The organism is Allobosea sp. RIT-PG3_2 (assembly GCF_057321085.1).
In genome coordinates, this window is sequence record NZ_JBXWCA010000008.1 from 55,119 (window position 1) to 165,958 (window position 110,840).

General features: G+C 66.6%; 103 protein-coding genes (2 of these 103 cut by a window edge). 63 read left to right on the forward strand and 40 right to left on the reverse strand.

Going from position 1 to position 110,840, the window contains the following annotated elements; translation table 11 throughout:
* Together AC2FAN_RS20800 and AC2FAN_RS20805 are read left to right on the forward strand one after the other, a co-directional pair.
* Positions 1–282, forward strand: the 3' portion of a protein-coding gene (locus AC2FAN_RS20800; RefSeq protein WP_265050322.1) for a DUF6481 family protein. The gene continues 90 nt to the left of window position 1, outside the view; the window shows 282 of its 372 coding nt (coding positions 91–372); its start codon lies off the left edge, out of view; its stop codon occupies positions 280–282.
* A gap of 34 nt (positions 283–316) precedes the next feature.
* Positions 317–586, forward strand: a complete 270-nt coding sequence (locus tag AC2FAN_RS20805; protein ID WP_485176134.1) for a transcriptional regulator — start codon at positions 317–319, stop codon at positions 584–586.
* A gap of 630 nt (positions 587–1,216) precedes the next feature.
* Here the strand turns inward: AC2FAN_RS20805 and AC2FAN_RS20810 are convergent.
* Entirely contained in the window at positions 1,217–2,170 is a 954-nt protein-coding gene (locus tag AC2FAN_RS20810) for a LysR family transcriptional regulator (protein ID WP_265050320.1), read from the reverse strand.
* 108 nt (positions 2,171–2,278) lie between these two features.
* Between AC2FAN_RS20810 and AC2FAN_RS20815 the strand changes: the two genes are divergently transcribed.
* The 12 genes from AC2FAN_RS20815 to AC2FAN_RS20870 all read left to right on the forward strand — a co-directional run bounded on the left by AC2FAN_RS20815 (position 2,279) and on the right by AC2FAN_RS20870 (position 19,517).
* Complete coding sequence (locus tag AC2FAN_RS20815; RefSeq protein WP_485176135.1) at positions 2,279–3,115, forward strand: alpha/beta hydrolase fold domain-containing protein; 837 nt, start codon at positions 2,279–2,281, stop codon at positions 3,113–3,115.
* 53 nt (positions 3,116–3,168) lie between these two features.
* Positions 3,169–4,368 carry an efflux RND transporter periplasmic adaptor subunit gene (locus tag AC2FAN_RS20820; protein ID WP_265050318.1) on the forward strand — a complete coding sequence of 400 codons (1,200 nt, stop codon included), beginning with the start codon at positions 3,169–3,171 and terminating at the stop codon, positions 4,366–4,368.
* Between the two features lie 160 nt (positions 4,369–4,528).
* Entirely contained in the window at positions 4,529–7,708 is a 3,180-nt protein-coding gene (locus AC2FAN_RS20825; RefSeq protein ID WP_485176136.1) for an efflux RND transporter permease subunit, read from the forward strand.
* 338 nt (positions 7,709–8,046) lie between these two features.
* Positions 8,047–9,204 carry an ABC transporter substrate-binding protein gene (locus AC2FAN_RS20830; RefSeq protein WP_485176137.1) on the forward strand — a complete coding sequence of 386 codons (1,158 nt, stop codon included), beginning with the start codon at positions 8,047–8,049 and terminating at the stop codon, positions 9,202–9,204.
* A gap of 171 nt (positions 9,205–9,375) precedes the next feature.
* The gene (locus AC2FAN_RS20835) at positions 9,376–11,199 is read left to right on the forward strand and encodes an ABC transporter permease (RefSeq protein WP_485176138.1); all 1,824 of its coding nucleotides are present in this window, start codon (positions 9,376–9,378) and stop codon (positions 11,197–11,199) included.
* 43 nt (positions 11,200–11,242) lie between these two features.
* Positions 11,243–12,118 carry an ABC transporter ATP-binding protein gene (locus AC2FAN_RS20840; protein ID WP_485176264.1) on the forward strand — a complete coding sequence of 292 codons (876 nt, stop codon included), beginning with the start codon at positions 11,243–11,245 and terminating at the stop codon, positions 12,116–12,118.
* 10 nt (positions 12,119–12,128) lie between these two features.
* Positions 12,129–12,869, forward strand: a complete 741-nt coding sequence (locus AC2FAN_RS20845; RefSeq protein WP_485176139.1) for an ABC transporter ATP-binding protein — start codon at positions 12,129–12,131, stop codon at positions 12,867–12,869.
* Positions 12,866–13,930 (forward strand): putative FMN-dependent luciferase-like monooxygenase, encoded by a 1,065-nt coding sequence (locus AC2FAN_RS20850; RefSeq protein WP_485176140.1) that lies wholly within the window; start codon positions 12,866–12,868, stop codon positions 13,928–13,930. The genes AC2FAN_RS20845 and AC2FAN_RS20850 overlap by 4 nt, the downstream gene beginning before the upstream one ends.
* A 10-nt stretch (positions 13,931–13,940) precedes the next feature.
* Positions 13,941–14,540, forward strand: a complete 600-nt coding sequence (locus AC2FAN_RS20855; RefSeq protein WP_485176141.1) for a CMD domain protein — start codon at positions 13,941–13,943, stop codon at positions 14,538–14,540.
* A gap of 24 nt (positions 14,541–14,564) precedes the next feature.
* Positions 14,565–15,161, forward strand: coding sequence for an alkylhydroperoxidase domain protein (locus AC2FAN_RS20860; RefSeq protein WP_485176142.1), 597 nt, complete (start codon positions 14,565–14,567; stop codon positions 15,159–15,161).
* A 2,960-nt stretch (positions 15,162–18,121) separates the two neighbouring features.
* Positions 18,122–18,673 (forward strand): cyclic nucleotide-binding domain-containing protein, encoded by a 552-nt coding sequence (locus AC2FAN_RS20865; protein ID WP_485176265.1) that lies wholly within the window; start codon positions 18,122–18,124, stop codon positions 18,671–18,673.
* On the forward strand, positions 18,666–19,517 hold the full coding sequence (locus tag AC2FAN_RS20870; protein ID WP_485176143.1) for an MBL fold metallo-hydrolase: 852 nt from the start codon (positions 18,666–18,668) through the stop codon (positions 19,515–19,517). The genes AC2FAN_RS20865 and AC2FAN_RS20870 overlap by 8 nt, the downstream gene beginning before the upstream one ends.
* Positions 19,518–19,571: 54 nt before the next feature.
* Here AC2FAN_RS20870 and AC2FAN_RS20875 read toward each other — a convergent pair whose 3' ends face one another.
* From AC2FAN_RS20875 to AC2FAN_RS20885, 3 genes are all read right to left on the reverse strand, one after another.
* Complete coding sequence (locus AC2FAN_RS20875) at positions 19,572–20,627, reverse strand: sugar phosphate isomerase/epimerase family protein (RefSeq protein ID WP_485176144.1); 1,056 nt, start codon at positions 20,625–20,627, stop codon at positions 19,572–19,574.
* A 150-nt stretch (positions 20,628–20,777) separates the two neighbouring features.
* Entirely contained in the window at positions 20,778–21,926 is a 1,149-nt protein-coding gene (locus AC2FAN_RS20880) for an acyl-CoA dehydrogenase family protein (RefSeq protein WP_485176145.1), read from the reverse strand.
* 14 nt (positions 21,927–21,940) lie between these two features.
* Positions 21,941–23,104 carry a dihydrodipicolinate synthase family protein gene (locus AC2FAN_RS20885; RefSeq protein ID WP_485176146.1) on the reverse strand — a complete coding sequence of 388 codons (1,164 nt, stop codon included), beginning with the start codon at positions 23,102–23,104 and terminating at the stop codon, positions 21,941–21,943.
* Between the two features lie 165 nt (positions 23,105–23,269).
* Here AC2FAN_RS20885 and AC2FAN_RS20890 point away from each other — a divergent pair, with 165 nt between their 5' ends.
* From AC2FAN_RS20890 to AC2FAN_RS20935, 10 genes are all read left to right on the forward strand, one after another.
* The gene (locus AC2FAN_RS20890) at positions 23,270–24,322 is read left to right on the forward strand and encodes a LacI family DNA-binding transcriptional regulator (RefSeq protein ID WP_265050305.1); all 1,053 of its coding nucleotides are present in this window, start codon (positions 23,270–23,272) and stop codon (positions 24,320–24,322) included.
* 24 nt (positions 24,323–24,346) lie between these two features.
* Entirely contained in the window at positions 24,347–25,939 is a 1,593-nt protein-coding gene (locus AC2FAN_RS20895) for an acyl CoA:acetate/3-ketoacid CoA transferase (protein WP_485176147.1), read from the forward strand.
* A complete protein-coding gene (locus tag AC2FAN_RS20900) occupies positions 25,936–26,709 on the forward strand; it encodes an enoyl-CoA hydratase/isomerase family protein (RefSeq protein ID WP_265050303.1) in 774 nt (257 codons plus the stop codon). Before AC2FAN_RS20895 ends, AC2FAN_RS20900 begins: the two co-directional genes overlap by 4 nt.
* Before the next feature lies 1 nt (position 26,710).
* On the forward strand, positions 26,711–27,472 hold the full coding sequence (locus tag AC2FAN_RS20905) for a 3-ketoacyl-ACP reductase (RefSeq protein ID WP_265050302.1): 762 nt from the start codon (positions 26,711–26,713) through the stop codon (positions 27,470–27,472).
* 112 nt (positions 27,473–27,584) lie between these two features.
* Positions 27,585–28,253 carry an amino acid ABC transporter permease gene (locus AC2FAN_RS20910; protein WP_265050301.1) on the forward strand — a complete coding sequence of 223 codons (669 nt, stop codon included), beginning with the start codon at positions 27,585–27,587 and terminating at the stop codon, positions 28,251–28,253.
* A gap of 7 nt (positions 28,254–28,260) precedes the next feature.
* A complete protein-coding gene (locus AC2FAN_RS20915) occupies positions 28,261–28,911 on the forward strand; it encodes an amino acid ABC transporter permease (RefSeq protein ID WP_265050300.1) in 651 nt (216 codons plus the stop codon).
* 55 nt (positions 28,912–28,966) lie between these two features.
* The gene (locus AC2FAN_RS20920; RefSeq protein ID WP_265050299.1) at positions 28,967–29,782 is read left to right on the forward strand and encodes a transporter substrate-binding domain-containing protein; all 816 of its coding nucleotides are present in this window, start codon (positions 28,967–28,969) and stop codon (positions 29,780–29,782) included.
* An 83-nt stretch (positions 29,783–29,865) separates the two neighbouring features.
* On the forward strand, positions 29,866–30,648 hold the full coding sequence (locus AC2FAN_RS20925; protein WP_485176149.1) for an amino acid ABC transporter ATP-binding protein: 783 nt from the start codon (positions 29,866–29,868) through the stop codon (positions 30,646–30,648).
* 8 nt (positions 30,649–30,656) lie between these two features.
* Positions 30,657–31,838: an AGE family epimerase/isomerase gene (locus AC2FAN_RS20930; protein WP_485176150.1), complete on the forward strand. Its 1,182-nt coding sequence runs from the start codon at positions 30,657–30,659 to the stop codon at positions 31,836–31,838.
* A complete protein-coding gene (locus AC2FAN_RS20935; RefSeq protein WP_485176151.1) occupies positions 31,819–32,136 on the forward strand; it encodes a DUF6522 family protein in 318 nt (105 codons plus the stop codon). Before AC2FAN_RS20930 ends, AC2FAN_RS20935 begins: the two co-directional genes overlap by 20 nt.
* A gap of 16 nt (positions 32,137–32,152) precedes the next feature.
* Here the strand turns inward: AC2FAN_RS20935 and AC2FAN_RS20940 are convergent, their stop codons facing one another.
* On the reverse strand, positions 32,153–35,161 hold the full coding sequence (locus AC2FAN_RS20940; RefSeq protein ID WP_485176152.1) for an aminotransferase class III-fold pyridoxal phosphate-dependent enzyme: 3,009 nt from the start codon (positions 35,159–35,161) through the stop codon (positions 32,153–32,155).
* A gap of 201 nt (positions 35,162–35,362) precedes the next feature.
* Positions 35,363–36,775: an argininosuccinate lyase gene (argH, locus tag AC2FAN_RS20945; protein WP_485176153.1), complete on the reverse strand. Its 1,413-nt coding sequence runs from the start codon at positions 36,773–36,775 to the stop codon at positions 35,363–35,365.
* Between the two features lie 154 nt (positions 36,776–36,929).
* Between argH and AC2FAN_RS20950 the strand changes: the two genes are divergently transcribed.
* From AC2FAN_RS20950 to AC2FAN_RS20960, 3 genes are read left to right on the forward strand one after another with little or no spacing between them, the layout of a single operon-like run.
* Positions 36,930–38,045, forward strand: a complete 1,116-nt coding sequence (locus tag AC2FAN_RS20950; protein ID WP_265050294.1) for an aminotransferase class I/II-fold pyridoxal phosphate-dependent enzyme — start codon at positions 36,930–36,932, stop codon at positions 38,043–38,045.
* An 18-nt stretch (positions 38,046–38,063) separates the two neighbouring features.
* Entirely contained in the window at positions 38,064–38,681 is a 618-nt protein-coding gene (locus AC2FAN_RS20955) for a helix-turn-helix transcriptional regulator (RefSeq protein ID WP_265050293.1), read from the forward strand.
* Positions 38,674–39,627 carry an ornithine cyclodeaminase family protein gene (locus AC2FAN_RS20960; RefSeq protein ID WP_485176154.1) on the forward strand — a complete coding sequence of 318 codons (954 nt, stop codon included), beginning with the start codon at positions 38,674–38,676 and terminating at the stop codon, positions 39,625–39,627. Before AC2FAN_RS20955 ends, AC2FAN_RS20960 begins: the two co-directional genes overlap by 8 nt.
* Before the next feature lie 131 nt (positions 39,628–39,758).
* On the opposite strand, the gene AC2FAN_RS20965 is transcribed toward AC2FAN_RS20960, so the two are convergent.
* Entirely contained in the window at positions 39,759–40,868 is a 1,110-nt protein-coding gene (locus AC2FAN_RS20965; protein WP_485176155.1) for an aminotransferase class I/II-fold pyridoxal phosphate-dependent enzyme, read from the reverse strand.
* A gap of 150 nt (positions 40,869–41,018) precedes the next feature.
* Complete coding sequence (locus tag AC2FAN_RS20970) at positions 41,019–42,263, reverse strand: Zn-dependent hydrolase (RefSeq protein ID WP_485176156.1); 1,245 nt, start codon at positions 42,261–42,263, stop codon at positions 41,019–41,021.
* Positions 42,264–42,438: 175 nt separating this feature from the next.
* On the opposite strand from AC2FAN_RS20970, the gene AC2FAN_RS20975 reads away from it, so the two are divergent.
* Entirely contained in the window at positions 42,439–42,720 is a 282-nt protein-coding gene (locus tag AC2FAN_RS20975; protein ID WP_485176157.1) for a hypothetical protein, read from the forward strand.
* 185 nt (positions 42,721–42,905) lie between these two features.
* Here the strand turns inward: AC2FAN_RS20975 and AC2FAN_RS20980 are convergent, their stop codons facing one another.
* Positions 42,906–44,327, reverse strand: a complete 1,422-nt coding sequence (locus tag AC2FAN_RS20980; RefSeq protein WP_485176158.1) for a M20 family metallopeptidase — start codon at positions 44,325–44,327, stop codon at positions 42,906–42,908.
* Positions 44,328–44,747: 420 nt separating this feature from the next.
* Between AC2FAN_RS20980 and AC2FAN_RS20985 the strand changes: the two genes are divergently transcribed.
* From AC2FAN_RS20985 to AC2FAN_RS21025, 9 genes are all read left to right on the forward strand, one after another.
* On the forward strand, positions 44,748–44,837 hold the full coding sequence (locus tag AC2FAN_RS20985; RefSeq protein WP_149132519.1) for a K(+)-transporting ATPase subunit F: 90 nt from the start codon (positions 44,748–44,750) through the stop codon (positions 44,835–44,837).
* A 34-nt stretch (positions 44,838–44,871) separates the two neighbouring features.
* Positions 44,872–46,575, forward strand: coding sequence for a potassium-transporting ATPase subunit KdpA (gene kdpA / locus AC2FAN_RS20990; protein WP_485176159.1), 1,704 nt, complete (start codon positions 44,872–44,874; stop codon positions 46,573–46,575).
* Positions 46,576–46,740: 165 nt separating this feature from the next.
* Positions 46,741–48,798 carry a potassium-transporting ATPase subunit KdpB gene (gene kdpB / locus AC2FAN_RS20995; protein WP_485176160.1) on the forward strand — a complete coding sequence of 686 codons (2,058 nt, stop codon included), beginning with the start codon at positions 46,741–46,743 and terminating at the stop codon, positions 48,796–48,798.
* Between the two features lie 12 nt (positions 48,799–48,810).
* Positions 48,811–49,380: a potassium-transporting ATPase subunit KdpC gene (gene kdpC, locus AC2FAN_RS21000; RefSeq protein WP_485176161.1), complete on the forward strand. Its 570-nt coding sequence runs from the start codon at positions 48,811–48,813 to the stop codon at positions 49,378–49,380.
* Between the two features lie 67 nt (positions 49,381–49,447).
* Entirely contained in the window at positions 49,448–52,150 is a 2,703-nt protein-coding gene (locus AC2FAN_RS21005; protein ID WP_265050283.1) for a sensor histidine kinase, read from the forward strand.
* Positions 52,147–52,839 carry a response regulator transcription factor gene (locus tag AC2FAN_RS21010; RefSeq protein WP_265050282.1) on the forward strand — a complete coding sequence of 231 codons (693 nt, stop codon included), beginning with the start codon at positions 52,147–52,149 and terminating at the stop codon, positions 52,837–52,839. Before AC2FAN_RS21005 ends, AC2FAN_RS21010 begins: the two co-directional genes overlap by 4 nt.
* 11 nt (positions 52,840–52,850) lie before the next feature.
* Positions 52,851–53,291 carry a PTS sugar transporter subunit IIA gene (locus tag AC2FAN_RS21015; RefSeq protein WP_485176163.1) on the forward strand — a complete coding sequence of 147 codons (441 nt, stop codon included), beginning with the start codon at positions 52,851–52,853 and terminating at the stop codon, positions 53,289–53,291.
* A gap of 205 nt (positions 53,292–53,496) precedes the next feature.
* The gene (locus AC2FAN_RS21020) at positions 53,497–54,195 is read left to right on the forward strand and encodes an invasion associated locus B family protein (protein ID WP_485176164.1); all 699 of its coding nucleotides are present in this window, start codon (positions 53,497–53,499) and stop codon (positions 54,193–54,195) included.
* Positions 54,196–54,360: 165 nt separating this feature from the next.
* The gene (locus tag AC2FAN_RS21025) at positions 54,361–56,760 is read left to right on the forward strand and encodes a transketolase-like TK C-terminal-containing protein (protein ID WP_485176165.1); all 2,400 of its coding nucleotides are present in this window, start codon (positions 54,361–54,363) and stop codon (positions 56,758–56,760) included.
* Positions 56,761–56,811: 51 nt separating this feature from the next.
* Here the strand turns inward: AC2FAN_RS21025 and AC2FAN_RS21030 are convergent, their stop codons facing one another.
* Complete coding sequence (locus AC2FAN_RS21030; RefSeq protein WP_485176166.1) at positions 56,812–57,117, reverse strand: hypothetical protein; 306 nt, start codon at positions 57,115–57,117, stop codon at positions 56,812–56,814.
* Between the two features lie 115 nt (positions 57,118–57,232).
* On the reverse strand, positions 57,233–58,345 hold the full coding sequence (locus AC2FAN_RS21035) for a hypothetical protein (RefSeq protein ID WP_485176167.1): 1,113 nt from the start codon (positions 58,343–58,345) through the stop codon (positions 57,233–57,235).
* A gap of 453 nt (positions 58,346–58,798) precedes the next feature.
* Between AC2FAN_RS21035 and AC2FAN_RS21040 the strand changes: the two genes are divergently transcribed.
* Together AC2FAN_RS21040 and AC2FAN_RS21045 are read left to right on the forward strand one after the other, a co-directional pair.
* A complete protein-coding gene (locus AC2FAN_RS21040; RefSeq protein WP_265050276.1) occupies positions 58,799–59,833 on the forward strand; it encodes an aspartate-semialdehyde dehydrogenase in 1,035 nt (344 codons plus the stop codon).
* Positions 59,834–60,035: 202 nt separating this feature from the next.
* Positions 60,036–60,935, forward strand: coding sequence for a DMT family transporter (locus AC2FAN_RS21045; protein WP_485176168.1), 900 nt, complete (start codon positions 60,036–60,038; stop codon positions 60,933–60,935).
* A 13-nt stretch (positions 60,936–60,948) separates the two neighbouring features.
* Here the strand turns inward: AC2FAN_RS21045 and AC2FAN_RS21050 are convergent, their stop codons facing one another.
* Positions 60,949–61,617 (reverse strand): TetR/AcrR family transcriptional regulator, encoded by a 669-nt coding sequence (locus tag AC2FAN_RS21050; RefSeq protein WP_485176169.1) that lies wholly within the window; start codon positions 61,615–61,617, stop codon positions 60,949–60,951.
* 149 nt (positions 61,618–61,766) lie between these two features.
* Between AC2FAN_RS21050 and AC2FAN_RS21055 the strand changes: the two genes are divergently transcribed.
* The 5 genes from AC2FAN_RS21055 to bfr all read left to right on the forward strand — a co-directional run bounded on the left by AC2FAN_RS21055 (position 61,767) and on the right by bfr (position 66,239).
* The gene (locus AC2FAN_RS21055) at positions 61,767–62,975 is read left to right on the forward strand and encodes an HlyD family secretion protein (RefSeq protein WP_485176170.1); all 1,209 of its coding nucleotides are present in this window, start codon (positions 61,767–61,769) and stop codon (positions 62,973–62,975) included.
* Positions 62,976–62,996: 21 nt separating this feature from the next.
* A complete protein-coding gene (locus AC2FAN_RS21060; RefSeq protein WP_485176172.1) occupies positions 62,997–64,586 on the forward strand; it encodes a DHA2 family efflux MFS transporter permease subunit in 1,590 nt (529 codons plus the stop codon).
* Positions 64,587–64,805: 219 nt separating this feature from the next.
* A complete protein-coding gene (irrA, locus tag AC2FAN_RS21065) occupies positions 64,806–65,339 on the forward strand; it encodes an iron response transcriptional regulator IrrA (protein WP_265050272.1) in 534 nt (177 codons plus the stop codon).
* Positions 65,336–65,626, forward strand: coding sequence for a (2Fe-2S)-binding protein (locus tag AC2FAN_RS21070; RefSeq protein ID WP_265050271.1), 291 nt, complete (start codon positions 65,336–65,338; stop codon positions 65,624–65,626). The genes irrA and AC2FAN_RS21070 overlap by 4 nt, the downstream gene beginning before the upstream one ends.
* A 118-nt stretch (positions 65,627–65,744) precedes the next feature.
* Positions 65,745–66,239, forward strand: coding sequence for a bacterioferritin (gene bfr / locus AC2FAN_RS21075; RefSeq protein WP_265050270.1), 495 nt, complete (start codon positions 65,745–65,747; stop codon positions 66,237–66,239).
* 115 nt (positions 66,240–66,354) lie between these two features.
* Here bfr and AC2FAN_RS21080 read toward each other — a convergent pair whose 3' ends face one another.
* Entirely contained in the window at positions 66,355–67,035 is a 681-nt protein-coding gene (locus tag AC2FAN_RS21080; protein WP_485176174.1) for a cold-shock protein, read from the reverse strand.
* Between the two features lie 325 nt (positions 67,036–67,360).
* On the opposite strand from AC2FAN_RS21080, the gene AC2FAN_RS21085 reads away from it, so the two are divergent.
* Positions 67,361–67,975 (forward strand): GNAT family N-acetyltransferase, encoded by a 615-nt coding sequence (locus tag AC2FAN_RS21085; RefSeq protein ID WP_485176175.1) that lies wholly within the window; start codon positions 67,361–67,363, stop codon positions 67,973–67,975.
* A 71-nt stretch (positions 67,976–68,046) separates the two neighbouring features.
* Here AC2FAN_RS21085 and AC2FAN_RS21090 read toward each other — a convergent pair whose 3' ends face one another.
* Positions 68,047–68,739, reverse strand: coding sequence for an AprI/Inh family metalloprotease inhibitor (locus AC2FAN_RS21090; protein ID WP_442864840.1), 693 nt, complete (start codon positions 68,737–68,739; stop codon positions 68,047–68,049).
* Positions 68,740–68,914: 175 nt separating this feature from the next.
* Here AC2FAN_RS21090 and AC2FAN_RS21095 point away from each other — a divergent pair, with 175 nt between their 5' ends.
* Complete coding sequence (locus AC2FAN_RS21095; RefSeq protein ID WP_485176176.1) at positions 68,915–69,298, forward strand: RidA family protein; 384 nt, start codon at positions 68,915–68,917, stop codon at positions 69,296–69,298.
* Positions 69,299–69,465: 167 nt separating this feature from the next.
* Here AC2FAN_RS21095 and acs read toward each other — a convergent pair whose 3' ends face one another.
* The gene (gene acs / locus AC2FAN_RS21100; RefSeq protein WP_485176177.1) at positions 69,466–71,418 is read right to left on the reverse strand and encodes an acetate--CoA ligase; all 1,953 of its coding nucleotides are present in this window, start codon (positions 71,416–71,418) and stop codon (positions 69,466–69,468) included.
* Between the two features lie 235 nt (positions 71,419–71,653).
* Between acs and AC2FAN_RS21105 the strand changes: the two genes are divergently transcribed.
* Complete coding sequence (locus AC2FAN_RS21105; RefSeq protein ID WP_485176178.1) at positions 71,654–72,787, forward strand: DUF2235 domain-containing protein; 1,134 nt, start codon at positions 71,654–71,656, stop codon at positions 72,785–72,787.
* 4 nt (positions 72,788–72,791) lie between these two features.
* Here AC2FAN_RS21105 and AC2FAN_RS21110 read toward each other — a convergent pair whose 3' ends face one another.
* From AC2FAN_RS21110 to tsaD, 4 genes are read right to left on the reverse strand one after another with little or no spacing between them, the layout of a single operon-like run.
* Complete coding sequence (locus AC2FAN_RS21110; RefSeq protein WP_265050265.1) at positions 72,792–73,202, reverse strand: EVE domain-containing protein; 411 nt, start codon at positions 73,200–73,202, stop codon at positions 72,792–72,794.
* The gene (locus tag AC2FAN_RS21115) at positions 73,202–73,528 is read right to left on the reverse strand and encodes a hypothetical protein (RefSeq protein WP_265050264.1); all 327 of its coding nucleotides are present in this window, start codon (positions 73,526–73,528) and stop codon (positions 73,202–73,204) included. Before AC2FAN_RS21115 ends, AC2FAN_RS21110 begins: the two co-directional genes overlap by 1 nt.
* Positions 73,529–73,538: 10 nt before the next feature.
* Positions 73,539–74,537 (reverse strand): NAD(P)H-dependent glycerol-3-phosphate dehydrogenase, encoded by a 999-nt coding sequence (locus tag AC2FAN_RS21120; RefSeq protein WP_476806014.1) that lies wholly within the window; start codon positions 74,535–74,537, stop codon positions 73,539–73,541.
* Positions 74,534–75,589 (reverse strand): tRNA (adenosine(37)-N6)-threonylcarbamoyltransferase complex transferase subunit TsaD, encoded by a 1,056-nt coding sequence (tsaD, locus tag AC2FAN_RS21125; protein ID WP_485176179.1) that lies wholly within the window; start codon positions 75,587–75,589, stop codon positions 74,534–74,536. Before tsaD ends, AC2FAN_RS21120 begins: the two co-directional genes overlap by 4 nt.
* Positions 75,590–75,843: 254 nt before the next feature.
* Here tsaD and AC2FAN_RS21130 point away from each other — a divergent pair, with 254 nt between their 5' ends.
* The 4 genes from AC2FAN_RS21130 to rpoH all read left to right on the forward strand — a co-directional run bounded on the left by AC2FAN_RS21130 (position 75,844) and on the right by rpoH (position 81,845).
* Entirely contained in the window at positions 75,844–77,703 is a 1,860-nt protein-coding gene (locus AC2FAN_RS21130; protein ID WP_476806013.1) for a uroporphyrinogen-III synthase, read from the forward strand.
* 17 nt (positions 77,704–77,720) lie between these two features.
* Positions 77,721–79,430 carry a heme biosynthesis HemY N-terminal domain-containing protein gene (locus AC2FAN_RS21135; RefSeq protein ID WP_485176180.1) on the forward strand — a complete coding sequence of 570 codons (1,710 nt, stop codon included), beginning with the start codon at positions 77,721–77,723 and terminating at the stop codon, positions 79,428–79,430.
* Between the two features lie 271 nt (positions 79,431–79,701).
* On the forward strand, positions 79,702–80,730 hold the full coding sequence (locus tag AC2FAN_RS21140; RefSeq protein ID WP_265050259.1) for an RluA family pseudouridine synthase: 1,029 nt from the start codon (positions 79,702–79,704) through the stop codon (positions 80,728–80,730).
* Between the two features lie 218 nt (positions 80,731–80,948).
* Positions 80,949–81,845 carry an RNA polymerase sigma factor RpoH gene (gene rpoH, locus AC2FAN_RS21145; protein WP_265050258.1) on the forward strand — a complete coding sequence of 299 codons (897 nt, stop codon included), beginning with the start codon at positions 80,949–80,951 and terminating at the stop codon, positions 81,843–81,845.
* A gap of 177 nt (positions 81,846–82,022) precedes the next feature.
* Here the strand turns inward: rpoH and AC2FAN_RS21150 are convergent, their stop codons facing one another.
* Positions 82,023–83,066 (reverse strand): DUF2125 domain-containing protein, encoded by a 1,044-nt coding sequence (locus tag AC2FAN_RS21150; RefSeq protein WP_485176181.1) that lies wholly within the window; start codon positions 83,064–83,066, stop codon positions 82,023–82,025.
* 134 nt (positions 83,067–83,200) lie between these two features.
* Here AC2FAN_RS21150 and AC2FAN_RS21155 point away from each other — a divergent pair, with 134 nt between their 5' ends.
* Positions 83,201–83,770: a gamma-glutamylcyclotransferase gene (locus AC2FAN_RS21155; protein WP_485176182.1), complete on the forward strand. Its 570-nt coding sequence runs from the start codon at positions 83,201–83,203 to the stop codon at positions 83,768–83,770.
* On the opposite strand, the gene AC2FAN_RS21160 is transcribed toward AC2FAN_RS21155, so the two are convergent.
* The 5 genes from AC2FAN_RS21160 to ftsE form a co-directional block, all read right to left on the reverse strand.
* Entirely contained in the window at positions 83,771–84,169 is a 399-nt protein-coding gene (locus AC2FAN_RS21160; protein ID WP_485176183.1) for a hypothetical protein, read from the reverse strand.
* A gap of 95 nt (positions 84,170–84,264) precedes the next feature.
* Positions 84,265–85,035 (reverse strand): lysophospholipid acyltransferase family protein, encoded by a 771-nt coding sequence (locus AC2FAN_RS21165; RefSeq protein WP_265050254.1) that lies wholly within the window; start codon positions 85,033–85,035, stop codon positions 84,265–84,267.
* Between the two features lie 58 nt (positions 85,036–85,093).
* Entirely contained in the window at positions 85,094–85,894 is an 801-nt protein-coding gene (locus tag AC2FAN_RS21170) for a YdcF family protein (protein ID WP_485176184.1), read from the reverse strand.
* A gap of 115 nt (positions 85,895–86,009) precedes the next feature.
* Complete coding sequence (locus AC2FAN_RS21175; RefSeq protein ID WP_265050253.1) at positions 86,010–86,972, reverse strand: cell division protein FtsX; 963 nt, start codon at positions 86,970–86,972, stop codon at positions 86,010–86,012.
* The gene (gene ftsE, locus AC2FAN_RS21180) at positions 86,959–87,582 is read right to left on the reverse strand and encodes a cell division ATP-binding protein FtsE (RefSeq protein ID WP_442865036.1); all 624 of its coding nucleotides are present in this window, start codon (positions 87,580–87,582) and stop codon (positions 86,959–86,961) included. The genes AC2FAN_RS21175 and ftsE overlap by 14 nt, the downstream gene beginning before the upstream one ends.
* Before the next feature lie 288 nt (positions 87,583–87,870).
* On the opposite strand from ftsE, the gene AC2FAN_RS21185 reads away from it, so the two are divergent.
* From AC2FAN_RS21185 to AC2FAN_RS21195, 3 genes are all read left to right on the forward strand, one after another.
* Positions 87,871–88,677: a zinc-ribbon domain-containing protein gene (locus AC2FAN_RS21185; protein ID WP_485176185.1), complete on the forward strand. Its 807-nt coding sequence runs from the start codon at positions 87,871–87,873 to the stop codon at positions 88,675–88,677.
* Positions 88,678–88,811: 134 nt separating this feature from the next.
* The gene (gene hpt, locus AC2FAN_RS21190) at positions 88,812–89,369 is read left to right on the forward strand and encodes a hypoxanthine phosphoribosyltransferase (protein ID WP_485176186.1); all 558 of its coding nucleotides are present in this window, start codon (positions 88,812–88,814) and stop codon (positions 89,367–89,369) included.
* A gap of 74 nt (positions 89,370–89,443) precedes the next feature.
* Positions 89,444–89,821 carry a response regulator gene (locus AC2FAN_RS21195; protein ID WP_265050249.1) on the forward strand — a complete coding sequence of 126 codons (378 nt, stop codon included), beginning with the start codon at positions 89,444–89,446 and terminating at the stop codon, positions 89,819–89,821.
* A 3-nt stretch (positions 89,822–89,824) separates the two neighbouring features.
* Here AC2FAN_RS21195 and AC2FAN_RS21200 read toward each other — a convergent pair whose 3' ends face one another.
* Positions 89,825–90,334, reverse strand: coding sequence for a TspO/MBR family protein (locus AC2FAN_RS21200; protein ID WP_485176187.1), 510 nt, complete (start codon positions 90,332–90,334; stop codon positions 89,825–89,827).
* 113 nt (positions 90,335–90,447) lie between these two features.
* On the opposite strand from AC2FAN_RS21200, the gene AC2FAN_RS21205 reads away from it, so the two are divergent.
* Complete coding sequence (locus AC2FAN_RS21205; protein WP_485176188.1) at positions 90,448–91,602, forward strand: trans-sulfuration enzyme family protein; 1,155 nt, start codon at positions 90,448–90,450, stop codon at positions 91,600–91,602.
* A gap of 116 nt (positions 91,603–91,718) precedes the next feature.
* Here AC2FAN_RS21205 and AC2FAN_RS21210 read toward each other — a convergent pair whose 3' ends face one another.
* A complete protein-coding gene (locus AC2FAN_RS21210; protein WP_485176189.1) occupies positions 91,719–92,309 on the reverse strand; it encodes a glycoside hydrolase family 19 protein in 591 nt (196 codons plus the stop codon).
* A 113-nt stretch (positions 92,310–92,422) separates the two neighbouring features.
* Positions 92,423–92,944: a cysteine dioxygenase gene (locus tag AC2FAN_RS21215; RefSeq protein ID WP_485176190.1), complete on the reverse strand. Its 522-nt coding sequence runs from the start codon at positions 92,942–92,944 to the stop codon at positions 92,423–92,425.
* Between the two features lie 187 nt (positions 92,945–93,131).
* Here AC2FAN_RS21215 and AC2FAN_RS21220 point away from each other — a divergent pair, with 187 nt between their 5' ends.
* Complete coding sequence (locus AC2FAN_RS21220) at positions 93,132–93,611, forward strand: Lrp/AsnC family transcriptional regulator (RefSeq protein ID WP_265050244.1); 480 nt, start codon at positions 93,132–93,134, stop codon at positions 93,609–93,611.
* 95 nt (positions 93,612–93,706) lie between these two features.
* Positions 93,707–95,011, forward strand: a complete 1,305-nt coding sequence (locus tag AC2FAN_RS21225; RefSeq protein ID WP_485176191.1) for an aminotransferase class V-fold PLP-dependent enzyme — start codon at positions 93,707–93,709, stop codon at positions 95,009–95,011.
* Between the two features lie 126 nt (positions 95,012–95,137).
* On the opposite strand, the gene AC2FAN_RS21230 is transcribed toward AC2FAN_RS21225, so the two are convergent.
* The 4 genes from AC2FAN_RS21230 to AC2FAN_RS21245 all read right to left on the reverse strand — a co-directional run bounded on the left by AC2FAN_RS21230 (position 95,138) and on the right by AC2FAN_RS21245 (position 99,475).
* Entirely contained in the window at positions 95,138–96,760 is a 1,623-nt protein-coding gene (locus tag AC2FAN_RS21230; RefSeq protein ID WP_265050242.1) for a peptide chain release factor 3, read from the reverse strand.
* A gap of 48 nt (positions 96,761–96,808) precedes the next feature.
* Positions 96,809–97,585 (reverse strand): ABC transporter permease, encoded by a 777-nt coding sequence (locus tag AC2FAN_RS21235; RefSeq protein ID WP_265050241.1) that lies wholly within the window; start codon positions 97,583–97,585, stop codon positions 96,809–96,811.
* Positions 97,582–98,523 (reverse strand): ABC transporter ATP-binding protein, encoded by a 942-nt coding sequence (locus AC2FAN_RS21240; protein ID WP_265050240.1) that lies wholly within the window; start codon positions 98,521–98,523, stop codon positions 97,582–97,584. The genes AC2FAN_RS21235 and AC2FAN_RS21240 overlap by 4 nt, the downstream gene beginning before the upstream one ends.
* 301 nt (positions 98,524–98,824) lie before the next feature.
* Positions 98,825–99,475 carry a hypothetical protein gene (locus tag AC2FAN_RS21245; protein WP_485176193.1) on the reverse strand — a complete coding sequence of 217 codons (651 nt, stop codon included), beginning with the start codon at positions 99,473–99,475 and terminating at the stop codon, positions 98,825–98,827.
* 205 nt (positions 99,476–99,680) lie between these two features.
* Between AC2FAN_RS21245 and AC2FAN_RS21250 the strand changes: the two genes are divergently transcribed.
* From AC2FAN_RS21250 to AC2FAN_RS21265, 4 genes are read left to right on the forward strand one after another with little or no spacing between them, the layout of a single operon-like run.
* A complete protein-coding gene (locus tag AC2FAN_RS21250) occupies positions 99,681–100,049 on the forward strand; it encodes a DMT family transporter (RefSeq protein ID WP_485176194.1) in 369 nt (122 codons plus the stop codon).
* An 8-nt stretch (positions 100,050–100,057) separates the two neighbouring features.
* Positions 100,058–100,183 carry a hypothetical protein gene (locus AC2FAN_RS21255; RefSeq protein WP_485176195.1) on the forward strand — a complete coding sequence of 42 codons (126 nt, stop codon included), beginning with the start codon at positions 100,058–100,060 and terminating at the stop codon, positions 100,181–100,183.
* Between the two features lie 4 nt (positions 100,184–100,187).
* Positions 100,188–101,192: an NAD-dependent epimerase/dehydratase family protein gene (locus AC2FAN_RS21260; RefSeq protein WP_485176197.1), complete on the forward strand. Its 1,005-nt coding sequence runs from the start codon at positions 100,188–100,190 to the stop codon at positions 101,190–101,192.
* A complete protein-coding gene (locus tag AC2FAN_RS21265) occupies positions 101,189–102,637 on the forward strand; it encodes an aspartate aminotransferase family protein (protein ID WP_485176198.1) in 1,449 nt (482 codons plus the stop codon). The genes AC2FAN_RS21260 and AC2FAN_RS21265 overlap by 4 nt, the downstream gene beginning before the upstream one ends.
* A gap of 86 nt (positions 102,638–102,723) precedes the next feature.
* On the opposite strand, the gene AC2FAN_RS21270 is transcribed toward AC2FAN_RS21265, so the two are convergent.
* The 5 genes from AC2FAN_RS21270 to AC2FAN_RS21290 form a co-directional block, all read right to left on the reverse strand.
* A complete protein-coding gene (locus AC2FAN_RS21270; RefSeq protein ID WP_476806783.1) occupies positions 102,724–103,017 on the reverse strand; it encodes a hypothetical protein in 294 nt (97 codons plus the stop codon).
* Between the two features lie 106 nt (positions 103,018–103,123).
* Positions 103,124–104,437: an FAD-binding oxidoreductase gene (locus AC2FAN_RS21275; protein WP_485176200.1), complete on the reverse strand. Its 1,314-nt coding sequence runs from the start codon at positions 104,435–104,437 to the stop codon at positions 103,124–103,126.
* Positions 104,434–105,324: a UbiA family prenyltransferase gene (locus tag AC2FAN_RS21280; protein ID WP_485176201.1), complete on the reverse strand. Its 891-nt coding sequence runs from the start codon at positions 105,322–105,324 to the stop codon at positions 104,434–104,436. The genes AC2FAN_RS21275 and AC2FAN_RS21280 overlap by 4 nt, the downstream gene beginning before the upstream one ends.
* A gap of 217 nt (positions 105,325–105,541) precedes the next feature.
* Positions 105,542–106,426 (reverse strand): tellurite resistance TerB family protein, encoded by an 885-nt coding sequence (locus AC2FAN_RS21285; protein ID WP_485176202.1) that lies wholly within the window; start codon positions 106,424–106,426, stop codon positions 105,542–105,544.
* Positions 106,427–106,525: 99 nt separating this feature from the next.
* A complete protein-coding gene (locus tag AC2FAN_RS21290) occupies positions 106,526–106,996 on the reverse strand; it encodes an Lrp/AsnC family transcriptional regulator (RefSeq protein ID WP_265050230.1) in 471 nt (156 codons plus the stop codon).
* 126 nt (positions 106,997–107,122) lie between these two features.
* On the opposite strand from AC2FAN_RS21290, the gene hppD reads away from it, so the two are divergent.
* Positions 107,123–108,259 (forward strand): 4-hydroxyphenylpyruvate dioxygenase, encoded by a 1,137-nt coding sequence (gene hppD / locus AC2FAN_RS21295; RefSeq protein ID WP_265050229.1) that lies wholly within the window; start codon positions 107,123–107,125, stop codon positions 108,257–108,259.
* A 171-nt stretch (positions 108,260–108,430) separates the two neighbouring features.
* On the opposite strand, the gene AC2FAN_RS21300 is transcribed toward hppD, so the two are convergent.
* The 3 genes from AC2FAN_RS21300 to AC2FAN_RS21310 form a co-directional block, all read right to left on the reverse strand.
* The gene (locus AC2FAN_RS21300; protein WP_485176203.1) at positions 108,431–109,234 is read right to left on the reverse strand and encodes an AprI/Inh family metalloprotease inhibitor; all 804 of its coding nucleotides are present in this window, start codon (positions 109,232–109,234) and stop codon (positions 108,431–108,433) included.
* Positions 109,219–110,193 carry a 2-hydroxyacid dehydrogenase gene (locus tag AC2FAN_RS21305; RefSeq protein ID WP_485176204.1) on the reverse strand — a complete coding sequence of 325 codons (975 nt, stop codon included), beginning with the start codon at positions 110,191–110,193 and terminating at the stop codon, positions 109,219–109,221. The genes AC2FAN_RS21300 and AC2FAN_RS21305 overlap by 16 nt, the downstream gene beginning before the upstream one ends.
* A gap of 145 nt (positions 110,194–110,338) precedes the next feature.
* Positions 110,339–110,840 carry the 3' portion of a FadR/GntR family transcriptional regulator gene (locus AC2FAN_RS21310; protein WP_265050226.1) on the reverse strand. 275 nt of this gene lie beyond the right edge of the window, so the window shows 502 of its 777 coding nt (coding positions 276–777); the start codon falls outside the window, past its right edge; it ends in the stop codon at positions 110,339–110,341.

Genomic DNA, 110,840 nt, shown 5'->3' on the forward strand with positions numbered 1-110,840 from the left:
AAGGCGGATGACCCGATCATGGTTCAACGCCGCGCCGAGCGGGAAGCTTTGGCCGGGGCGCGAGCCGAACGGGAGAGCGAGAAGGCCAGGATCCGCGCTGAAGAGGAACGTCTCGCAGCGGCCGAACGTGAGCGTATCGCCGAAGAAGAACGCCAGGAAGAACGGGCTCGCGAAGTAGCCCGCGCGGCCGAACGAGCCAGAATCGAAGCTGATCGTCCGCGCAAAGTGCTTCTCGAAGCGGTCCAGTACATGCAAACGCGTGCTGCCGGAAAGCGCCGCTGACAGCTGGCGTTTAAGAGCGCCAAGGAGTTCTGCGATGTCGACCAAGCGGATTTCGTCAGACGAAGCTCAGTTGCGAGCGCAGAGCAGAGCAACGCTTGCGGCGCAACGTCGTGTCGAGGCGGACAGCGCGCTCGAAGCTCTGCGGATCGAACAGGCTGCGGTTCGGGATCGGACCGCCAAGTTGCGCGCGCTCCGGCTGGCAAAAGAGGCGGCCGAGGCCGAAGCCGCTGCTGCGGTTGCAGCCAGTGCGCCGCGCGCGCCTGCCGCAAAAAGCACTGTCCGGCGGAGTCGCATCGCCCGATAATTCGACAATCGGGAGATGGCTATCGATACCGCCTTACGATCAGGCCCATCTCAGTGTTGGGCGTGACCGGCCTGCTGGAGCGATGGCTCTGCTCGACCGTATATTGCGGCCGTTCAATATGCTAAAAGAAGCAACGCAGGCCATTGACAGGCGCCCCCGCCGTGCCGCTCGGCATGGCGTTGCCGTCAATCGAAGACAGTAGATTATCTGACCAACCGGTTTGGCCGACGCCAACGTTGATTAGCCACAATGACTCGCTATCCATAGCGGTCGACAGAGCAATCAGCTGGCATTGCCTCCAAGCGAGGCGCCGGCCTCACTCCCTCGAAAAATCGATCGCTGTGCGCAGCTCCTTGGGAGCTTTCGGTGCGGCGATTTTACAAGGCGCGACGGCAAAGCCGTGCGCCATCGGATTGATATGAAAAACATCACGCGACTTAAACAGATCAAAAAGCAGCAGCCCGTTGCAGTTCCGCAAAATGTATTGCCGCCTAAGTCTTCTCCGAACTGGAAACCCCAATCTTCCACCTTATCCCGGGCAGAGCTGCGCGCTATCGTTGCGCGGATGATGGGCTAGAACGGCGGTGAATCTTCAGCTCCCTCAGCCGCCGGCTCGGTAATCCACCGAGTTCAGGCGGCGGTCTCCACGTACTGTGCTGGCGGTGGGACACCGGGCCGCTGAACCAGATTGTCCCTGGCGAACAGCTCCGCCAGCCAATCGACGAAGACGCGCAGCTTGTTGCTCAGATGCCGGTTCGGGGGATAGACGATGTGCAGCGGCTTTGGAGCCGCGCACCAGTCCAGCAGCAGCGGCACCAGCCGCCCATCCGCGATCGGCTCGCGAGCCATGAAGGTCGGCAGCTGCATGATGCCGTGGCCCGCAAGCCCGGCGGCAAGATACCCGGTGCCGTCATTGAGCGAAATGGTGTAGCGGCCGGCGATCTCGATCGTTTCCGTGCGATTCTGGTAGATCATCGGCAAGACGCGTCCGCCCAGGGCCGGGCGGTAGGCGACGATCTGATGTCCGCTTTCGATGTCGCGCGGATGGCGCGGCGTGCCGAAGCGGGCGAGATAATCGGGCGAAGCGCAGGTGATGAGCTGCATCTCGCCAATCCGCCGGGCGATCAGGCTCTGGTCGGCGATCTCGCCGGCGCGCACCGCGCAGTCCAGGTTCTCGCCGATGAGGTCGGCCGGACGGTCGCTGAGTCCGAGGTCGAGCTGGATGTCGGGATAACGGGCTTGAAACTCATGCAGCGCCGGGATGATCACCGAGATCGCCAGCGCTGAGCTGCAATCGACCCTCAGCCGTCCGCTCGGGCGCGCCTGCGCGACCGTCAGGCTGGCGTCGAGCTCGTCGAGTTCGGAGAGCAGGCGTAGCGCTCGTTCGTAATAGGCGGCCCCATCCATGGTCACCGTCACACGCCGCGTCGTGCGGTTCAGCAGCTTGGCTCGCAAATGCGCTTCGAGCTGCTGGATCAGCTTCGTGACTGTCGGCTTCGGCATGTCGAGGAGATCCGCCGCACGCGTGAACGTCCCGGTTTCGACGACCCTGACAAACGCCCGCATGGCTCCGAGCTGGTCCATGTGCCCTCTGATTGTTTCTCTGTGTAAACAATGAATGAGTGATTAGCCTATTTATTTCGATCAGGCCACCCACTACCTCATGCTGCAACGCAACAGCGAAGGTGAGCCATGCCCGCTATCGCAACACAGAGGCTGCAGCCGGTTCTCTCCGTCTTCTGGCGGGACGAGAGCCTGAGCGTGCGTGGCGAGAGCGTCGCGGGCCGTCTCTATGTGCCCGCGGACGTGCCTGAAGATGCCGGCCTCGTGCTGCATCTGCATGGCGGCCACTTCAACAGTGGCTCTCTCGCCGAGGGACAGGCAGTCGCTACCGCTTTGACCGAGGCTGGCGCGGTGGTGTTCTCGCTCTCCTATCCGCTCGCCCCGGGGCTGCGTTTCCCCGATACGCTGGAAGGCATCTATGTCGCGCTCGAGGCTCTCGCCAGAGGGCGCGCGCGATGGACGGCTCGCAAGGCTCCGGTCTATGTCGCGGGCGAGGAGGCCGGCGGCAATCTGGCGGCGGCGCTGGCGATGATGGCCCGCGACCGTGGCGGGCCGGCGCTGGCCGGGCAGATCCTGCTTTCGCCGATGCTCGATGCCTGCCTCGCGACCGCTTCGCTGCGCGAGGTGCAGGCCGGTCCGGTGGGTTGCCGCTGGGCAGATGGCTGGGCCGATTATCTCGGCACGCCCGAGCGCGCGGCCCATCCCTATGCGGTGCCGCTCCAGGCGACGCGTCTCACCGGGCTGCCGCCGGCGCTGCTGATCAGCGCACAGGACGACCCGATGCGCGACGAGGCCGCACAATATGCCACTCGGCTGCACAAGGCCGGCGTGACCGTCCGCCATGTCGAGCTCGACGCGACGACGCATTGGCCGCAGGCCTATGCCGAGGCGCCGAAGGAAGGTTCCTGCCTCTGCGCCACACGCGGCGCCATCGCGGCCTTCTATGCCCTGACGGCGCCGCCCTAGCGCTCGGCCGCTTCGCCAATTCCATTCCGATCATTCCATAAGGATTTTGACCCATGATTCAGGGAACGAACCGTCGTCGCCTGCTGGCCGGGCTCACCGCCTCGGTCGCTCTGGCCGCCATCATCACCATCGGCCTTTCCGGCAACCGCGCGCAGGGCGACACGGCGCCAGCCGCGCCGCCCGCCATTCCCGTTTCCGTCGCCACCGTCGAGGCGCGCGAGATCGTGCCCTGGGCGGAGTTCTCCGGCCGGCTCGAGGCAATCGAGCGCGTCGAGCTGCGCTCGCGCGTCGCCGGCGTCGTCGAGGCCGTGCATTTCCGCGAGGGCAATCTCGTCAAGCAGGGCGATCTGCTCGTCAGTATCGATCAGGCGCCTTATCTCGCCGAGCTGGAGCGGGTCCAGGCGCAGGTGCTCGCCGCGCAGGCGCGCGTCGCACTGGCCGAGAGCGAGAACGAGCGCGGCCAGCAGCTCAGCGCCAGCCGCAACCTCTCGCAGCGCGACCTCGACACTCGCGTAAATGCCCTGCGTGAGGCGCAAGCGAATCTGCGCGCGGCCGAAGCCGCCCGCCGCACGGCGCAGCTCAATCTCGATTACACCCAGATCCGCGCGCCCATCGCGGGTCGTATAGGGCGGCTCGACGTCACCATCGGCAATCTGATCGCGGCCGGCGGGCAGGTGCTGACGAGCCTGCTTTCGGTCGATCCGATCTATGCCGCGTTCAATGCCGACGAGCGCAGCCTGCTCGATGCGCTGGCCTCGCTGCCGAACGGCTCGCGCGCGCTGGAGCAGATTCCGGTGAAGCTGACGACGGCTGCTGGCGGCAACACGAGCGTCAGCGGCCGGCTGCACTTCGTCGACAACGGCATCGACGGCGCCAGCGGCACGGTGCGGGTGCGCGCCCTGCTCGACAACCCGGAAGGCCGGCTGATGCCGGGCCAGTTCGTCCGCGTGCAGCTCGGGCAGGCCAAGGCCGAGCCGCAGCTCGTCATCAACGAGCGGGCGGTCGGCACCGACCAGAACAAGAAGTTCGTCTTCGTGGTCGGCGATGACGCCAAGGCGGTCTGGCGTGAAGTCTCGCTGGGGGCTGCGCATGATGGGCTGCGGGTCGTCACTGCCGGGCTGAAGCCCGGCGAACGCATCGTCGTCAACGGGCTGCAACGTGTCCGGCCCGGTGCGGTGGTTGCGCCGGAGCCCGTGCCGATGGCCGAGAAGAGCGAGTTGAGGAAGCCCGCGACCGAACTCGCCCAACGCTGAGGCACATAGCCGTCATTCTCGGGCGAAGCGGAGCGCAGACCCGAGAAACTCAGGCAGGATGAGGCTGAAGGAGCCTCATTCGGTGGGAGATGCTCGGGTCAAGCCCGAGCATGACGGCGTTTTTCATCCAACGACAAGCCGCTCGCCAAGGGGGCGTCCCATGAATCTCTCGAAATTCTTCATCGACCGGCCGATCTTCGCGGCGGTGCTCTCCGTGCTCATCTTCCTGGCCGGGCTGCTCTCGATCAGGGCTCTGCCGATCTCCGAATATCCGGAAGTCGTGCCGCCTACCGTGGTCGTGCGCGCGCAATATCCGGGCGCCAGCCCGCGCGTGATCGCCGAGACCGTGGCGACGCCCATCGAGGAGCAGATCAACGGCGTCGAAGGCATGCTCTACATGTCGAGCCAGGCGACGACGGACGGCGTCATGACGCTGAACGTTACCTTCCGGCTCGGCACCGACCCGGACAAGGCGCAGCAGCTGGTGCAGAACCGCGTCAGCCAGGCCGAGCCGCGTCTGCCGGAGGAGGTGCGCCGGCTCGGCGTCACCACGGTCAAGAGCTCGCCCGACCTGACGATGGTGGTGCACATCACCTCGCCGAACGGCCGCTACGACATGACCTATCTGCGCAATTACGCGGTGCTGAACGTCAAGGACCGGCTGGCGCGGATCGACGGTGTCGGCCAGGTCCAGCTCTTCGGCTCGGGCGACTATTCGATGCGCGTCTGGCTCGATCCGCAGAAGGTCGCCGAGCACGGCCTCTCGCCCGGCGATGTCGTCCGCGAGATCCGCGCCCAGAACGTCCAGGCCGCGGCGGGCGTGATCGGCTCCTCGCCCAACGCGCCCGGTCTCGATCTTCAGCTCTCGGTCAATGCCCAGGGCAGGCTCCAGAACGAGGAGCAGTTCGGCGACATCATCGTCAAGACCGGTACTGACGGCGCGGTCGTGCGGTTGCGCGACATCGCCCGTATCGAACTGGGCGCCGCCGAATACGCGCTGCGCTCGCTGCTCAACGGCAAGTCGGCCGTCGCCGTGCCGGTCTTCCAGGCGCCCGGCTCCAACGCCATCGCGATCGCCGACCGCGTGCAGGAGGTGATGCGCGAGATCAAGCAGAACATGCCCGAGGGCGTGGACTACTCGATCGTCTACGACACCACCCAGTTCGTCCGGGCCTCGATCAAGGCGGTCATCTCGACGCTGCTGGAAGCCATCGCCCTCGTCGTGCTCGTCGTCATCGTCTTCCTGCAGACCTGGCGGGCCTCGATCATCCCGCTCGTCGCCGTGCCGATCTCGGTCGTCGGCACCTTCGCGGTGATGTATGTGATGGGCTTCTCGATCAATGCGCTCAGCCTGTTCGGCCTTGTCCTCGCCATCGGCATCGTCGTCGACGATGCGATCGTCGTGGTCGAGAATGTCGAGCGCAACATCGAGAACGGGCTCTCCCCGCGCGAGGCGACCTACAAGGCGATGCGCGAGGTCTCCGGCCCGATCATCGCGATCGCGCTGGTGCTCGTTGCCGTCTTCGTGCCGCTGGCCTTCATCTCGGGCCTGACCGGGCAGTTCTACCGCCAGTTCGCGCTGACCATCGCGATCTCGACGGTGATCTCGGCGATCAATTCGCTGACGCTGTCGCCGGCCCTCGCTGCGCTGCTGCTGAAGGGCCACCACGCTCCCAAGGACGGGCTGACTGTCGTCATGGACAAGCTGTTCGGCTGGTTCTTCCGGGCCTTCAACCGCTTCTTCAACCGCTCCTCGGAGGCCTATGGCGGCGGCGTGCGCCGGGTGATCTCGCATCGCGCGGTCATGCTCGCGGTCTATGTCGTGCTGCTCGGCCTGACCGGCGTGCTGTTCAAGGCGGTACCATCAGGCTTCGTGCCCGGCCAGGACAAGCAGTACCTCGTCGGCTTCGCCCAGTTGCCGGACGCGGCGACCCTCGACCGGACGGAGGATGTCATCCGCCGCATGGACGAGATCGCGCTGAAGCATCCCGGCGTCGAGAACGCGATCTCCTTCCCCGGCCTCTCGATCAACGGGTTCACCAACTCCTCCAACTCCGGCATCGTCTTCGTCGGCCTGAAGCCCTTCGACCAGCGCAAGGATCCTTCGCTCAACGGCAACGCCATCGCGATGCAGCTCAACAAGGAGTTCGGCGGCATCAAGGAGGCCTTCATCGCGATGTTCCCGCCGCCGCCCGTGCAGGGCCTCGGCACCATCGGCGGCTTCAAGCTGCAGATCGAGGATCGCGCCGGCCTCGGCTATCCCGCGCTCGATGAGGCGATCAAGGCCTTCATGGCCAAGGCCGCGCAGGCGCCGGAGATCGCCGGCATGTTCTCGAGCTTCCAGGTCAACGTGCCGCAGCTCTATGCCGATATCGACCGCACCAAGGCCCGCCAGCTCGGCGTGCCGGTGACGGAGGTATTCGACACGCTGCAGACCTATCTCGGCTCGACCTATGTCAACGACTTCAACCGCTTCGGCCGCACCTACACGGTGCGCGTCCAGGCCGATGCTCCCTTCCGGGCGCAGCCGGAGAATATCGGGCAGCTGAAGGTGCGCTCGAACGCGGGCGAGATGATCCCGCTCAGCGCGGTCCTGAACGTGCGCGCCGATTCGGGTCCGGAGCGGGCGATGCGCTACAACGGCTTCCTCTCCGCCGACATCAATGCCGGCCCGGCGCCGGGCTTCTCCTCGGGGCAGGCGCAGGAGGCCGTCGAGCGCATTGCAGCCGAAACCCTGCCCAAGGGCTTCGCCTTCGAGTGGACCGAGCTGACCTATCAGGAGATCCTGGCTGGCAATTCGGCGGTGATCGTCTTCCCCGTCGCCATCCTGCTCGTCTTCCTGGTACTGGCGGCACAATACGAGAGCACGACGCTGCCGATCGCGATCCTGCTCATCATCCCGATGGGCCTTCTCGCGGCGCTGACCGGCGTCTGGCTCACGGGCGGAGACAACAACGTCTTCACCCAGATCGGCCTCGTCGTGCTGGTCGGACTATCGGCCAAGAACGCGATCCTGATCGTCGAATTCGCGCGCGAGCTCGAATTCGAGGGCAGGACGCCGGTCGAGGCCGCGATCGAGGCGAGCCGGCTGCGGCTGCGGCCGATCCTGATGACCTCGCTCGCCTTCATCATGGGCGTAGTGCCGCTGGTGACGTCGACGGGCGCGGGCGCCGAGATGCGCCAGGCGATGGGCATCGCGGTCTTTGCCGGCATGATCGGCGTCACCGCCTTCGGTATCTTCCTGACGCCGGTCTTCTACGTGCTGATGCGCAAGCTGGCGGGCAACCGCCCGCTGGCGCGGCACGATAGCGATGCCCCCGTGTTGCAGGCGGCCGAGTGAGGCACTTCGCATCAGATGGAGCGCGCGGTTCCCGGGTGCTCCATCGCTCCGCGTCGTGGCGGAGGGCATGCCGCAGGTCAGGGATCGTTTGTCATACGGGACAAATGGCCGGCGCAGGCGCCCATCTCTTCCCGAAGAGGAGAATAATTCAACAAAAAGTGACGCATTATTCCGCAGGTACGGTAGGAATTTTCTTCATATGACGCATGGGAGAGATTGCATCTCCAATGCAACGTTCTTTTGAAAGAACGTTTCATTGACGGTATCCGACCCGAGGCGCAGTCTTTTCCGCAACTGGCAGCTGTCGTCGGCAGCTCGGATTGTTGCGGAACATCGTCATGATCACCCGTCGTACGCTATTGCTGTCCGGAGGCGCCGCGCTTGTCCTGCCGGCTATCGGCGAGGCCGTTCTCGCCGCAGAGCCGAATGGCGAACCGATCTATCTCGGCGTCAGCGGCCCGCTGACCGGCCCCAATGCCCAGTACGGCGCCCAGTGGAAGCAAGGCTTCGATCTCGCCCTCGACCAGATCAACGGCAGCGGCGGCATCAAGGGCCGTCCGCTGCGCTACATCTTCGAGGACACGCAGAGCGACCCGAAGCAGACCGTCGCCGTCGCGCAGAAATTCATCGCCGACAAGCGTATCGTCGCGGAGCTCGGCGATTTTGCCAGCCCGGCCTCGATGGCCGCTTCGCCGATCTACCAGCGCGCCGGCCTCGTCCAGTTCGGCTTCACGAATTCGCATCCGGACTTCACCAAGCCGGGCGACTTCATCTGGAGCAACTCGGTCAGCCAGGCCGACGAGCAGCCGCTCAATGCTGCCTATGCGGTCAAGCGCCTGGGCTTCAAGCGGATCGCGGTGCTGCATCTCAACACGGACTGGGGCCGCACCAGCAAGGACCACTTCGTCGCGGCCGCCAAGCAACTCGGGGCCGAGGTCGTCGCGGCCGAGGGCTACCTGCCCGAGGAAAAGGATTTCCGCTCGACGCTGGTGCGCGTACGCGATGCCAATCCCGACGGGCTCTTCCTCGTCTCCTACTATGCCGACGCAGCGCTGATCGTGCGCCAGGCCCGGCAGACCGGCCTGAGCATCCCGGCGGCAGCTTCGAGCTCGATCTATTCTCCCAAATTCGTGGAGCTCGGCGGCGATGCGTCCGAAGGCGTCTTCACCGCGGCGCGCTTCTTCCCCGAGGATCCGCGGCCGGAAGTCCAGACCTTCGTCAACGCGTTCAAGGCGAAGTACGGCAAGGAGCCGGACGCTTTCAACGCCTATGCCTACGACACGGTGATCCTGTTCGGGCAGGTGTTGCGCGAGGCGCCGGATCTGGAGCGCAGGACGATCCGAGACACGCTCTCCAAGGTCAAGGACGTGCCGAGCGTGATCTACGGCAAGGCGAGCTTCGATCCGCAGGCGCGCCGCGTGTTGGGCGCCCGCAACGCCGATCTCGTCGTGAAGAACGGCCGCTTCACGCTCTGGGACGGCAAGGCGACGAACTGAGCCTCGAACGCCTTCCGCAAGAGGCTCGGGTCATCCCGGACAAACCGCGACAGCGGCGCCGATCCGGGATCCATGCCTGAGCCTCGATCGGCGCACTCCGGCATGGATCCCGGGTCAAGCCCGGGATGACCTCGTTTTTTCGTCCGGACGATCCCAAGAACCGACGCAGCGATGACCTCCTGGTTCGACCACACCATCAACGGCCTGATCATCGGCAATATCTACGCCTTGCTGGCGGTGGGGCTTGCCCTGATCTTCGGTGTCAGCCGGCTGATCAATTTCGCTCATGGCTCGGTCTATGTCGTCGGCGCCTATGTCGGCTGGGTCGCGGTCTCGGTTCTGCAGACGCCCTTTCCGGTCACGCTTTTCGTCGTGGTCGCCTTCACGGCGGGGCTCGGCATCCTGATCGAAAGGTTCGGCATCCGGCCGCTGGCCGATGCGCCCCGTATCGCGCCACTGCTCGCGACGATCGGATTGAGCTTCGTGCTCGACCAGACCGTGCAGATCCTGTTCAGCCCCGATCCCCGCTCGGTGCCGATGCAGCTGCCGAACTGGCGCATCGCGATCGGCGGCGGCTCGATCGGCGTGCTCGATTTGCTGATCGGCGGCATCGGCATCACGGCCGCCAGCGCGCTTTTCGCCTTCCTGAAGCTGTCGAAATGGGGTTGGGCGGTGCGTGCCACCGCGCTCGACCGCGACGCAGCCCGCGCCATGGGTGTCGATGTCGACAAGGTCAACATGATCGTCTTCGCCATCGCCTCGGCGCTCGGCGGGGTCGGCGGCGTGCTGGTCGGCATGTATTACAATGTGATCACTCCGACGATGGGCTTCGAGGCGACGCTGAAGGGCATCGTGGCCGAGGTGGTCGGCGGCGTCGGCAACGTACCGGGCGCGATCGTCGGCTCGCTGCTGCTCGGCGTGATCGAGAGCTATGGCGTCGCGCTGCTCGGCACGAGCTATCGCAATCTCTTCGCCTTCATCCTGCTGATCGTTATCCTCGTCCTGCGGCCGAACGGGCTCTTCGCCAGTCGTCGCCAGCTCCCGCCCGAGCCGATGACCGGCACCTTCGTTGCGCCGAGTAGGCCGGTGCGGCTGCCTGTGCCGCTGCTGGCGGCTGCAACCGCGTTCTTCATCGCGCTGCCGTTGCTGATCGACAATGGCTACCTGATCCAGACACTGACCAATGCGTGGCTCTATGCCCTGCTGGGCCTGAGCCTGACGCTCGTCGCCGGCACCAGCGGCCAGGTCTCGCTCGGCCACGCGGCCCTGCTGGCGATCGGCGGCTATACTTCGGCGCTGCTCGCCTCGGATTTCGGCTGGCCGGTCTGGCTGACGCTGCTTCTGGGCGGCTTCGCCGCGGCGGGGCTGGGCACCTTGCTGGTCTCCCCAGCCTTTCGGCTGCGCGGCCATTACGTCTCGATCGCCACGCTCGGCATCGGCGAGATCGTCGCGCTTGTCATCCTGAACTGGGAGAGCGTGACGCACGGGCCTATCGGCGTCGCGGGCATTCCACCGCTCTCGCTCTTTGGTTTCGAGCTCTACGACACCAACGCGATCTACTGGTTCGCCTTCGCGCTGATGGCGGGCCTTGCGCTGCTGCAGGTCAGGCTGCTCGGTTCGCATCTCGGCCGCACGCTCAGGGCCGTGCGCGACGACGACGTGGCGGCGCGCTCCTTCGGCATCGGGCTCAACCGCTACAAGGGCCTGGCTTTCGCCTTCGGCGGCTTTTTCGCCGGCATCAGCGGCGCCTTCACCGCTCACATGTACTCCTTCATCAACCACGAGACCTTCAACACGCAGATCTCGGTGCTGGCGCTGACCATCGCGATCCTCGGCGGCATGGGCAATGTCGGCGGCGCCATCCTCGGCTCGCTCGCACTGATCGGCCTGCCGGAGGTGTTCCGGGTCGCAGCGGAGTACCGCATCCTCCTCTACGGCATCGCGCTCCTGCTGCTGGTCCGCTTCCGGCCGCAGGGCCTGCTCGGAACCGTCTGAGGAGATGCCCGTGACCGTCTCCTTCCCCTTGCCCGACACGGCCATCCCGCTTCCGCTGCTGGAGGCGCGCGGACTGGTGCGCCGCTTCGGCGGGCTCACTGCCGTAGCGGGTGTCGATCTGTCGATTGCGCAGGGCGAACTCGTCAGCGTCATCGGCCCGAACGGAGCGGGCAAGACGACCGCCTTCAACCTGATCAGCGGGCTCGATCGGCTCGACGAGGGCTCGATCCGCTTCGATGGCGTCGACATTACCGGCAAGCCTCCGGAGGCGTTGGCGGCCGCCGGTCTTGCCCGGACCTTCCAGCATGGCCGCGTCTTCGCCAATCTGAGTGTCGCCGACAACGTGCTGGTCGGCGCCCATCGCCGCCTCAAGGCCGTCCGCCCCGCCTGGCCGGTGATCGGCCCGCTGGCGGAACTCGCTTTGGCGCTGATCCGCCCGCCTTCGGTCAAGGCGGAGGAAGCGGCGCTGCGCGAGGAGGTCCGCGAGATCCTGGCGATCTTCGGCGACCGGCTGCTGCCGCGCATCGACCAGCCGGCCTACAGCCTCTCCTACGCCAACCGGCGCCGCGTCGAGATCGCGCGTGCGCTCGCCGCGAGGCCGAAGCTCCTGCTGCTCGACGAGCCGACCGCCGGCATGAACCAGACCGAGACGGCGGAGATGCTCGAGATCATCGCCGATCTCAAGGCGCGCGGGCAGACCATCCTGCTGATCGAGCACAAGCTGGACATGGTGATGCGCCTCTCCGACCGTGTCGTCGTGCTCGACGACGGCAAGACGATCGCCGAAGGCGAACCGCTCGCGGTGCGCAGCGATCCGAAGGTGATCGAGGCCTATCTCGGCCATGGCAGCGTCGGGACCACAAGCTCGGCGGCCGAGCCAACGGCGGCTGGGGCGCAGCCGCTTTCCCTTTCCGCATGAAGGGATTGCCATGACCCAGAGCCAGACCCGCCCCATTCTCGCGCTGAAGGACGTCGATACCTTCTACGGCCCCGTGCAGGCCCATTTCGCGCTATCGCTGCATGTCGGGCAGGGCGAGATCGTCAGCCTGCTCGGCGGCAATGCCAGCGGTAAATCGACGACGATGAAGCTCATCCTCGGGCTGGTGAAGCCGGCAGCGGGTGACGTTCTGGTCGACGGCATCTCGACGCTGAAGCTCAAGACGCCGCAGATCGTGCGTCTCGGGATCGGCACCGTGCCGGAGGCGCGCCGCCTGTTCGGCGCGATGAGCGTGCGCGAAAATCTGCTGATGGGGGCTTTCGTGCGCGACGACAAGGCCGGCATCGCGGCCGATCTCGAACGCATACTGCCGTTGTTTCCGCGCGTGGCGCAGCGCCTGAGCCAGCAGGCGGGTACGCTTTCGGGCGGCGAGCAGCAGATGGTGGCTATGGCGCGTGCATTGATGGGCCGGCCGCGCATCGTCATCATGGACGAGCCGACGATGGGCCTCTCGCCGCTGTGGGTCGACCGGGTGCTGGAGCTGATCCGCGACATCAACGGCCAGGGTGTCGCCATCTTCATGGTCGAGCAGAATGCGAGCCTCGCCCTCCGGATCGCCCATCGCGGCTATGTCCTGCAGACCGGCCGCATCGTGCTTGAAGGCAGGGCCGCCGATCTCCTGGTCGATGCCAGGATCAGGGACGCCTATCTCGGCGGCGCGGAGGCGGCATGAGCGCGAAACGCCTGGGTTTCTTCACCCGCCTTCTCGACGATGCGCCGGCCGGCGAGCGCTACCGGCTCGCAACCGAGCAGATCGTACATGCAGAGCGGCACGGCTTCGACAGCGCCTGGGTGGCGCAGCATCATTTCCACCGCGACGAGGGCGGGCTGCCTTCGCCCCTGCCGTTCCTGGCCTATGTCGCGGCCAGGACCAGCACGATCAGGCTCGGCACCGGCATCATCATCCTGCCGATGGAGGACCCTGTCCGCACGGCCGAGGATACGGTGGTCGTGGATCTGCTCTCTGGCGGTCGACTGGAAGTCGGTCTCGGCACCGGCGCGACGCCCGAGACCTTCCTCGCTTTCGGGCTCGATAAGGAACAGCGCACCGCAATCTTCGCGGACAAGCTCGAACGCCTGCTGGAAGCCTGGGGCGGCGCAGCGCTCGGCCACGACCGAAACAGGCTCTACCCCGAGGCCGGAACGCTGGCCGACAGGGTCTGGCACGCGACCTTTTCCGCCGCCGGCGCTGAGCGCATCGGCAAGGCCGGGGCGGGGCTCATGCTCTCCCGGACGCAGCCGCGCAGCCCCGGCAATCCGCAGGCGACGCTGCCCGAAATCCAGCACCCGATCGTCGACGCCTATCTCGCCAACCTGCCGAGAGGCGCTGCGCCGCGTATCATGGCCTCACGCTCACTCTTCGTCGCCGACAGCCGGCAGGAAGCGTTGAGACATGCCGAGCATGGCCTCAACCGCGTGCTCGATCGCTTCATTGCCAGCGGCCACCAGATCGCTGACCGCAGCCTGCCAGGGCTGATCAAGACCCTGGACACCCATGTCGGCACGCCCGAGGATGTGGTTGCTTCGCTTGCTGCCGACACGGTGTTGCCGCGCGTCACGGATATCGTCTTTCAGGTCCATTCGGTCGACCCGCCGCATTCGCTGACCCTGCGCTCGATCGAGCTGACCGCGCAGGAGGTTGCGCCGGCCCTCGGCTGGCGCAGGCGCGACCCGCTCGCACCACAGCGCGAACTGCCCCGCCAGCCGGCGGGCGCGAACCCCGCCCAGGCATGAGGAACCCGCCATGAGTAACCAGCAGACAATCGATGTGCTCGACCGCCTTGCCGGCATCGCCGGAGGCTCGTGGCTCGATGCCCTGCGACGCGAGCGCCCGGAGACTCGTGGCAACGCACAGGCGAGCTATGAGGCGCTGTTCGAGGCCAAGGACGAGACCGGCGCGGCGCCTGGCGAACGTTTCGCGGTGGCGAGCTTCGTCGCGCTGCTTCACGGCGACGATGCGGCCTCGAAACACTATCTTGAGCTGCTCGGGCAGCAACCCGGAGGGTCAGCGCTCGCGGAGCTCATCCGTGGGCAAGCCGAGCGTGCCGCGACGCGTGGGCCGTACGGCGCATATCCACCTGGCCCGCTGTCGCAGGAGGACACCGCCGGGCCGGTTCTCTCTATCGCGGCCGCCGAGCGGGCCGAGCTGGGCGATCGTCTCGCCGCTGCGCTGGAGCATACGCATGCTCTGGTCTTTCATCCACGCGACGCCAAAGCCTCGGATTTCGATGCTTTGCTGGCTGCCGGCTGGAGCACATCGGCTATCGTGACGCTCTCGCAGATCGTCGCCTTCCTCTCCTTCCAGATCCGCGCCGCGCATGGCCTGCGCGTGCTCGGCCTTTGAATTCCGCCTCGACGGAGTGAAGCTATGACCGACACCACACTCGAACGCCCGATCGCCGCCGCACCGAACGCCTTCACCCAGGCCGAGCTGGGCTGGGAAGCATGGCTCGATCCTGTCGCGGAAGAGGCGCTGACCGATCGCCAGAAGGAAGGGCTGGTCGATATCGCTCGGGCCAAGAGCGCCTATTTCAGTCTGCTCGCGCATGATCCCGATATCCTGCGATTCCGCACGCTGGCGGACAAGGACATCTTCTACAACACCCGCGCCGGGCTGCCGCGCGCCGAGCGGGAGCTGGCGGCGGCGGCGGTTTCGCGCAGCAATGGCTGCATCTACTGCGCTTCGGTCCATGCGCGCTTCGCGAGCACCTATTCGAAGCGCCGGGACGAGGTTCAGCGCCTGCTCGACGAAGGCGTCGGCGCCGACATCGATCCGCTCTGGAATGCGGTGATCGAGGCGTCCGTGGCGCTGACGGCAACTCCGGTCGCGTTCGGCCCCGAGCATGTGCGCAAGCTGCGCGATCTCGGCCTCGATGATCTCGCGATCGCCGATCTGATCCATTCGGCCGCGTTCTTCAATTGGGCCAACCGGCTGATGCTGTCGCTCGGCGAACCGAGAATCTAGACCGCGTCGGCTTTGGCTGCCGGCTGCGACATCACGGGCGTCGGGGAGGGAAAGCCCCCGCGCCCGATCCGTTCTTCGTCAACGGTGCGCGATCGGTTTCGAGACCGACGCGCTTCGCCGGGCGCGTGGAAGCCCGGGCCTGAAGCGATCGGCGTTTCGGCCGCAAGGCGGCGTCGCGGGCGGCGCGATATGGCTTGAAATATTCGTGCCTTACTTTAGGGTATAGATCGCTATCGGGATACTGTATCTTCGAAAGTATTCGTTGGCCTGAAGCCGCCTTGCATAGCCTTGCGATCCTTCGGTCTCAGGAACGTTCCGGCTCATAGCGACCGCCGGCATAGCGCGCGAGACCGAATTCCTGCCTTCATCCAGAATACGCGATAGTCGCCGTGGTGAGGGGCTTCGAAATTGGCACACAGCTTGGCTCGATCCACATAATGCCTGCCCCGAGCCGCCTGTTTGCCTATGTCTGGCGCAACAGCTATCGGCAACAGATAGGTATTATTGCGATCGTCGTCATATCTCTTCCGTTTTATTATCTCTCCCTCGAATTGCCTAAATATATTATCTCAGGTGCTTTGCAGGGGAAGGATTTTCCGAACGGAGGCGGATATGTAAATATCCTGCCGTTCAATTCCGGAATTAACGCTTTTGGCTTCGAGATAAAATCCAACGGAATCGCAGTAAGTCGCATATCGTATCTCTTTATATTATCTTTTGCGTTTCTCGTTTTGATATTCATCAATGGGTATTTCAAATACGTCATCAATATGAGGAAAGGGGCGCTTGGCGAAAGGCTGTTGCAGCGCCTGCGTTTCGGCCTGTTCTCATCCCTGCTTTCGTCGACGCCGGAACAACGGCAGCGTTTGAAGCCGGCCGAGGCGGCCTCCATCATCAAGGACGAAGTCGAACCGATCGGCGGTTTCGTCGGCGACGCCTTCGTCCAGCCCGTCTTCCTGGGCGGGCAGGCGATGACCGCGCTCGTCTTCATCCTGGTGCAGAATACGCTGCTCGGCATTGTCGCCATCTTGATGATTTCATCGCAGATGCTGGTCATTCCGCGATTGCGGCGAGAGCAGATCCGGCTCGGCAAGCAGCGCCAGATCGCCTCCCGCGCCCTGGCCGGGAAGATCGGCGAGGTGGTCGAGACTCTGGACGAGGTTTCGAACCATGGCACCGCCGCGCTGGAACGCGGGCTGGTCGCACAAAGGCTCGAAGCTCTGTTCGGTATTCGCTACCGGCTTTACGGGCGGAAATTCGCGGTCAAGGCCCTCAACAACCTCATGGCTCAGATAACACCGTTCCTGTTCTACACGATCGGCGGCTACGCGGCCCTGACCGGAAGTCTCGGGATCGGCCAACTCGTGGCGGTGATCGCCGCCTATCGTGATCTGCCACCGCCCGTGAAGGATCTCATCGACTGGGACCAGCAGAGGCTGGATGCCGAAGCCAAGTTTCAACAGGTCACGGAACAGTTCGCTCTCGCCACTCCCTCGGTTCAGGCTGGAATTCAGGCGGCAGAGCCCGTCTTCGACCAGCTTCCGGAAACGGGCATGATCGCTGCGCAAGGGCTCACGGCCATCAGCGCGACGGGAGATCGCATGCTCGACCGGATCTCCCTCGCTTTGCCGCTGAAGCAACACATCATGCTGTCGGGAACGGGCGAAGGTGCCGGTTGCCTTGCCCGTATTCTCGGCGGACGGCTCACTCCGAGCGATGGGTCGCTCAAGATCGGCGATGCCTCGATAGACGCGATCTCGCAAGAGGCACGCGGTCGCTGCATCGCCTATGCGGGCGCCGAGCCAGCGATCTTCGACGGAACGCTGCGCGACAACATCGTCTACGGCCTGCGCGGCCCGGGCTCTCAGGCCGACCCCGATGTCGACCGGATGAGCGGTGGCGCGGCTTCGACGCCGACCGACGAAGAGGCCTTGGAGACGCACCTGGCCGCGGTATTGCGCATCGTCGGCCTTTCCGACGCCGTGTTCCGCCATGGCCTTGCGAGCAAGTCCGTGGCTGATGAAGTCACTTCACTGATTGCCAGTTTGCCGGCGATCAGGGCGCATATCCGCGGGGCTTTGGCCGCCCGAGGCGCTGGGGATGCCGTCGAGCCCTATGATCCGGCTCGGTACATCCGCACGGCCACGATCGGAGAGAACATCCTCTTCGGCGTTCCGAACAAGACGGCGATCAGCGGGGCGAAGCTGGCTGAATACGATCTCGCCCGGGACGTGCTCGAGGCGCTCGCGTTGACCGACGATCTGACGATGATCGGCCAGCGCATCGCCGCGACCATGCTCGAAATCTTCTCGGATCTGACGCCTGATCACCTCCTGTTCGAAAGCTTTTCCTTCATCGCGGCCGAGGAGTTCCCCGCCTATCGCGAGCGTCTTGCGCGGGCGGATGCCGGACAGATGGGCGAAGCCGACCGGACCAGCTTCGTGGGGTTGTCGTTGCTCTATGTCGAGCCGGAACACCGGCTGGGTCTTCTCGACGAGGAGATGGAGGGACGCATCCTGCTGGCGCGTCAGGCCTTCCGCGCACGCATTTCGCAGGACGGTGCAGGGATCATCGACTTCTACGACTCCAATGAATGGGGAGCCGTATCGATCCGGGAGAACCTTATCTTCGGCCGGGTCACCCAGGCCAGCGCCGGCACGCGCGAGCGCGTCGACGAGGCCATTCGCGATGCCCTGGCCGATCTCGGACTGGATCGCGAGGTGTATCGGATCGGTCTGGCGCAGCCCGCGGGCTATGCTGGCCGTCTGCTTTTTCCGGCGGTCAAGACCCAGGTCGCGCTGGCGCGCTGCCTGATCAAACGCCCATCACTGCTGATCCTGGACAACGCCTTGAGCAGCTTGAGCCCGACCGAGGGCAAAGCCATCCTGAGACGCCTTCGCGAGGCCATGAAGGGCCGCACCCTGATCGTCGTCGCACGCGAGTATGATGGCGAGGTGCCGATGGACATTTCCGTGGTCTTCGACGGCGCCAGATTGCGCCCGGTTCCCGGCACGCAACCTGCAGCCGCCGCGCTCCCGGCCGAAGGCGAGAGCGGCGAGCGCGATGATGTCCGCGCGTTGAGAGCCGTCCCGATCTTCGCCAATCTCGATCTCGCGCGCATCAAGCTGCTGGCCTTCACCAGCGAGCGAACCGTTTTCGCCGCGGGCGATCCGCTGTTCGAGCAGGGCGCCGAATCCAACTCGGCCTATGTCGTGATAGCCGGCACAGCGGACGTCCTGATCGGGCCTCCGGAAAAGCCGGTTCGCGTCTCCCATATCGAAGCACCTGCGATCGTCGGCGAAATGGGCGTCGTCACCGGCGAGGTGCGATCGGCGACCATCCGTGCTACCAGCGAGCTGACGGCATTGAAGCTTCGCAAAGAGGTGTTCGTCGCTTTGCTGGAAGAATTCCCGGACATGACGTTGTCCGTCATGCGGTTGATGGTCAAACGGCTCCAGGACAACGTCGCGATCGTCTCCAAGCGCGACCCCGATGGTTCGGAACGTGACTGAAACAGTGGGGCTGCTCGACTGCGGCTTCGGCATCCGCTTCTGGGGTACGCGCGGATCGATGCCGGTCTCCGGCCGCTGTTATGAGCGCTTCGGCGGCGATACGACGTGCTTCGAGATCAAAATCGCCGGGAGCCGGATCATCGTCGATGCTGGTTCCGGATTGCGCCGGCTCGGGCAGGCCATGGCCGCCATTGAGGAGGGCGATGCGACGCTTCTTCTCAGCCATTTGCATCTCGACCACGTCATAGGTCTGGCTGCGTTCGCGCCGCTCTGGCGCATGCGGGGCGAGATCGCGATGCATGTGCCGGCTTGCATGGCAGCCGATCCCGGTGCGCAGCTATCGACGCTGTTTGCCGAGCCGTTCTTCCCCGTCGGCTTGACGCAGGCTCCCGGCAAGCCTCGCTTCTCGTGCTTTGCGCCGGGTGACGAACTCGGCTTTTCGGGACTTGAAATCGCGACGATCGCGCTGCGGCATGATCCCTGCGCAGCTGGCTTCCGGTTTCGCGATGGCGGCGGGACGCTGGTGATCCTGACCGACCACGAGCATGCAGCCGGCGATCCGGAACCCGATCTCATCGCCTTCTGCTGCGGTGCCGACCTCATCGTCTACGACGCGATGTGGGACGAAGCGATCGACTACGAACCTCACCGCGGCTGGGGACACTCGACCTGGCAAGCGGGGCTGCGTCTGCTGGCGTGCGCCGGCGCGAAGCGCCTTGCCTGCGTGCATCATTCGCCGGACCTGCCCGATCCGGAGCTCGAGCTGCGCGAGGCCAATCTGCGGCGCTGCCATCCGGACAGTTTCTTTGCCCGGCAGGACGACGTCGTCGTGCTGACAGCCTGACGTTTCCGCATGCTCAAGGCGCGGCCTGCGCGAGGCCGCGTTTCCCGAACGTCGTCAGCCTATCCCCAGCAGCGCACGATTGGCGGCAAGGTCGATGCCGCTGGCGGCGAAATCATCGAAGGCCCGCGCGGCGACATTGATCAGGTGGCTGGCAATGAAGGGCGCTCCTTCCGCTGCTCCCTGCTCGGAATCCTTGATGCAGCATTCCCATTCGAGCACGGCCCAGCCGTCGAAATCATGCTGCGTCAGCTTCGAGAAGATCGCCCCGAAATCGATCTGGCCGTCGCCGAGGGAACGGAACCGCCCGGCACGCTGCGCCCAGGGCTGAAAGCCGGAGTAGACGCCCTGCCGGCCGCTCGGATTGAACTCGGCGTCCTTCACATGGAACATGCGAATGCGCTGGTGATAGATGTCGATGAAGGACAGGTAGTCGAGCTGCTGCAGCAGGAAATGGCTGGGGTCGTAGAGGATGTTGCAGCGCGGATGGTTGCCGACCTGCTCCAGGAACATCTCGAAGGTGATGCCGTCGTGCAAATCCTCGCCCGGATGCAGCTCGTAGCAGAGGTCGACGCCCGCCTCGTCGAAGGCATCGAGGATCGGGCGCCAGCGTTTGCCCAGCTCTTCGAAAGCGGTCTCGACAAGCCCGGCCGGCCGCTGCGGCCAGGGGTAGATGAAGGGCCAGGCCAGCGCGCCGGAGAAGGTCGCGTGAGCTGAAAGGCCGAGATTGCGGGAGGCCTTTGCGGCCAGCCGCAATTGCTGCGCCGCCCATTCCTGCCGGGCCTTCGGATTGCCGCGCACCTGCGGGGCGGCGAAGCCGTCGAAGGCGAGATCGTAGGCCGGGTGGACAGCGACGAGCTGGCCCTGGAGATGGGTGGAGAGTTCGGTCAGCGCGACGCCGGCCTCGCTGAGAATGCCTTGCACCTCATCGCAATAGGTCTTGCTCTCGGCGGCGCGCGCGAGGTCGAACAGCCGTGCATCCCAACTCGGAATCTGGACGCCCTTGTAGCCATGCCCTGCCGCCCAGCGGGCGATATCTGCCAAGCTGTCGAACGGCGCTGCGTCGCCAGCGAACTGGGCGAGGAAGATCGCCGGTCCCTTGATCGTCTTCATCCCCTGATCCTCCCGAATGATCTCGGCGAATCCCGCTGCAACGGGATTCGCTTTTCGGCAGCGGACCGCGATTGGCGGCGAATGTCGAGCGCCACGCGTTGAGGCGGGGAGGGAGGGGAAGGTGTCGAGCCCTTTTGGGGCAAGCTCGCTCTATTGCGCGGCCTTGATCAGTTCCTTCGCGATGATGGTGCGCTGGATCTGGTTCGTGCCCTCGTAGATTTGCGTGATCTTGGCGTCGCGGTAAAGCCGCTCGACCTCGAAACCGCGGATATAGCCGGAGCCGCCGAAGATCTGGACGGCGTTGGCGGTCTGCGCCACGGCCATGTCGCTGGCGAAGCATTTCGCCATCGAGGAGGAGGAGGTCGCGGGCTTGCCGTGGTCGATCAGGAGCGCGGCCCGCTCGGTCAAGGCGCGGGCGGCGGCGATGTCCTTGGCCATATCCGCCAGCATCCATTGCAGGCCCTGATTGTCGAGGATCGGCTTGCCGAACTGGCGCCGGTCGCGGGCGTAGCCGAGCGCGGCCTCGAGCCCGGCCTGCGCGATGCCGGTCGCAAGCGCGGCGATGCCGACGCGGCCCTTCTCCAACACGCTCATCATGGTGTGGAAGCCGCGCCCCTTCGGGCCGAGCAGGGCCTCGCGCGGGACGGTGACGCCGTCGAAATTGAGCCCGCCGACCTGGCTGGCGCGCTGGCCCATCTTGTGCTCCTTCGGCCCGCGCGAGACGCCGGGCGCATGGAGGTCGACCAGGAAGATGCTCATGCCGCGATGGCCGGCGGTGGGGTCGGTCGAGGCCAGCACGAAGCCGAGATCGGCGACAGGCGCGTTGTGGATCCAGAGCTTGCTGCCGTCGATGACGTAGCCATCCGCCGTCTCGCGCGCGGTGGTGCGGACGTTGGAGAGGTCGGAGCCGGCCTCGGCCTCGGTCAGGCAATAGGCGATGCGGGTCCTGGCTGCGATGATATCCGGCAGGCGTTTGAGCTGTTCGGGCGTGCCGTAGCGGGTGAGCAGCGTGCCGATCAATTCGACGACGCCGCATTGATCGGCGATCGAGGCGTAGCCGCGCGACAATTCCTCCATCACGATCGCATAGGCGAAGGTGTCGAGCCCGGCGCCGCCATGCTCCTCCGGCACGGTGATGCCGAACAGGCCGAGCTCACCCATTCGGGCGTAGATCTCGGCGGGGAAGGTCTCGTCGCGGTCGAGATCGGCGGCGAAGGGTTTGACGACCTCTTCGGCAAAGCGCCGGGCGGTCTCGCGGATCTGGTCGTAGATCTCGATGTCGAGCAGGGGGGCGTGCATGGCTCGTTTCCTCCTCAGGCGACGCCGTTGAGGGCACAGAGATGCGCCATGCGGCGGGCTGCCAGATCGGGATCGACGAAGAGCCCGGACTGATCGGCGAGGCGGAAGAGATCGGCATAGTGCAGGATGCCGCGCGCGGATTCGGCGCCGCCGACCATGCGGAAATGGCTCTGGAAGCCGTTGAGCCAGGCGAGGAAGACGACGCCGCATTTGTAATGCTGGGTCGGCGCCTCGAAGAGCTTGCGCGAGAGCGCGACTGTGGGATCGAGGATGGCGTGGAAGCCGGCCCGGTCGCCCGCCTCCAGCTTCGCGAAGGCCGCGGCGGCGGCCGGGGCGATCGGGTCGAAGATGCCGAGCAGCCCGTGCGAGAAGCCCTGCGCGTCGCCTGCGATCAGCTCGGCATAGTTGAAGTCGTCGCCGGTATACATGACGACGCCCTCGGGCAGGAGGCGCCGCATCTCGATCTCCTTGCCGGCATCGAGCAGCGAGATCTTGATGCCGTCGATCTTTGCGGCGTGCTCGCGGATCAGGGTCAGCACCGTGTCCATGGCGGGGTGGAAATCACGGCTGCCCCAATAGCCGGCGAGCGCGGGATCGAACATCTCGCCGAGCCAGTGCAGGATCACCTTGCCGCGGCACTGGCGGATCAGCCGGCCGTAGACGGAGAGGTAGTCGTCCGGGCTTTTCGCGACGCGGCAGAGCGCGCGGCTCGCCATCAGGATGATCCTGCCGCCATGCTTCTCGACATGGCCGATCTGCTCCTCATAGGCGCGGATGACCTCGTCGAGGCTACGCGCGGCCTGCGGATCGAGCTGGTCGGTGCCGGCGCCGCAGGCGAGATCGGCGCCGGGCGTCGTCTTGGCCTCGGCGAGAACGCGGGAAATCAGTTCGGCGGCATTCGGCCAATCCAGCCCCATGCCGCGCTGCGAGGTGTCCATAGCCTCGGCGATCTTGAAGCCGAGACCCCAGAGGTGGTGGCGGAAGGCGAGCGTCGCGTCCCAATCCACGGCCGGGATGCGCCAGGGCTCCTGCAGCTTCAGCGGGTCGGCGACGACATGGGCGGCGGCGTAGACGGTGCGGACGCCATTGGCTGGAGCGGTGCGGGGATAAGGGGAGGGCGGCGCCAGCCGGTAGCGCTCGCTGCTGCCGTCCGCGCGGGGCAGGGTAATCTCGGCCATCGCTTCCTCCGGTGTAATTTATTGGAACGTTCCAGTTCAAGAACGCCTTTCCAGCCTTATACAAGGGCATAAAATCATTTGAAAGAGGGATATTGCATTGTTTTCGTAAGACTGATAATGGAACGTTCCATAAGAAAAAACACAAGATGCTTCAGGGATGAAACGATGTCGCAGCCGAAAGGCAGCAAGGGGAAGGTGACGATCATCGAGATCGCGGACGCCGCAGGCGTCTCGAAATCGACGGTCTCCCTCGTCCTCACCGGGCGCGGCAGCGTCAAGCCCGAGACGCGCCGGCAGGTCCAGCAGGCCATGGACCGGCTGGGCTATGTCTATAATCGCGGTGCCGCCAACCTGCGCAACGCGCAATCCCGCATCGTCGGCCTCGTCCTCAACGATCTCTCAAACCCGTTCTTCGCCGAATTCGCGATCGGCGTGGAGAAAGTCCTGCAGATGGCAGGCTATGTCGCCTTCATGGCCAACACCGCCGAGAGCGTGGTGCGGCAGGACCAGGTGATGCGCATGATGCGCGAGCATGGTGCCGGCGGCATCATCCTCTGCCCCGCGCTCGATACCCGCCCCGAGCATCTCGACTGGGCCCAGGCCGCCGATACGGCGTTGCTGGTGGCGATCCGCCGCCTGCCGGGCGCGCAGGCGGGCTTGGTCGTGCCGGAGAACGTGGCGGGCGGCAGCCGGATCACACGCCATCTGATCAATCTCGGCCATGAGCGCGTCGCCTATCTCGGCGGCATGAACTCGATGGTCGTCCGGCAGGAGCGGCATCGGGGCTTCCTCACCGCAATGGAGGCCGCCGGCCACGCGGTCGATCCGGGACTTAATCTCGAAAGCATGCCGACGCGCGACGGCGGCTTCAGCGCGATGGGCTCCGTGCTTTCGCTCAGCGACCGGCCGACGGCGGTGGTCTGCTACAACGACGTCGTCGCCATCGGCGCGATGCTGGCCGCGGCGCGGCACGGGCTCGTCGTCGGCCGCGACATCGCGATCGTCGGCTTCGACGACACCAGCGAGGCGCGCCATGTCTCGCCGGCGTTGACCACCATCGCCATCGATGCCGTCGGGCTCGGCGAGCGCGCCGCCGCGATGCTGCTGAAACAGATCGCCGATCCCGCTGCGGAGCCGGAAACCTTCATCGGCTCCGCCAATCTCGTCATCCGCGAATCCTGTGGCGCCTATCAGCGCGCGCTGGCCGCCGCCGGCTGAAACGTTCACCCAGAGACAAAAACCATGGCCTTTCCCCGCATCCTCTCCGCCGACGAAGCCGCTGCCCTGATCCCGGACGAGGCGATCGTCACCGTCTCGTCCTCTTCGGGTCTCGGCTGCCCCGACGCTGTGCTGGCGGCGATCGGCCGGCGCTTCGACGCTTCGGGCCATCCACGCAACCTGACGACGCTGCATCCGATCGCGGCCGGCGACATGTGGGGCGTCAAGGGCATCGACCATCTGGCCAAGCCCGGCCTGCTGGCGCGGATCATGGGTGGGTCCTACCCGTCCGGCCCGTCCTCGGCCGAGCCGCCTGCGATCTGGAAGATGGTCACCGGCGATGAGATCCCCGCCTACAACATCCCGAGCGGCATCCTCTTCGACATGCATCGCGAGGCCGCGGCAAAGCGGCCGGGCGTGCTGACCAAGATCGGCATGGACACCTTCGTCGACCCCAAGCACCAGGGCTGCGCCATGAATGCGCGGGCCGCGGCGGAGCCGATCGTTACCCGCGTGGAGTTCGATGGCGATGACTGGCTCTATTTCCGCAGCATCGTGCCGAAGATCGCGATCATCCGCGCTACCACGGCCGATGAGCGCGGCAACCTTTCCTACGAGCATGAGGGCGGCCTGCTCGGCCCGCTCGATCAGGCGCTGGCGGTGCGCAACAATGGCGGCATCGTCATCGCGCAGGTGAAGCGCGTGGTCGAGGCCGGCAGCCTCAACACGCAAGCGGTCTTCGTGCCCGGCATCCTCGTCGATGCGATCGTCGTCGCGCCCGACCAGATGCAGACGACGCAGACCGTCTATGACCCGGCGATCTCCGGCGAGGTGCGGCGGCCGCTATCGAGCTTCGAGACGCCGGCCTTCGACGTCGCCAAGGTGATCGCGCGGCGCGTGGCGAAGGAGCTGCGTTACGGCGACGCGGTCAATATCGGCTTCGGCATCTCGGCCAATGTCCCGCGCATCCTGATCGAGGAGGGCCAGCACGGCGCCGTCACCTGGGTGATCGAGCAGGGTGCGGTCGGCGGCGTGCCGCTGCTCGAGTTCCAGTTCGGCTGTGCCTCCAATGCCGAGGCGATCGTGCCCTCGCCCTATCAGTTCACCTATTTCCAGGGGGCGGGCTTCGACATGTCGCTGCTCTCCTTCCTGCAGATCGACAAGCAGGGCTGCGTCAACGTCTCCAAGCTCGGCGTCAGGCCGCATGTCACGGCCGGCGCCGGCGGCTTCATCGATATCACCGCGCGGGCCAAGCGCATCGTCTTCTCCGGCTATTTCAGCGCCGCGGCAAAGCTCGCCATCGCGGATGGCAAGCTCGTCATCGAGAGGGAGGGCAAGGTGAAGAAGCTGGTCGATGCGGTCGAGCACATCTCCTTCTCGGGGCCGCGCGCCGTCGCCCAGGGGCAGGACGTGACCTACATCACCGAGCGCTGCGTGATGAAGCTGACGCCGGAAGGTATCGTCGTCACCGAGATCGCGCCCGGCGTCGATCTGGAGCGCGATATCCTCGCCCAAAGCGAGTTCCCGCTGCTGGTGCCGCAAACGCCGAAGCTGATGGACGCGGCCTTGTTCGATGAAGCCCTGATCGGCCTCGAAGTCCCGGCGAGGGCGGCATGAGCGACCCGGTCCGCCTCGACATCGCCTCCGGCATCGCGACGATCACACTCGCGCGGCCGGAAAAGCTCAACGCGCTCGACGACGTCATGGTCGGTTTGCTCGGCCGCTTCGCCGATGCCATCGACGCCGATCGCTCGGTCCGTGCCGTCATCTTGACGGCCGAAGGCAAGGCCTTCTGCGCCGGCGGCGACATTGTCGCCTGGGGCGGATTGTCCCCGCTGGAGATGGGGCAGGGCTGGGTGCGCGCCGGCCACCGCGTCTTCGACAAGCTGGCGCGGATGAAGCCGCCGGTCATCGCCGCGATGAACGGCCATGCGCTGGGCGGCGGGCTCGAACTCGCCGTCACCGCCGATATCCGCATCTGCGAGGTTCAGGCCAAGATCGGCCTGCCCGAAACCGGGCTCGGCATGATCCCGGGCTGGTCCGGCACGCAGCGTCTGGTGAAGCGGCTGGGCGGACAGGTTGCGAGGAGGCTGGCTCTGACCGGCGAAATCGTCACGGCCGAGACGGCGCTCACACTCGGAATCGTCGATCAGGTCGTCGAGAAGGGCGGAGCGCTCGCGGCTGCGCAGGCCATGGCCGAGCGCATCAGCCAGCGCGGGCCGGTGGCGAACCTCGTCGTCAAGCAGCTCATCAACGCTGCCGAGAACGAGGATAGCGCCGCGATCATGGAGACGCTGGCGAGTTCGCTCGTCTCATATACCGAAGACGTCAAGGAAGGCGTCGCCGCCTTCCAGGAAAAGCGCACGCCGCTCTATCGGGGGGAATGAGATGACGCGTCCCGTCGCCCTGATCACCGGCGCAAGGCGCGGCATCGGCCGCGCCATCGGCGTCGCACTCGCCAAGGTCGGCCATGACATCGCCTTCACCGACATCGCCGAGGACGAGGCCGTCGCCGAGGCGTCGAAGCTTTTCGAAGAGGCCGGAGCCGCGGCGCGGTTCTTCAGGCATGACGTCGCCGCGGTCGAGAGCCATGCCGCCCTCGTCGCGGATGTGAAAGCCGCCTTCGGCCGGCTCGATCTCTTCGTCTCGAATGCCGGCATCGGCGCGCCGGTGCGCGGCGACATGCTGGAGATGACGCCGGACAGCTTCGACGTCGTCATGGACGTCAATCTGCGCGGCGCAGCTTTCCTCAGCCAGGAGGTCGCAAAGGCGATGCTCGCGGGCAAGGCGGAGCGGCCGGCAATGGTCTTCGTCACCTCGGCCAGCACGGAGCTGGTCTCGATCGACCGGGCGCAGTACTGCGTCTCGAAGCTCGGCCTCTCGATGTGGGCGAAGGCGCTCGCCGTCAGGCTCGCGCCGGAGGGCATCCCGGTCTTCGAGGTGCGGCCGGGCGTGATCCGAACCGACATGACCGCGAAGGTCGCAGCGAAATACGATGCGCGCATCGCCGAGGGGTTGATCCCGGCCGGGCGCTGGGGCGAGGGCGAGGATGTCGCCGCCGTCGTCGCCGCCCTGAGCAGCGGGCAATTCGCCTATGCGACAGGGACGGTGATAAACGCCGATGGCGGCTTGCTGATTCCGCGATTGTAGGGATTCTGCGGCACGGCCGAGAGAAGCCGGTGCCCGAGCCGGCCGGGAGGATTGGGATGAGGATGGCGCATGAAGGCATTCCTGCTTTCGCCGCCCCATATGGGCGGTCCGCATGAGCTATGAGTTCGATTTCGCCGACGTCTTCGCGGCGTGGCCCGAGCTGCTGCAGGGTCTGTTCAATTCGCTCGTGCTGTCGGCGGTGGCGATGGCGATCGGCATGGTGGTCTCGATCGCGGGTGCGCTCGGCAAGACCTCCGGGCCGAAATGGCTGCGCTGGATCATCGACGAATATATCGAGCTGATCCGCAACACGCCGTTCCTGATCCAGATCTTCATGATCTATTTCGGCCTGCCGTCGATGGGCCTGAAGATGTCCTCGAACACGGCGGCACTGCTGGCGCTGGTCGTCAACGTCGGCGCCTACGGCATCGAGATCATCCGCGCCGGCATCGAGAGCATCCAGAAGGGGCAGATCGAGGCGGGCAAGTCGCTCGGCATGCGGCCGCTGCAGATCTTCCGCTATATCATCCTGAAGCCGGCGATCCAGGCGATCTATCCCTCGCTCACCAGCCAGTTCATCCTGCTGATGCTGAACACCAGTGTCTGCTCGGCGATCGCGGCCAGCGAGCTGACGGCGGTGGCGGGCGACATCCAGTCGCGCACCTTCCGCAGCTTCGAGGTCTATTTCGTCGTCACATGCATGTATCTCGGCCTGTCCGTCTTCTTCTGGACAGCGTTCGCCGGGATCGAGCGCGCCTTCCTGCGCAAGCCAACCCGCTGAGGCCCCGATGCGCGTACTCGGACAAGCCGACATCATCTACATCCTCATGGCGGTGCGCTGGACGCTGCTGCTGTCCTTCGTCGCCTTCCTCGGCGGGGCGCTGGGCGGCCTGCTGGTGGCGCTCGCCCGGACCGGCGAATTCAAATGGCTGCGGATCGCCTCAGCCGGCTACATCAAGGTCTTCCAGGGCACGCCGCTGCTGATGCAGCTCTTCCTCGCCTTCTTCGTGCCGGGGCTGTTCGGCTGGTCGGTCGATCCCTGGACGGCGGCGGCGCTGGGCCTGTCGCTCCATGCCAGCGCCTTCCTCGGCGAGATCTGGCGCGGCGCGATCGAGGTGGTGCCGCGCGGGCAGTGGGAGGCGGCGACCTCGCTCGGCCTGCCCTATGCGCCGAAGATGGCGCTGATCATCGCCCCGCAAGCGGTCCGGATCGCGATTCCGCCGACGATCGGCTTCCTGGTGCAGCTCATCAAGGGAACGTCGCTGGCCTCGATCATCGGCTTCGTCGAGCTGACGCGCGCGGCGCAGATCATCAACAACGCCACCTTCCGGCCCTTCACGATCTTCGCGCTCGTCGCGCTGGTCTACTACATCATCTGCCGGCCGCTCTCGGCCTACAGCAAGAGAATGGAGCAAAAGCTCCTCGTCGCCGCGCGCTGAGCCTGCTCGGAACGCGTTGATGCAATACCAGCCTACCCTCAGAGGAGAACGTCCCATGTCCCTGTTTAAATCGATTTGCCGTCGCGGCTTCGGCGCGTTGGTCTTCGCCGGCCTCGCCGCTGCCTCGCTTGCCCCGGCTCACGCCGCCACGCCCGAAGAGATCAAGGCGCGCGGCAAGCTGATGGTCGGCGTTCTCACCGACTATCCGCCCTTCGGCGGCACGGACGCCCAGCAGCAGCCGGCCGGCTACGATGCCGATGTCGCAGCCCTGCTCGCCAAGTCGCTCGGCGTGAAGCTCGAGCTCGTGCCGGTGACCGGCCCGAACCGCATCCCCTATCTGCTGACCAACAAGGTCGACGTGCTGATCGCCACCTTCGGCATCACCGCCGAGCGCCAGAAGCAGGTGCTGTTCTCGAACCCCTACAGCACGCTGACGATCTATGTGCTCGCGCCCAAGAGCGTGAACGTCAAGACACCGGAAGACCTGAAGCAGGTCACGATCAGCGTCGCCCGCGCCTCGACGCAGGACACCGCGATCAGCGCCGTCGCCCCGCAGGGCACGCCGCTGAAGCGCTATGACGACGATGCGACCGCGCTGCAGGCGCTGATCTCCGGCCAGGTCCAGGCGATGGGCGCGAGCAACACCATCCTCGCTCAGCTCCTCAAGGACTATCCGCAGCTCAACATCGAGCCGAAGATCACGCTCCGCGAGCAGGCGAACGGCATGGCCTTCCGCAAGTCGGACACGGCGCTTGCCGAGTACTCTAACAAGTTCATCGCCGAGATCGAGGGCAATGGCGAGCTCTCGAAGATCAACCAGAAGTGGTTCGGCATTCCGCTGACCAAGCTGCCGGCGATGCCGCAGTTCTGATCCTGCAAGACATGCGCCCGGCCCCGGCCGGGCGCATCCCCAAGGGCTTTCGAGAGCCTGTCATCCAGAACGGTTTTTGCCCGATGTCCGCGACCGCCCCTTCCGCCGACCATGAGATCGGCGACGTGATGATCGAGATGCGCAAGGTCGACAAGTTCTATGGCGACTTCCACGTCCTGCGCGATATCGACCTGACCGTGTCGCGTGGCGAACGCATCGTCGTCTGCGGCCCCTCCGGCTCCGGCAAATCGACGCTGATCCGCTGCCTCAACCAGCTCGAAGAGCATCAGAAGGGCGAGATCGTCATCGACGGCACGACCGTCCATGCCAAGCTCAAGGGCATCGAAGATGTCCGCCGCGAGATCGGCATGGTGTTCCAGAGCTTCAACCTGTTTCCGCATCTGACGGCGCTGGAGAATTGCACGCTCGCGCCGATGAAGGTGCGCGGCATTGCCAAGGCGGAGGCCGAGGCGAACGCCCGCAAGATCCTGGAACGCGTCCATATCCCCGAGCAGGCGCATAAATACCCGGTCCAGCTTTCGGGCGGGCAGCAGCAGCGCGTCGCGATCGCGCGTTCGCTCTGCATGAACCCGAAGATCATGCTGTTCGATGAGCCGACCTCGGCGCTCGATCCCGAAATGGTCAGTGAAGTGCTCGACACCATGGTGGAGCTCGCGGAGAGCGGCATGACCATGATCTGCGTCACCCATGAGATGGGCTTCGCCCGCAAGGTGGCCGACCGGGTGATCTTCATGGATGCCGGCGAGATCGTCGAGGTCGCGCCGCCCGAGCAGTTCTTCTCGGCGCCGCAGAGCGAGCGAACCCGCAAGTTCCTCGGCCAGATCCTGCACGCGCAGGCGCATTGAGCCAGCCCATGCCCGATTTGTCGCCTGCCGGCCTGCAGCGCTGGACTCATGGGACGCTGATCCCGGCCTGGATCGACCGTTCGGTCGATCGCAAGGCCGGCGGCTTCATCGAGGAGTTCGCGCCGGACGGACAACCCGTTGCGGCACCGGATCGCAGCGCGCTGACGACGGCGCGGCTGGTCTACACCATCAGCCATGCTGCCCGGCTGAGCGGAGACAAAGCGGCGCTGGAGGCCGCGCAGCACGGCTTCGCGCTCCTGCTGAAGGCGCATGAAACCAATGGCTATGTGCCGAAGCGTTTCCGGCCCGACGGAGCCGTAAGCCTGGCGCGCCGCGACCTTTACGATCTCGCCTTCGTGCTCTTCGCCTGCGCGCATTATCACCGGGCCACCGGAGACGCGTCTGCGCTGCGCCTCGCCGGGGCGACGATGGACCTGATCGAAAGCGAGCTCGCCGCTCCGCTCGGCGGCTATGCGGAGGATGATCTCGGCACGCTGCCGCGCCGCCAGAACCCGCATATGCATCTGCTCGAAGCCTTCCACGCCCTGGCGGAAGCGACCGAAAACCAGCGCTGGTACGACGCGGCCAACGGCATCGTCCGGCTCGCGGCCGAGCGCTTCATCGACAGCAATGGCACGCTCGGCGAGTTCTTCGACACGGACTGGCAGCCTGTCGCGGGCGATCCGGGACGGCTGCGCGAGCCCGGTCACCAATTCGAATGGGTCTGGCTGCTGCACCATCACCATCGGCTGACCGGTTGGGAGAAGGCGCCCGCGCTTGCGGAGGGGCTTTATCGCTTCGGGCTCGCGCAGGGCCTCGACCGCGACCCGGCCTATCCGCCGCTGGTGCTGGATGGCGTGGACCCCGAGGGTAGGATCGTCGCGCCGACGAAGCTGCTCTGGCCGCAGACCGAATTCATCAAGGCGCTCGGTGCCCGCGTCGAGTTCGCTGCGGACGAGGACGCGGCGGCGAGCCTGCCGCGCCATGTCGAGCTGATGTTCCGTCATTTCGTCGATGCGCGGACCGGGCTCTGGCACAACCAGCTCGACCGTGCCGGCCAGCCTTTGCCGGTATCGCTGCCGAGCCGCGTCCTCTACCATCTCTTCCTGTGTCTGGCCGAGACGCTGCGGGTCATGCCGCCGCGTTCGGCTTCGCATGGGGAAGTCGGCGATGGAGCAACAGCGAACTGACCCGGCCGGTTTTCCGGTCGTCCGCGATGCCAGCGGCGCCTTCGTGATCGATGCGGAGCGGATCGCGGCCCGCTTCGGCTGGTCGTCCGCGGAATGGCTGGGCATGCAGCGCCGCGGCCTCGTGACCAGCCGTGTCGAGCGCGGCGAGGCCGAGGATCACGGCCGTTGGCGGCTCTCCGTGCATTGCGGCAACCGCCGCTGGTTCGCCATCGTCTCTGAGGACGGCGCCGTGATCGAGGAAAAGCTCGACTTCCTGCCGTCCCCGCCGCATCGCGGCCGCAGCCTCCGGGAAGGCTGAGCCAGGGCTTTGTCTCTCAGCGCGAGGCCTCGACCTCGCGCAGGCAGATATTCAGCCGGTCGAGGATCATCTCGACATCGTCCGCGCCGACCGTCAGAGGCGGCCGGATCTTGAGGATGTTGTCGGCCGGCCCCTCGCGCCCGACGAGGATGCGCATGTCGCGCAGGCGGTTCATGACATGGGCCGCCGCGTCGGTCGCGGGCTCCAGCGTCTCGCGATTCGTGACCAGCTCCAATCCGAGGAAGAGGCCGATGCCGCGGACGTCGCCGACGCAAGGGTACTGCTCGGCGAGCTCGCGCATGCCGGCGAGCAGCTTGTCGCCCATCGCCTTGGCATTGGCCGAAAGCCCTTCCTCCTCGACGATGTCGAGCACTTCCGAGGCGATGCGGCAGGACAGGTTCGAGCCGCCGAAGGTCGAGAAATATTCCGGTCCCTCCGCGAAGCGCTCGGCGATGGCGCGGGTGGTGATGACCGCGCCGATCGGGTGGCCGTTGCCGAGCGGCTTGCCGAGCACGACGATATCAGGCTGCACGGCCTGTTGCTTGAAGCCGAAATAATAGTCGCCGAGGCGGCCGAGTCCGGTCTGGACCTCGTCGGCGATGCAGATGCCGCCGGCGGCGCGGATGCGCTCGTAGACGGCCGCGAGATAGCCGGGGGGCGGAATGATCTGGCCGCCGACGCTCGGGAAAGTCTCGGCGATGAAGCCGGCGACCTTGCCGCCGCGTTCCGAGATGGCCTGAAGCGCGCCGTCGACCTGCTGCGCATAGTGCAGCGCCCGGTCGGGATCGTCGCGGCGGAAGCGGCCGCGATAGTCGTCGGCGGCGTCGACGAGTTGCACCCAGGGCTTGCGGCCGCCCATGTTCGGCTTGTTGAACTTGTAGGCGGAGATGTCGATCGCGCCGGTGGTATTGCCGTGATAGCCGTGATCGGGCGTGACGATGTCGTAGCCGCCGCTAGCCGCACGAGCGAGGCGTAGGGCCAACTCGTTCGCCTCCGAGCCGGAATTGACGAAGAAGCAGATTTCCAACTCTCCAGGCAGCTTCCCAGTCAGCCGCTCGGCCAGCGCCATCGGCGCGGGATGCAGGTAGCGCGTGTTGGAGTTCATCCGCGCGAGCTGGTCCATAGCCACCTTCCGGATGCGCGGATGGGCATGCCCGACATGCGGCACATTGTTATAGGCGTCGAGATAGGGCCGGCCCATCGCGTCGAAGAGATGGTGGCGCCAGCCCCGCAGGAAGGTGATCGGCCTGCTGTAGCTGAGCTTGAGGTTGGCGCCGAAGCGGGCCCTGCGCTCGGCGAGCAGCGAGGCCTCGTCGATTGCGCGGTAGGCGACGACTTCGTCGGGCAGGTTGAGCAGTGCGGCGGGGTTCGGGCAGATCGCCTGCCACAGCGCCCAATCGTCGGGATCGGCGACGCCTGGCCAGTCGTGCCCCATGCCGTCGAGCGTCAGCGCGAGCTGGAAATGCAGATGCGGCTCCCAGCCGCCATTCTCCCCGGCCGGGCCAAGCTTCGCGAAAGCCTCGCCTGCCGCGATCTCCTGGCCGGGCTTCAGCTTCGCGGCGCCATCGGCGGCGAGGTGGCCGTAGAGCGTGTGGAAGACGTCGCCCTCGGGCGTGCGATGCTCAAGAATGACGACGCCGCCATAGTCGAGATGGCCTTTGCGGTTCTCGGCCAGCGCGACGCGGCCGGCCAGCGGCGCGCGGACGGGCTCACCCGCGGGGGCGAAGATATCGACCGCCATATGGATCGTGCGGCGGTTGGAGGCGAGCCAGGGGCCCTTGCGGAAGGCCTTGTCGGTGTAGACCAGCCGCGGCTCGCCATACTGCCCAAGCCACCATTCGGAGGCGATGCCGATGGCCGCCCCGAGGTTCCGGGCCTCGTCAGCACGCATGCTGAACGGGTTCTGCGGAACCGTGGCCTCGGCGACGGCGAGCGAGCCGACCGCCAGGCCGTCGAGCGCGCGGCCGAGCACAGGCGCGAAGCTGCCGCGCTGTCCGGCGATCCAGCTTGCGATGCGGCCGGCTGCGTCGGTGACCGGCAGGCCGCAGGCATTGCGCAGGCGAGCACCCATCAACTCGCCGTCGATGGCCGGATTCTCCAGCAGCCGCCAGGCCGGCGCCTGCGAGATCGTGACATAGGGATCGTCCGGGCGGCCCCTGGCCTCGATCGTCGAATTGACGACGCTGACGGCCAGCCGCATCCGGACGAGCGGCCAGATCAGCCCGATCTCCTCGGCGCTCAGGGCTGAGACGGCGTGATAGCCGGCGACGAAGGCGGCGAGCGCCGCTTCCGGTGTTTCGTGGTCGAGGATGGCATAGGCGGCGGCGATGGCGATCTCGCAGACGCGCGGGCCGGTGGTCATGTCGCCGAAATCGATCAGGCCGCTGATGCGCGTGGGCTCGCCGAGGCGTGGCTGGACGAGGATGTTGAAGTCGTTGAGGTCGTTGTGGAGGGTCTGCCGAGGCAACTGGTCGAGAGCAGGCTGCAAGGCCTCGTAGGCGGCGACGATCGCCGCGACGAGCGCGCGACGTGGGCCTTCGAGCACATCGAGATGCGGCTTGATCCAGCCCGCCTGGGTCAGGTCCCATTTCGCCGCATCGGGCGAAGCCGTGACCTTGAAATCGCGCAAGGCGAGATCGAGCCGCGCGGTCAGCGCGCCGAACTCGGAGAGGACGGCGGGCGGCTGCGGCCCGGCTTCGCCCATCGGGATACCCTCGAAGGCGCGCTGGACCCAGACCATGCGCTGGCGGCCCTCAGTGTCCGCGACGTTCTGCCAGAAGCGTTTGCCTTCGGCCGGCAGGAGCCGTGGCAGCGGCAGCGTCGGATCGGCGGCGAGCGCGTGGCTGATCGCTGCGCATTGCTGGTCGACGAGCGCGGGCTCGCCGCTGGGACGCATCGCCTTGACGATCACGTCACCCTGCGCGGTCCGGCCACGGAAGTTGAGATCGTATTCGCCACCGAGCTGTCGGAGAGCGCCGACGACACCGAAATCATTCGCGATGTCGCGCAACCAGTCATGCTTCATCTCAAATCTCCCAGCCGTCCCCCTTGACGAGCCCATTGGCCTGCCGGGGGATGCGTCGAACCGTTCACGTCGGCCTGACCGACGTCGCGTTATCAGCGAAAGGACCGGCGACGATATCCTCCGCGAGGAGGATTGCTTCTGCCATTGCGGCCGCGATTTTCTTCAGTCAAGGCGGCGGCGCGACCGCGTCTTCGATCGTGCTCACCGATCGTCGTCCGTCAGCCAGCGCTGCTTCGCTCGCTCGATCGCTTCGCGCACGGTATCCGGCGCGGTGCCGCCATAGCTGCGGCGGCTGCGGACCGAATGCTCCGGCGCCAGCACCTCAAAGACCGCGGCGCTGATGCGCGGATCGACCGAGCGCATGGCGTCGAGGTCGAGCGCCTGCAGGGTGCAGCCCTTGGCTTCGGCGAGCGCTACAATGCGGGCGGTGACGTGATGGGCATCGCGGAAGGGCATGCCGACCTCGCGCACCAGCCAGTCGGCGAGGTCGGTCGCGGTCGGGAAACCGCGATCGAGGAAGGCGCGCATGTTCTCGGGTCGGACCGTCAGGTCGCGGACCATGCCGATGGTCGCGCCGACGCAGAGTTCGACGGTTTCGAGCGCGTCGAACATCGGCTCCTTATCCTCCTGCATGTCCTTCATGAAGGTCATCGGCAGGCCTTTTATCGTCATCAGCAGGGCGGTGAGCGAGCCGACGACGCGGCCGGTCTTGCCGCGGACAAGCTCGGCGGCATCAGGGTTGCGCTTCTGCGGCATGATCGAGGAGCCGGTGGTGAAGGCGTCCGACAGCGCGATGAAGCGGAAGCCGTCGCTGCACCAGAGCGTGATCTCCTCGGCGATGCGCGAGAGATGGACGGCCAGCATCGAGCAGCAGAACAGCAATTCGCAGATGTGGTCGCGCGAGCCGACCGAATCCATCGAGTTCTCGGTCGGCCGGGCGAAGCCGAGCTCAGCCGCCGTGAACTGTCGGTCGATCGGGAAGGCGGTTCCTGCCAGCGCGGCGGCGCCGAGCGGCGAGACATTGGTCCGCTCGCGCGCGCCGGCTAGCCGCTCGCGATCACGGCCGAACATCTCGACATAGGCCATCAAATGGTGGCCGAAGGTCACGGGCTGAGCGACCTGCATGTGGGTAAAGCCGGGCATGATCGTCTCGGCATGCTCGCTCGCCCGCTCGATCAGCGCGCGCTGAAGCTCCTGGACCGCACCGTCGAGCCCGTCGATAGCGTCGCGCATCCAGAGACGGACATCGGTGACGGCCTGGTCGTTGCGGCTGCGCGCGGTGTGCAGGCGCCCGGCCGGCTCGCCGATGATCTCCTTGAGGCGTGCCTCCACATTCATGTGGATGTCCTCCAGGTCGATGCTGAATTTCAGCTCGCCGCGGTCGATCTCGCCGCGGATCTGGTCGAGCCCGGCCTGGATGCGCTCGTTGTCGGCGCTCGCGATGATGCCTTGGCGGGCCAGCATCGCGGCATGGGTTTTGGATGCGGCGATGTCCTGCCGGTAGAGCCGGTAGTCGAAGCCGATCGAGGGGTTGATCCGCCGCATCACCTCGGCCGGGGCGGAGGTGAAGCGCCCGCCCCACATCTTGTTGGCGCCGGGGGTCTGGTCGGACATGATGAGGCTCTCCGGGAGCAGCTGTGACGAGGCCATGCAGGGATAGCAATCGGAGATTGGACTGTAAATTCCAAAATTGACCTTGACGTCCAAATCACGCCCATCATACTCGCATGAGAGCTGCGGCCGGCCGGGCCGCCACGGGATGGGCAGCATGAAGATCGAAGAATTCAGCCTGGAGCGTATCCAGTCGCTCTACGAGAACACCGTGGAGTTCAACCTCTCGGATAGCGGCGTCCATCCCTATTCGCTCAACGAATTGCTCAGCGCCGAGCAGCGCGCGACGCTCATGGATGTCGAGCTCGGCTATGGCTGGACGAACGGCGCGGTCGAATTGCGCGAGGACATCGCCAAGCTCTACCGCAACCGCAGCTCCGACGAGGTGATCGTCACCAACGGTTCGGCCGAAGCCAATTTCCTGATGGTGATGTCGCTGATCGAGCCCGGCGACGAGATCATCGTCTTCGCGCCGAACTACCTGCAGATCTGGGGTTGGGCGCGTGCGATCGGCGCCACCGTGAAGGAAGTGAAGCTGCGCGAAGAGCTGGGCTGGACGCCCGATCTGGACGAGGTTCGAAAGGCGATCACGCCGCGCACCAAGCTGATGACGATCTGCAATCCCAACAATCCGACCGGCAGCCTGCTCTCGCGCGAGACGATGGACGCGCTCGTCGAGATCGCCCGGGCGCAGGGCTGCTACCTGCATGCCGACGAGGTCTACAAGGGCGCCGAGCTCGAGGTCGATGAGCCCCCGAGCTTCGCCGATCTCTACGAGAAGGCGATCATCACCAGCGGGCTCTCCAAGGCCATGGCGCTGCCGGGCCTGCGCATCGGCTGGCTGGTCGGGCCTGCCGCGGATATCTACACGGCCTGGCAGAACAAGGACTACACCTCGATCACGACCAGCGCGCTGAGCGAGCAGATCGCGCGTATCGTCGTCCAGCCGGCCAAGCGGGCCGAGATCCTGCAGCGGAGCAAGACCATCCTCCGGGAAAACCTCGCATTGCTCACGAGCTGGGTGAAGGCGAACGAGGAGTTCTTCTCCTTCGTGCCGCCCAAGGCGGGCGGCATGGCCTTCATCAAGTACAGCCACTCGATGAACTCGACGGAGCTGGTGCATCGACTGCGCGAGGAGCGCGGCATCATGCTGCTGCCGGGCGACGTCTACGGCCTCGACGGCTATATCCGCATCGGGATCGGCGCGCCGGGCGAGCATCTCTCGGCCGGGCTCGAGCGGCTCAGCGACTATCTCAAATCGCAGCCGCGCTGACGCGCCGGAGGGTCGAGCATGACGCCGGAACTCGCTCCCTACGTGCCGATCTGCGATGCGGTCGCGCTGCTGTTCCGGCCGCATGCGGAGGTTGTGCTGCACGATCTGGCATCGCAGAGCGTCGTCCATATCGCCGGGAACTTTTCGCAGCGCGTGCTGGGCGAGCCCTCGCTGCTCGACGAGATCGGCTTCGATCCCGACGAGACGACGATCGGCCCCTATGAGAAGGTGAACTGGGACGGGCGGCGGCTGAAATCGATCAGCGTCGTGCTCTCGGCCGGGGGCAAGGCTGCCGGCGTGCTCTGCATCAATGTCGACGTCTCGCATTTCCATGCGCTGATGCAGACACTCTCCGCCTTCGCGACCGTGCCGGCCGGCACCGAGAAGCCGCAGGCGCTGTTCAAGGAAGACTGGCACGAGCGCATCAACGAGTTCGTGCAGCAATGGACGCAGGCGCGGGGCCTGGCCGTGACCAATCTCAGCCGTGCCGAGAAGCGCGAGCTGGTCGCCGATCTCGCCGCCAACGGGGCTTTCGGCGGCCGCAATGCCGCCGCCTATATCTCGCGTATCCTCGGGCTCGCGCGCGCCACCGTCTACAACTACCTCAACCAGGCCAACGGATCGCCGGATGCTTGATCTGACGCGGGCCGAGATCGAGGCCGCCGTCGATCTCGACCGGGCCTTCGTGGCGCTGGAGGACGGGTTCAGGGCGGCTTCGGCGGGGCGCGTGCAGATGCCGCCGGTCGGCTATCTCGGCTTTCCCGCGCATAACGGCGATTGCCATATCAAGTTCGGCCATATCGCTGATGATCCGATCTTCGTGGTCAAGATCGCGACCGGCTTCTACGACAACCCCGCCAAGGGGCTGCCGACGACGAGCGGCATGATGATCGCGCTCTCGGCCGAGACCGGCGCGGTCGTCGCCATCCTGCGCGACGAGGGCTGGCTGACTGACCTGAGGACGGCGCTGGCGGGCGCCATTGCGACGCGGGCCGGAATGCGGGCCGATGCGTGCCGGATCGGGATCGTCGGTGCGGGCACGCAGGCGCGCTTCCAGATCCGCGCCGCCGCGCATCTGCTGCGTGAGCGCGAGCCGCGCTTCGCCGCCTGGGCGCGCTCGCCCGACCGGCTCGAGGCATTGCGGCGCGATCTGGCAAAGGATGGCATCGCCGTCGAGCCGATGGCCGATCTGGAGGCGCTGTGCGCGCAATCCGATGCGCTGATCACCACGACGCCGGCTGCCGAACCGGTCATCCGCGATGAGTGGATCGGGCCGGGGCTGCATATTACTGCGCTCGGGGCCGATGCGCCGGGCAAGCAGGAGCTGGAGACGGCGCTGGTCGCGCGCGCCGATATCCGGATCGCGGATTCGCTGGAACAGAGCCTCGACCATGGCGAGTTCGCTGCGGCTGCGGCCGGCGGGCTGATCGGCCGAAGCGATTGCGTCGAGCTTGGGGCCGTGCTGGCTGGACAAGCGCCCGCTCGCCGTTCCGATCGCGACATCACCATCGCCGACCTGACCGGGCTCGCGGTTCAGGACATCGCGATCGCGCGGGTGGTGCTGGACGGTATTGCGCGCTGAACGGCTATCCCGTGAACAGGGCAGGGCGTCATTCTCGGGCTTGACCCGAGAATCTCTGGAAACCGAGGCGCAGGAGCCTCCTGCGGCAGGAGATGCTCGGTTCAAGCCCGAGAATGACGGCAGGGCCGTTGTCAGCCCTTGTGCCGCCCCAGAAAACGATCCAGCCGCACCAGACCCTCCTGCAGCGTTTCGGTCGGCACGCCGATCCCGATGCGGATGTGGCTCTCGATGCCGAACCAGCTTCCGGCGACGACGAAGACGCTCTCCTCCTCGCGCAGCTTCTGCGAGAAGTCCTCGGACGACATCTCCAGGGGATAGCGCAGGAAGGCCATGCCGCCGGCTTCCGGGCGACGCCAGGACCAGTCGTTGTGCCGCGCCATCCAGTGGCCGACGAGATCGGCGTTGGTGCGCAGCAGATCGCGGCCGCGCGAGAGCAGGCGCCCGCGCGTCTCCGGGCGCATGACCTCCGCCGCTAGTATCTGGCTGAGGATGCCGCTGCCGATGGTGGTGTAGTCCTGCCGCTCGGCGGCTGCCGCGACGACGTCCGGCGATGCGACGATCCAGCCGAGCCGAAGGCCGGGGCAGGCGAAGGATTTCGACAGGCTGCTGGTGATGACGACCTTGGGATAGGTGCCCCAGAGCGTTTCGGTCTCCGCGCCGTCGATCTCGCCGCCGCGATAGATCTCGTCGACGATCAGCCAGGCGTCATTACGCTTCGCGGCCTCGACGAGCGCCGCGCGGCTAGCAGCGGAAAGGACGCTGCCGGTCGGGTTGGCGGGGTTGGTGACGGCGATGGCCTTGGCACCGGCCGCGATATCGGCGAGGCGCGCGGGGTCGATCTGCCAGTCGCTCTCGCCGGAGAGTTCGAGCCTGCGGATATCGAAGCCGAGCGCGCGGCCGAGGCCGTCGATCTGCATAAAATTGGGCAGGGCAAACACGAGCGCGTCGCCGGGCTCGAACAGCGCCATCAGGGCGATCATCGTCGCCTCCGACGAGCCATTGGTCACCAGCACGTTAGCGGCGGTGGCGCCCGGATACCAGGAGCCGATGTTGGCGCGCAGGTCCGGCCGGCCGTCGGTCCAGCCATAGCCGAGCGGCTGCCTGAGCAGGTCGCGCGCGGCCTCTTCGCCAAGGATATCCTCGATCGCCCAGGGGTGGACGCCGCTTTCGGTCAGGTTGATCTCGACGTCGTTCTCGAAGAGCGTCTGGTTCCGCTCCATCTGGAAAATGTCGAACTTCACGAAAGCCTCCGGCCGATGCGGCGTCGGTGCCCGTCGCATGAGCCGGGCGTCACTCGCGATCTGTGAAGCTCTCCGCCGGCAGGGTCAAGTCAATTTTGGACAATAAGTCCAATTTGGACTGATTGTTCATGTGATCGCAAGGGCTGCCCCTCAGCGATCGGCTCGCGCCACCACGGCCCGCAGCAGCACGTTGAGACCGGGTTCCAGATCCTCGCGGGTGCTGAGCTCGTTGTTGTTGTGGGTGATGCCGTTCTTGCAGGGCGCGAAGATCATCGCGCTCGGCGTATGCCGGGCAAGGAAATAGGCGTCGTGCCCGGCCTGGCTGAGGATGTCGCGCGTGCGGTAGCCGAGACCGAGCGAGGTTTCGCGGACCAGGCCGATCATCTCCTCGGCGAAGACCTTGCCGCCCCAGCGCCAGGTGTCGAGAATCTCGATGCCGCAGGAGGCGCGGGCGGCGGCCTCATGGGCGGCGCGCAGCATGCGCTCGGCCATGACGGCAGCGGCCTCCGGGTCGGCATGGCGGACATCGCAGGTCACCTGCGCCCAGTCCGATATGATGCCCGGCTTGTTCGGCCAGGCGACGAGGCGCGCTGCCGTCGCCTTGCCGCCGCTGCCGGCGAACTCCCAGCCGAGATCGTCGACGGCGGTCAGCAGCCGCGCGCCCGCGGCCAGGGCGTTGCGGCGCTTTTCCATCGGCCAAGGGCCGGTATGGGCGGTCTCGCCGCGGAACTCGACGATCGTCCCGGTGCTGGCGTAGCCGCCGGTGACGACGCCGACCTGGAAGCCCTCGCGGTCGAGGATCGGACCCTGCTCGATATGAAACTCGAAATAGGCGTCGAGCGGCGGCGGGGCGGCCTGAGCCTCGCCGGCATAGCCTACGCGCTGAAGCTCCTCGCCCATCGACTTGCCGTCATCGTCGCGGCGCTTCTGCGCCCAGTCGAGCGTGTAGACGCCGGTGAAGACGCCGGAGCCGACCATCGGCGGCGAGAACCGGCCGCCTTCCTCATTGGTCCAGTTGACCAGTTCTAGCGGGCGGCGCGTGCGGTGGCCGATGGCATCCAGCGTGCGGATGACTTCGAGCCCGCCAAGGACACCGGCGATGCCGTCGAAGCGGCCGCCATTCACCTGCGTGTCGAGATGGCTGCCCATCATCACAGGGGGAAGCGAGTCGTCCTTGCCGGCGCGGCGGGCGAAGATGTTGCCGATCGCATCGACCCGGACGGTCAGGCCGGCCTCCCGGCACCAGGCGACGAACAGATCGCGCATCTCCTTGTCGGCATCGCCGAGCGCGAGGCGCGAGAGACCGCCGGGACGTCCGACGCCGATCTCGCCCGAGCGTTCGATCGTCGTCCAGAAGCGCTCGATATCGACGCGTGCAGAGGCGGGAAGGGGCATCGGGCTGGTCCTCGGATCGACTGGCTTGACGCGAAACTCTGGCCGGCGGAAGCCGCCGCAAGCAAGGGCCGGCGGCGCATCGCGGCAGTTGCCCAGGTCATGGCTGCAATTCCGCATGCCTTGCCGGGAACCTCGGGGACCCTATATCGGTTGCCCAGCCATGTTCGAATCGCCCATGCCTACGCCCAATTTCCGCTTTCCCGGTGTCCTGAATTCCCAGGAACTTCTCGTCGCAGAAGCCGTCCAGGCCAGAGCCTGGGCCGCATTGGGGCATGACCAGAGGCTCGATACCGAGCTCGAGACCGAGGCGCGCGATCGCCTCGGGCGCATCATCCTGCAGTTGATGTCGAGCGGTTCCGGCTCGGTTTCCGATCTCGCTGCGGCCGCCGTCGCCGCATTCAAGGCGACCCGACCGGCGATCCGCGTCGATGTCGCCGCCCAGCACCGGCGCGGCTGAGAATTCTCCATAGCGCCTTGCGCGGCCGCCTTGTCGGACGGCCGCGCAGGATGAGTTGACGTCTCAGCGCACCGAGACATCCAAGCCGAAACACGTCTCACCCAGCGTTCTGATCGTGCCGGGATTGGCGCCGGCAATGGCCTTCGATCGGCCTTCGGCTCGGTGCGCGCTCCGCCGCGAAAGGCTCAATGCGCGGCCATGTCGAGCGGCGGCTCGACATCGTCGGTGATCGGGTTGGCGAAGGGGTTCCTGGCGCGGAAGGCCGCGAACTCGTCCTTCGCCGCCTCGAGCAGAGCGGGATCGCCCAGCACGTCCGAGGCGACGCCGGCCATGGCCTTGGCGGCGAGCGCGAGACCCTTATGCGCGGCAGGAGCGAGGCCCTGCGCCACGAGCTGCCAGGAATGGCCGGGCGTGCCGACGGCGTAGCAGGCGGTGCGGCACTGCACGGTCGGGACGACCCAGCTCACCGTGCCGACATCGGTCGAGCCGACCGAGGTGTCGCTTCCGGCGCCGAGCGGGTAGATCTCGTCGCTCAGCGCCTCGCCGGCTTTCGGCTTCATGCCGAAGCGGGCGTAGGCGGCGGCGATGTCCTCGGCGCTCAGCGTCTTCTGGAACTGCGCGGCGAAGGCATGGTCGGCGGCATCGAAGCCCGGGCCGCCCAATGCCTGCAGGTTGGCATGCATCGTTTCCTCGAGCGGACCGTTGCCGATGAGGTTGGCGTCGCCCGATAGCTGCTTGGCGACGACCGTGGTCTCGCTCATCAGCGCCGCACCCTCGGCGATCTTCTTCACGCGGGCGACGAGGTCCCACATCTCGGCGAGCGTGGCGGCGCGGATCAACTGGCGTGTGGTCGCCCGGGCCTGGACCACGTTGGGCGCGATGCCGCCGCTGTCGATGATGGCGTAGTGCACGCGCGCCGTCGAAGGCATGTGTTCGCGCATGTAGTTGACGCCGATATGCATCAGCTCGACGGCGTCGAGCGCCGAGCGGCCGAGATGCGGCGCCGCGGCGGCATGCGAGGCGCGGCCGCTGAAGGTGAACTCGATCTCGACGCAGGCGAGCGAGAAGGGCCGGTTGACGCCGTTGAACGAGGCCGGGTGCCAGCACAGCGCGATGTCGACATCGTCGAACGCGCCGGCGCGGACCATGAAGCCCTTGGCCGAGCCGCCTTCTTCCGCCGGGCAGCCATAATAGCGCACGCGGCCCTTTATGCCGTTGGCTGCGAGATAGTCCTTCACCGCGGCGGCGGCGAGCAGCGATGCCGAGCCCAGCATGTTGTGGCCGCAGCCATGGCCGTTGCCGTTCTTCTCGACCGGGGCTTCGCTGGCGACGCCGGCTTCCTGGCTCAGCCCCGGCAGCGCGTCGTATTCGCCCATGATGGCGATGACCGGACCGCCCTCGCCGGCCTCACCGATGACCGCGGTCGGAATGCCCGCGACACCGGTCGTGACGCGGAAGCCCTCGCTTTCCAGCATGGCACGATGCTCGGCGGCCGAGCGGACCTCCTGGTAGTTCAGCTCGGGCATGTGCCAGATGCGGTCGGAGAGCCCAAAATAGGCCGGGGCCTTGTCGTCGATCAGACGCCAGACGTCCTTGCTGTTGCTCATGGGAAGGCTCCTCCTGCATGGGCCGGTCTGCCCAAATTCGCGCCAGCTTCTGACACGGCGCGAGGGCGGGTCACAAGCGACGCCGCGACGGGCTTCCCTGCGTTTTCGGCAGGACCGGCGCCTCGTGGCTGCTGCGGCGCCGATCATAGGCGCGGCTTGGGCGTGCGGAAATTCCTATAAGTTCTTTATTTCCCCGCGACCGCCCCCGTCTCGAACGGCTATGGCCGCAGCGCGATATTCGCCCCGAACCGCCGATCCCATCGCAATGGCATCGGCGCTCCCCGCCGACGCTCGGTCGGCGGCCGCGATTTTCGGGGTTTTCTGATGATGGACACCATCGCACTCGCCATCGGGCTCGTCTTCTTCGGGCTCTCCTTCGCCTATGTCGCCGCCTGCGACGCGCTCTAACGGGAGGCGGAGATGCTTCTGGACCATGTCCTCGGCGGGGCAGTGACGCTGTTCCTGCTCGCCTACCTCACCTACGCGCTGATCCGCCCCGAGCGGTTCTGACGACGGTTTGCCTCTCACATTCGGAACCTCATCCATGACACTTAACGGATGGATCCAGATCCTGCTCTTCTGCGGGATCGTCGTTGCGCTTGCGCGGCCCATCGGCGGCTACATGACTCGCGTCTTCGCCGGCGAACGCACGCTGCTGTCGCCTGTCCTGAAGCCGGTCGAGCGGCTGCTCTACACCTCCGCGGGTACGCATGAGGACGAGGAGCAGCACTGGACCGGCTACGTCGCGGCGATGCTGCTGTTCAACCTGGCGGGCTTCCTCGTGCTCTACGCCATGCAGCGTGTGCAGGACGTCCTGCCGTTGAACCCGGCGGGGATCGGCGCGGTGCCGGCGGACCTCGCCTTCAACACGGCCGCGAGCTTCGTCGCTAACACCAACTGGCAGAACTACGCCGGCGAAAGCGCGATGTCGTACTTCACCCAGATGGCCGGGCTCGCGGTGCAGAATTTCGTCTCGGCGGCGACGGGCATCGCGATCGCGGTCGCGGTGATCCGCGCCTTCGCGCGCCGCTCGACCCGGACCCTCGGCAATTTCTGGGCCGATCTCGTCCGCTCGACGCTCTATATCCTCCTGCCTCTGTGCATGATCGGGACGCTCGTCCTCGTCTGGCAGGGCGTGCCGCAGAACCTCAGCCCCTACACCGTCGCGACGACGCTCGAAGGCGCGCAGCAGACGATCGCGCAGGGGCCGGTCGCCTCTCAGATGATGATCAAGCATCTCGGCACCAATGGCGGCGGCTTCTTCAACGCCAATGCGGCGCATCCCTTCGAGAACCCGACCGCATTCACCAACCTGATCCATATGGTCGCGATCTTCGCGATCGGCGCCGGCCTGACCAACGTCTTCGGCCGCATGGTCGGCAACGAGAAGCAGGGCTGGGCGATCTTCACCGTGATGGGCCTGCTCTTCGTCGCCGGCGTCGTCGTCTGCTACTGGGCCGAGGCCTCGGGCAACCCGCTCGTCCAGGCGCTCGGCCTCGACGGCGGCAACATGGAAGGCAAGGAGGCGCGCTTCGGCATCACCCTCTCGGCGCTGTTCGCGGTCGTCACCACGGCTGCCTCCTGCGGCGCCGTCAATGCGATGCATGACAGCCTGATGCCGCTCGGCGGGCTGATCCCGCTGATCAACATGATGCTCGGCGAGATCATCATCGGCGGCGTCGGCGCCGGCTTCTACGGCATCATCCTCTTCGTCGTCATCGCCGTCTTCGTCGCCGGCCTGATGGTCGGACGTACGCCGGAATATCTCGGCAAGAAGATCGAGGCGAAGGAGGTCAAGATGGCGATGCTCGCCGTGCTGTGCCTGCCGCTCGCGATGCTCGGTTTCACCGCCGTCGCCGTCGTGCTGCCGGACGCCGTCGCCTCGATCGCGAATCCCGGACCGCACGGCTTCTCCGAGGTGCTCTATGCCTACACCTCGGCGGCGGCCAACAACGGCTCGGCCTTCGGCGGGCTCACCGGCAACACGGTCTGGTACAACCTGACGATCGGCATCGCCATGCTGATGGGGCGCTTCCTCGTCATCATCCCGGCGCTGGCGCTGGCGGGCTCGATCGCGGCCAAGAAGACCGTGCCGGAATCGGCCGGAACCTTCCCGACCCATGGGCCGCTCTTCATCGGCCTGCTCATCGGCGTGATCGTCATCGTCGGCGGCCTGACCTTCTTCCCGGCGCTCGCGCTCGGCCCGATCGTCGAGCACCTGGCGATGCTGGCCGGCCAGAGCTTCTGAGGAACGGTCCATGCGCACCGATACCGGGCCACGCCCCTCCACCCTCATCTGTGGAGCGACGATCGCGGTTCTGCTGATCGCCATCGTCTTCCACACCCTCTCCCTTCTTCTCGCCGCGGTCTGACCCGTCTTGGGTCCCGCGCACGCCACGACGGAGCTTTCGTCATGAGCCATTCCAGATCCGGCAGCATCCTCGACGCCCGCATCCTCGTTCCGGCGCTCGGCGGCGCCTTCCTCAAGCTCGACCCGCGCAGCCTCGCCAAGAACCCGGTGATGTTCGTCGTCGCCGTCGTCTCGGCGCTGACCACGATCCTGCTCCTGCGCGACTGGCTCGCCGGAGCGGCCCATCTCGGCTTCTCCTTCCAGATCGTGCTCTGGCTCTGGTTCACGGTGCTGTTCGCCAATTTCGCCGAAGCCGTGGCCGAAGGGCGCGGCAAGGCGCAGGCGGATTCGCTGCGCCGGGCGCGTGCGGAAACGCAGGCCAAGCTGCTCAGCGGCAACGACCGCGGCAACTACAGGCTGGTGCCGGGACCGAGCCTCAAGCTCAACGATGTCGTGCTGGTCGAGGCTGGCGACATCATCCCCTCCGACGGCGAGGTGATCGAGGGCATCGCCTCGGTCAACGAGGCGGCGATCACGGGTGAGTCCGCCCCGGTCATCCGCGAATCCGGCGGCGACCGCTCGGCCGTGACCGGCGGCACGCAGGTGCTGTCCGACTGGATCCGCGTACGCATCACCGCGACGGCGGGCTCGACCTTCATCGACCGCATGATCGCTCTGGTCGAAGGTGCCGAGCGCCAGAAGACGCCGAACGAGATCGCGCTCAACATCCTGCTCGCGGGCATGACGCTGATCTTCGTTCTGGCCACCGCGACGATCCCGAGCTTCGCCAGCTATGCCGGCGGCGCCATTCCCGTGATCGTCCTGGTCGCGCTGTTCGTGACGCTGATCCCCACGACGATCGGCGCGCTGCTTTCCGCGATCGGCATCGCCGGCATGGACCGGCTGGTGCGCTTCAACGTGCTCGCCATGTCCGGCCGCGCCGTCGAGGCGGCTGGCGACGTCGATACGCTGCTGCTCGACAAGACCGGCACGATCACGCTCGGCAACCGCCAGGCGACTGCGTTCAAACCGGTTCGGGGCGTCAGCGAGCATGAGCTGGCCGATGCAGCCCAGCTCGCCTCGCTCGCCGACGAGACGCCGGAAGGGCGTTCGATCGTCGTGCTCGCCAAGGAAGCGCATGGGATCCGGGCGCGCGATCTCGTGGCGCTGCACGCCAGCTTCGTGCCCTTCACCGCGCAGAGCCGGATGAGCGGCGTCGACCATGACGGCTCCAGCATCCGCAAGGGCGCGGTCGATGCGGTCCTGAACCATGTCCGCGCCGCGGGCACCGGCGGCGATTCCGAGGCGGTGCGCGAGGTGCAGGCATTTGCGGAGGAGATCGCCAAGGCCGGCGGTACGCCGCTCGCGGTCGCTCGCGACGGCAGGCTGCTCGGCGTCATCCAGCTCAAGGACATCGTCAAGGGCGGTATCCGCGAGCGCTTCGCGGAACTCCGCCGCATGGGCATCCGCACGGTGATGATCACCGGCGACAACCCGATGACCGCCGCGGCCATCGCGGCCGAAGCCGGCGTCGACGATTTCCTCGCGCAGGCCACGCCCGAGAACAAACTCTCGCTGATCCGCGAGGAACAGGCCAAGGGCAAGCTCGTCGCGATGTGCGGCGACGGCACCAACGACGCGCCCGCGCTCGCCCAGGCCGATGTCGGCGTCGCCATGAACACCGGCACGGTGGCGGCGCGCGAGGCCGGCAACATGGTCGATCTCGACAGCGATCCGACGAAGCTCATCGAGATCGTCGAGATCGGCAAGCAGCTCCTGATGACGCGCGGCGCGCTGACGACCTTCTCGATCGCCAACGACATCGCGAAGTATTTCGCCATCATCCCAGCGATGTTCATCGCCTTCTATCCGCAGCTCGGCGCGCTCAACTTCATGCAGCTCGCCACGCCGCAGAGCGCGATCCTCTCCGCCATCATCTTCAACGCGCTGATCATCGTCGCCCTGATCCCGCTGGCGCTGCGCGGCGTGAAGTACCGGCCTGTCGGCGCTGGCGCGCTGCTCTCGCGCAACCTGCTCGTCTACGGCCTCGGCGGCATCATCGTGCCGTTCATCGGCATCAAGGCGATCGACATGGCCGTCACGGCCATCGGCCTGATCTGAAGGATTCCAGCCATGCTGAAGCATATCCGCCCCGCGATCGTGATGATCGTCACACTCACCGCCATCACCGGCCTCGCCTATCCGCTGGCGATGACCGGGCTCGCCCAGGTACTGTTCCCGCGCCAGGCGGCAGGCAGCCTGATCGAGAAGGACGGCAAGGTGATCGGCTCCGAGCTGATCGGCCAGTCCTTCGCTGATGCACGTTATTTCCACGGCCGGCCCTCGGCAGCTGGTGACGGCTATAACGCCACGAGCTCCGGCGGCTCCAATCTCGGCCCGACCAATCCGAAGCTGACCGAACGCATCAAGGGCGATGTCGCGACGCTGAAGGAGGAGAACCCGAAAGCCGCCGTGCCGATGGATTTGGTGACGACATCGGCCAGCGGGCTCGATCCGCATGTCTCGCCGGAGGCGGCTTACTTCCAGGTGCCGCGTGTCGCCAAGGCGCGGGGGGTCGGCGAGGCCGATCTGCGCAGCCTCGTCGCGGCCCATGTCGAGGGGCGGCAGTTCGGCATCCTGGGCGAGCCGGTGGTCAACGTGCTGAAGCTCAATCTCGCTCTCGATGCGGGCACGGCGAAATAACGCTAAGGAAGAGCGCGGTGGCCGGAGCGATCCTGCCGCCGCGCCTTTTGAGGATTTTTGTCTACCCATGCCGGACGAGCTTCGTACCGAGCCGCCAAGGCCTTCGCCGGATGCGCTGCTGGAGCAGGTCCGCGGCGGGATGCGTGGCCGGCTGAAGATCTTCCTCGGTGCCGCGCCCGGCGTCGGCAAGACCTACGAGATGCTGTTGGCCGGCCGGGCCCGTCGCGCCGAGGGCGTCGACGTCATCATCGGCATCGTCGAGACGCATGGCCGGCACGAGACGCAGGCGCTGATCGAGGGTTATGAGGTGGTGCCGCGGGTCGAGGTCGCCTATCGCGGCCAGAGCGTCGAGGAGATGGACCTCGATGCGGTTCTGGCGCGGCGGCCGGCGCTCGTCCTCGTCGACGAACTGGCTCACACCAACGCGCCGGGCAGCCGCCATCCGAAACGCTATCTCGACGTTCTCGAGCTGATCGAGCGCGGCATCGACGTCTACACCACGCTCAACATCCAGCATGTCGAGAGCCTCAACGACGTCGTCGCGCAGATCACCCGCATCCGCGTGCGGGAAACCGTGCCGGATTCCATCATCGACCGGGCCGATGCGATCGAGATCATCGACCTCACGCCTGAGGACCTGATCAAGCGGCTCGACGAGGGCAAGGTCTATCTGCCGGAGACCGCCAAGCGCGCCGTCTCCAATTATTTCTCGCCGGGCAACCTGACGGCGCTGCGCGAGCTGGCGCTGCGGCGCACGGCGCAGCGGGTCGACGACCAGCTGCTCAGCCATATGCAGGCGCATGCGATTCCGGGACCATGGGCGGCGGGCGACCGGCTGATCGTCTGCATCGACGGCAGCACGCGGGCCGCTTCGCTGGTGCGCCATGCCCGGCGGCTCGCCGAGAAGCTGAAGGCATCCTGGACCGCGCTGCATATCGAGGCGCCCGGCCGCGCCGGACCCTCGGAAGCCGAGAAGGACAGGCTCTCCGCTGCGATGCGGCTCACGGAGCAGCTTGGCGGCGAGGCGGTGATCCTGCCGGGGGAGACCGTCGTTGACGAGGTGCTGCGCTATGCCACCTCCAAGAATGTCAGCCATATCGTCATCGGCTCGCCGGGCGTCTCGCGCTGGCGGGAGGTCCTGTTCGACTCGGTCGCGCAGGCGCTGATCCGTGGCGCCGGCGACATCAGCGTCCACGTGATTCCGGGGCAGGAGGCGGGTGCCGAGGAAGTCCGGATCGCCAAATCCGCGGGCCAGCGCCGGATCGAGCCGGGGCCGTATCTCGCGGGCATCGTCTTCGTCGCGGCGGCCGCCGGCCTCGGCACATTGCTCAACCTGTTTCTCGACGTTCGCAATATCGCGCTCGTCTTCCTGATGGCGGTGCTGACCTCGGCGGTGACGGCGGGGTTGTGGCCGGCGCTGTTCACCTCGGTGATCGGTGCGCTGGCCTTCAATTTCTTCTTCCTGCCGCCGCTCTACACCCTCAACATCAGCGACCCCGAAAGCGTGCTCGCCTTCGCCTTCTTCCTGGTGGTCGCCCTGATCGCGAGCAATCTCACCGCCCGTGTCCAGCGCCAGGCGGCGGCGGCACGCCAGCGGGCGCGGACGACCGAAGACCTCTACCTGTTCTCGCGCAAGCTCGCCGGGACCGGTACGCTCGACGACGTGCTCTGGGCGAGCGCCTACCAGATCGCGGCGATGCTGCGCGTGCGCGTGGTCATCCTGCTGCCGGAAGCCAACAGCATCGCGGTCAGGGCCGGCTATCCGCCCGACGACAGCCTGGTCGATGCCGACATCGCCGCCGCCCACTGGGCCTGGGAGCATGATCGCCCGGCCGGGCGCGGCGCCGATACGCTGCCCGGCGCAAAACGGCTCTATCTGCCGCTGCGAACCGGGCGGGGCGCCATCGGCGTGATCGGGCTCGACAGCGACAAGCCAGGCGCGCTGCTGACGACCGAGCAGCAGCGCCTGTTCGACGCGCTGGCCGATCAGGCGGCGATCGCGATCGAGCGGGTGCAGCTCGCTGCCGACGTCGACAAGGCGAAGCTCGCTGCCGAGGCGGACCGCTTGCGCTCGGCGCTGCTGACCTCGATCTCTCATGATCTCAAGACACCGCTCGCCGGGATCATGGGCGCAGCCGGCACGCTGCGCGACTACGGCAAGGCCATTCCCGAAGGAGACCGCTCCGAGCTGCTGGGCACGGTGGTCGAGGAGGCCGAGCGACTCAACCGCTTCATCGCCAACCTGCTCGACATGACGCGGATCGAGGCCGGCGCGATGGAGCCGAATTATGCCCTGCTCGATGTCGGTGACGTCGTCGGCGCGGCGCTGCGGCGCGCCGGCAAGATTACGCGCGGGCACAGCATCGACCTGTCCCTGGCGCCGAACCTGCCGATGCTGCGGCTCGACCCCGTGCTGTTCGACCAGGTCCTGTTCAATCTGATCGACAACGCGGCCAAATACGCGCCGGACGGCACGACGATCGGGGTCCGCGCCCGCTCGGAAGGCGAGGTGGTGGTGCTGGATATTCTCGATGAAGGGCCGGGCCTCCCGCCGGCCGATCTCGAACGGATCTTCGACAGCTTCTACCGCGTCGGCAAGGGCGATCAGGTCCGCGCCGGCACCGGGCTTGGCCTCGCGATCTGCCGCGGCTTCGTCGAGGCGATGGGCGGGACGATCACCGCGGCCAACCGCAGGGACCGGCAGGGCGCGGTGTTCACGATCCGCATGCCGATCCCACCCGAGGCTCACCAAATGAAGGTATTGCCATGACCACGATGGCCGTCCGGGTGCTCGTCGTCGACGACGAGCCGCCGATCCGCAAGCTGCTGCGCGTTGGGCTGGGGACCGAGGGCTATACGATCAGCGAGGCCGTCAACGCCAAGGACGCGATCGCACGGATCAATGCCGAGGCACCCGATCTGGTGCTGCTCGATCTCGGCCTGCCGGACATGACCGGCCAGGAGTTGCTGCGTCTCTGGCGCGGCGAGGGGCGTACGCTGCCCGTCGTCATTCTGTCGAGCCGCACCGACGAGGCGGGCATCGTCCAGGCGCTGGAAGCGGGGGCCGACGATTACGTCACCAAGCCGTTCGGCATGCGCGAGCTGGCGGCGCGGCTGCGCGTGGCATTGCGCCACAAGCTGCACCAGCAGGGCGAGAAGCCGATCTTCCGCACGGGCGAACTCTCGGTCGATCTGGTGCGCCGGATCGTGCAGGTCGGCGGCGCCGAGGTGAAGCTCTCGCCCAAGGAATACGACATCCTGCGGGCGCTGGTGCAGCATGCCGGCAAGGTCCTGACCCATCGGCATCTGCTGAAGGAGGTCTGGGGCGGCAACGAGGACGTGCAGTATCTGCGCGTCTATATCCGGCAGCTGCGCCAGAAGATCGAGCCGGTTCCCGAGCAGCCGCACTACATCACGACCGAGCCGGGCGTCGGCTACCGATTGCGCGAGAGCGACTGACGGCGATGAAGATGTCCGATCTGATCACGCCCGGTGCCATCCTGACCGGGCTCAAGGTCTCAACGAAGGAGCAGTGCCTGGATCGCCTCTCGCAGCATGCGGCCGGGCTCACCGGCACGGCGAGCGAGGTCATCGGCTCCGCCCTGAAGCGCCGAGAAGCCCTGGGGTCGACCGGAATCGGTGGCGGCATCGCCATGCCCCATGCTCCCGTCGCCGGCCTGTCCGCGCCGATCGGCCTGCTCGCCTGCCTGGCCAAGCCAGTGGATTTCGAAGCGGTCGATGGCGAACCGGTCGATATCGTCTGCCTGATCCTCACGCCCGATGCCGCGCAGGGGCAGCATCTCAATGCGCTGGCCTGCGTCGCCCGGCGCCTTCAACGTCCGGAGGTGCGCGATGCGATCCGCCGCGCCCGCCAGCCGCAGGGCGTCCATGCCGTGCTCTGCGAAGCCTAGAGGCAGGGGGCGTGGGCGCGGCGCAGAAGCTCCGCGCGCCGTATTCGTTGCAGATATATTCCACATTCAATTCGTTAAAATGTAAAACTTGCTTGGATGTCGAGAGATAGACGTCGCTTTATTGAAGGCCGTGCGCGATTTCGCCTTTCTCTCTCGAAGAGTTTCTGCAATACCGCTGCCGACATCTTCAGCCGAACGTACCGACATGCATCGCCATCATCTCCAGACCGTCTCGCTTGCCGCCGCCCTCATGATCGGCTCTCTCGCCGCTGCGCCCGTGCTGAGGGCCCAGGAGGAGCCTGCTCCCCAGGCAGCCCCTGCTGCGCCCGCCGCGCCGCAGCGTCCCGCCGCTCCGCGTCCGGCTGCCAAGCCGCCGGCGAAACCGGCCCAGCCGGTCGCGCAGGCTCAGCCGTCCGCTCCGGCCATCAGCCAGCCTGCCACACAGGCCGCCACGCTGCCGAACGGCGCCACCGCGATCAACGAGACCTATGGCGACTGGACCGTCGATTGCCGGATTGCCAATGGCCAGCGCCTCTGCGTCCTGCTGCAATCGCAGGGCAACAGCCAGACCGGGCAGCGCGTCTTCGCCATCGAGCTACGCACACCGAAGGACGGGCGGGCCGAGGGCACGATCCTGTTTCCGTTCGGCATGAAGCTCGAGAGCGGCGCGGTCCTGCGGCTCGACGACAAGGATCTCGGGCAGGGCCTGCGCTTCTCGACCTGCATGGCACAGGGCTGCCTGCTGCCGATCTCCTTCCCGACGGTCGCGACCGACGCGATGAAGTCCGGCAAGGCGCTGACGGTGGCGGCGCTCAACCTGGGGAACAACGAGCCGGTTTCCTTCAACGTCACGCTGACCGGCTTCGCCGCGGCGCTCGACCGCATCGCGCAGATCGACAAGTAGCCGCTTCCAGGCCGCCGGCCGGGCACTCGTTTTGGTGATTTCCGGCGGTTCCTCGGGCTATCGTGGTGGAAGGCGCCAAAGAAGGCTGGCTCCACACTGAAATTTGGTTCGTCCTGCCAGAGCTTCCGTGCATGATCGGCTGCACTGGGAGTTCGGGCCAAAACAATGACAACCAACGATCCGCGCCTGCCGTTTCTTGCCGAGTTGGAGAAGAAGATTCTCTGGCTGGCGTCGTGGACGATCCATAACGCCAATCATATCCGCGCGAGCGACGATGGCATGAAGGTCGGCGGCCATCAGGCCTCCTCGGCCTCTCTCGCCACCATCATGACCGCTCTCTACATGGCCGCGTTGAAGCCGCAGGACCGGGTGGCGGTGAAGCCGCATGCCTCGCCGATCTTCCACGCCATCAACTACCTGATGGGCCTGCAGACGCGCGAGAAGCTCGAGAATTTCCGCGGCTACAAGGGCGCGCAGAGCTATCCCTCCCGCACCAAGGACATCGACGACGTCGATTTCTCGACGGGGTCAGTGGGCCTTGGCGTCGCGCAGACGCTGTTCTCCTCGCTGACCCAGGACTATGTGAAGGCGCATGGCTGGGCGAAGGATCGGCCAGAAGGCCGCATGGTCTCGCTGATCGGCGATGCCGAGCTCGACGAGGGCAACATCTTCGAAGCCCTGATGGAGGGCTGGAAGCACGGCCTGCGCAATACTTGGTGGGTCATCGACTATAACCGCCAGTCGCTCGATGCCGTCATCCGCGAGGGGCTCTACGACCGCTTCAAGACGATGTTCCGCAATTTCGGCTGGGATGTCGTGACGCTGAAATACGGCTCGCTGCAGCAGGCGGCGTTCAAGGAGAAGGGCGGCGATCGGCTGAAGGCCTGGATCGATACCTGCCCGAACCAGCTCTATTCGGCCCTGACCTTCCAGGGTGGTGCAGCCTGGCGCAAGCGGCTGATGGACGATCTCGGCGACCAGGGCCCGGTGACGAAGCTGATCGAGAAGCGTTCCGACGCCGAGCTTTCCAAGCTGATGTGCAATCTCGGCGGCCACGACCTGCCGTCGATCCTCGAGGCCTTCGAGGGCATCGACCATGACCGGCCGGTCTGCTTCCTCGCCTATACCGTGAAGGGCTTCGGCCTGCCGCTGGCCGGGCATAAGGACAACCATGCCGGGCTGATGACCAAGGAGCAGCTCGACGGTTTCCGCAAGGCGAACGGCGTTCGCCCCGGCCATGAGTGGGATCTGTTCGAGGGGCTGGATCTGCCCGAGAGCGAGGTCCGGGCCTTCCTCGACAAGGTGCCGTTCTTCTCGCAGGGCCGCCGGCGCCTCTCCGCCGCCAAGCTGCCGGTCCCGGCGACGCTGCCGGCCGGCATCCAGGCAACGATGTCCACACAGATGGGCTTCGGCAAGGTGCTGGACGAACTCGCCAAGGCGGGCGGGCCGCTGGCCGACCGCATCGTCACGACGGCGCCGGACGTCACCGTCTCGACCAATCTCGGGCCGTGGGTGAACCGGCGCGGGCTCTTCGCCAAGGCGTCGATGGCCGACACCTTCAAGGACGAGCGCATTCCCTCGATGCAGAAGTGGGAATTCTCGCCGCAGGGGCAGCATGTCGAGCTCGGCATCGCCGAGATGAACCTGTTCATCAATCTCTCGGCGCTCGGCCTCTCGCATTCGATCTTTGGCGAGCGGCTGATCCCGATCGGCACACTCTACGATCCCTTCATCTCGCGTGGGCTCGATGCGCTGAACTATGCCTGCTACCAGGACGCGCGCTTCATGGTCGTTGCGACCCCGTCCGGCGTGACGCTGGCGCCGGAGGGCGGCGCGCACCAGTCGATCGCGACGCCGCTGATCGGCATGAGCCAGGACGGGCTCTGCGCCTTCGAGCCGGCCTTCGTCGACGAGCTCGCGGTGATGATGCGCTGGTCCTTCGACTACATGCAGCGCGACGGCGAGGGCGATCCGGACGAGCGGACCTGGCTGCGCGACGAGACCGGCGGTTCGGTCTATCTGCGCCTTTCGACCCGACAGGTCGAGCAGCCGCAGCGCAAGATGACGCCGGAGCTGGAGCTAGATATCATCGACGGCGCCTATTGGCTGAGAAAGCCGGGGCCGAACGCCTCGGTCGTCGTCGCTTATACCGGCGCCGTCGCGGCGGAGGCGATCGAGGCCGTCGGGCTGCTCAGCGAGGACCGGCGCGATGTCGGCCTGCTCGCCATCACCTCGGCCGATCGGCTCAATGCCGGCTGGCAGGCGGCGGAGCGGGCGCGCCAGCGCGGCAACGCTGCGGCGACGAGCCATATCGAGCGGCTGCTCGGCGAATTGTCACGCGATTGCGGCATCGTCTCGGTGCTGGACGGGCATCCGGCGACCCTGGCCTGGCTCGGCAGCGTCCATGGCCACAGGCAGAAGGCGCTCGGCGTCGAGCATTTCGGCCAGACCGGCACGGTTGCCGATCTCTACCGGCATTTCGGCATCGACGCGAATGCGATCGTGCATGCCGCGAACGCGGCCGCGCCGGGGCGGCCGGTGCGTTATCTCAAGGCGTTGCCCTGAACGACATGCGTCATCCCGTGCGCGCCGCAGCACGCACGGGATGACGCTGGCTCAGAAGCGCGGTGTCGCGAAGGTATTGGCGAACGGGTTGACGCCGGCGCCGATGCGGCCGGGCAGGGTGCCTTCGCCGTAGAGCTCGCCGGTGCTCGCATAAACCGGCGAGGCATAGCTGTGCTGGTTGGCGTAGCGGTTCAGCGAGCCGACGGGAACGACGTTGCCGGCGTCGAAGTAGCTGCGCTTCTGGATGGTGACGCGCAGGGGCCCGCGCCGGCTTTGGGCTTCGGCGATGGTGGCCATGACGGTCGATGCCGCCAGAGCGATGGTGAGGGCAGTGGCAACACGCTTGAACGGCGTCATGGCGGCGATCTCCGGGAGTGGATGCACCCACTCGATGTAAGCATCCATAATCCGGCGCAAAGAGTAGCGCGCTGTCGTTAACAACTTTGTTAGCGCCGATGAGTTTCGCGGAGCCTCAGGGCTGGCGGCGAGCTGGTCTGTCGCGATTCCTGCGGGTCTCGCTAGCGACGCGCGGAGGCTCGGCGCTGGCGGTCTTCATCCGCAGGGCCGGCAGGTTGCCATCGACGTCGAGCCAGGAGGTTTTCCGGCCACTGGCCGAGAGACGTGGCGGGGCGCAACCCGGCTGGCGCTTGAGCTCGCTGCTGGCAAAGACGGTGCGCAACTCCTGATCGGCCCCGGCATTGGCAAGATCGAGCCGGTCGATGAGGCAGGTCAGCTGCCGGCGATCGCTCGGCTTGGACGCCGCGCACCACCAGCCGCTCATCGCGAAGGTCGCTTCGCCCGGCGGCGTGCGGAAGGCGACGCAGGAGCGGCTTTCCGCGCCTTCGCCCAGGACGACATCGGCTGTTTCCAATGGGCCGAACCGGGTCTCGGTCGGGATGGGAGCGCTGCTGCGTTCGATGGCGTGTCCACGCTGAGCGGTGTCATGCACCAGCGCAACCATGAAGGAGCGGCTGCCGGCGGCGGCGCCCTCTCCGGTGGCGAGGCGCAGAACGAGATGCGCTTTCGGCTCGGCAAAGCTGCCGAAGCTCAGAAGATCCTCACGCCGGCTGCCGTCCTGGCTGCGTCGGGTTTCGAGAGACGGGGCTTCCCGGCCGAGTTCTGAAGCCTCCAGGCTGAACATCGCCATGGGGCGGGGGATCGCGACCCAATCCTCCGCAGTGGCAGATTGGCGCGGCCGGCGTGGGGTTGCTGCACCCTGAGCCATGGGATTTGCGGAAGGAAGGGCAAGGCCGGCGAGCCTCGGCTGATCCTCGTCCTTGGCCGAAAGGCCGGTGACCAGGATGGCGGTCATGCCGATTCCGCCCAGCGCTGCCGCGCAGCGCCAGGCGAGGGCTCCGGTCAGGCCGAGGCCGCGGCGCGGCAGGAGATGACGGCCGAGCCGCAGGGTCCAGTGGAAGCCGGCTTCGATGCGGTCGGCACAGCCGATGAGGAGTGGTACGGCGTCGATCCCGGCGAGGCGCGCGGCGATGCTGCGGCCGATGGCAACGGCACGGCCGAGCCACGGCCTGAGCCGATCGAGCCCTGCCTGCAACCTCGACACCGCATCGACCCAATGCAAACGCAAACCACCATTCCCCTACCGCGTCATGGCGGCTCGCCCTTCGTTCGGGGTGCAGGCTGGCCGCGAAGAGTCGCCGGGCGGTTACCGGCCGGTGCCGATCGGTCGGCAGCATGAACGTTCGGTCAACGAGCAGGGTTAATGGCCGGCGCTTGCCGGATCGTCAGGGGGAGATTGACTTTTTCGCGCGGCGGGTGTTCTGACAGGGCCGTGGTGCAGCGATGCGCCGCGAGCGAAGTTTTCAGCCCTTCGGGATTGGCTCTGTGACTGTCCGTCAGACGACGACGAAACTCACGACCAAAACGACGACCGGGAAAGCCGGTACGTCGCGCTGACGCTTCGCCTCGGTTCCGGGTCCATCTCCCCCCGGCGGGGGCAGATTGCCGAACCCGCCCGAGGACTGGGCGGGGCGGCCCCAAAGGGAGACGCGAACCGCTTTCATCCGCAAAGGATCACATCATGAGCTTCAAGGTCGCAGTGGTCGGTGCAACCGGCAATGTGGGCCGCGAGATGCTGGACATTCTCGCAGAGCGCGCCTTCCCGGTCGGCGAGGTCGTGGCGCTGGCATCGTCCCGTTCGATCGGCACCGAGGTTTCCTTCGGCGACAGGACGCTGAAGTGCAAGGCGCTCGAGCACTACGATTTCTCCGACACCGATATCTGCCTGATGTCGGCCGGCGGCGAGGTGTCAAAGGTCTGGTCGCCGAAGATCGGCGCGCAGGGCGCCGTCGTCATCGACAACTCCTCGGCCTGGCGCACGCATCCCGACGTGCCGCTGATCGTGCCGGAGGTGAACGCCGCGGCTGCTGCCGGCTTCACCAAGATGAACATCATCGCCAATCCCAACTGCTCGACCGCGCAGCTCGTCGTGGCGCTGAAGCCGCTGCATGATCGCTTCGGCGTGAAGCGCGTCGTCGTGTCGACCTATCAGTCGGTCTCCGGCGCCGGCAAGGAAGGCATGGACGAGCTCTTCAACCAGACCCGCGCCGTTTTCTCGGCCGGCGAAGTCGAGACCAAGAAGTTTCCCAAGCGCATCTCCTTCAACCTCATTCCTCAGATCGACGTCTTCATGGAGGACGGCTTCACCAAGGAAGAGTGGAAGATGATGGTCGAAACCAAGAAGATCCTCGACCCGAAGATCAAGCTGACCGCGACCTGCGTGCGCGTGCCGGTCTTCATCGGCCATTCCGAGTCGGTCAATATCGAGTGCGAGAAGCCGATCACCGCCGACGAGGCGCGCGAAGTGCTGCGCACGGCGCCGGGCATCCTCGTGATCGACAAGCACGAGCCGGGTGGCTACATCACCCCGCACGAGGCGGCCGGCGAGGACGCGACCTACATCTCGCGCATCCGCGAGGATTCGACGGTCGAGAACGGGCTCGCCTTCTGGTGCGTCTCCGACAATCTGCGCAAGGGCGCGGCACTCAACGCGATCCAGATCGCCGAGGTACTGGTCAACCGCAAGCTGATCCAGCCGCGCAAGCAGGCGGCCTGAACGGGCTAGACGGGCATTTGAGGAAGGCGGGCTTCGTGCCCGCCTTTTCTTTTTGAGGCATCCGGGCCAAGAGGCCCTCCGGTGCATGGAGAACCTGCCTTCTTTGCGCAGCGGGATGCCGATCAAAACGATTAGGCTGCGTCGTAATCATAAGAATCCCGCCAAGACATTGCCGCAGCCCTTCTCTCCCGGACCCGAGCCTGTGCCTGCCACACCCGCTGCCTCGCTCCGGCGCGACAACGGCCTGCTCGGCATCGGCATCATGCTGCTCGCCACGATCTTCCTGTCGGCGGGCGATGCGGCGTCGAAATACCTCGCCGCGAGCGTGCCGGCGCTGCACATCGTCTGGCTGCGCTACATCACTTCTGCTTTCTTCCTGCTGATCATCATCGCCTGGCAGGGCCGCTCCGTTTCGCTGCGGACTCAGCGCCCGGGCATGCATCTGCTGCGCGGCGTCGGCATCATCGGTTCGTCGATCCTGTTCGTCTCGTCGCTGAAGTTTCTGCCGATCGCCGATGCGACGGCGACGAGCTTCGTCGCGCCGCTGTTCGTCACCGCGCTATCGATCCCGCTGCTCGGCGAAAAGGTGGGCTGGCGGCGCTGGCTCGCGACCATCATCGGCTTGATCGGGGTGCTGATCGTGGTCAGGCCGGGCGGGGCGGGGTTCCAGCCGGCGTCGCTGCTGCCGGTCTGCTCGTCGCTGAGCTGGGCGTTCTCGCTCATCATCACCCGGCTGGTGAGCGGCACCGAGAGCCCGATCGCGACGGTGACCTATTCGACGGTCTTCGGCGCGCTGCTGATGACGCTGCTGCTGCCGTTGCACTGGGTCACGCCGACCTGGGAGATCGCACTGGTCGGCCTGTTCATCGGCGCGGTCTCGACGGCGGGGCACTGGCTGGTGATCATCGCCTTCCGCTTCGCCGGCGCGTCGCTGCTGGCGCCGTTCTCCTACATCCAGCTGTTCTGGGCGGCGCTGTTCGGCTTCTTCCTGTTCGCGACGCTGCCAGATGTCTGGACCTTCGTCGGCGCCGTGATCATCGCGGGATCCGGCCTCTACACGGCTCATCGCGAGCGCATCCGCGCAAAGCAGGTCGCTGCCTGAAGCCTGTTTGGCGTCAGCCCTGCGGCTTGGTGGCGTAGCGCGCCATGAACATCTCGATCGCCGAGGCGACGACGCGCCGGATCTCCTCGTCGCTCGGCGGAGTGCGGACCGCGTTGAACAGGCGCGGGCGCGTCAGCGTGGCCTGGCAGAGATCGAGGAACTGGACGGCTGCGAGATAGGTGTCGTCGATCGCGAGCTTGCCCTCGGCGACCATGCGGTCGAGATAGCGTGCGATGAGCCGGGAGCCGAGCATCGGCCCGTTCTCGTAGAATTCCCGGCCGAGATCGGGCATGCGTTCGGCGACGCCGATGACGACGCGATGCGCGCTGACCGCCAGCTCGGCATTGATCATGCGCACGATGCAGCGGCCGAAATTGCCCAGCGCGCGCACCGGGTCGGAATCTTCGTTCAGGGCCTCGATGGCGCCGCGCTTCTGCGCCTCGCGCTCGCGCTGGATCAGCGCGACGAAGAGGTGCTCCTTGTCCTCGAAGTAGACATAGAGCGTGCCCTTCGAAACATTGGCCGCCGCGGCGATGTCGTTCATGCTGGCGGCGTCGAAGCCGCGCGAGGTGAAGATCTGCAACGCGCCGTCGAGAATCTGGCGGTGCTTGTCCGGATCGGCGCCCGCAATCCGGCGATTGCGCGGGCCCGTCTTCACCGTGGCTTCAGAGGTTTCTGACATCACTTCCTGGCCCGCCCTGCGGACACTGCATGGCAACTGCGAAAAAAGAATCGAACCAACCGGTTCGATTTGACTTGATATGCATTATCGCCCGCGCTATTTCAAGCGCAATCGAACCAGGTGGTTCGAATTGACATGCAGGACGCACGATGTCTGCTGAAACCGCATCAGAACTGCGCCGCGACCGGCTGAAGCTGGTCGACGCCAAGGCCGAAACCGCCCAGCCAGCCGACCCTGCCACCGCCCGCGAGGCACGCGAGCCGCAGGCCAAGGAAGCCCCGCCTGCCGCGGAGGCCGCCGATACCAAGGCCAAGAAGAGCCCGCTGAAGCGCGGCCTCCTGACCGTCGCAGCGGTCGCAGCTCTCGGCGCCGGCCTGTGGTACGGCATCGACTGGTGGCGCAATGGCCGCTTTATCATCTCGACCGACGACGCCTATGTCGGCGCCGAGATGGCGACGGTGTCGGCCAAACTCGCGGCGAATATCGCGACCGTCTCGGTGGTGCAGAACCAGCAGGTCAAGGCCGGCCAGCCCCTCGCCGCGCTCGACGATGGCGACTGGCGCATCGCGCTGGAAAGCGCCCGCGCCAAGACCGCGACGGCGCAGGCGACCCTCGCCCGCATCGACAGCCAGATCGAAGCCGGGCGCGCGGCGCTGGTGCAGGCGCAGGCGCAGCAGAATTCCACCGAGGCGGCGGTGACCCGCACGGCCGCCGATTTCGAGCGCGCCAACAGCCTCGCCGCCAAGTCCTATGGCTCGCAGGCCACCCTCGACGCGGCGACGGCCGGGCGCGACCAGGCGATCGCCTCGCTGGCGAGCGCGAAGGCCGGCGTCATGCAGGCGCAGGCCAACATCAAGGTGCTCGAGGCGCAGCGCGTGGAAGCGGCCCGCCAGATCGACGAACTCAAGGTCGCCGAGCAGAAGGCGGAGCGCGATCTCTCCTTCACCAAGATCGCCGCGCCGATCGACGGCGTCGTCGCCAACACCAATCTCCAGCTCGGCGACCTCGTCAGCGCCGGCAAGCGGCTGATGTCGATCGTGCCGCTCGACCAGGTCTATGTCGACGCGAACTTCAAGGAGACGCAGGTCGGGCCGCTGAAGGTGGGCGACAAGGCGAGCATCACGATCGATGCCCTGCCGGGGCAGGTCTTCCACGGCACGGTCAGCGGCATCGCTGGCGGCACGGGCTCGGTCTTCACGCTGCTGCCGCCCGACAACGCGACCGGCAACTTCACCAAGATCGTGCAGCGCGTGCCGGTGCGTATCGCGCTCGACAAGGAATCGACCGGCAAGCATGTGCTGCGGCCGGGCATGTCGGTCGTGGTGTCGATCGATCCGCGCCCCGCCAGCCAGCGCTGAGCCCATCTCCAGGAGGCCGTCATGGCCACCGCGACCATGAACGCGCCGGCGGGAGCGCCGCCGGCCCCGGACGCCATCCCGATGCGCCGCATCTTCGCCTTCCTGGCGATGGTGTTCGGCATGTTCATGGCGATCCTCGATATCCAGATCGTTTCGGCTTCGCTGGCTGAGATCCAGGCCGGCCTGTCGGCCTCGGCCGATGAGATCGCCTGGGTGCAGACGGCCTATCTGATCGCGGAAGTGATCATGATCCCGCTCTCCGGCTATCTCAGCCGGGCGCTGTCGACGCGCGTCTTCTTCTCGATCGCCGCTGCGGGCTTCACCATCTCCAGCGTGCTCTGCGCGCAGTCGACCTCGATCAACGAGATGATCCTGTGGCGCGCCGTGCAGGGCTTCATCGGCGGCGGCATGATTCCCGGCGTCTTCGCCGCGGCCTTCACCATCTTCCCGCCCGCCAAGCGCCCGATCGTCTCGCCGCTGATCGGCCTCGTCGCGACGCTGGCGCCGACGATCGGCCCGACCATCGGCGGCTATCTCAGCCATGCCTTTTCCTGGCACTGGCTTTTTCTCGTCAACGTGGTGCCCGGCATCGGCGTGACGATCGCGGCCTGGACGCTGATCGACTTCGACAAGCCCGACCACAGCCTGATCAAGCGCTTCGACTGGCTGGGCCTCGCCGGCATGGCGGCCTTCCTGGGCAGCCTCGAATATGTGCTGGAGGAGGGGACGCGACTCGACTGGTTCCAGAGCCACGAGATCGTGTTCTTCTCGGTCGTGATGGTCTTCGGCGCGGTGCTGTTCTTCTGGCGGGCGCTGACGCGCGACGATCCGCTGGTCGATCTCTACGCCTTCAGGAACCGCAACTTCGCCTTCGGCTCGCTGTTCTCCTTCTGCATGGGCATCGGCCTCTACGGCCTGACATATCTCTATCCGGTCTATCTCGGGCGCGTGCGCGGCTACGACGCGCTGATGATCGGCGAGACGATGTTCGTCACGGGCCTGTCCATGTTCCTGACCGCTCCGATCGCGGGGCGGCTCTCGGCCAAGCTCGATCCGCGCATCATGATGATGATCGGCTTCGGCGGCTTCGCGGTGGGCACCTGGTGGGCCTCGTTCATCACGGCCGACTGGGATTTCCACGAGCTCCTCGTGCCGCAGATCCTGCGCGGCTGCTCGCTGATGCTGTGCATGGTGCCTATCAACAACGTCGCTCTGGGGTCGTTGCCGCCGCAGCAGCTCAAGAACGCCTCGGGCCTCTACAACCTGACGCGCAATCTCGGCGGCGCGGTGGGGCTCGCCGTCATCAACACCTTGCTGAACACCCGCACCGACCTGCACATCATGCGGCTTCACGAGATGGTCGTGTCCGGGCGGCAGGTGGCCGAGGAGGCGCTCGCCAACACCATCCAGCGCTTCGGCGACTATGGCGATGCCGCCGAGAAGATGGCTTTGGCGCTGATCAACCAGCGCGTCCACAAGCAGGCCCTGATCATGGCGTTCGGCGACGTCTTCCTCGGCCTGACGGTGATCTTCGCGAGCCTGGTCGTGCTGTCCGTCTTCCTGCGCAAGCCACCCAAGGCGGCGGCCGCCGGAGCCGGCGGCGGGCACTGACGCGGCACTGAGCGTGGCGGGGCCGGCTTTCTCTTGGGAGGCCCCGAGGTGGCGTGACCGCGATTTCGTGATCGGCCGGCTGTGGGCCGCTGCCGGATGCCGCAGTCGGAACGATTGACAACTGACATCGATCTTGCCAAATATAGCAGTAATATCAGTAGTTTAGATGTTTTCTAAACTACGTGGCCGGGGCGACCGGCGTAGTGGAAGGCGTTATCGATGAGCGTTCTGACGAACAAGGATCAGGATCACAAGCCGGTGGCGGGCGACCACATTCCGTGGCCGCAGAAAAACCCGGCCTCGTGTCCGATCAGCGCCGTGAAGGCCCGTCTGCGCTCGGCCGGTCTGCGCCCGACGCGCCAGCGCATGGCGCTGGGCTGGCTGCTCTTCGCCAAGGGCGACCGCCATGTCAGCGCGGAAATGCTCTATGAGGAGGCGATCCGCGCGCGCGAGCCGCTGTCGCTTGCCACCGTCTACAACACGCTGCGCCAGTTCTCCGAAGCCGGCCTGCTGCGGCAGGTCTCGGTCTCCGGGCCCAAGACCTTCTTCGACACCAACGTGTCGGAGCATCACCATTTCTACAACGAGGACGACGAGACGGTCACCGACATCCCCGGCTCGACCATCCACGTCTCGGGCCTGCCGGAAGCGCCGGAAGGCATGCTGATCTCCTCGGTCGAAGTCATCGTGCGGCTGCGCCGCGCCGATGGCGAGGAGATCGAGACCAAGCGCGTGGTAGGCCATCACGCGTGATCGTCTGCTCCTGCAACGTTATCTCCTGCCGGCAGATCAAGGGCACCATCGCTCCTGACGGCAGTGGGCCGCGTACGGCTGGCGAGGCTTACGACTGCCTCGGCTGCAGCCCGAACTGCGGACGTTGCGCGCGCGAAGTTCGCACTATCCTGGCCGAGGCGCGGGCCGCCTGCGCGACGCAGTGCAACAGCTGCGCCAGCCGCGAGATCGAGTGCGCCGTGCATGTCACGGTCGAGCGCATGCTCGAAGGCATCGAGTTCGCAGAGGACGTGGCGGCGGCTGCCTGAGGCGCCGGTCCGCTCCATTCGCTCATTCATTGGTGGGACGGCGTTTTCGCTCTTCCCTTTCGGGTCCGGCGTGAATACATTAGGATCATTCTAATGTAGTGCATCGGGGTGCTCCGCCATGAAGGGCGACAAGAAGGTCATCGAATATCTCAACAAGGGGCTGCGCTCGGAGCTCACCGCCATCAACCAGTACTGGCTGCATTACCGGATGCTCGACAATTGGGGGCTGAAGGAAATGGCCAAGACCTGGAAGAAGGAATCGATCGAGGAGATGGTCCATGCCGACCGTTTCGTCGACCGCATCCTCTTCCTCGACGGCTTCCCGAACCTGCAGACGCTCGACCAGCTGCGCATCGGCGAGAACGTCAAGGAAGTGATCGAATGCGACCTCAAGGCCGAGGTCGAAGCGCGCTCGCTCTATCAGGAAGCCGCCCGTTACTGCCGCGAAGTGGGTGATTACCCGTCCGAGGATTTGTTCAAGGCGCTGATGAAGGATGAGGAAGGCCATATCGACTTCCTCGAGACTCAGCTCGACCTGATCGGACGCATCGGCCTCGAACTCTACACCCAGAAGCATATCGGCGGCCTCGAAGGCGACGATCACAGCCACTGATAAAGGGTTGCCCGGGCGCGCCGCTTAGCCGGCTCGCTTCGAAACCTCACAGGCCCGACCAAAAGAAAAGGCCCGCCAATGGCGGGCCTTCAATCTTTCGAGGCGATGGAAGCCGTCAGATGAAGCTGACGTTCGCGGCTTCCGGGCCCTTGCGGCCGGCGCGGACCGAGAAGCGCACGCGCTGCCCGTCGATCGGCGCCTGCAGGCCGCTGCGGCTCAGCGACGAGACATGCAGGAACACGTCCGGGCCGCCCTTGTCCGGAGCGATGAAGCCGAAGCCACGATCCGAGTTAAAGAACTTCACGGCGCCATCGAAGGGGCCTTCGACCGGACCGCTGTCGCGATCCTGGAAGCCGCCGCCGCGAGGGCCGCGGTCACCGCCGCCGAAGCCGCCGCGATCACCGCCGCCATAGCCGCCACGATCGCCGCCGCCGAAGCCGCCGCGATCCCGATCGCCATAGCCGCCGCCACCGAAATCATCACGGGGCGGGCGGGGCGAGAAAGCGCGGGGAGCCGGTGTCGTCTGGGTTGCGGTGGAGGCGTCGATCTCGTGAACCGCAACGACCTGCAGGCCGCGGCGACCTTCACCGAGATCGGCGACGATGGTGGCGCCTGGCAGCAGATCCTGCTGATCGAGCGGGCCGATCGCGGAGACATGCAGGAAGACATCGCCCGACCCATCGGCGGGCGATGCAAAACCGAACCCCTTCTCGGGGTCGAACCACTTGACCTTGGCTTCGATATTTTCGTGCGTGACGAAGGGCTGGGCAGCAGGAGGCTTGCGACGATCGAACATGGAGCTTCAAGTATGAGTGACCGGGAGCACGCAACTTAGCTCATGCCGGACGCGCCGTCATCGGGGTCTTGGCGAAATTATCGCACGACGTTTGGCGGGGTTGTAGTGCTTTTTTTCGAGCCACCCTCAAGCTCATAATGCCCAATCGCCATGCTTCTTGTGCATGAAACCAAGCTGTTCAGGTGCGATTCCTGGTTCGCTACGGCGAAAATGCCGCAGATAGACTGTCTTGCAATCGCCTGAATCATGCACAATCTGAGACGTCTTAGGGAAGATACGCCTCCTGGTCGGTAGCGCGCGGTTTGCGCTGTTCAGGAGAAGACAATTGGTTCGTTCGAAACTCGCTGGCACCAAGGCCGGCGCTGGCGTGATCCGACGGCTATGGCCGACCGAGCGCGATCTGCTGCGGGAGCACCTGCTCCGGCTCGATCCGGTGACCCGTCAACAGCGCTTCGGCACGGCGGTCAATGACGCCTTCCTCGAGAACTATGCGGCGACGACCTTCGGCGTGGGCGGCCTCGTCTATGCCTATGTCGAGGACGGCATCGTGCGCGGCGCCGCCGAATTGCGCGGCCTCGACGATATCGTGGCGCAGACGGGGGAGGCCGCTTTCAGCGTCGAGAGCGGCTGGCGCCGTCGCGGCCTCGGCACGAAGCTGTTCGGGCGCCTGATCACGGCATCGCGCAACCGCGGCATCCGCACGCTCTACATGACCTGCCTGCCGGAGAATGTCGCCATGCGTCGGCTCGCGGCCAAGTTCGAGGCGGATCTCGTCGGCGGCTATGCCGATGTCGAAGGCGTGATCACCACCGCAGGCCCGACGCCTTTCACGATCCTCGACGAAGCGCTGGACAATGCGGCAGGCTTCGCGACGATCGCCCTGTCGATCCAGAAGAATTTCTGGCCGGCGACGCTGCTCGCCCGCGCGTTCGGCGCGTGAGTTCAGGCGGTGCTCGAAGCGCAGAGCGGGGTTAGCGGCCGCGCCTGCGCTTCTCGATTTGCGACCGCGTCTTACCTATTGAGCGACAGCGCCGCACCGGATTTGGTCACGGCGCCGTCGAGGGCGCTGCCGCTGCCGGCACGCAGCCGTGCCGCCACGGTGCCGCCCTGCTGGTAGAGATAGACCTCGCCGTCGCGATAATCCCACGCCGAGATTCTCTGTAGATCCTTGTTGGCGCAGCCCGACGAGCTGGCGCGATAGAGATCCAGCGTCGGCGTGCTCGAAAGCTGAACGCGGCAGGAGCCGCCGGTCGCCTCGCGTGCCGTCCAGCCGCCGACCATGCTGTCGCGTCCTGCGGCCGGGCGCGGCGCCGTGGCGCTGGGGCCGAGGCCCGCGACCTGATTGTTGCTGCCGCGCAGGCCGGGCGCCTGCTCGGGCTGGCCGGTCGGCGGCAAAGGCTGGCCCTGCGGCGGGGCGCCGGCGCTGGGATCGAAGAACGGGTCCTGCGGTGCGGGCAGGGGGCCTCCACCTGGCGGGGGAGCGGATGCCGCCGGATAGCCACCGGGCGGCGGCAGCGGCTCCGACGTGATCGGCGCCGAAGAGACGGGCGGGGCCGAGGACAGGGCGGGCTGGCCGTATGAGGGCGGGTTCATCATCGGGCCGGTGAAACGCTGCGAACCGGCACAGGCCGTCAGGGCCAGCAGGGGAAGCAGGGCGACCACCCGGGTCAGGGCGGCAGGCGTGGCGGTCTGCATCGTCGTCATGCGGTGCGGGTTCCGATCTCGGTCAGCCGAACTTTGCGTCACTATGACAGCAACTCAATGAACGCGGCATGAGCATGGTCTAGCGCAGGCCGGGCGCGATGCGAACCCGCGATGCCGGCTCTGGTTCCCTAAGATGTGGGCGGGCATAGTCCGCCCGATTCTGGAGACCGTACGCATGAAGCCGCTCAACCCCGCCGCGATCGCTCCGCCCTTCGCCCGCTACAGTCATGGCATGGAAGTGCCGCCGGGCCAGCGATTCGTCTTCTGCTCGGGGCAGCTGGGCGTCGCCGCAGACGGGACCGTGCCGGAGGACGCGCGGGCGCAGACGGATCTCTGCTTCGCCAACATCGCCGCGATCCTTGAAGAGGTTGGGATGACGCTCGCGGACATCGTGCGGATCAACGCCTATGTCACCGACCGCGCCCATATGAAAGGCTATATGGAATCGCGGGATGCCCATGTCGGCGCGCCGCCGCCGGCCTCTACCCTGATGATCGTCTCGGGCTTCACGCGGCCCGAGTTCAAGGTCGAGATCGAGGTGGTGGCGGCGGCGCTGTAAAATAGGGCTCTCGCCGAAAAATCTCGCCGTCACCCCGGACAAGCGGCAAAGCCGCGCCGATCCGGGATCCATCATAGGGCTCCGGAGCTCTACGATGGATCCCGGATCTCCGCTTCGCTGCATCCGGGATGACGGCGTGTGATCGAGGAGAAAACGCCAGTTCCCTGCTAGCCTGCCTTGCGCTTGTTCTGGCGGTTCTCGATCAGGTCGTCGACGACGGCGGGATCGGCCAGGGTCGAGGTGTCGCCGAGCGCGCCGAACTCGTCCTCGGCGATCTTGCGCAGGATGCGGCGCATGATCTTGCCGGAACGGGTCTTGGGCAGGCCGGGCGCGAACTGGATCAGGTCCGGCGAGGCGATCGGGCCGATCTCGTTGCGGACATAGGCGACGAGTTCCTTGCGCAGGTCTTCGCTCGGCGTCTCGCCAGTCATCAGCGTGACATAGGCGTAGATGCCCTGGCCCTTGATGTCGTGCGGATAGCCGACGACAGCAGCCTCCGAGACGGAAGGATGCGCGACCAGTGCCGATTCGACCTCGGCCGTGCCCATGCGGTGGCCTGAGACGTTGATGACGTCGTCGACGCGCCCGGTGATCCAATAGTACCCGTCCGCGTCGCGCCGGCAGCCGTCGCCGGTGAAGTATTTATTCGGATAGGTCGCGAAATAGGTGTCCATGAAGCGCTGGTGGTCGCCATAGACCGTGCGCATCTGGCCGGGCCAGCTGTCGGCGATCACGAGGTTGCCCTCGCAGGCGCCTTCCAGCGCCTTGCCTTCGGCATCGACGATCTCCGGCTTGACGCCGAAGAAGGGCCGGGTGGCCGAGCCGGGCTTCAGCTTGGTCGCGCCCGGCAGCGGCGTGATCAGGATGCCGCCGGTCTCGGTCTGCCACCAGGTGTCGACGATCGGGCAGCGGCGGTCGCCGACGACGCGGTGATACCACTCCCAGGCTTCCGGGTTGATCGGCTCGCCGACCGAGCCGAGCAGGCGCAGCGACGCCCGGCTGGTCTTCTTCACCGGCTCCTCGCCGGCGCCCATCAGGGAGCGGATCGCGGTCGGCGCGGTGTAGAAGGTGTTGACCTTGTGCTTGTCGATCACCTCCCAGAAGCGGGAGATCGACGGATAGGTCGGGATGCCCTCGAACATCAGCGTCGTCGCGCCGTTGGCGAGCGGTCCGTAGAGAATGTAGCTGTGGCCGGTCACCCAGCCGACATCGGCGGTGCACCAGTAGATGTCGCCGTCATGATAGTCGAAGACGTATTGGTGGGTGATGGCGGTATAGACGAGGTAGCCGGCGGTGGTGTGCAGCACGCCCTTCGGCTTGCCGGTCGAGCCTGAGGTGTAGAGCAGGAAGAGCGGGTCTTCCGCATTGATCTCGGCCGCTGGGCAAACGTCGGAGACCTTCGCGGCCTCGTCGTGATACCAGAGGTCGCGGCCCTGCTTCATCGCGACGTTGCCGCCGGTGCGCTTGACCACGATGACGGTGCCGATGCCGCCTTTCACCTTGCCGTCGGCGCTGTCGACGTTCTTCTTGAGCGGAACGGCGCGGCCGCCGCGCAGGCCTTCATCGGCGGTGATCACGATCCTCGAATCGGAATCCTCGATGCGGCTCGCCAGCGAATCGGGCGAGAAGCCGCCGAACACCACCGAATGGACCGCGCCGATGCGCGCGCAGGCGAGCATGGCATAGGCGGCTTCGGGGATCATCGGCAGGTAGATGGTGACGCGGTCGCCCTTCTGGACGCCGTTGGCCTTGAGCACGTTCGCGAATTTGCAGACTTCGGTGTGGAGCTGGCCGTAGCTGATCGTCTTCGATTCGCTGGGATTATCGCCCTCCCAGATGATCGCTGTCTGGTTCGCGCGCGTGGCGAGATGCCGGTCGATGCAGTTATGGGCGACGTTGGTGGTGCCGTCCTCGTACCATTTGATCGAGACCTTGCCCGGCTCGTAGCTGGTGTTCTTGACCTTGGTGTAAGGCTTGAACCAGTCAATCCGCTTGCCGTGCTCGCCCCAGAATGTCTCTGGGTCCGCGATCGAGGCGGCGTACATTTCCTGATACCGGGCGTCGTTCGCCCATGCTTTCTCGGACCAGCCGGCTGGCACGTCGTAGATCGTATCGGACATTCGGGCGTCTCCCCAGACTTCGGCCGTCTGTGTTGCGTTGGTCCGTCGGCTCTGGCGAGCAGGCCGGACATCGCTTCCTTTGAATTCGCCGCATCATAGGTTGCGCAGGCGGCGCGGCAACCCATTGTGCGTCGCACTTTCGTGGCAGGGGCAGGCGTCCGGAGCATGACTCTCGGGCAAAACATCCCCGGATCGTCTCATCACATGGTAGGGTGCGGCGCCGGTGGAGGGCTTCATGGCGCGCAATATCTGCATCTTCTCCGACGGGACGGGGCAGGCCGGCGGCGCGAACCCGATCAACTGGACGAGTGTCTACCGCCTGTTCATGGCGACGCGAGAGGCGGATCCCGCCGGGCAGATCTGCTTCTACGATCCCGGCCTCGGCTCCAACCCGGACGCGGGCGAGGTCCGCGGCCCGTTCCGCCGCCTCAAGGATCGGCTCGCCCAGGCGACCGGCTACGGCATCACCGACAACATCATCGACTGCTATGCCGCGCTGCTTTGCGCCTACAGGCCGGGCGACCGCATCTTCCTGTTCGGCTTCAGCCGCGGCGCCTACACGGTGCGCAGCCTCGGCGGGGTGCTGGCGCTCTGCGGCGTGCCGGGCGGTTTCGCCAAGGTGATGCGCTGGGACGGTTTCACCGATGCGATCCAGGCCGGGGAGGTGAGGGCGCTCGCATCCAGCGCGGTCAAGGACGTCTACATGGTCAAGGATGACGCTGCCCGGGCCGAGGCCGCGGCTGCGTTCCGCAGCCGCCACGGCACGCAGCCGGCACCGCCTTTCTTCGTCGGGGTCTGGGATACGGTGCGCGCGCTTGGTCTCCCGGCGATCGGCAGCATGCCCGGACGCCACAAATTCCACGACGCCACCCTCAACCGGCAGGTCGCGCATGGCCGCCACGCGCTCGCCATCGACGAGAACCGGGAAGTCTTCGCGCCCGAACTCTGGGACGAGACGCAGGCCCCGCCCGGACAGATCAGGCAGGTCTGGTTCGCCGGCGTGCACACCGATATCGGCGGCGGCTACGGCCTGAAGATGGGATTGTCGGACCTGTCGCTCGGCTGGATGATCGCAGAGGCGCAGGCGATCGCGCATCCGCTCACCGTCGAGCCGCGGCTGATCGCGGAACTCAGGCCCGACGCGCTCGGCCAGCAGCATGACGAGCGCAAGACCTCATGGCTGCCCTGGAGCGAGGGCACGCGGGAGGGTTTCGTTCTCCACGAATTCCAGCCGCAACCGGCGCGGATGGCAGCGTCTGTCGAGCCGCGCCTGCAGGCTCCTGCCGTGCCGATCCTCGACAAGATGCTGCAATACCGGCCACGCGCGCTGGCTGAGTATCCGCCCTTTGCGGCGTATTACCGGCGCTGAGCGGTCAGAGACCGCCCATCTTGCAGACGATGTCCCATTCCTCGTCCGTCACCGGCTGGACCGAGAGGCGGAAGGAGGTGACCAGCGACATCTTGGCGAGCTTCGGCTCGGTCTTGACGTCGGCCAGTGTCACCGGCTTCGGCAACGGCTTCACCGCCTTGAAATCGACGAGAACCCAGGGCGGCCCCGCGTCTTCCCACGGATAGGCTTCCTTGATGACCTCGACGATGCCGACGACCGCGAGCCCTTCGTTCGAATGGTAGAAGAAGACCTGATCGCCCTTCTTCATCGCCATCAGGTTGAGCTTGGCGGTGTGGTTCTTAACCCCGTCCCAATGCGTGCCCTTCGCGCCGGCCTTGAGCTGGTCGTCCCAGGACCAGACGGACGGTTCGGATTTGATCAGCCAGTGAGCCATCAGGCCTCGTCCTCCTTGAGCGGCACTGGCGGCTGCGATGCCGCCTCGCCCTGTTCGTTCCAGAACCGCACCATCTCGCGGGTCAATGCGGCGTAATCCTTGGGGTCGAGCTCGACACGGACCTCGCCCTCGCCGAAGGGCAGGATCAGCACGAAGCGATGCGTGCCCTCGGCCTTGCGCCGGCGATGCTGCAGGACCGGCCCGGCGATCCGCCCGGCCAGAGGCACGGGTTGGCCCTCGGCAACGAGCTCCGACCCCGTGGTCTTCTTGACCTCGGCGATGCCGCGCGCGACGCGCTTGGTGAGGTCCGACCAGTCTCCCGCCATGCCCTTCTCCCTATCGTTCGGCCCGAATGGGGCGAGCCAGCAACGCAGCCACGGCCTCCGCTACGCCGATGCGCCCGGCGATGATCTCCGCGACTGCTTCCGCGATCGGCGTCTCGATATGCCGGGACCTCGCCATCTCGACCAGCACCGGCGCGGTGAAAGCGCCTTCGGCCAGTTTGCCGCCGGAGGCCTCGGCCGGGGCCTTGCCCTGTCCGAGCGCCAGCCCATAGGCGAAGTTGCGCGATTGCGGCGAGGCGCAGCTCAGCACGACATCGCCGAGGCCGGACAGGCCCATCAGCGTTTCGGGTTCGCCGCCATAGGCCTCGCCGAAGCGGCGCAGCTCCGCGAATCCGCGCGCCACCAGCGCGGCGCGCGCGCTTTCGCCGTAACCCAGGCCGATCGCGATGCCGGCGGCGATGGCGAGCACGTTCTTGGCGGCGCCGCCGATCTCGACACCGAGCGGATCGTCCGAATGGTAGATGCGGAAGGCCGGCGAGCTCAGAGCCTCGGCCAGCCCTTGCGCCAAGTCCGGCTCGGCCGCTGCGAGCGTCACCGCCGTGGGCAGGCCGCGCCCGATATCGCTGGCGAAGCTGGGGCCGGACAGGATCGCGGTGCGGGCGCCGGGCAGGACGCTTTCGATGATCTGCGTCGGAAACAGTCCGCTCGCCTGCTCGATGCCCTTGGCCGCGGAGACGATCGGCATGTCGGCCGACAGCTTTTCCGCCAGATTCTGGCAGGCCGAGCGCAGGTTTTGGGTGGGCACGGCCACGATCAGCGCGTCGCAACCGGCGAGGTCTTCAAGCGAAGCCGTGGCGCGGATCGTCTCGGGGAGGTCGATGTCCGGCAGGCGCGGCGACTGGCGGCTGCGCGCGATCGCCGCAATGGTCAGGGGATCGCGAGCCCAGAGCCGGACGGCGCGTCCGGCGCGCGTCGCTGCAAGCGCCAGCGCCGCGCCGTAAGAGCCGGCGCCGACGACGCCGACGGTCGCATAGGCCGGCACGCGTTTCATGCGGCTGACGCGGGCTTGGCCAAGAGTTCGTCGAGCGGCCAGCGCGGGCGGGCGACGGCGCTCATGTCGTCGACCATTCCGAGCCGCAGCCGTTCCAGCCCGGCCCAGGCGATCATCGCGCCATTGTCGCCGCAGAGCGCCTGCGGCGGGGCGACCATCGGCAGTCCGGCCTCTGTCGCAAGCCGCGTCAGGCCGCTGCGGATCGCCTGGTTGGCGGCGACGCCGCCAGCGACGACCAGCGTCGTGGGGGTGATTCCGGCCTCGCGGCAGGCGCGCAAGCCGGCGCGGGTCCGGTCGACCATGACGTCCACGATCGCCGCCTGGAAGGAGGCGCAGAGATCGGCGACGTCGTTGTCCGACAACGGCGCGATCCGCTCGGCGACGAGGCGTACGGCGGTCTTGAGGCCGGAGAGAGAGAAGTCCGGATTGGTGCGCCCCTGCATCGGCCGGGGAAAGTCGAAGCGCTCGGGATCGCCCTTCAGTGCCTCACGCTCGACCGAGGGGCCGCCAGGATAGGGCAGGGCCAGCATCTTGGCGATCTTGTCGAAGGCCTCGCCCACGGCGTCGTCGATGGTGCCGCCGAGCTTGAGGTAGTCGCCGACGCCGCGCACGGCGAGCAACTGCGTATGACCGCCGGAGACGAGCAGCAGCAGGTAGGGGAAGGCGAGATCGTTGGTGAGGCGCGCGGTCAGGGCGTGAGCCTCGAGATGGTTCACCGCGATGAAGGGGCGGCCGGTCGCGAGTGCGATCGCCTTGCCGGCGGTGAGGCCGACCATGACGCCGCCGACGAGGCCGGGCCCGGCCGCAGCCGCGACGGCATCGATGTCGCCGGGCTTCAGACCGGCATTCGCGAAGGCACGCGCGATGATGCGGTCGATCGCCTCGACATGGGCGCGTGCGGCGATTTCCGGCACGACGCCACCATAGGCGGCATGGGCGGCGATCTGGCTCAGCACTTCGTTCGACAGGATCTTGCTCTCGCCCGAGCGCTCGACGGAGACGATCGCGGCAGCCGTTTCGTCGCAGGTCGTCTCGATCCCAAGGACACGCATGATCGCTCGATTAACCTCGTAGAACGGAAGAACGGGATGAAGCCCTGCGTCCGGCAGTTCCTCGCCGGCAATTCCTTCGTATAGTGCGGGGCAGGGCGCAAGGCCAAGGGGCGTGCCCGCGACCTTTGCGGCAGGGATGAAAAGGGGACGGCATGCACAGGATCATTGTTCCGCCTCAATGCGGCCCGATCGCGGAATGCTGCATCGTTCGCGGATCGTCCTGTGGTCGCCGCCCGTCTTGTCAGGAGCTGTGAATGCGCGTTTTCGTCTTTCGTCCCCGTCCCGATGCCGAACGGACGGCGCGCGCCATCGCCGATCACGGCTTCGAGCCGCTCGTCGCGCCGCTCTTCGAGGTGGTCCGGCTGTCGGATGAGACGCCGGCCGGGAGCTTCGATGCGATCGTGCTAACCAGCGGCAACGCCTTGCCCGCGCTGACCGAGGGGCCGGCGACCTGGCGCGATCTGCCGGTCTTCACGGTCGGCGCACGGACCGCCGCCAAGGTGCGTGAAGCCGGGCTGGACGATGCCCGCAGCGCCGACGGCGACCGCAACGACCTGATCGAGCTGATCAAGCGCACGCTGCCGGCCCCGGCGAAGCTCCTGATGATCGTCGCGCGGGACCGCAAGGAGGATGTGCCGGACCGGCTCAAGCAGGCCGGCTACGACGTGAAGCTCTGGACCGCCTATGCGGCGGAGCCGGTCTCCGTCCTGCCCGAGGACACGCAGGCGGCTTTGCGTCACGGCCAGCCGGGCGATGCCGCCCTGCATTATTCGGCGCGCGGGGCACGGACCTTCATCACGCTGGCCCAGGCGGCCGGCGTTTCGGACGAGGCGCTCGAACTCACCCATGTCGTCCTGTCGGCCGATGTCGCGGCGCCGCTGATCGCGGCCGGGGCGAGCACGGTGCTGGTCGCCGAGCATCCCGAGGAGGCCGGCATGCTGGCTGCGCTGGAGCAGGTCTCCACGCGTGCCGGCTCTCCCGGTGCGGCCCGGCCGGAACTGCGCGGCAGCCTCAAGCGCATGCCGCCGACCATCGAGCTCAAGGCCGATGGGGAGGAGCCGGTCGCGCAGCCTGGCGCTGCCGGCGTGGACACTCATCCGCCGGAGGCGGTGGCGCCAACCGAGGCGCTGCCGCAGGAATTCGCGCCGCCGCCGGTCGAAGCATCGGCAGACGCCGCCGAGCGTCGCGCGCCGGCAGCGACGCCCTGGGTTCCCCTGATTGCAGCCGGTCTCATCGGCGGGATCGTCGGGGCCGGAGGCGCTTTTCTGGCCCTGAACCGCGCCGGCCCGGCGGTGAGCAGCGAGCAGGTCGGCGAACTGCGCCGCCGGATCGACACCGTGCAGACGGGTGTCGCTGCGGCCGATCGCAAGGCGGTGGCCGCTTCCGAGGCCGCAGCGAAAGCCGGATCGGAGGTCCAGGCGCTGGCCGGGAAGCTCGGTACGGTTGCGAATACGCAGGCTCCCGATACGAGCGCCTTCGCGGCGCAGGCCCAACGTGCTGAGGCTGCGACGGCGGCACTTGGCCAGCGACTCGAGCAAATCGCGGGGCGTCTCGGTGCGGCCGAGACGCAGGCGAAGAGCGCGGCGGCGCTGGGTCCCGAAGCCACGGCCGCGGCGCGGATCGTGCTGGCCGAGCGGGTGCAGCGCGCGCTTGCTGGCGGGCGCCCCTTCGCGAACGATATCGCGGCGCTGACGAAGAGTGGCGTCGCGCAGGCCGATGTCGCTGCCTTGACGATTGTGGCGGCGTCGGGCGCACCAACGCAGCAGGTGTTGCTCGCCGGCTTCCGCAAGCATGGGGCGATGTTCCAGCGCGAGGTCACGCCGCAATCCGACAGCTGGTCTGACAAGTTGCTCGGGCTGGCGAGCCGGATCGTCACGGTCAGGCCGGTCGGCGACAACGGCTCGAACGACCCGGCGACACTGCCGATCCGGCTCGAAGGCGCCATCGCCTCCGGCGATATGGCGAAGGCGGCGGGGTTGTGGGCGCAGTTGCCGGAGCCGGCGCGGCGTGCCAGTGCGGATTTCGGCGCCGATCTGCAAAAGCGGGCTGCGGCAGATGCGGCGATCGCCAAGATCGCGCAGGATGCGGTCGCGGCGCTCGGCGCTGCCGGCTGACGGAGGATAGAGGGTCTATGGTTCGCGTTCTCGTCTATCTCGCCGTCTTCGCCTGCCTCGCCTTCGGCGCGGTCTGGCTGGCGGATCGCCCGGGCGAGGTCTCGGTGCTCTGGCAGGGCTATCGGATCGAGACCAGCGTCGCGATCGCCGCCGTCGGCGTGGTCGCGCTCGCCTTTCTCGTCCTGCTGATCTGGGTGGTGCTGCGCTTCGTCTTCGGCCTGCCCTCGGCCTTCAGCCTGTCCTCGCGGGCCAGGCGCCGGGCGCGCGGCTTCGAGGCGGTGTCGCGCGGCATGGTCGCGATCGGCGCCGGCGACCCGGTCGCGGCCGGGCGCTATACCGGCGAAGCACGGCGCTTCGTCCCCAACGAGCCGCTGACCCTGCTGCTGGAGGCGCAGACCGCGCAGCTTTCGGGCGATCGCGGCCAGGCCGAGGCCGCTTTCAAGGCGATGCTCGACAAGCCTGAGACGCGGGTGCTCGGCCTGCGTGGGCTCTTCGTCGAGGCGAAGCGGCGCGGGGACATGACGGCGGCGCGCGCCTTCGCCGACGACGCCGTGCGCCGTTCGCCCTCGCTCGCCTGGGCCAATGACGCGCTGCTCGATTTCCACACCAATGCCGGCGACTGGCAGGCGGCCCGTACGGCCGTAGAGCGCCGTGCCGCGCTCAGGCTGGCCGACAAGGCCGAAGCCCGGCGTCAGCGCGCCGTCCTGCTGGCGGCCGAGGCGCTGCAGGCGCGCGATAGCGAGCCGGAGAAGGCTCTGGCGGCCGCGCTCGAAGCCGTGAAGCTCGCGCCGTCTCTGACGCCGGCTGCTGCGCTCGCAGGCCGGATGCTGGCCGAGCGTGGCGACGTCCGCAAGGCGTCGAAGCTGCTCGAAGCCGCCTGGAAGGAAGCGCCGCATCCCGACATCGCGGCGGCCTATCTCGATGCCCGCCCCGGCGACAGCGCACTCGACCGGCTCAACCGCGCGACGACCCTATCGAAGCTGCGGCCGGCCGATCCGGAAAGCGTGCTGGCGCTGGCCGGCGCCGCGATACAGGCGCGCGAGTTCCCGAAGGCGCGCGAGAATCTGAAGCCGCTGCTGGCGGGCGGAGCCTCGGTGCGCGCCTGCCTGCTGATGGCGGAACTGGAGGAGGCCGAGCACGGCGCCGACGGCCGCGTACGCGAATGGCTGGCGCGGGCGACACGGGCGCCGCGCGATGCCGCCTGGGTCGCGGACGGGCTGGTCTCTGATCATTGGATGCCGGTCTCGCCGATCACCGGCCGGCTCGATGCTTTCGTCTGGACCGTGCCGCCGGCGACTTTGGGCAGCCGGACCCAGGCAATCGACGACGTGCTGTTCGACCTCGACGATTCGACCAAGCTGATCGAGATCAAGCCGGAGTCCGTCACGACGATCGAGCCGGCGGCTGTCGCGGCTCCGCCGGCCCCGAAGGAAGAGCCCAAGCCGGAGCCGACGGTGACGGCGGCTCCTGCCGTGCAGCCGAAGGAAGAGCTGAAACCGGCATCGGAACCCCTGCCGCCGGTCCAGATGGCGGCAGAGCCCGTGAAGCCCGTGGATGCCAAGCCGGTCGAGTCCAAACCGGTGGAGACCAAGTCTGCTGCGCCTGCACGCGAGTCTGCACCACCCAAGCCGGTGATCTTCCCGGTCTCGCATGCGCCCGACGATCCGGGGCCCGACGACGAGCCGCCGCAGGAACCGAAGAAGAGCGGTTTCCGCCTGTTCGGCTGAGCGCAGCCCTTTCCTTCTCCCCTTGCGGGAGAAGGTGGCTCGGCGGAGCCGAGACGGATGAGGGGTCGCGCTGCCCTTCAGAATTTACGTCTACGAAGAAGCGCGACGATTCAGGGCGGCGCGACCCCTCACCCCAACCCTCTCCCGCAAGGGGAGAGGGGGCAGGTCCTGCGCTTCCTTGTTCGAAAGATCCTCGGGTCAAGTCCGAGGATGACGGCGATCCCTGTGGAAAAGGCGTGCGGTCGCGCCGCATGCGACGTATAGCGGCCCGATGACATCCATTTCCGATCCACATGCCGGCGTGACCCTGCACGTCGGCCCCGAACAGGCTGGCCAGCGTCTGGACAAGGCGCTCACCTTGCTCGCGGGCGAGATTTCGCGCGCGCGGCTGCAGCAGGTCATCAAGGAGGGCGGCGTGCGCCTTAACGGCGCCGTCGCCAGCGACGGCAGCCGCAAGGTGGTGGAGGGCGACGAACTCGCCCTCGTCATGCCCGAGGCCAAGCCTGCCGATCCGGTCGGGCAGGATATTCCGCTCGACGTCGTCTACGAGGACGAGCACCTGATCGTCATCGACAAGCCGGCAGGGCTCGTCGTGCATCCGGCCGGCGGGCATGAGGACGGCACGCTGGTCAACGCCCTGATCGCCCATTGCGGCGAGAGCCTTTCGGGCATCGGCGGCGTCAGGCGGCCGGGCATCGTGCACCGGCTCGACAAGGATACCAGCGGGCTGCTTGTCGTCGCCAAGAACGACCGAGCGCATCAGAAACTCGCCAAGCAGTTCGCCGACCATGGCCGCACCGGCCCGCTGCAGCGCGCCTATCTCGCCATCGTCTGGCGCGCGCCGCGGCTTCGCCAGGGCACGATCGATGCCCCGATCGAGCGCTCCAACCGCAACCGCGAGAAGATGATGGTGGTGCCCGAGGGGCGTGGCCGCGAGGCGATCACCCACATCGAACTGATCGAGCGCTATCCGCCCCTGCTCAAAGGGCTCGACGAGACCGAGCCGCTGGCCAGCCTGATCGAATGCCGGCTGGAAACGGGGCGCACGCACCAGATCCGCGTGCATATGAGCCATATCGGCCATCCGCTGCTCGGCGACCAGCTCTACGGCTCGGGCTTCGCCACTAAGGCGAGCCGCCTGCCCGAGGACGCACAGGCGGCGCTCACCGCGCTCGGCCGGCAGGCCTTGCACGCGGCGGTGCTCGGCTTCGAGCATCCGGCCACCGGCGAGGAGATGTTGTTCGAATCCGAGCCGCCGGAGGACTTTGCGAATCTGCAAGCAGCGCTCGCGAGGCTGTGAGCGAATCCGGCGTCGCTGCCACCTTTCCGCCAGAGTGAGTTCGCATATACTGGGGTTGTTCGGATGCGGATGGCCAAGGGGGCGCCGCAAGCGAGCGATCCAGCCGAACCGATGACTGGTTCCCGCGTTGGATTGGTTTGCTTCGTCCGAAGCCTGCGCGAAGGTTGATCGCGCGGAGGGCCTGCCGCCAAGCGGGGGCCTCGATGAGGAGAACGAGCATGGCGAGTGCTTCGCTGCCCGTCCTGTCCGCCGAAGGCGGACTTTCACGTTATCTCGACGAAATCCGCAAGTTCCCGATGCTGGAACCGAGCCAGGAGTACATGCTGGCCAAGCGTTGGCGCGAGCATGGCGACCGCGATGCGGCGCATAAGCTCGTGACCTCGCATCTGCGGCTCGTCGCCAAGATCGCCATGGGCTATCGCGGTTACGGCCTGCCGATCGGCGAAGTCGTGTCCGAGGGCAATGTCGGCCTGATGCAGGCGGTCAAGCGCTTCGAACCCGACAAGGGCTTCCGTCTCGCGACCTATGCGATGTGGTGGATCAAGGCCTCGATCCAGGAATACATCCTGCGCTCCTGGTCGCTGGTGAAGATGGGCACCACGGCCAACCAGAAGAAGCTGTTCTTCAACCTGCGCAAGGCCAAGAGCAAGATCTCGGCGCTGGGCGAGGGCGATCTGCGCCCCGACCAGGTTCAGCAGATCGCGACCAAGCTCGGCGTCAACGAGCAGGACGTGGTCGACATGAACCGCCGCCTCGGCGGTGATGCCTCGCTCAACACGCCGTTGCGCGAGGATGGCGAAGGCGAGTGGCAGGACTGGCTGGTCGATGATTCCGAAAGCCAGGAGCGTCGCCTCGCCGATTCCGAGGAGAGCAGCAACCGCCATACCGCGCTGCGCGAGGCGCTGGACGTGCTGAACCCGCGCGAGCGGCGCATCTTCGAGGCGCGTCGCCTGGCCGAGGATCCGATCACGCTGGAGCAACTCTCCGAGGAGTTCGGCGTGTCGCGCGAGCGCGTCCGCCAGATCGAGGTGCGCGCCTTCGAGAAGGTGCAGGAGGCCGTCAAGAAGGCGATCACCCGCATCGAAGCGCCGCGTGCCGCATTGCCTGCGGCCTGACCGTCGGCGGGTTTCGACACAGTTCAAGGGGTGCCGCGAGGCGCCCCTTTTTCATGAGCGCGTCATTCTCGGGCGGCGCGCAGCGCCGACCCGAGAAACTCATGCCGAGAGAGGCGCCAGCGCCTTCGTGCCGGGAGATGCTCGGGTCAAGCCCGAGCATGACGGCCTGCAAATGTCTCAATACAGCGGCGGCAGCGGCTGGAGCGGCAGGCGGAACGGGCCGATGAAGACGCGGCCATCGCGCAGGGAGACGGGCGGCAGCGGAGTGAGGCCGGGCGCCGTCGCGGCATCGGCGCCGCGGCCGCCCAGCAAGCCGCCAAGGCCGCCGAGCAGGTTGCCGATGCGGATGCCGCCGATCTGCTCGATGCCCGCCGCCGCCAGCCTGAGATCGCCCGCCACGCGATGCGCCGGATCGAGCAGCAACTGGCCGCTGCCGTCGACGCGCGCCTTGCCCTTGGTCGAGACCAGGCGGGTCAGGTCGAAAATGCCGTTGGCGGCGCGCCAGCTTTCCAGCGCATCGGGATTGAAACCCTTCCGGAAGCTCTCGGCCTGGGTCAGCGTCGCCTGCAGGTCGATCTCGCCGGTGTCGGTGTTGCCGAGCAGGGCGTTGATCGGCGGCAGGACCGTGCCCTTGGCGGAGACGGCGATGTCGACGGCTTGCTCAAGAGCCGGCCGGGTCGGATTGCGCCGCAGATGCGCCTCCAGGGTCTTGCTGCCCCAGGTCTCCGGGTTCAGCCCGGGGACGGTCAGGACGGCGGTCAGATCGCTGGCGACGAGGGCGAAGCGCTCCGGGTTGCGCCAGGCGAAACTGGCGTCGAGATTCGTCCAGGTGAGGTCTAGCGTGCGGCCTTCCGGCAGGGTCGCCTTCGCAGGGCCCGACAGTTCGAAGATCACGAGGCTGGGCGAATAGATCTGGCCGATGGCGAGGGCGGGGCCGGTCTCGATGCGCACGGCATCGCCCCAACGTGTCGAGGTGAGAGCAAGCGCGTTGCAGCGCAGCTCGATGCGGAAGGGATAGCCGCCGATGGTGCGGTCGGTGCAGGTCCAGGCCCGGCCGCGCTCGGCCTCGCGCGCCAGCGCGGTGTCGATCTCGGCGGAGGCACGTGCGCGGGCATAGAACCAGAAGGCGGACCAGGCAGCGGCCAGAATGACAAGCAGGAGGAACGGGCCGTAGAGCCAGAACCGGCTCTGGCGGCGGCGCGTCGGAAGGGTATCGGTCATGCGGCAGGCATTCCTTGCGCGAAGGCGGGCGGATTGTTAGCTCGCCCGGAAAGCTGGCGCCAGAGCGGGAAGGCACTTGCGCCGGATGGCACGAGCCAGCAAGCAGGCCGGCGCGGCCAAATTATGGGATGGCGATGACGAGCGAATTCGGCAAGGCGGATCTCTGGGTCTTCGGCTACGGCTCGCTGATCTGGCGGCCGGGCTTCGCCTTCGAGGAGAGCGTGCAGGCGCGGCTTCACGGTTATCACCGCTCGCTCTGCGTGTTCTCGCATGTCCACCGCGGCACGCCGGAGCGGCCCGGGCTGGTCCTCGGGCTCGATCGTGGTGGTGTCTGCCGGGGGCTCGCCTTCCGGGTCACGGGCGCGCGGGCGCAGGAGACCGTGTCCTATCTGCGGGCACGCGAGCAGGCGACCGCGGTCTATATCGAGCGCCATGTTCCGCTCAGGCTCGATGACGGCCGGGAGGTGCGCGGCCTCGTCTACGTCGCCGATCGCAAGCACCTGCAATATGCTGGAAAGCTGTCGGCGACCGAGCTGCTCAAGCTCGTCCGGCAGGGGCGCGGCAGCTCCGGGGAAAACCCGGACTATGTGCTGCAGACCCATGAGCATCTGCGCAAGATGGGGATCTATGATCCGGTCCTGGCCGCTCTGGCGCAGGAACTCGCGCCCGGCCTGGCGGCGACGCATCCGCCGCTGTCAGGCTGATCAGGCTTCCGGATTGGCTTCCGGCATCAGGTCGAGCAGGGCGGCGCGGCGGCTGAACCCATCCTCTGCCAGGAGATGGACGTGGATCTCGGCCGCGCCGGCTGCCGTCACCGCGCGCTGCCAGCGGCCCAGCGCCGCCTCGACGCCGAAGGGACCGGAATCGCGCGCCGCGATGACACGCCGCTCGGCCGAGACCGCGAGCAGGACGGCATCGGTGAAACCGAGTGCGTGGATGTCATCGACGGTGAAGACCGAGGCGACGTAACGCCGGCCGGAGCGCCCGCGCCAGGCCGTGAAGCGGCGCTCGCCGAGGCTTGCCGTGCTGCGCAACGGCATCTCGCGGGCCACAAGCGGCTCGTCGAAAAGATCGGGGGTATAGCGATAGGCGAGAGCGGCCATGTCCGTTCCTCCTGAACTGGGAACAAAATGGGAACGACCTGGGGATAAGTCAAGCGTCGTGGCCGAAGATGGCTGCTTCGCGACGCTCTCTGCTGTCAGGGATTGTCAGGAGTGGCGAGCGGATCGAGCCCGAGCGCTGCGAGTTCCGTCCGCCCCTGTGCCAGCAGCCTGTCGCAGGCGGTCTCGATCCGCTCCTGCAGCTCGCGCTGGAAGGAGATTTTGTCGAGCCCCGGCATGATCGGCGGCAGGATCTCGATGCGGATCGTGCCGGGACGGCGCAGGAACTTGCGGCGGGGCCAGTAGAGGCCGGTGTTGAGCGCGACCGGGACGCAGGGCACGCCGAGCTCGGCATAGATATGCGCGACGCCGAACTTATAGGCCGGCGGGGCACCGGCGGCACGGCGCGTGCCCTCGGGGAAGATCAGGAGCTGCCGCCCGTTCTGGCCGAGCTCGACCTTGGCGCGGCGCGTGACCTGCGACAGGGCGCGAGCCCGGGCGCCGCGATTGACCGGGATCATGCGCAGCTTGTTCAGGGCCCAGCCGAAAAACGGGATCCATGTCAGTTCGCGCTTCAGGATGAAGACCGGGTTCCGGAAGACCGTGACGAGGGCGAAGGTCTCCACGAAGGACTGGTGCTTCGCCGCGACCATCAACCCGCCCTGCGGGATGTTCTCGAGGCCGGTGATCTCGCAACGCGTACCGGCGACGATTCGCAGCAGCCAGAGCGAGGAGAGCGACCAGCCGATCGCCACCGCCAGCATGATCCGCCTCGGCAGCAGCAGCGCCGGCAGAACGCCGAAGACCAGCCAGAGGACGAGGTTTGCATAGAACAGGGTGTTGAAGACGAGGGAGCGCAGAACAAGCATGCTGCGCAATGAGCCCGAGACGCGGCGCCGGTCAAGCGCGGTCGCGTTGTTTCGGGCGTCAGCCTTCGTGGCGCGCGTGGCCCTGCAGCCGCGACCGCTTCTCCGCTGCCGGCCCCATCAGCTCGGCCGGCTTCGACGAGACCGGCTTGCGGCCGCCGACGATCACGGACAGCCGCGAGGTTTCGGGATCGCTTTCGACGAGGCTGCGCAGGCGGGCCACCAGATACTTCACGTACTCGGGCGCGAGAACCTTGATCGTCGACCAACGATGCCACCAGCCGGAGGTGTCGAGATGCTCGGTCACGACCGGGTGCGGAATTAGCTTCACGCTCGGCATGGCGTGCGCGAACTCGGCCAGCGTGCGCGGCATGTGGTAGTTCGAGGTCACGACCAGCAGCGAGCCGAAGCCGTGCTGGCGGAGCCAGCGCCGGGTCTCGATGGCGTTGCCGATGGTGTTGCGGGCGCGATAGTCGAGATCGACGCAGCAGGCGAGCAGATCACGTGCGGCCGGGTTCAGCTTGGCCAGCTCATCGCGGCCCGTCTTCTCGTTGACGCCGCTGATCAGCAGCCGCGCGCCGCGGTCGGCCCCGAGCAGGCCGATGGCGTCGCCGATGCGCTGGGCGCCGCCGGTGACGACGACGATCGCATCGGTGCGCGGCGTGGTCGCTGGCTCCTGCGCATCGATGCCGGAGGCGAAACGCGCATAGCCGAGGCCGGACAGGATCAGGCCGGCACAGGCGAGTATGGCCACGCTCATCGCCAGAATCCGGCGCAGCGACGCCCGCCGGCCCGCGCCGGGTTGCCGAGCCGCGGAATCGGGCGGCTCCATCGCGAAATGGTCGTTCGTGCTGCCGATCATGGCCATGATATTATTGGCATAACCCGGCAATCGGGCATAACGGCGGCGGCCACCGGCCGGCTTTTGCCGCAGGAATGAAGACTTCGTTGACGGTCGGCCGTCGCCCTGCAAGCGATCATGCCAGCATCCTGAGGTAATGACGGACGGTGAAGCGGGACACCAGTCCGGCGATGGCGGCCACCACCACGGCAACGAGAATCACCGCGGCATAGCCGGCCCAGCCGATCTCGAACGCGCCGAACAAGGCCTGCAATTGCTCGGCTTCCGGTGCCGTTCGCCAGCGCGAGACGATGAAGCCGATGATGGCGATGACGAGAATGGCGGCAAGGCCGCCGACGGCCCCGCCCTTGAGGCCGAGCCGGATGAAACGGCTCTGGAATTCACGGGCGATGAAGCCGTCGTCGGCCCCGACGAAATGCAGCACCTCGACGCTGTCGCGGCTGCCCGCCATCGCGCCGCGCGTGGCGAAGGCGACGGCGAGCGCTGCGGCCGCGAGCACGAGCAGGACGACTGCGAAGCCGGAGATGACGATGGTGCCGGCCATCGCGGAGAGCCGCCGGACCCAGAGCCGGTGGTCGTCGAGGATGGCGGACGGCACATCGCGGCGAAGAGCCGGGCCGAAGCTGGCGAGATCGGGGCTGGCGCCCGGCTTGAGCTTGAGCACGATGAGCCGGGGGATCGGCAGTTCGACGAGATCGAGGCCGGTGCCGAGCCAGGGCTCGAGCAGCTTGTCAGATTCGGCCTTGGGCACGGCCCGGACGCTGTCGATGCCGCCCAGCGCCTGCGCCATTGCCACCGCGCGCTTGACGTCCTCCTCGATGTTGCGGTGCGAATCGGGCCGGATCTGGATGGTCATCTCGTTGGAGATGGCACCGCGCCACTGGTCGGAGGCGCGTGCGGCGAGCACGGCTGCACCGGCGCTCAGGGCGGCCAGGAAGGTCAGGATCGCGATCACCGCCATCAGCGCGCGGCCTGCGACGCTGTCGACCGGCACGAGGGGCTGGTCGCGCCGCAGATTGGAAGGCAGCGCCCGTTCGGCATGCTCCGGCTCGTGATGGCCGCTCTCAAGCGTCGACATGCAGATGCCCGTCGGCCAGCACCAGACGCGGCGCGTCGTAGATCTCCATCAGGTTCAGGTCGTGAGTCGCGATGATCACCGCCGTGCCGAGCGACTGCAATTCCATGAACAGACGCAGCAGCCGCCGGCCGAGACCGGGGTCGACATTGCCCGTCGGCTCGTCGGCGAGCAGCAGTTCCGGCCGGCCGATCAGGGCGCGCGCGATCGCGGCACGCTGCTTCTCGCCGCCCGAGAGGACGGCGGGCACGGCATGCATGCGCTCGCCGAGGCCGACCCAGCGCAGCAGCTCGACCACCTCGGCGCGATAGCTCGTCTCCTCCTTGCCGAGCACGCGCAGCGGCAGCGCGACATTCTCGTAGACGGTGAGATGATCGAGCAGGCGGAAATCCTGGAAGACCACGCCCATGCGCCGGCGAAACGCGGTCAGCGTCCCCGCGTCGAGGCGCGAGACGTCCTGCCCGAACAGGTTGACCAGTCCGCGCGTGGGCTTCAGCGCCATCAGGATCAGGCGCATCAGCGTCGTCTTGCCGGCGCCGGACGGGCCGGTCAGATACTGGAACGAGCGCGGCGCGATGCTGAAGTTGATGTCCTTCAGCACCTCCGGGCCCATGCCATAACGCAAGCCGACATTCTCGAACCGAACCAAGCGGTCTTCCTCATTCACCGAAACGCGAATCCGCGCCGATCCTACACCGCAAGCAGGCCTGCCCGGAAAGGCGCGATGCGGACAGCTTGCGCCAGTGATTCTTCACGGGGCGTTAACCATAAATCGTGCCAATAGGAGCGGGCATTTCGGTTCGCTGCCATCCGTGCCTTGCGAGCCCGTCGTGGCCTCCAAGCCGGAGCGAAGCGTAGCGGAGACTCCCGGCCATCGTTGCGAAGAGATTGCCCGGCATCCATGCTGATCGTCTGCCCCTCCTGCGCCAGCCAGTATGAACTCGACGCGGCCAAACTGGGGCCGGAAGGTCGAAAGGTCAGATGCGCCAGCTGCAAGAACGCGTGGCATGTCGACCCGGCCGCCGTCTTCCCCGACGCACCTACCGAGCAGGAGACGCAGGCCCTTTTGGCCGAGGAGCTGGAGCGCGCCGCCGCGATCGATGCCGAGATCACGGCGCTCGCCGCCGAAGCCAGCGAGAAGGGGGATGCAGCCGAGGCCGAATCCGTTGTGGTCGCTGACGCCGTGCCGTCCGCGGGCCGGCGCAAGCGCGGCGCCGGCAAAGCGAGCATTCCCAGGATTGGCGCCTTGCGTGAGCGTGGCGCCGCGCTTCCGGCCGCGGCCGCTCTGGCCGGCCTTGCCCTGCTCGGCCTCGCCGTCTGGCAGCGCAATATGGTCGTGCGCGCTGCGCCGCAGCTCGCGGGTGCCTTCGAGACGATCGGGCTGCCGGTGAATGTCCGGGGCTTGAGCCTGAGCGCGATCGAGAGCGGGCTCGTTGAGGACGGCGCGCACCGCTTCCTCGTGGTCGAGGGTGACGTCACCAACATCACCCGGAGCCAGGCCAAGGTGCCGCTGATCGAAGTCGCGGTGAAGGATGCTGCGGGTGCGACCTTGTACACCTGGACGGCCGAGCCGCCGCGGGCGAATCTAGAGCCGGCCGAGCTGATCCGCTTCAGGGCGCGGCTGGCTTCGCCGCCGGAGAACGGCCGCTCCGTACGGGTCCGCTTCACTTCGGCTGAAACAGCGGCCAATATCGCCAGCACGCATTGAGGCTGCTAGGACGGGGCGCCTCTCGACCGGGCGATGGCATTCGGCCGGGCGGCGTTCATGGATAATCGCTGCACGAGGCCTCGGCGCATCGGAAGCGCAGGGCCGGCTGCGGCCGGATATGAAACGGAGACATCATGCCGGAAAGGCGGATCAGGGTTCTGTACGACGAGGCTGCGATCGCGCGGCGCAACGAGGAGATGGCCGAGGCCATCGCCGCCAGCAATCCCAAGGACCTGCTCGTCGTCGCCGTGCTGAAGGGCAGCTTCATGTTCGCGGCCGACCTGATCCGGGCGATGCATCGCGTGGGCCTGGCCCCGCAGGTCGAGTTCATCCATCTGTCGAGCTACCGGACCGGCACCGTCTCGTCGGGGCAGGTCGAGATCCTGCGCGACGTGCAGAGCGAGGTGCGCGGGCGCGACGTGCTGCTGGTCGACGACATCCTGGAATCCGGCCGCACGCTCGCCTTCGCCAAGGACCTGCTGGCGGCGCGCGGTGCCGCGAAGGTGTCCTCCGCCGTTCTCCTGGAGAAGCCGCACAAGCGCGCCGTCAACATCCAGCCCGACTATGTCGGCTTCGAATGCCCGGACTATTTCGTCGTGGGCTACGGCATGGATGTCGCCCATTCCTATCGGCAGCTGCCGTTCGTCGGCGTGGTCGAGACCGAGGATCAGGCCGGGCTGCCGGGTATCTGAAGGGTCTTCTCGTGGCGCATTGTCTGCACGCGAACCGGTGTCCCCTTCGCTCGAAAATGCTCTGAGGAGCTGCGATGTCACGTATCCTGGTCGTCGACGATGAGGAGCCTCTGCGCACGCTGGTCGCGCGCGGCCTCACACTGGACGGTCATAGCTGCCTCACCGCCGCCGACGGCGCCGAAGCGCTCGACCTGCTGGTCGCCGAGCAGGGCCGCTTCGACCTGCTGCTGACCGATATCCGCATGCCGCTGATGGACGGCATCGCGCTCGCGCTTGCCGCCAAGCAGCAGTTCCCCGAGCTGACGATCATGCTGATGACGGGTTATGCCGAGCAGCGCGAGCGCGCCAAGAGCCTTGAGGCGATCGTGTCCGAGGTGATGGCGAAGCCCTTCACCATCGCCGAATTGCGTGCCACCGTGCTCAGGGTGATCGAACGTTCGATCGGCGGATGAAGCTCAGCGGTTCAGCCACCAGATCGAGGCGTTGAGCAGCGTCGCGAAACCGACCCAGGCGAGATAGGGCCAGAGCAGGTTCGACGCGAGCCGGTCGAGCGGCCGGAAGGCTGCGATGGTTGCTGCGATCAGGAGCAGCAGGACCAGGATGACGGCAAGGCCGGCAAGCGGGCTGTTGGCGCCGAAGAAGGCGAAGGACCAGCCGATATTGAGCAGAAGCTGCAGATGATAGACCACCAGCGCGCGCCGGCGGCCGGGAAGGCCGATCGGCAGGCGCAGGATGCGGAACGCGGCGAGCGCCATCAGCGCGAAGAGCGTCGTCCAGACCGGCGCGAAGATCCAGTTCGGCGGATTGAAGGCCGGCTTGACGAGACCGGCATACCAGGTCGGGATTTGCGGGACGGTCGCCGCGCTTCCCGCTACCGAGGCGGCCACCACCGGCAGGATCGCGATGGCGAGTGCAGCCCATAGCGGCGGGCGGCGATCGATGGAGGTTTCCGGCAGCGTCGTCATGAATTCATGATGAGGGGCTTCCGGGTGCGCCGCAAGGCGACAAGCTTGCGTCGGGCATGCAGCTTGCGCCAGATGACATTCCAGTCGCTCATGGAACTTTCCCGGATATCCGCATGTCGAAGCGCCCGCTCCATCCTCGCTCCCTTGCCGCGCAGGCTCTGGGCAAGGTCGATCCTGTGACGAAGGGGGTGGTGCCGCCGATCCATGTCGCGACGACCTATCTGCGTGACCCGGACAATGGCTACTCCTCCGGCTTCATCTATGGCCGGCCGGACAACGAGACGGTGCATGAGGCGCAGGCCGTGCTCGCCATGCTGGAGGAGGCCAGGGCCGGGGCGCTGCTGTTCGGCTCGGGCATGGCGGCGGCGACGGCGGTGTTCCAGGCGCTCTCGCCCGGCGACCATGTCGTCGCCTCCAAGGTGATGTACTGGGCGCTGCGGGCCTGGCTCCTGACTGAGGCGACGCGCTGGGGCCTGAGCGTCGAGTTCGTCGAGACCGACGATCTCGCCGCGCTGAAGGCCGCGGTGAAGCCCGGCGTGACCAAGCTCATCTGGGTCGAGACGCCGTCGAACCCGCTCTGGACCATCACCGACATCGCTGGCGCGGCCGAGATCGCGCACCAGGCCGGCGCCAGGCTCGCGGTCGATTCGACCTGCGCCTCGCCGGTCCACACCCGCCCGCTGACGCTCGGCGCCGACATCGTGATGCATGCGGCGACGAAGGTGCTGAACGGCCATTCCGACGTCGTCGCCGGGGCGCTCTGCGCCCGCGAGGATGACGACTTCTGGAGCCGGATCAAGACGGTGCGCAAGGGCCAGGGCGGCATCCTCGGCCCGTTCGAGGCCTATCTGCTGATGCGCGGGATGCGCACGCTGCATCTGCGGCAGGAGCGGCAGGCGGCCTCGGCGCTGGAGCTGGCGCAGCGGCTTTCCGCGCATCCGATGGTGGCGCGCGTGCTCTATCCCGGCCTGCCGCAGCATCCCGGCCACGACATCGCGGCGCGGCAGATGGAGAACGGCTTCGGCTACATGCTCTCGGTGCAGGTCACCGGCGGCGAGGCGGCGGCGATCGCCACGGCGGCGCAGGTCGAGCTGTACAAGCGCGCGACCTCGCTCGGCGGCGTCGAGAGCCTGATCGAGCACCGCGCCTCGATCGAGGGCGCGGGCTCGCCCTGCCCGACCGACCTCTTGCGCCTCTCGACCGGCATCGAGGATATCGGTGATCTCTACGACGATCTCGACCAGGCGCTGAACGCAGCGCATCGCTGAGAGCGCGGCTGCCAGCCGTCATGGTCGGGCATGGCCTGACCATCTTGCCATCCCGTAGTTTCGGGTCATGAGATTCTCGGGTCGGCGCTATGCGTCGCCCGAGAATGAAGACTCCGTCAAACCCAGATGCGCTTTGCCGTCGCGAGGTAGCGTGCGCGTTCCGCCAGCCCGTTGCGCCCGCCGTTGATCAGCTTCGTCACGCGCTCGATATCGTCCGCGTCGGCGGCGGCCGCGATGCCGCGTTCGCGCCAATAGGCGAAGGCGACGGCCAGTGCGACCGCAGGTTCCCTGGCGCGCTCAGGCTCGGCTTCGAGATCGATGCCGAGGATTTGGCCGAAGCGGCGATAATTCGCCCGGCCCGTGAGCTGGAAGATGCCGCGGCCGTGATAGCGGGCGCCATCGCCCGCCTGCGTATTGCCGAGATCGCGCCGGCCCTCGTAGCGGGCGAAATAGGCTGGGCCGCCATATTCCTGGAAGGTGCGGAAGCCGTCCGTCTCGTGAGCGGCCTGGGCGAGGAAATGGCGGATGCGCGGCACTGTCGTGACGTCGTATTCGCGAGCCAGTGCGTCGAAGCGCGCGGCGATGCCGGCGACGATCGCGGTGTTCGCAGATGGCGCAAGGCGCAGCAGGCGTTCTCTGGTAACGGCCAGAGCGGGGTCGGGCGAAGCACCGACACCGATCAAGGCCCCGATGGCGCGCATCGACATGGATGACCCTCCCGAAAGGAAGGCATCATCGCTGTCGCCGAGGGGGCGGGGATAAGGATGCGGCGCTATCCCCGGCGATGCGGGGAGCCCCCGCTCGGGCGGGGCATGCCGGGTCAGCCGCCGATGGCGGTGTATTCGGTCTCGACCGAGGATGCGTGCTCCTCGTGATCATAGCCGTAGATGTGGATCGAAATCGCTTCGCCCGGCCCGAAATTGCGCATGCGATGGATGTTCGGCCCGGTGGGCAGCATGCAGGCCACATAGCCGGCCCCGCGCGCCTGTTCCTCGGTCGGCACGGCCCGCGTCGCATCGATCGCCCGGTACCAGGTCTCGGTGACGGCACCGGAGACGACGCCGAAGCAACACGAGCAGTGGTGGTCATGGATCGAGGTGGCCGAGCCTTCGCCCCAGACGATCGCCCAGACGCTGACGGCGTCGTTGCCAGCGAGCAGGTTGCGCGTGTAGCCGCCGGGCTTGCGGTCCAGCGGCAGGCGCTGGACCAGATCCGGCATGGCGACGAGCTCGTGCAGAACCTCCCGCGCGGCGGCGAGATAATCGCGCGACAGCGTGCCCTCGTCGGTCCGCAGGCTGCTCAGCACGGCCCCGCGCCGCTCCTCGCTCAGAAAGCCCTGCATTCCCGTCCACTCCCGTCCAAAGACCCGATGAGCGAATGATACCGGCTGCCTGGGAAAGCGGTTTGCGAGCTCTTTGGAATTTTCTTCTACAATCGAAATCAGATACTCATTCTGCGTATAAGTTTAGAAAATTATTGCTCACCGATTGCTCTGACCGGTATATGAATCTGCAATTCACCGAGGTGCCATGGCCAAACTCGATGCCTTCGATCTGCGTATCCTCGCGCGCCTGCAGGAGGATGCCAGCCTGCCGTTGGCGGAGCTCGCCGAGGCTGTTGGGCTCTCGGCGACGCCGTGCTGGCGAAGGGTCCAGAAGCTCGAGGCGGCCGGCTATATCCGCAAGCGCGTCGCGTTGCTCGATCGGGAGAAACTTAAGGCCGGCGTCACAGTCTTCATCGCGGTCAAGACGGCGCGCCATTCGATGGAGTGGCTGGAGCGCTTCCATCAAGCCGTCCATGACCTGCCGGAGATCGTCGATTTCTACCGGATGAGCGGCGAGATCGACTATCTGCTCAAGGCCTGCGTCGCCGACATCGCGGCCTATGACGTGCTCTACAAGAAGCTGATCTCCCGCATCGACCTCAGCGACGTGACCTCGATGTTCGCCATGGAGGAGCTGAAGTCGACGAGCGCGATTCCGCTCGGCTTCGCGATGTCGGGAAACTGAGAGCCGGGCTGGCTGGCCGGTGTTGGGCCGGGCTGTCACAGGACTGAGACAGCCCGGCGCTAACCCTGCGCAAGCCGTCTCAGGAGATCACGAGCATGTCGAACCCGTTCCCGCAGACCAGCCGCCGTGCGCTGTTGCTTGGGTTGGGGACCGTTGCGCTGGCGGCTCATGCGGCGCCGGTTCTCGCGCGTTCGTTGCCGGCGCTGCCGACATCGAACCTCGGAGCCGATACGAACTACTGGCAGGCCGTTCGCGGCCTCTACAGCGTCACGCCCGACATGGTGAACCTCGAGAACGGCTATTGGGGCATCATGGCCGAGCCGGTGAAGGCGGAATACAAGCGCCTGACCGATTTCGTGAATTTCGAGAACACGGTCTATGCCCGGACGAAGATCGGCAAGGATCTCGACGACGTCCGGACGCCGCTCGCGGAATTTCTCGGCGTCGCCCGCGAGGAGATCGCGCTGTCGCGGGGCGCGACCGAGGCGCTGCAGGCCCTGATCTCCGGCTACAACAAGCTGAAGGCCGGCGACACCGTGCTCTATGCCGATCTCGACTATGATTCGATGCAGTACGCGATGAACTGGCTCAAGGACCGGCGCGGTGTCGAGGTCGCCAAGTTCGACATTCCCGAACCTGCGACGCGTCAGGCCGTGCTCGACGCCTATGACGCCGCGCTGAAGGCGAATCCGAAGACCAAGCTCCTTCTGCTGACCCATATCAGCCACCGCACCGGGCTGATGATGCCGGTGAAGGAGATCGCGGCCATGGCCAGGGCGCGCGGTGCCGATGTCATCCTCGACGCCGCCCATAGCTGGGGCCAGGTCGACTTTAGGGCCAAGGATCTCGGCGTCGATTTCATCGGCTTCAACCTGCACAAATGGATCGGCGCACCGCTCGGCGTCGGCATGATCTACATCGCCCGGGACCGCCTCGCCGACATCGACAGCTACATGGCCGACGAGGATTTCAAGGCCGACGACATTCGTTCGCGCCTGCATACCGGCACGCCGAATTTCGCGGCGCAGCTTGCCGTCCCGGCCGCGCTTGCGCTGCATCGGGAGATCGGGCCTCAGGCCAAGGAGGCGCGCTACCGCCACCTGCGCAATTACTGGGTCGCCAGGGCGCGCGAGCTGAAGGGCGTCGAGATCCAGACCCCTGACGATCCGGGCATGGTCGCCGGCATCACCTCTTTCGCGCTGGCCGGCAAGCGCTCGGCGGCGGACACCAACGCGATTGTCGCGGCGCTGCGTGACCAGCACAAGGTGATGACGGTGCGTCGCGGCGGTGTCGCCAAGGGCAACACCATCCGCATCTCGCCAGCGCCCTACATCATGGAAGCAGACCTCGACAGGTTCATCGCGGCGCTGGCGGTGGTGTCAGGCAATCGGGCGGGTTGAGCGGGAGGTCCGTCCCTCCTCCGAAGGGAGAAGGGAAGGCCAGCGCGGCTGATTTTTCACGGGAACGCACCGTCATCCCGGTCAAGCCCGGGATGACGCGATGGCTCCGGGCAAACGCAGCATGCTCTAGCCCTTCGTCACTTTCTGGTAGTCCTTCACGTCGGAGAAGGTGACGTCCGGAGCTCGCTCCGCATCGTATTTCAGCGTGAACTGGCTGGATGCCATGAAGACGGGATCGCCATCGAGATCGTCGGCCATCGAGGATGGCTTCAGGCCGACGAATTTCGCCAACGCCGCCTTGTCGTCCGAGGAGACCCAGCGCGCGATCGAGAACTGGCAGGGCTCGAAATCGACGGGGAGCGAATACTCGGCGTCCATCCGTTCCTTGAGCACGTCGAGCTGGAGCGCGCCGACGACGCCGACGATGGCCGGTGCGCCGTCATGCGGCAGGAAGAGCTGGACGACGCCTTCCTCGGCCATCTGCTGCAGCGCCTCGCGCAGCTTCTTGGCCTTCATCGCGTCCTTGAGCTTGACGCGGCGCAGGATTTCCGGCGCGAAGCTCGGCACGCCCTTGAAGACGATGTCCTCGCCCTCGGTCAGCGTGTCGCCGATGCGCAGGGTGCCATGGTTGGGCAGGCCGACGATGTCGCCGGCGAAGGCCTCCTCGGCGATCGAGCGGTCGCGGGCGAAGAAGAACTGCGGCGCGTTGAGCGGCATCGGCTTGGCCGTCCGCACCAGCTTCGCCTTCATGCCGCGGGTCAGCTTGCCCGAACACACGCGCATGAAGGCGATGCGGTCGCGGTGGTTCGGATCCATGTTCGCCTGGATCTTGAAGACGAAGCCGGTCATCTTCGGCTCGCCGGCCTCGACCGGGCGCTTGTCGGCCATCTGCGCGCGCGGGCTCGGGGCATAGGCGCCGAGCGCATCGATCAGGTCGCGCACGCCGTAGTCGCGCAGCGCGGCGCCGAAATAGAGCGGGGTCAGGTGGCCCTCGCGGAAGGCCTGGAGATCGAATGGCTTCAGGCCCTCGGCGGCAAGGAAGACCTCCTCGCGCCAGGTCTCGGCGGCGCCGTGCGGCAGCAGCTCGTCGAAGAGCGGATCGTCCCAGCCGGAGACGCGCTGATCCTCGGCGCGCTCGTCGCCCTTCTGGTTGCGGCGGAAGGTGTTGGCCTTGAGATCGTAGGTGCCGACGAATTCGCGTCCGCGCCCGACCGGCCAGGTCATCGGCGCGACGTCGAGCGCCAGCGTGGTCTCGATCTCGTTGATCAGGTCGAAGGGGTCGCGCGTCTCGCGGTCGACCTTGTTGATGAAGGTGACGATCGGGATGTCTCTGAGGCGGCAGACCTCGAAGAGCTTCTTGGTGCGGTCCTCGATGCCCTTGGCGGCGTCGATGACCATCACAGCGGAATCGACGGCGGTCAGCGTGCGGTAGGTGTCTTCCGAGAAGTCCTCGTGGCCTGGCGTGTCCAGCAGGTTGAAGACGTGGCCGCCATATTCGAAGGTCATCACCGAGGTGACGACCGAGATGCCGCGCTGGCGCTCGATCTTCATCCAGTCCGAGGAGGTCTGGCGGCGGCCCTGCTTGGCGCGCACCTCGCCGGCGAGCTGAATGGCGCCGCCAAAATAGAGCAGCTTCTCGGTCAGCGTCGTCTTGCCCGCGTCCGGGTGCGAGATGATGGCGAAGGTGCGCCGGCGCGCGTGAGGTGCAGCGTTGGCTGCAGCCGCCTCGATGGTCGAAAGATCGGTCATGGCCCGCTTCAAGACGGATGCGACGCGGAAGTCAACGGCGATGCGTGGTCAGTTCTTGAGCCGGTAGCCCGTCTTGAAGATCCAGCCGACGGCGGCGATGCATGCGACCAGGAACAGCACGGTCATGCCCAGGCTGACGCCGAGGCTGACATCGGCGAGCCCGAAGAAGCTCCAGCGGAAGCCGCTGATCAGATAGACGACCGGGTTGAACAGCGTCACCGTCCGCCAGAAGGGCGGCAGCATGCTGATCGAATAGAAGGAGCCGCCGAGGAAGGCGAGGGGCGTGACGATCAGCAGCGGGATGACCTGCAGCTTCTCGAAGCCATCGGCCCAGATGCCGATGATGAAGCCGAACAGGCTGAAGGTCGTCGCCGTCAGCACCAGGAAGAGCAGCATCATGAAGGGGTGCTCGATCCGGAGCGGCACGAAGAAGGTCGCGGTGGCCAGGATGATGAGGCCGAGCAGGATCGATTTCGTCGCGGCGGCGCCGACATAGCCGATCACAGCCTCCCACCAGGCGACCGGCGCCGAGAGAAGTTCGTAGATCGTGCCGGTGAACTTCGGGAAGTAGATCGCGAAGGAGGCGTTGGCGATGCTCTGCGTCAGCAGCGAGAGCATGATCAGGCCCGGCACGATGAAGGCGCCATAGGGCACGCCCTCGATCGACTGCATGCGCGAGCCGATCGCACCGCCGAAGACGATGAAATAGAGCGAGGTCGAGAGCACGGGCGAGACGATGCTCTGCAGCGGCGTGCGCCAGGTGCGCGCCATCTCGAAGCGGTAGATCGCGGCGATGGCGCGCGGATTGAAGCTCGCGGCGCTCATGCCCGCTCCCTCACCAGGCTGACGAAGATGTCCTCCAGCGAACTCTGGCTGGTGCTGAGGTCGCGGAAGCGGATGCCGGCTTCCGACAGGGTCTGGAGCAGCGTGGTGATGCCGGTGCGCTCGGCCTGCGTGTCATAGGTGTAGACGATTTCGTCGCCGCCGGCGGAAAGCCTGAGATCGAAGCTCGCGAGAGCCTCCGGAAGTGCGGCGATCGGCTGCTGGAGCTGCAGCGCGAGCTGCTTCTTGCCGAGCTTGCGCATCAGCTCGGCCTTCTCCTCGACGAGGATGATCTCGCCCTTGGAGATGACGCCCACCCGATCAGCCATCTCCTCGGCTTCCTCGATGTAGTGGGTCGTCAGGATGATGGTGACGCCGTCATCCTTGAGCCGGCGCACCATCTGCCACATGTCCTGCCGCAGCTCGACATCGACGCCGGCCGTCGGCTCGTCGAGGAAGAGGATGCGCGGCTCGTGCGAGAGGGCCTTGGCGATCATCACGCGGCGCTTCATCCCGCCGGACAACATGCGGATCTGGCTGTCGCGCTTGTCCCAGAGCGAAAGGTCCTTGAGGATGTGCTCGATCCGGCCGGGATCCTTCGGCTTGCCGAACAGGCCGCGGCTGAAGTTGACCGTGCCCCAGACCGTTTCGAAGGCGTCGGTGGTCAGCTCCTGCGGCACGAGGCCGATGGCGGCGCGGGCCGCGCGGTAGTCGCGCAGGATGTCGTGGCCGTCGGCGAGGACGGTGCCGGTGCTCGGACGCACCAGGCCGCAGATGATGCTGATCAGCGTGGTCTTGCCGGCGCCGTTGGGCCCGAGCAGGGCGAAGATTTCGCCTCGCCTGATGTCGAGATCGACCGTCTTCAACGCGCTGAAGCCGGAATCATAGGTCTTGGACAGGCCGGAGACCGAGATGATCGGGGGTGCGGAGGATGGAGGCATGGAGCGCATATAGGCCAGGTTGGGCTGCGTTGCGACCGGAGAAGCATGCGGGTGAAACATGATGGCCTGTCAGCCGGTGGCGGTACTGCGTTCCAAAAGCGGTACTGCGTTCCAAAAGAAGAAGGCCGGGCAGGAGCCCGGCCTTGATCCATGAACGGGGCAAGGCCCTATTTCATGAAGAACCATAGCAGGATGATGATCGGGATCGGAACACCTACAAGCCACAGGACAATGGAACGCATTTGCAGCCCCTCGTTGGAACGATGATGCTGCGGCAACGCTCGGCAGTGGGCGAAAGTTCCTAGGTGCCGGTGGGCCCCAAAGTCAGCAGAGCCTCCGCGCTCGGGTGCCAGACAGGGCGATAGCCCTGCGTCAACGCCGCCAGCGTGGCGGGCGGGGTCAGGACGGTCGCCATCCCCTGCGGCCGGTCGCGCCGCGCGACATAGCCGGCCGGCGACCAGAGCAGGGCCGAGGTTCCGCGCAGTGCCAGAAACGACTTGCCATCGTCGGAAAGCAGCATCGCGCCGTCTGGCAGCTGCTCGGTGGCCAGCCGATGCGTGCGCTTCGTCCGGCCGATCCGGCGGTCGGCATCGAGGATGCGATCCATTTCGGGGAAGAGCGGCGTCTCCGCGAGCCCCAGCCCCTTCACGAGCGCATCGCGATAGGCGAGCGCGTCGTGGCGACGGCATTCCATGCAGGGGCGGTGACCGGCGGCGAGCGCCGTCAGCTCGTCGCAGAAGAACAGCTCGGTGTAGCCGCGGCCCCAGACCCGGCGCCGGCGGTCCTTGAAGGAGAGCACGCAGCAGAGCCAGTGATGCGTCGCCTGCAGGCGCGAGGGCACCTCTTGCCGCTCGGGATCGTGGAAGCGGCCGCCCCGATTGCCGAAAAACAGGCCGCGCGCCGGATCGGCAAAGAGCGTGCCGTCGGGCCTGACGCGGTTGGGAAGAGGCATGACCGATCTCCGATCCGGGAGCCGGCAAGATTATTCCGTCCGATGTCAGATGGCGTCAGCGATCTGATCAATGGCGAATTTCGATGATCGCAGCAGCTTCCCCTTAACGCTACGATCAAGTCGGGCCAGGTCCCTAAGGCATTTGAAGTATTTTCCGCTGCATTCCCATGGGCGACAAAGCCATGCGGAGCCGGCCAGCACTACGATGAACACCTATCTTCCCCTGATCCTGTTCACGGTGCTGACCAATGCCGCCGCGCAGCTCATGCTGAAGCGCGGCATGAGCGGGGTCGGCTCGCTCGACGTCGCCGGCGACGGCCTGGTCGGCACGGTCTTCCGTGTCGTCTTCAACCCCTTCGTCTTCGCTGGCTTATGCACCTTCGTCATCAGCATGGCCTCGCATCTGATCGTCCTGTCGAAGGTGCAGATCAGCTACGCCTATCCGTTCCTGAGCCTCGCTTATGTCGTGGTCGCGGCCTACGCCTACTTCGTCTTCCACGAGGATCTGGGCGCCCTGCGCATCGCCGGCATCGGCTTCATCGTGCTCGGCACCATCTTCATCGCACAAAGCTGAGGGATATCATGGACCTGATCGTTCGCCTGTTCCTGCGCCTCGGCGCCCTGTTCGAGCCGCTGGCCGTGCCGCAGCCGATCCCCGTGCCCGTGCGCAACCGGCGCCCGCGCCTGCCGGTCGCTCCGAGGGGATGAGACGATGAAGCACATCATCATCGGCGGCGACGGCTTCGTCGGCTCGCATCTGGCGGCAGACCTGACGGCTATGGGCGAGGAGGTGCTGGTTGCGGACATCCACAAGAGCGGCCACGCGCATTACGCCAAGGTGCCGTTCCTGAAGATCGACGTCACCCGGGCGGAAAGCGTCGAGAGCATTCCGCTCTCGCCGGCGGACGTGGTCTACAACCTTTCGGCCAAGATGCTGTCCCCGATCGTGACGCGCGCGGAACGCCACGACTTCTTCTGGCCGGTGAACTATCACGGCACCCAGAACATCCTGAGCTGGATGGAGAAGAACGGCGCCGACCGCCTCGTCCATTTCACCACCGACATGATCTACGGCCATTCGGTGCGGGTGCCGCAGGACGAGACGCATCCGGCCAAGCCGCTCGGCGAATATGGCGAGAGCAAGCTGGCGACCGAGCGCCTCGCCGATGATTACCGGGCGAAGGGTTTCCGCATTCCGATCTTCCGGCCGCGGCTGATCATCGGGCCGGGCCGGCTCGGCATCCTGATCAAGCTGTTCAAGCTGATCGACATGAACCTGCCGGTGCCGATGATCGGCGGTGGCAACAACCCCTACCAGTTCATCTCGGTCTTCGACTGCGCCAGCGCCTGCGTGGCGGCGTGGAAGGCCGGCTTCCCGAACGAGGCCTATAATCTCGGCTCCGACGATCCGCCGCCGGTGAAGAAGCTGCTCGGCGACCTGATCAGGCATGCGGGCTCGAAATCGATCCTGCTGCCGACGCCGGCCTCGCTGGTGAAGCTGACGCTCGATGCGCTCGACGCCGTCAACCTGCCGATCATGGACCCCGAGCAGTATAAGATCGCCGACGAGATCTGCATCCTCGATACCTCCAAGGCCAAGCGCGAGCTCGGCTGGCGGCCGCAACATCGCGACGAGGACATGCTGCTCGCCGCCTATACCGAATATCGCAAGGCCAAGGATGGCCAGAAACAGGCCGAGAGGAGCCTCGCAGCATGAGCATGCCCGCCTTCAAGCACGAGGATGCCCCCATGACCGCCGCCCGGCCGCAGCTCATCAGCGTCGAAGCCGCCAAGCAGCTCGACGCGGCGCAGGTGAAGGAACTCTTTGCCGCCCATATCAACCCCGGCCAGCTGCACTTCCTGAAGCTGCTCGGTTTCGACAAGATCCTCGTCGATCGTGCCGAGGGCATGCACTACATCACCAAGGACGGCCGCAAAATCCTCGATTTCTTCGGCGGTTTCTGCTCGGTCGCCTTCGGCCACAACCATCCGCGCATCGTCGCGGCCCGGCAGAAGTTCCAGGACGAGAACCGCCATGAGATCTGCATGGCCTTCATGTCGCAATACGCCTCGGCGTTGGCGAAGAACCTCGCCACCATCGCGCCTGGCGATCTCGACATGGTCTTCCTCGGCTCGACCGGCTCGGAGGCGATGGAAGCGGCGCTGAAGGTCGCCGAGCAGGCCCAGGGGCCGGCCAAGTCGAAGATCCTGCACGCCGCGAACTCCTTCCACGGCAAGACCAAGGGCGTGCTCTCGATCACGGATTCGACGCTTTACCAGTCGCAGTTCAAGCTGGTCGAGAACCGGGTCAAGGTGCCGTTCGGCGACATCGCCGCGGTTCGGCAGGCGCTTGAGAGCGATCCGTCGATCGGCATCGTCGTGATGGAGACGATCCAGGGCGGCGGCGGCATCGTCGAGGCGCCGGAGGGTTTCTGGCGGGAGCTGCGGGCGCTCTGCGACAAGCATGGCGTGCTCTGGGTCGCCGACGAGGTGCAATGCGGGCTGGGCCGCACCGGACAGTTCTTCGCCTTCGAGCGCGACGGCGTGGTGCCTGATGTCACCGCGCTCGCAAAGGCGCTCGGCGGTTCCAAGGCGGCGATGGGCGCGATGATCGCGCGTCGCGAGATCTACATGAAGGCCTATGGCAAGCCGAAGAGCGCGCTGATCCATGCGCAGGCGACCTTCGGCGGCATGGGCGAAGCCTGCGTCTCCTCGATCGAGGCGCTCAACGTCCTCTACGACGAGGATTTGATGGGCAATGCGCAGCGCCAGGGCGATTATCTGATCGAGCGACTGAACGGGCTTCGTGCGAAGTATCCGACCCTGCTGAAGGAGATCCGCGGCCGCGGGCTGATGATCGGGATCGAGTTCCAGGACATCAGCGAGACCATGCCTTTCGGGGTGAAGCAGATGGTCGCGCTGCTCGACGACAAGCTGAAGGGCTCGCTCTGCGGCTTCGTCGGGGCGCTGCTCCTGAAGGAGCACGACGTGCTCGTCGCCTTCACCGAGTACAACCGCAACGTCATCCGGCTGGAGCCGCCGCTGATCGTCACGCGCGAGCAGTGCGATCAGTTCCTCGCGGCATTCGAGGATGTGCTGTCGCGCGGCGTGACCGGCATCGTCACCGGCTATCTGCGCAAGGTCGCCGCTGCCAAGGGCTGACGACGCGAGCATCGCCAACAAAAAAGAGGCCGGCTTGCGCCGGCCTTTTGAGTGTGGGGTCTCGAAACAGGGTCGTCCAGGGAAGCTCAGTAGTAACCGCAGACCCGGCGGTAGCCGATGACGTTGCCCCAGCGGTCGAAGCGCTCGACCATGTCGCAGGAGCGGACGGGGGCAGCGTAGTAGCCGTAGCCATAGGCCGGGCGAGCGGCCGAGGCGATGATGGCACCAGCGGCGAGCGCGCCGACCACACCGGCTCCGACGCCCCAGCCACCGTAGCCATAACCCCAGCGCGGGCGCGCCTCGGCGCCGGAAGCGATCAGGGTGGTGGCCAGGGTCACGGCCGCGAGGGTGGCGGTCACGGTCTTGCGGAACGTCGTCATGCTCGTCTCTCCCGACTGTTGCGAGAGCGAACCTTCGCCCTCCATGCTCATTGGTCGCGGAGCCTGGCGGGAAGGTTCAAAGCCGATGTCGATTTTTTTGGAGGCCTCAGCCGGCGCTGACGCGCCGCCAGAAATCCGAGGAGAAGCCCGGGTCGACATGAACAGCGAAGTCGCGCCAGCGGGGGAAGGAGGCCTCGAAGGTCGCCGCCGGCATGCGTGCATCCTTGTAGGGGTTGATCCGGCCGCCGGCGGCGACGGCGATACCGTCCAGTTCGGTCAACAGCCTTGCTGTCCTTTCCCCGCGATTGGGAAAGTCGAGCGTCAGCGTCGCTCCCGGCATCGGGAAGGACATCAGGCCGGGAGAGGGCCTGTCGCCGAAGAGCTTGAGCACCGTGAGGAATGAGGACTCGCCGGCGGCCAATGTCCGGTGCAGCATCGCCGCGACGGCCTCATGGGCATGGGCCATCGGGATCACGCACTGGAATTGCCGCAGGCCTTGCGGGCCGTAGGCGCGGTTCCAGTCGCGGACCCGGTCGAGCGGATAGAAGAAGGGGCGATACGGTACGCGCCGGATCGAGCCGTCGCGGGGCTGGGCGTTCCGATAGAGCCAGTTGAAGGCGTGAAGCGTCATCCGGTTGATGAGGGGAACCGGAGGCTTCAGCGGAAAAGACAGGCCGCGCGCGCTGCGGGGCGCCGCTTCGCCCGTGGACGGTGCGTGGTTGGCACGGAAGAAGACGCCCCGCCCGAAATTGGGGCCGCTGGCCAGAGAGTCGATCCAGGCGACGGTGTAGTCATGGGTCGCGTCGGATTCGGCGGCGATCTCGAAGAAGCGGGCGAGCCCGTCGAAATGCAGCACCTCCTGCTCCATCTCTGTCGAGGCGATCGGCATCAGCTGCAGGGTCACCTGCGTCACCAGCCCGGTGAGGCCGAGGCCGCCGACCGTCGCGGCGAAAAGTGCCGGGTTCAGATCCGGAGCACAGATCAGGCGCTGGCCATCGGAGCGCACCAGCTCCAAGGCGCGGACATGGCGGCCGAAGGTGCCGGCTCCGTGATGGTTCTTGCCATGGACATCGTTGGCGAGCGCGCCGCCGATGGTGACGAAGCTGGTGCCGGGCGTGACCGGCGGAAACCAGCCGGCCGGCACGGTGAACTCCAGCAGGCGGTCGAGCAGCAGGCCGGCCCCGCAGGTCAGCAGGCCGGTTTCGCGATCGAAGAACAGGATTTCGTCCATTCCGCGCGTGTCGATCAGCGCGCCGCCCTCGTTCAGGCAGGAATCGCCGTAGGAGCGGCCATTGCCGTAGGCGAGCGCAGGCCGCCGATGACGGCCGGGGGCATCGAGCCAATCCCGCGCATCGACGATCTCGCTGTCGCGGGCCGCGAGCCCGCCCCAGGAACGGTAATCGGCGAGGGGAGCTGTCACGGCAGGAGTGTCGCCGCGATCATGATCGCGACCACCAGCAGGCCCATGACCTGACTGCGCCAGTCGCGGATCATGAAGACGAGCGGGTCGTCCGGCATGTGGCCGCGACGTGCCAGGAACCAGATCCGCGCCATCTGGTAGAGGATGATCGGGCAGACCAGCCAGATCAGCTCGGGGTGCCGGTAGAGCTGCTTCACATTGGCACTGTCGACATAGAGCGCCATGATCAGTGCGCAGGTGCAGCCCGAGGCCATGCCGAGCTGGGAAAGGGCCTCGATGTCCTCGGCATGATAGCCGCGCCCGGCCTTCTTCAGCCCGGACTGATCCTGGGTGATCCTCAGCTCGGCATAGCGCTTCACCAGAGCGAGGCTGAGGAACAGGAACATCGAGAAGGCAAGCAGCCAGGACGAGACGGGGATGGCCGCGGCGGCATTGCCGGCGAGGATGCGCAGCGTATGCATGGCGGCGAGCCCGAGCACGTCGACCAGGAGCTTGCGTTTCAGGAACAGCAGATAGGCAAGCGCCAGGAAGAGATAGGCCAGCAGCGAAAGCGCGAAGATTTTCGGCTGCGGTACGAACATGACCGTCGAGAAGGCCGCGACGAGCAGCACGGGGACGGCAGCGTAAGCCTGCGTTTGCGTGATCTCGCCGGCTGCGAGCGGCCGCTTGCACTTCGTCGGATGGTGTCGATCGGCCTCGACATCCTTGATGTCGTTCAGGAGATAGATCGCCGAGGCGATCAGGCTGAAAGCGACGAAGGCAATCAGGCCATGCCAGAGCGCCTCGATGTCGAAAACGTCATGGTTCAGCAGGATCGGAATGAAGACCAGGCCGTTCTTCAGCCAGTGAAGCGGCCGCATCGCCCAGATCATTGCGGTCAAAGACATAGCCCGGCCCGTCGCTCCTGCGCATGCGCCGGCGCGCATGGCAGGCCCGGCGGCCGGTTACCCCGGCGCGGGCGTTATCGGCGCCAAACTCCTAAACGGGGGTGCATATGGCGTCAAAAACGAGCACTGATTTCAAATCCATGCTTAACAGCCCGCTTCCGCAGGCGGCGAACCCCGGCTGCATCGCTTCCGGCGGGTGTTGCCTGAAGCGAGGTATTCAGACCTTTGCGGCGCTGGCGGCGGCGTCGATATTGGCGACCAGCTCTGCGTCGAGCCCGAGAGAGCCGGCCAGACCGGCCAGGAAGTCCTTCTCGGGGGCGGTTTCAGGGTTGATGGCGATGCGCGCGGCCGTATAGATCTGCGCAGCGAGTTCCGGGCTTTCGGCGGCCTCGACGAGGGCATCGATCGATGCAGGATTCGCCATTTCCTTGGCCAGCCAGTCATGAGCCTCCTGGTCGAGGCCGGCTTCCTGAAGCCCACCGAGAATGGTGCTGCGCTCTTCCGTGTCGATATGCCCATCGGCGGCAGCCGCGGCGATCATGGCGCGGATGAAGACGAGGGCAGTGGCTTCGCTTGCCGCCTGCGGTTCGAAGCCGGTGCCGGCGGGGGCTGGCAGAACCTCCTGCTGGCGGCTGTCGAGCAGCGGCTTGCCGGCCTGGTAGTTCTGGTAGGCCTTGTAGGCGAGGCCGCCGATCAGGGCGAGACCGCCGAGCTTGGCGGCCGAACCCGCCACGGAGCGCCCGGTGCTGGTGCCGAATACCAGAGCGCCGAGGCCGCCGAGCACGGCCGTCGCCAGCGCAGGGTTGCTGCTGAACAGGCCCTTCGCCTGCTCGATGAGCTGGTCGGGCGTCCGGCCGCCCGTGACCTTGCCGAGGGCGTCGTTGGCGCCCTGCTGCACGCCGGTCTGGCGCGCGGCGTCGCCGACGCCCTGTGTGGCTTGGGTCAGGATCTGGCCGGCGAGACCGCCGAGGCCGCCCGAACGCTGCACCTGTTCCGCCAGACCGCCCAGCACTCCACCAAGACCACCCTGCTGCCCCGCCTGCGCACCTGCCTGGCTGCCGGCGCTGATCAGGGCGTCGAGCAGCGATTTGGCATTGAACATGGGAGTCTCCTGTCGTGGCGCAGTGCAATATGGTGCTGTCGGGATCGATCAGCCGTATGAAAGCGGCATGACAATGGCGCAGTTTGCATGGGCTCTGCGCTATGTCATCGGCAACGGCAGGAGCCCCGGCTCCTTCAGCGTCTCGAGCGCGATCTCGGAGCGAACGCGCGCCACGCTTTCATGCGGCATCAGGATTTCGTTGACGAGCCGGGCGAGCGCCTTGAGGTCGCCGACCGCGACCTTCAGCAGATAATCCGCCTCGCCGGTCAATGCGTGGGCTTCGAGGATCGACGGGGTTAGCCGGACGAGATCGCGGAAGCGCCGGGCATTGTCGCGCGAATGGGTATCGAGCGCGACATGGATGAACACGATGACGCCGAGGCCCACGGCGGCGGGTTCCAGCGCGGCGCGATAGCCGCGGATGACGCCATCCTGCTCCAGGCGCTGGCGGCGGCGCGAGACTTGGCTGGCGGAGAGCCCGATCTGCTCCGCAAGGGCGGCGTTGGTCAGCGAGGCGTCGCGCTGCAAGGCATCGAGCAGGCGCCAGTCGAGTGTGTCGAGAGTGGTCATATCGTGCGCTGTTTCGATCTGCTACGCGCGGATGATGCATCATTTGCGAGTCTGCGTACAGATTTGCACGCCTCATTCTCCTTTTCTGCGCGACCATGGGCCATCAACAGAACAGGAGGAATGTCCATGGGCCCCTTTCCGCATGATGCCGCTCCGCCCGAAATCTCCGATGCCAATCCGATGGGGACGGATGGCTTCGAGTTCGTCGAGTTCGCCCATCCCGAGCCTGAGAAGCTCGGCGCCCTGTTCGAGACGATGGGTTTCCAGCCGGTCGCCCGCCATCGCTCGAAGCAGGTGACGCTCTACCGGCAGGGCGACGTCAATTTCGTCGTCAATGCCGAGCCGGATTCCTTCGCCCAGGCCTTTGCGGCGGAGCACGGCCCCTGTGCCTGCGCGATGGCGTTTCGCGTCGTCGACGCCCAGCATGCCTTCGAGCGGGCGGTGTCGCTCGGTGCCGAACCCTATGAAAGCGCGATCGGCCCCGGCGAACTCGCGATTCCGGCCGTGCGCGGCATCGGCGGATCGCTGCTCTACTTCGTCGATCGCTATGGCGAGAAGGGCTCGATCTGGGATGTCGATTTCGAGTGGCTGGGAGAGCGCGATCCGCATCCCGAACAGGCCGGGATGTATTACCTCGACCACCTGACCCACAATGTCATGCGCGGCCGCATGGATCATTGGGCCGATTGGTACGGCGAGCTCTTCAACTTCCGCGAGATCCGCTTCTTCAACATCGAGGGCAAGTTGACCGGCCTGATCTCGCGGGCACTGACCTCGCCCTGCGGCAAGATCCGCATCCCGATCAACGAGTCGCTCGACGACAAGAGCCAGATCGAGGAGTATTTACGCCAGTACAAGGGCGAGGGCATCCAGCATGTCGCGCTCGGCGCGCGGGATATCTATGCCAGCGTCGAGCAACTGCGCCGCAACGGCTTGCCTTTCATGCCGGCGCCGCCCGAGACCTATTACGAGAAGGTCAACGGCCGCGTGCCGAACCATGGCGAGCCGGTCGATCGGCTGAAGGCCACCGGCATCCTGATCGACGGGGAGGGCGCGGTCGCGCTTGGCGAAAAGGCCGGCCGGATGAGCAAGGTGCTCCTGCAGATATTCTCGGGAACCGTGCTCGGGCCGATCTTCTTCGAGTTCATCCAGCGCAAGGGCGATGACGGCTTCGGCGAGGGCAATTTCCGCGCGCTCTTCGAGTCGATCGAGGAAGACCAGATCCGCCGGGGCGTGCTGAAGCCTGCGGAAGCGGCGGAATAGGGCTTCGGCCGGAGGCGCTGGATCGCGCCGTCTTTCGACGTAAATGTGCCGTCATTCCGGGCTTGGCCAGGAATCCATCTTAGAGCGCAGAGCCCTCCGATGGATTCCGGATCGGCGCCGCTAACGCGGCTTGTCCGGAATGACGGTGTTTCCGTACAAAACGAGCAAGCGCTACGGATTGAGTTTGCGCATCAGCAGGGGCGCGCCGACCGCAGGGTCCTTGCGCCACTGGCCGTTCTCGAAGACCAGATCGGTGCCGTGGCCGCGGCGCGCCACCAGCGTGAGCCTGCCGCCGGCATAGCGCCAGCCGGCAGGGTCGAAGATCGTGAGCCCGGTATCCTGGCAGGCGCCCTCGAAGGCCGCCGTCGCGCTCCCGTTCGCCGATGGCGGGGAAAGGACGAGGCGGCAGGCTTCGCGATTCTGCTGGCGCATCACCGAATAGCGCCCCGGCAATGCCTCGGCCGCCGGCGCTTTCGCCGGGTCGACGGCCGTTGGACGCTGGGCGGCTGTCGCCGCGGCGGTTGCGGAGTTCGAAGCACGGGGCGCTGCGGCGCGCGGATGATCCTTCGAGACCAGCCGATAGGCTTTGCCATCGCGCCCCTTGCCGTCGCTGCCGGCTTCGGGAGAACCTTTCTGAAAGCCGATCACTTCCTTGCCGCTGGTGTCAAGCAGCAGCGGCTGCCCGTTCGCGGCCAGCGTCCACGCCGCAGCCGTGTCGAGGATCGGCAAAGCGCGCCGGCAGGTGGCGGGGAAGCGGAGCTGGCGGACATTGCCGGTGGTTTCCGCCCCGAGGGTGACGGTGCAACTGCGCGTCGCACCCTCCATTTCGAGGTCCCAGGCGCCGAGCCAGCGGCGGATCGCCTCCGGGGCCTTATCGGCGCCGCGTGGAAGCGGCGCCGTCTGGGCGATGGCCGGCAGGTTGCCGGCGCCGAGGAGGATGAGCGGCAGCAGCCGGCGAATCAGGCCTTTTTCCATGGGGTCTCCGGCACGGGCGTCAGCGGGCCCTTGCCATCGAACCATGAAACCAGATTGTCGACCAGAAGCTGGCCCATCGCCTCGCGGGTGTGGACCGAGGCCGAGCCGACATGGGGCAGCAGCACGGCATGCTCGATCGCGATCAGCTCGGCCGGCACGCGCGGCTCGTCCTCGAAGACGTCGAGGCCGGCGGAGAGGATGGTCTTGTCCTGCAGCGCCTTGATCAGCGCCTGCTCGTCGATCACGGTGCCGCGGCCGACGTTGACGACGATACCGTTCGGTCCGAGCGCCTTCAGCACTTCGGCGTTGATGATGTGGTGCGTCGAGGCCCCACCCGGCGCGACCGAGATCAACGTGTCGACATCCGCGGCCATCTCGACGAGCGACGGATAATAGCGATAGGCCACGTCCTCCTGGCGCGAGCGGCCGTGATAGGCGACCGAGAGCCCGAAGGCTTCGAGACGATGCGCGACGGCCTTGCCGATGCGGCCGAGGCCGACGATGCCGACCGAACGCTTCCGCAGCGAGGTCGTCAGCGGATAGTTGGCCTTGAGCCACTTGCCTTCGCGCAGGTAGCGATCGACCTGCGGCAGCTGGCGGACGGTGGCGAGCAGCAGGCCGATCGCGAGATCGGCGACCTCGTCGGTCAGCACGTCGGGGGTGTTCGTCACGACAACGCCACGCCGGCCGGCTTCGGCCGCGTCGACGTGATCGTAGCCGACGCCGAAGCTGGACGCGATCTCGAGCTTGGGAAGCGCGTCGAAGAGTGCGCCATCGACCCGGTTGTGCCCGCCGCCGGCCGCGACGCCGCGCACGCGGCCCGAGACCTGCCGCAGCAGGGCGGCGTGGTCCGGCGCTTTCCAGAGTTCATGCACGACGAAGCGGCTTTTCAGCTGATCGGCGGCATAGGCCATCAGCGGGCCGGTCTGAATGATCTCGGGCTTGTCGGAGGCTGTCATCTCGCGCTGTCCATCAGTCTGGGAGGAACGTTGATTCGTGGCTTATGAATCGATTAAAATGAAACTACGCAGCTTGGCAGGCCAATCTAGCCGTGCCGTCGCATGAGCGATACCCGAAGACGCCCCGCAGCAGAGCGCTGGGCGCTTATTTAGTATGCTTTATTCGCATGATTTTTCCGGTCTCGGTGGCATTGTGCGTGCCGATGGAGGCCAGCGTCGTGTTCAGGCTATCGATCACAAGTCCGGCCATGCGGGCCGAGGCCAGATCGCCGTCGCGGTCGATGATGGCGAGCAGCACATGCTCGTGATCGGGCAGCGACTCGACATAGGCGACCTCGTCGCCGGTCTTGAGCAGCAGCGACCATTGCAGCGTGGCGATGACGGCGCTGGCGAGGCATTGCAGCGCCGCATTCTGAGCCGCGGAGAAGATCGCTTCATGGAAAGCGAGATCGGCGCGGATCGTCGCTTCGGCATAGGGCGGATTGTCGACCATGCCGCGATAGGCCGCCTCGATCCGGGCGATGTCGGCAGAGGTCCGGCGCTGGGCGGCGAGCCGGGCCGCGCTGGGCTCGACGAAGCGGCGCAACTCGAAGAGATCGCGAATGAATCGCTCGTTCGGGTCGGCCTCGAAATGCCAGGAGAGGACA

What these genes read in the sequence shown, in the direction of transcription:
- AC2FAN_RS20900 (WP_265050303.1), top strand. Translation starts at nt 25,936, where the DNA reads ATGAGCGACCCGGTCCGCCTCGACATCGCCTCCGGCATCGCGACGATC.
- AC2FAN_RS20940 (WP_485176152.1), bottom strand. Translation starts at nt 35,161, where the DNA reads ATGAAGCATGACTGGTTGCGCGACATCGCGAATGATTTCGGTGTCGTC.
- AC2FAN_RS21115 (WP_265050264.1), bottom strand. Translation starts at nt 73,528, where the DNA reads ATGGCGGGAGACTGGTCGGACCTCACCAAGCGCGTCGCGCGCGGCATC.
- AC2FAN_RS20830 (WP_485176137.1), top strand. Translation starts at nt 8,047, where the DNA reads ATGATCACCCGTCGTACGCTATTGCTGTCCGGAGGCGCCGCGCTTGTC.
- irrA (WP_265050272.1), top strand. Translation starts at nt 64,806, where the DNA reads ATGAGCGTTCTGACGAACAAGGATCAGGATCACAAGCCGGTGGCGGGC.
- argH (WP_485176153.1), bottom strand. Translation starts at nt 36,775, where the DNA reads ATGTCCGACCAGACCCCCGGCGCCAACAAGATGTGGGGCGGGCGCTTC.
- AC2FAN_RS21170 (WP_485176184.1), bottom strand. Translation starts at nt 85,894, where the DNA reads ATGATCGGCAGCACGAACGACCATTTCGCGATGGAGCCGCCCGATTCC.
- AC2FAN_RS21020 (WP_485176164.1), top strand. Translation starts at nt 53,497, where the DNA reads ATGCATCGCCATCATCTCCAGACCGTCTCGCTTGCCGCCGCCCTCATG.
- AC2FAN_RS21260 (WP_485176197.1), top strand. Translation starts at nt 100,188, where the DNA reads ATGAAGCACATCATCATCGGCGGCGACGGCTTCGTCGGCTCGCATCTG.
- AC2FAN_RS21120 (WP_476806014.1), bottom strand. Translation starts at nt 74,537, where the DNA reads ATGAAACGCGTGCCGGCCTATGCGACCGTCGGCGTCGTCGGCGCCGGC.
- AC2FAN_RS20910 (WP_265050301.1), top strand. Translation starts at nt 27,585, where the DNA reads ATGAGCTATGAGTTCGATTTCGCCGACGTCTTCGCGGCGTGGCCCGAG.
- AC2FAN_RS21095 (WP_485176176.1), top strand. Translation starts at nt 68,915, where the DNA reads ATGAAGCCGCTCAACCCCGCCGCGATCGCTCCGCCCTTCGCCCGCTAC.
- AC2FAN_RS21185 (WP_485176185.1), top strand. Translation starts at nt 87,871, where the DNA reads ATGCTGATCGTCTGCCCCTCCTGCGCCAGCCAGTATGAACTCGACGCG.
- AC2FAN_RS20865 (WP_485176265.1), top strand. Translation starts at nt 18,122, where the DNA reads ATGGACATTTCCGTGGTCTTCGACGGCGCCAGATTGCGCCCGGTTCCC.
- AC2FAN_RS21005 (WP_265050283.1), top strand. Translation starts at nt 49,448, where the DNA reads ATGCCGGACGAGCTTCGTACCGAGCCGCCAAGGCCTTCGCCGGATGCG.
- AC2FAN_RS21110 (WP_265050265.1), bottom strand. Translation starts at nt 73,202, where the DNA reads ATGGCTCACTGGCTGATCAAATCCGAACCGTCCGTCTGGTCCTGGGAC.
- AC2FAN_RS21225 (WP_485176191.1), top strand. Translation starts at nt 93,707, where the DNA reads ATGTCGAACCCGTTCCCGCAGACCAGCCGCCGTGCGCTGTTGCTTGGG.
- AC2FAN_RS20955 (WP_265050293.1), top strand. Translation starts at nt 38,064, where the DNA reads ATGACGCCGGAACTCGCTCCCTACGTGCCGATCTGCGATGCGGTCGCG.
- AC2FAN_RS21290 (WP_265050230.1), bottom strand. Translation starts at nt 106,996, where the DNA reads ATGACCACTCTCGACACACTCGACTGGCGCCTGCTCGATGCCTTGCAG.
- AC2FAN_RS20860 (WP_485176142.1), top strand. Translation starts at nt 14,565, where the DNA reads ATGACCGACACCACACTCGAACGCCCGATCGCCGCCGCACCGAACGCC.
- AC2FAN_RS21210 (WP_485176189.1), bottom strand. Translation starts at nt 92,309, where the DNA reads ATGTCGATGCGCGCCATCGGGGCCTTGATCGGTGTCGGTGCTTCGCCC.
- ftsE (WP_442865036.1), bottom strand. Translation starts at nt 87,582, where the DNA reads ATGGGCCCGGAGGTGCTGAAGGACATCAACTTCAGCATCGCGCCGCGC.
- AC2FAN_RS21130 (WP_476806013.1), top strand. Translation starts at nt 75,844, where the DNA reads ATGCGCGTTTTCGTCTTTCGTCCCCGTCCCGATGCCGAACGGACGGCG.
- AC2FAN_RS21080 (WP_485176174.1), bottom strand. Translation starts at nt 67,035, where the DNA reads ATGTTCGATCGTCGCAAGCCTCCTGCTGCCCAGCCCTTCGTCACGCAC.
- AC2FAN_RS21155 (WP_485176182.1), top strand. Translation starts at nt 83,201, where the DNA reads ATGACGAGCGAATTCGGCAAGGCGGATCTCTGGGTCTTCGGCTACGGC.
- AC2FAN_RS21105 (WP_485176178.1), top strand. Translation starts at nt 71,654, where the DNA reads ATGGCGCGCAATATCTGCATCTTCTCCGACGGGACGGGGCAGGCCGGC.
- AC2FAN_RS20985 (WP_149132519.1), top strand. Translation starts at nt 44,748, where the DNA reads ATGCTTCTGGACCATGTCCTCGGCGGGGCAGTGACGCTGTTCCTGCTC.
- AC2FAN_RS20835 (WP_485176138.1), top strand. Translation starts at nt 9,376, where the DNA reads ATGACCTCCTGGTTCGACCACACCATCAACGGCCTGATCATCGGCAAT.
- AC2FAN_RS20920 (WP_265050299.1), top strand. Translation starts at nt 28,967, where the DNA reads ATGTCCCTGTTTAAATCGATTTGCCGTCGCGGCTTCGGCGCGTTGGTC.
- AC2FAN_RS21010 (WP_265050282.1), top strand. Translation starts at nt 52,147, where the DNA reads ATGACCACGATGGCCGTCCGGGTGCTCGTCGTCGACGACGAGCCGCCG.
- AC2FAN_RS20980 (WP_485176158.1), bottom strand. Translation starts at nt 44,327, where the DNA reads ATGAGCAACAGCAAGGACGTCTGGCGTCTGATCGACGACAAGGCCCCG.
- AC2FAN_RS21060 (WP_485176172.1), top strand. Translation starts at nt 62,997, where the DNA reads ATGGCCACCGCGACCATGAACGCGCCGGCGGGAGCGCCGCCGGCCCCG.
- kdpB (WP_485176160.1), top strand. Translation starts at nt 46,741, where the DNA reads ATGAGCCATTCCAGATCCGGCAGCATCCTCGACGCCCGCATCCTCGTT.
- hpt (WP_485176186.1), top strand. Translation starts at nt 88,812, where the DNA reads ATGCCGGAAAGGCGGATCAGGGTTCTGTACGACGAGGCTGCGATCGCG.
- AC2FAN_RS21280 (WP_485176201.1), bottom strand. Translation starts at nt 105,324, where the DNA reads ATGTCTTTGACCGCAATGATCTGGGCGATGCGGCCGCTTCACTGGCTG.
- AC2FAN_RS21140 (WP_265050259.1), top strand. Translation starts at nt 79,702, where the DNA reads ATGACATCCATTTCCGATCCACATGCCGGCGTGACCCTGCACGTCGGC.
- AC2FAN_RS21030 (WP_485176166.1), bottom strand. Translation starts at nt 57,117, where the DNA reads ATGACGCCGTTCAAGCGTGTTGCCACTGCCCTCACCATCGCTCTGGCG.
- AC2FAN_RS21150 (WP_485176181.1), bottom strand. Translation starts at nt 83,066, where the DNA reads ATGACCGATACCCTTCCGACGCGCCGCCGCCAGAGCCGGTTCTGGCTC.
- AC2FAN_RS20895 (WP_485176147.1), top strand. Translation starts at nt 24,347, where the DNA reads ATGGCCTTTCCCCGCATCCTCTCCGCCGACGAAGCCGCTGCCCTGATC.
- AC2FAN_RS20880 (WP_485176145.1), bottom strand. Translation starts at nt 21,926, where the DNA reads ATGCACGCCCCCCTGCTCGACATCGAGATCTACGACCAGATCCGCGAG.
- AC2FAN_RS21255 (WP_485176195.1), top strand. Translation starts at nt 100,058, where the DNA reads ATGGACCTGATCGTTCGCCTGTTCCTGCGCCTCGGCGCCCTGTTCGAG.
- AC2FAN_RS21235 (WP_265050241.1), bottom strand. Translation starts at nt 97,585, where the DNA reads ATGAGCGCCGCGAGCTTCAATCCGCGCGCCATCGCCGCGATCTACCGC.
- AC2FAN_RS20950 (WP_265050294.1), top strand. Translation starts at nt 36,930, where the DNA reads ATGAAGATCGAAGAATTCAGCCTGGAGCGTATCCAGTCGCTCTACGAG.
- AC2FAN_RS20915 (WP_265050300.1), top strand. Translation starts at nt 28,261, where the DNA reads ATGCGCGTACTCGGACAAGCCGACATCATCTACATCCTCATGGCGGTG.
- AC2FAN_RS20970 (WP_485176156.1), bottom strand. Translation starts at nt 42,263, where the DNA reads ATGCCCCTTCCCGCCTCTGCACGCGTCGATATCGAGCGCTTCTGGACG.
- AC2FAN_RS21300 (WP_485176203.1), bottom strand. Translation starts at nt 109,234, where the DNA reads ATGGAAAAAGGCCTGATTCGCCGGCTGCTGCCGCTCATCCTCCTCGGC.
- AC2FAN_RS21265 (WP_485176198.1), top strand. Translation starts at nt 101,189, where the DNA reads ATGAGCATGCCCGCCTTCAAGCACGAGGATGCCCCCATGACCGCCGCC.
- AC2FAN_RS21220 (WP_265050244.1), top strand. Translation starts at nt 93,132, where the DNA reads ATGGCCAAACTCGATGCCTTCGATCTGCGTATCCTCGCGCGCCTGCAG.
- AC2FAN_RS20820 (WP_265050318.1), top strand. Translation starts at nt 3,169, where the DNA reads ATGATTCAGGGAACGAACCGTCGTCGCCTGCTGGCCGGGCTCACCGCC.
- AC2FAN_RS21025 (WP_485176165.1), top strand. Translation starts at nt 54,361, where the DNA reads ATGACAACCAACGATCCGCGCCTGCCGTTTCTTGCCGAGTTGGAGAAG.
- AC2FAN_RS21040 (WP_265050276.1), top strand. Translation starts at nt 58,799, where the DNA reads ATGAGCTTCAAGGTCGCAGTGGTCGGTGCAACCGGCAATGTGGGCCGC.
- AC2FAN_RS21135 (WP_485176180.1), top strand. Translation starts at nt 77,721, where the DNA reads ATGGTTCGCGTTCTCGTCTATCTCGCCGTCTTCGCCTGCCTCGCCTTC.
- acs (WP_485176177.1), bottom strand. Translation starts at nt 71,418, where the DNA reads ATGTCCGATACGATCTACGACGTGCCAGCCGGCTGGTCCGAGAAAGCA.
- AC2FAN_RS21200 (WP_485176187.1), bottom strand. Translation starts at nt 90,334, where the DNA reads ATGACGACGCTGCCGGAAACCTCCATCGATCGCCGCCCGCCGCTATGG.
- AC2FAN_RS20850 (WP_485176140.1), top strand. Translation starts at nt 12,866, where the DNA reads ATGAGCGCGAAACGCCTGGGTTTCTTCACCCGCCTTCTCGACGATGCG.
- AC2FAN_RS20890 (WP_265050305.1), top strand. Translation starts at nt 23,270, where the DNA reads ATGTCGCAGCCGAAAGGCAGCAAGGGGAAGGTGACGATCATCGAGATC.
- AC2FAN_RS21050 (WP_485176169.1), bottom strand. Translation starts at nt 61,617, where the DNA reads ATGTCAGAAACCTCTGAAGCCACGGTGAAGACGGGCCCGCGCAATCGC.
- AC2FAN_RS20925 (WP_485176149.1), top strand. Translation starts at nt 29,866, where the DNA reads ATGTCCGCGACCGCCCCTTCCGCCGACCATGAGATCGGCGACGTGATG.
- AC2FAN_RS20930 (WP_485176150.1), top strand. Translation starts at nt 30,657, where the DNA reads ATGCCCGATTTGTCGCCTGCCGGCCTGCAGCGCTGGACTCATGGGACG.
- AC2FAN_RS20935 (WP_485176151.1), top strand. Translation starts at nt 31,819, where the DNA reads ATGGAGCAACAGCGAACTGACCCGGCCGGTTTTCCGGTCGTCCGCGAT.
- bfr (WP_265050270.1), top strand. Translation starts at nt 65,745, where the DNA reads ATGAAGGGCGACAAGAAGGTCATCGAATATCTCAACAAGGGGCTGCGC.
- AC2FAN_RS20960 (WP_485176154.1), top strand. Translation starts at nt 38,674, where the DNA reads ATGCTTGATCTGACGCGGGCCGAGATCGAGGCCGCCGTCGATCTCGAC.
- kdpA (WP_485176159.1), top strand. Translation starts at nt 44,872, where the DNA reads ATGACACTTAACGGATGGATCCAGATCCTGCTCTTCTGCGGGATCGTC.
- AC2FAN_RS20855 (WP_485176141.1), top strand. Translation starts at nt 13,941, where the DNA reads ATGAGTAACCAGCAGACAATCGATGTGCTCGACCGCCTTGCCGGCATC.
- AC2FAN_RS20845 (WP_485176139.1), top strand. Translation starts at nt 12,129, where the DNA reads ATGACCCAGAGCCAGACCCGCCCCATTCTCGCGCTGAAGGACGTCGAT.
- AC2FAN_RS21015 (WP_485176163.1), top strand. Translation starts at nt 52,851, where the DNA reads ATGTCCGATCTGATCACGCCCGGTGCCATCCTGACCGGGCTCAAGGTC.
- AC2FAN_RS20875 (WP_485176144.1), bottom strand. Translation starts at nt 20,627, where the DNA reads ATGAAGACGATCAAGGGACCGGCGATCTTCCTCGCCCAGTTCGCTGGC.
- AC2FAN_RS20905 (WP_265050302.1), top strand. Translation starts at nt 26,711, where the DNA reads ATGACGCGTCCCGTCGCCCTGATCACCGGCGCAAGGCGCGGCATCGGC.
- AC2FAN_RS21195 (WP_265050249.1), top strand. Translation starts at nt 89,444, where the DNA reads ATGTCACGTATCCTGGTCGTCGACGATGAGGAGCCTCTGCGCACGCTG.
- tsaD (WP_485176179.1), bottom strand. Translation starts at nt 75,589, where the DNA reads ATGCGTGTCCTTGGGATCGAGACGACCTGCGACGAAACGGCTGCCGCG.
- AC2FAN_RS20810 (WP_265050320.1), bottom strand. Translation starts at nt 2,170, where the DNA reads ATGGACCAGCTCGGAGCCATGCGGGCGTTTGTCAGGGTCGTCGAAACC.
- hppD (WP_265050229.1), top strand. Translation starts at nt 107,123, where the DNA reads ATGGGCCCCTTTCCGCATGATGCCGCTCCGCCCGAAATCTCCGATGCC.
- AC2FAN_RS21245 (WP_485176193.1), bottom strand. Translation starts at nt 99,475, where the DNA reads ATGCCTCTTCCCAACCGCGTCAGGCCCGACGGCACGCTCTTTGCCGAT.
- AC2FAN_RS21090 (WP_442864840.1), bottom strand. Translation starts at nt 68,739, where the DNA reads ATGACGACGATGCAGACCGCCACGCCTGCCGCCCTGACCCGGGTGGTC.
- rpoH (WP_265050258.1), top strand. Translation starts at nt 80,949, where the DNA reads ATGGCGAGTGCTTCGCTGCCCGTCCTGTCCGCCGAAGGCGGACTTTCA.
- AC2FAN_RS21305 (WP_485176204.1), bottom strand. Translation starts at nt 110,193, where the DNA reads ATGACAGCCTCCGACAAGCCCGAGATCATTCAGACCGGCCCGCTGATG.
- AC2FAN_RS21285 (WP_485176202.1), bottom strand. Translation starts at nt 106,426, where the DNA reads ATGTTCAATGCCAAATCGCTGCTCGACGCCCTGATCAGCGCCGGCAGC.
- AC2FAN_RS21240 (WP_265050240.1), bottom strand. Translation starts at nt 98,523, where the DNA reads ATGCCTCCATCCTCCGCACCCCCGATCATCTCGGTCTCCGGCCTGTCC.
- AC2FAN_RS21215 (WP_485176190.1), bottom strand. Translation starts at nt 92,944, where the DNA reads ATGCAGGGCTTTCTGAGCGAGGAGCGGCGCGGGGCCGTGCTGAGCAGC.
- kdpC (WP_485176161.1), top strand. Translation starts at nt 48,811, where the DNA reads ATGCTGAAGCATATCCGCCCCGCGATCGTGATGATCGTCACACTCACC.
- AC2FAN_RS21270 (WP_476806783.1), bottom strand. Translation starts at nt 103,017, where the DNA reads ATGACGACGTTCCGCAAGACCGTGACCGCCACCCTCGCGGCCGTGACC.
- AC2FAN_RS20805 (WP_485176134.1), top strand. Translation starts at nt 317, where the DNA reads ATGTCGACCAAGCGGATTTCGTCAGACGAAGCTCAGTTGCGAGCGCAG.
- AC2FAN_RS21055 (WP_485176170.1), top strand. Translation starts at nt 61,767, where the DNA reads ATGTCTGCTGAAACCGCATCAGAACTGCGCCGCGACCGGCTGAAGCTG.
- AC2FAN_RS21230 (WP_265050242.1), bottom strand. Translation starts at nt 96,760, where the DNA reads ATGACCGATCTTTCGACCATCGAGGCGGCTGCAGCCAACGCTGCACCT.
- AC2FAN_RS20975 (WP_485176157.1), top strand. Translation starts at nt 42,439, where the DNA reads ATGCCTACGCCCAATTTCCGCTTTCCCGGTGTCCTGAATTCCCAGGAA.
- AC2FAN_RS20825 (WP_485176136.1), top strand. Translation starts at nt 4,529, where the DNA reads ATGAATCTCTCGAAATTCTTCATCGACCGGCCGATCTTCGCGGCGGTG.
- AC2FAN_RS21160 (WP_485176183.1), bottom strand. Translation starts at nt 84,169, where the DNA reads ATGGCCGCTCTCGCCTATCGCTATACCCCCGATCTTTTCGACGAGCCG.
- AC2FAN_RS21175 (WP_265050253.1), bottom strand. Translation starts at nt 86,972, where the DNA reads ATGTCGACGCTTGAGAGCGGCCATCACGAGCCGGAGCATGCCGAACGG.
- AC2FAN_RS21165 (WP_265050254.1), bottom strand. Translation starts at nt 85,035, where the DNA reads ATGCTTGTTCTGCGCTCCCTCGTCTTCAACACCCTGTTCTATGCAAAC.
- AC2FAN_RS20815 (WP_485176135.1), top strand. Translation starts at nt 2,279, where the DNA reads ATGCCCGCTATCGCAACACAGAGGCTGCAGCCGGTTCTCTCCGTCTTC.
- AC2FAN_RS20885 (WP_485176146.1), bottom strand. Translation starts at nt 23,104, where the DNA reads ATGGCCGAGATTACCCTGCCCCGCGCGGACGGCAGCAGCGAGCGCTAC.
- AC2FAN_RS21205 (WP_485176188.1), top strand. Translation starts at nt 90,448, where the DNA reads ATGTCGAAGCGCCCGCTCCATCCTCGCTCCCTTGCCGCGCAGGCTCTG.
- AC2FAN_RS21250 (WP_485176194.1), top strand. Translation starts at nt 99,681, where the DNA reads ATGAACACCTATCTTCCCCTGATCCTGTTCACGGTGCTGACCAATGCC.